This is a genomic window from Streptosporangium jomthongense (genome assembly GCF_042650425.1).
GTDB lineage: Bacteria > Actinomycetota > Actinomycetes > Streptosporangiales > Streptosporangiaceae > Streptosporangium.
The window spans coordinates 1-110448 of record NZ_JBHSBC010000005.1 but is presented as its reverse complement, the minus strand read 5'-3'; the positions used below and the strand labels follow the sequence as shown (position 1 = coordinate 110448).

114 protein-coding genes and 2 riboswitches are annotated in these 110448 nt (G+C 69.3%); of the genes, 72 read left to right on the top strand and 42 right to left on the bottom strand.

Annotation, left to right across the window (positions count from 1 at the left end):
- Positions 1-2605, bottom strand: a 2605-nt coding sequence (locus ACFOYY_RS07990; RefSeq protein WP_386188974.1) for an NB-ARC domain-containing protein, incomplete at its 3' end; no start/stop codon positions are given.
- Positions 2606-3129: 524 nt separating this feature from the next.
- Here ACFOYY_RS07990 and ACFOYY_RS07985 point away from each other — a divergent pair.
- Both ACFOYY_RS07985 and ACFOYY_RS07980 read left to right on the top strand, forming a co-directional pair.
- On the top strand, positions 3130-3735 hold the full coding sequence (locus tag ACFOYY_RS07985) for a hypothetical protein (RefSeq protein WP_386188972.1): 606 nt from the start codon (positions 3130-3132) through the stop codon (positions 3733-3735).
- A gap of 103 nt (positions 3736-3838) precedes the next feature.
- A complete protein-coding gene (locus ACFOYY_RS07980; protein ID WP_352014818.1) occupies positions 3839-4240 on the top strand; it encodes an ester cyclase in 402 nt (133 codons plus the stop codon).
- Positions 4241-4369: 129 nt separating this feature from the next.
- Here the strand turns inward: ACFOYY_RS07980 and ACFOYY_RS07975 are convergent, their stop codons facing one another.
- The 3 genes from ACFOYY_RS07975 to ACFOYY_RS07965 all read right to left on the bottom strand — a co-directional run bounded on the left by ACFOYY_RS07975 (position 4370) and on the right by ACFOYY_RS07965 (position 6873).
- Positions 4370-5335: a DMT family transporter gene (locus ACFOYY_RS07975; protein WP_386188969.1), complete on the bottom strand. Its 966-nt coding sequence runs from the start codon at positions 5333-5335 to the stop codon at positions 4370-4372.
- 414 nt (positions 5336-5749) lie between these two features.
- Positions 5750-6325 (bottom strand): hypothetical protein, encoded by a 576-nt coding sequence (locus ACFOYY_RS07970; protein WP_386188967.1) that lies wholly within the window; start codon positions 6323-6325, stop codon positions 5750-5752.
- Positions 6322-6873: an RNA polymerase sigma factor gene (locus tag ACFOYY_RS07965; RefSeq protein ID WP_352014815.1), complete on the bottom strand. Its 552-nt coding sequence runs from the start codon at positions 6871-6873 to the stop codon at positions 6322-6324. Before ACFOYY_RS07965 ends, ACFOYY_RS07970 begins: the two co-directional genes overlap by 4 nt.
- A 124-nt stretch (positions 6874-6997) precedes the next feature.
- Between ACFOYY_RS07965 and ACFOYY_RS07960 the strand changes: the two genes are divergently transcribed.
- The 4 genes from ACFOYY_RS07960 (at position 6998) to ACFOYY_RS07945 (ending at position 12596) form a co-directional block, all read left to right on the top strand.
- Positions 6998-9181, top strand: coding sequence for an NACHT domain-containing protein (locus tag ACFOYY_RS07960; RefSeq protein ID WP_386188965.1), 2184 nt, complete (start codon positions 6998-7000; stop codon positions 9179-9181).
- A gap of 27 nt (positions 9182-9208) precedes the next feature.
- Positions 9209-10651 (top strand): hypothetical protein, encoded by a 1443-nt coding sequence (locus ACFOYY_RS07955; RefSeq protein WP_386188963.1) that lies wholly within the window; start codon positions 9209-9211, stop codon positions 10649-10651.
- A 307-nt stretch (positions 10652-10958) separates the two neighbouring features.
- A complete protein-coding gene (locus ACFOYY_RS07950) occupies positions 10959-11447 on the top strand; it encodes a hypothetical protein (protein ID WP_386188961.1) in 489 nt (162 codons plus the stop codon).
- A gap of 153 nt (positions 11448-11600) precedes the next feature.
- Positions 11601-12596 (top strand): AraC-like ligand-binding domain-containing protein, encoded by a 996-nt coding sequence (locus ACFOYY_RS07945; protein WP_352014810.1) that lies wholly within the window; start codon positions 11601-11603, stop codon positions 12594-12596.
- Positions 12597-13034: 438 nt separating this feature from the next.
- On the opposite strand, the gene ACFOYY_RS07940 is transcribed toward ACFOYY_RS07945, so the two are convergent.
- Positions 13035-14411 carry an MFS transporter gene (locus ACFOYY_RS07940; protein WP_386188959.1) on the bottom strand — a complete coding sequence of 459 codons (1377 nt, stop codon included), beginning with the start codon at positions 14409-14411 and terminating at the stop codon, positions 13035-13037.
- Positions 14412-14502: 91 nt separating this feature from the next.
- On the opposite strand from ACFOYY_RS07940, the gene ACFOYY_RS07935 reads away from it, so the two are divergent.
- The 3 genes from ACFOYY_RS07935 to ACFOYY_RS07925 are packed head-to-tail and all read left to right on the top strand — an operon-like array spanning position 14503 to position 17411.
- Positions 14503-15459, top strand: coding sequence for an Lrp/AsnC family transcriptional regulator (locus ACFOYY_RS07935; protein ID WP_386188957.1), 957 nt, complete (start codon positions 14503-14505; stop codon positions 15457-15459).
- Positions 15459-16421, top strand: coding sequence for an RDD family protein (locus ACFOYY_RS07930; RefSeq protein WP_386188955.1), 963 nt, complete (start codon positions 15459-15461; stop codon positions 16419-16421). The genes ACFOYY_RS07935 and ACFOYY_RS07930 overlap by 1 nt, the downstream gene beginning before the upstream one ends.
- A gap of 48 nt (positions 16422-16469) precedes the next feature.
- Entirely contained in the window at positions 16470-17411 is a 942-nt protein-coding gene (locus ACFOYY_RS07925; protein ID WP_386188953.1) for an NAD(P)/FAD-dependent oxidoreductase, read from the top strand.
- A 108-nt stretch (positions 17412-17519) separates the two neighbouring features.
- Here the strand turns inward: ACFOYY_RS07925 and ACFOYY_RS07920 are convergent, their stop codons facing one another.
- Positions 17520-17894, bottom strand: a complete 375-nt coding sequence (locus tag ACFOYY_RS07920; RefSeq protein ID WP_386188951.1) for a DUF1801 domain-containing protein — start codon at positions 17892-17894, stop codon at positions 17520-17522.
- A gap of 32 nt (positions 17895-17926) precedes the next feature.
- A complete protein-coding gene (locus ACFOYY_RS07915; RefSeq protein ID WP_352014804.1) occupies positions 17927-18310 on the bottom strand; it encodes a DUF1761 domain-containing protein in 384 nt (127 codons plus the stop codon).
- Positions 18311-18405: 95 nt separating this feature from the next.
- Here ACFOYY_RS07915 and ACFOYY_RS07910 point away from each other — a divergent pair, with 95 nt between their 5' ends.
- Positions 18406-19041, top strand: coding sequence for a TetR/AcrR family transcriptional regulator (locus ACFOYY_RS07910; protein WP_362911130.1), 636 nt, complete (start codon positions 18406-18408; stop codon positions 19039-19041).
- Positions 19042-19115: 74 nt separating this feature from the next.
- On the opposite strand, the gene ACFOYY_RS07905 is transcribed toward ACFOYY_RS07910, so the two are convergent.
- From ACFOYY_RS07905 to ACFOYY_RS07895, 3 genes are all read right to left on the bottom strand, one after another.
- On the bottom strand, positions 19116-19616 hold the full coding sequence (locus ACFOYY_RS07905; protein WP_386188948.1) for a GNAT family N-acetyltransferase: 501 nt from the start codon (positions 19614-19616) through the stop codon (positions 19116-19118).
- Between the two features lie 43 nt (positions 19617-19659).
- Complete coding sequence (locus ACFOYY_RS07900; RefSeq protein WP_386188946.1) at positions 19660-20790, bottom strand: serine hydrolase domain-containing protein; 1131 nt, start codon at positions 20788-20790, stop codon at positions 19660-19662.
- Between the two features lie 63 nt (positions 20791-20853).
- Positions 20854-21525, bottom strand: coding sequence for a DUF4097 family beta strand repeat-containing protein (locus ACFOYY_RS07895; protein ID WP_362780885.1), 672 nt, complete (start codon positions 21523-21525; stop codon positions 20854-20856).
- A gap of 221 nt (positions 21526-21746) precedes the next feature.
- On the opposite strand from ACFOYY_RS07895, the gene ACFOYY_RS07890 reads away from it, so the two are divergent.
- Complete coding sequence (locus ACFOYY_RS07890; RefSeq protein WP_352014923.1) at positions 21747-22478, top strand: GbsR/MarR family transcriptional regulator; 732 nt, start codon at positions 21747-21749, stop codon at positions 22476-22478.
- Positions 22479-22591: 113 nt separating this feature from the next.
- On the opposite strand, the gene ACFOYY_RS07885 is transcribed toward ACFOYY_RS07890, so the two are convergent.
- From ACFOYY_RS07885 to ACFOYY_RS07870, 4 genes are all read right to left on the bottom strand, one after another.
- Positions 22592-23248 carry a hypothetical protein gene (locus ACFOYY_RS07885; protein ID WP_386188944.1) on the bottom strand — a complete coding sequence of 219 codons (657 nt, stop codon included), beginning with the start codon at positions 23246-23248 and terminating at the stop codon, positions 22592-22594.
- A 344-nt stretch (positions 23249-23592) separates the two neighbouring features.
- Positions 23593-23817: a BldC family transcriptional regulator gene (locus ACFOYY_RS07880; protein ID WP_352014798.1), complete on the bottom strand. Its 225-nt coding sequence runs from the start codon at positions 23815-23817 to the stop codon at positions 23593-23595.
- Positions 23818-23836: 19 nt separating this feature from the next.
- On the bottom strand, positions 23837-24070 hold the full coding sequence (locus ACFOYY_RS07875) for a hypothetical protein (protein ID WP_352014797.1): 234 nt from the start codon (positions 24068-24070) through the stop codon (positions 23837-23839).
- 471 nt (positions 24071-24541) lie between these two features.
- Entirely contained in the window at positions 24542-25645 is a 1104-nt protein-coding gene (locus tag ACFOYY_RS07870; protein WP_362780893.1) for an MFS transporter, read from the bottom strand.
- 485 nt (positions 25646-26130) lie between these two features.
- Between ACFOYY_RS07870 and ACFOYY_RS07865 the strand changes: the two genes are divergently transcribed.
- Positions 26131-26820, top strand: a complete 690-nt coding sequence (locus ACFOYY_RS07865; RefSeq protein ID WP_386188941.1) for a hypothetical protein — start codon at positions 26131-26133, stop codon at positions 26818-26820.
- A gap of 105 nt (positions 26821-26925) precedes the next feature.
- Here the strand turns inward: ACFOYY_RS07865 and ACFOYY_RS07860 are convergent, their stop codons facing one another.
- The 3 genes from ACFOYY_RS07860 to ACFOYY_RS07850 form a co-directional block, all read right to left on the bottom strand.
- Complete coding sequence (locus ACFOYY_RS07860) at positions 26926-27558, bottom strand: rhomboid family intramembrane serine protease (protein ID WP_386188939.1); 633 nt, start codon at positions 27556-27558, stop codon at positions 26926-26928.
- Positions 27559-27677: 119 nt separating this feature from the next.
- Entirely contained in the window at positions 27678-28211 is a 534-nt protein-coding gene (locus ACFOYY_RS07855) for an NUDIX domain-containing protein (RefSeq protein WP_386188937.1), read from the bottom strand.
- A gap of 10 nt (positions 28212-28221) precedes the next feature.
- Complete coding sequence (locus tag ACFOYY_RS07850) at positions 28222-28791, bottom strand: CGNR zinc finger domain-containing protein (protein ID WP_352014792.1); 570 nt, start codon at positions 28789-28791, stop codon at positions 28222-28224.
- An 83-nt stretch (positions 28792-28874) separates the two neighbouring features.
- Here ACFOYY_RS07850 and ACFOYY_RS07845 point away from each other — a divergent pair, with 83 nt between their 5' ends.
- From ACFOYY_RS07845 to ACFOYY_RS07825, 5 genes are all read left to right on the top strand, one after another.
- The gene (locus ACFOYY_RS07845; RefSeq protein ID WP_386188935.1) at positions 28875-29726 is read left to right on the top strand and encodes an alpha/beta fold hydrolase; all 852 of its coding nucleotides are present in this window, start codon (positions 28875-28877) and stop codon (positions 29724-29726) included.
- Positions 29723-30325, top strand: a complete 603-nt coding sequence (locus ACFOYY_RS07840; RefSeq protein ID WP_352014790.1) for an NAD(P)-dependent oxidoreductase — start codon at positions 29723-29725, stop codon at positions 30323-30325. Before ACFOYY_RS07845 ends, ACFOYY_RS07840 begins: the two co-directional genes overlap by 4 nt.
- 166 nt (positions 30326-30491) lie before the next feature.
- Entirely contained in the window at positions 30492-32102 is a 1611-nt protein-coding gene (locus tag ACFOYY_RS07835; protein ID WP_386188933.1) for an ABC-F family ATP-binding cassette domain-containing protein, read from the top strand.
- Positions 32103-32219: 117 nt separating this feature from the next.
- On the top strand, positions 32220-33023 hold the full coding sequence (locus ACFOYY_RS07830) for a hypothetical protein (RefSeq protein ID WP_352014788.1): 804 nt from the start codon (positions 32220-32222) through the stop codon (positions 33021-33023).
- 398 nt (positions 33024-33421) lie between these two features.
- Positions 33422-34453 (top strand): C40 family peptidase, encoded by a 1032-nt coding sequence (locus ACFOYY_RS07825; protein WP_386188930.1) that lies wholly within the window; start codon positions 33422-33424, stop codon positions 34451-34453.
- 34 nt (positions 34454-34487) lie between these two features.
- On the opposite strand, the gene ACFOYY_RS07820 is transcribed toward ACFOYY_RS07825, so the two are convergent.
- Positions 34488-34982, bottom strand: coding sequence for an inorganic diphosphatase (locus ACFOYY_RS07820; protein ID WP_352014786.1), 495 nt, complete (start codon positions 34980-34982; stop codon positions 34488-34490).
- 107 nt (positions 34983-35089) lie between these two features.
- Between ACFOYY_RS07820 and dacB the strand changes: the two genes are divergently transcribed.
- The 7 genes from dacB (at position 35090) to ACFOYY_RS07785 (ending at position 43313) form a co-directional block, all read left to right on the top strand.
- Positions 35090-36454 (top strand): D-alanyl-D-alanine carboxypeptidase/D-alanyl-D-alanine endopeptidase, encoded by a 1365-nt coding sequence (dacB, locus tag ACFOYY_RS07815; protein ID WP_386188928.1) that lies wholly within the window; start codon positions 35090-35092, stop codon positions 36452-36454.
- A 51-nt stretch (positions 36455-36505) separates the two neighbouring features.
- A complete protein-coding gene (locus tag ACFOYY_RS07810) occupies positions 36506-37624 on the top strand; it encodes a zinc-dependent metalloprotease (RefSeq protein WP_352014784.1) in 1119 nt (372 codons plus the stop codon).
- A 107-nt stretch (positions 37625-37731) separates the two neighbouring features.
- Positions 37732-38775 carry a tRNA lysidine(34) synthetase TilS gene (gene tilS / locus ACFOYY_RS07805; protein WP_449343611.1) on the top strand — a complete coding sequence of 348 codons (1044 nt, stop codon included), beginning with the start codon at positions 37732-37734 and terminating at the stop codon, positions 38773-38775.
- Between the two features lie 13 nt (positions 38776-38788).
- Entirely contained in the window at positions 38789-39346 is a 558-nt protein-coding gene (gene hpt / locus ACFOYY_RS07800) for a hypoxanthine phosphoribosyltransferase (RefSeq protein WP_352014782.1), read from the top strand.
- Between the two features lie 285 nt (positions 39347-39631).
- The gene (gene ftsH / locus ACFOYY_RS07795) at positions 39632-41605 is read left to right on the top strand and encodes an ATP-dependent zinc metalloprotease FtsH (protein WP_386188924.1); all 1974 of its coding nucleotides are present in this window, start codon (positions 39632-39634) and stop codon (positions 41603-41605) included.
- Between the two features lie 2 nt (positions 41606-41607).
- The gene (gene folE / locus ACFOYY_RS07790; RefSeq protein WP_352014780.1) at positions 41608-42189 is read left to right on the top strand and encodes a GTP cyclohydrolase I FolE; all 582 of its coding nucleotides are present in this window, start codon (positions 41608-41610) and stop codon (positions 42187-42189) included.
- Positions 42190-42536: 347 nt separating this feature from the next.
- Positions 42537-43313 carry an SDR family oxidoreductase gene (locus ACFOYY_RS07785; protein ID WP_352014779.1) on the top strand — a complete coding sequence of 259 codons (777 nt, stop codon included), beginning with the start codon at positions 42537-42539 and terminating at the stop codon, positions 43311-43313.
- 144 nt (positions 43314-43457) lie between these two features.
- On the opposite strand, the gene ACFOYY_RS07780 is transcribed toward ACFOYY_RS07785, so the two are convergent.
- The gene (locus ACFOYY_RS07780; protein ID WP_386188922.1) at positions 43458-44090 is read right to left on the bottom strand and encodes a class I SAM-dependent methyltransferase; all 633 of its coding nucleotides are present in this window, start codon (positions 44088-44090) and stop codon (positions 43458-43460) included.
- 6 nt (positions 44091-44096) lie between these two features.
- Positions 44097-45074: a helix-turn-helix transcriptional regulator gene (locus ACFOYY_RS07775; protein WP_386188920.1), complete on the bottom strand. Its 978-nt coding sequence runs from the start codon at positions 45072-45074 to the stop codon at positions 44097-44099.
- A 95-nt stretch (positions 45075-45169) separates the two neighbouring features.
- Here ACFOYY_RS07775 and ACFOYY_RS07770 point away from each other — a divergent pair, with 95 nt between their 5' ends.
- Complete coding sequence (locus ACFOYY_RS07770) at positions 45170-45778, top strand: TIGR03086 family metal-binding protein (RefSeq protein WP_362780920.1); 609 nt, start codon at positions 45170-45172, stop codon at positions 45776-45778.
- Between the two features lie 45 nt (positions 45779-45823).
- Entirely contained in the window at positions 45824-46936 is a 1113-nt protein-coding gene (locus tag ACFOYY_RS07765) for a winged helix DNA-binding domain-containing protein (protein ID WP_386188918.1), read from the top strand.
- Positions 46937-46943: 7 nt separating this feature from the next.
- Here the strand turns inward: ACFOYY_RS07765 and ACFOYY_RS07760 are convergent, their stop codons facing one another.
- Entirely contained in the window at positions 46944-47327 is a 384-nt protein-coding gene (locus tag ACFOYY_RS07760; protein WP_352014775.1) for a peptidase inhibitor family I36 protein, read from the bottom strand.
- 124 nt (positions 47328-47451) lie between these two features.
- Positions 47452-48222, bottom strand: a complete 771-nt coding sequence (locus tag ACFOYY_RS07755; RefSeq protein ID WP_362780925.1) for an aminoglycoside adenylyltransferase family protein — start codon at positions 48220-48222, stop codon at positions 47452-47454.
- Between the two features lie 76 nt (positions 48223-48298).
- Between ACFOYY_RS07755 and ACFOYY_RS07750 the strand changes: the two genes are divergently transcribed.
- Both ACFOYY_RS07750 and ACFOYY_RS07745 read left to right on the top strand, forming a co-directional pair.
- A complete protein-coding gene (locus tag ACFOYY_RS07750) occupies positions 48299-48826 on the top strand; it encodes an RNA polymerase sigma factor (protein ID WP_362911148.1) in 528 nt (175 codons plus the stop codon).
- Between the two features lie 38 nt (positions 48827-48864).
- A complete protein-coding gene (locus ACFOYY_RS07745) occupies positions 48865-49326 on the top strand; it encodes a peroxiredoxin family protein (RefSeq protein ID WP_386188915.1) in 462 nt (153 codons plus the stop codon).
- A gap of 94 nt (positions 49327-49420) precedes the next feature.
- Here the strand turns inward: ACFOYY_RS07745 and ACFOYY_RS07740 are convergent, their stop codons facing one another.
- Both ACFOYY_RS07740 and ACFOYY_RS07735 read right to left on the bottom strand, forming a co-directional pair.
- Positions 49421-50008 (bottom strand): DUF3995 domain-containing protein, encoded by a 588-nt coding sequence (locus ACFOYY_RS07740; protein ID WP_386188913.1) that lies wholly within the window; start codon positions 50006-50008, stop codon positions 49421-49423.
- Positions 50005-51006 carry a helix-turn-helix transcriptional regulator gene (locus ACFOYY_RS07735; RefSeq protein ID WP_386188911.1) on the bottom strand — a complete coding sequence of 334 codons (1002 nt, stop codon included), beginning with the start codon at positions 51004-51006 and terminating at the stop codon, positions 50005-50007. The genes ACFOYY_RS07740 and ACFOYY_RS07735 overlap by 4 nt, the downstream gene beginning before the upstream one ends.
- 52 nt (positions 51007-51058) lie before the next feature.
- Between ACFOYY_RS07735 and ACFOYY_RS07730 the strand changes: the two genes are divergently transcribed.
- From ACFOYY_RS07730 to ACFOYY_RS07720, 3 genes are all read left to right on the top strand, one after another.
- The gene (locus ACFOYY_RS07730) at positions 51059-52204 is read left to right on the top strand and encodes an epoxide hydrolase family protein (protein WP_386188909.1); all 1146 of its coding nucleotides are present in this window, start codon (positions 51059-51061) and stop codon (positions 52202-52204) included.
- 360 nt (positions 52205-52564) lie between these two features.
- Positions 52565-52741, top strand: coding sequence for a hypothetical protein (locus ACFOYY_RS07725; protein ID WP_386188907.1), 177 nt, complete (start codon positions 52565-52567; stop codon positions 52739-52741).
- 6 nt (positions 52742-52747) lie between these two features.
- On the top strand, positions 52748-53797 hold the full coding sequence (locus tag ACFOYY_RS07720; RefSeq protein WP_386188905.1) for a scabin-related ADP-ribosyltransferase: 1050 nt from the start codon (positions 52748-52750) through the stop codon (positions 53795-53797).
- Here ACFOYY_RS07720 and ACFOYY_RS07715 read toward each other — a convergent pair.
- The 3 genes from ACFOYY_RS07715 to ACFOYY_RS07705 all read right to left on the bottom strand — a co-directional run bounded on the left by ACFOYY_RS07715 (position 53709) and on the right by ACFOYY_RS07705 (position 55619).
- The gene (locus ACFOYY_RS07715) at positions 53709-54080 is read right to left on the bottom strand and encodes a hypothetical protein (protein WP_386188903.1); all 372 of its coding nucleotides are present in this window, start codon (positions 54078-54080) and stop codon (positions 53709-53711) included. The two genes, ACFOYY_RS07720 and ACFOYY_RS07715, sit on opposite strands and share 89 nt — an antisense overlap.
- Positions 54077-54481: a YbaB/EbfC family DNA-binding protein gene (locus ACFOYY_RS07710; protein ID WP_386188901.1), complete on the bottom strand. Its 405-nt coding sequence runs from the start codon at positions 54479-54481 to the stop codon at positions 54077-54079. The genes ACFOYY_RS07715 and ACFOYY_RS07710 overlap by 4 nt, the downstream gene beginning before the upstream one ends.
- Positions 54482-54641: 160 nt before the next feature.
- The gene (locus ACFOYY_RS07705) at positions 54642-55619 is read right to left on the bottom strand and encodes a GlxA family transcriptional regulator (protein ID WP_386188899.1); all 978 of its coding nucleotides are present in this window, start codon (positions 55617-55619) and stop codon (positions 54642-54644) included.
- A gap of 72 nt (positions 55620-55691) precedes the next feature.
- Between ACFOYY_RS07705 and ACFOYY_RS07700 the strand changes: the two genes are divergently transcribed.
- Positions 55692-56897, top strand: a complete 1206-nt coding sequence (locus ACFOYY_RS07700; protein WP_362780944.1) for an MFS transporter — start codon at positions 55692-55694, stop codon at positions 56895-56897.
- Positions 56898-57082: 185 nt separating this feature from the next.
- On the opposite strand, the gene ACFOYY_RS07695 is transcribed toward ACFOYY_RS07700, so the two are convergent.
- The gene (locus ACFOYY_RS07695) at positions 57083-57286 is read right to left on the bottom strand and encodes a DUF397 domain-containing protein (protein ID WP_352014762.1); all 204 of its coding nucleotides are present in this window, start codon (positions 57284-57286) and stop codon (positions 57083-57085) included.
- A gap of 223 nt (positions 57287-57509) precedes the next feature.
- Here ACFOYY_RS07695 and dnaE point away from each other — a divergent pair, with 223 nt between their 5' ends.
- The gene (gene dnaE, locus ACFOYY_RS07690) at positions 57510-61103 is read left to right on the top strand and encodes a DNA polymerase III subunit alpha (protein ID WP_386188896.1); all 3594 of its coding nucleotides are present in this window, start codon (positions 57510-57512) and stop codon (positions 61101-61103) included.
- A 97-nt stretch (positions 61104-61200) separates the two neighbouring features.
- Here dnaE and ACFOYY_RS07685 read toward each other — a convergent pair whose 3' ends face one another.
- Entirely contained in the window at positions 61201-61968 is a 768-nt protein-coding gene (locus ACFOYY_RS07685) for a TetR/AcrR family transcriptional regulator (RefSeq protein WP_352014760.1), read from the bottom strand.
- 109 nt (positions 61969-62077) lie between these two features.
- Here ACFOYY_RS07685 and ACFOYY_RS07680 point away from each other — a divergent pair, with 109 nt between their 5' ends.
- Both ACFOYY_RS07680 and ACFOYY_RS07675 read left to right on the top strand, forming a co-directional pair.
- A complete protein-coding gene (locus ACFOYY_RS07680) occupies positions 62078-62752 on the top strand; it encodes a hypothetical protein (RefSeq protein ID WP_386188894.1) in 675 nt (224 codons plus the stop codon).
- A gap of 11 nt (positions 62753-62763) precedes the next feature.
- Positions 62764-63141, top strand: coding sequence for a DUF6461 domain-containing protein (locus tag ACFOYY_RS07675; RefSeq protein ID WP_386188892.1), 378 nt, complete (start codon positions 62764-62766; stop codon positions 63139-63141).
- A 192-nt stretch (positions 63142-63333) separates the two neighbouring features.
- Here ACFOYY_RS07675 and ACFOYY_RS07670 read toward each other — a convergent pair whose 3' ends face one another.
- Positions 63334-64143, bottom strand: coding sequence for a UTRA domain-containing protein (locus ACFOYY_RS07670; RefSeq protein WP_362911161.1), 810 nt, complete (start codon positions 64141-64143; stop codon positions 63334-63336).
- A 1130-nt stretch (positions 64144-65273) separates the two neighbouring features.
- On the opposite strand from ACFOYY_RS07670, the gene ACFOYY_RS07665 reads away from it, so the two are divergent.
- The 19 genes from ACFOYY_RS07665 (at position 65274) to ACFOYY_RS07575 (ending at position 76585) form a co-directional block, all read left to right on the top strand.
- Positions 65274-65492, top strand: a complete 219-nt coding sequence (locus ACFOYY_RS07665) for a hypothetical protein (protein ID WP_386188890.1) — start codon at positions 65274-65276, stop codon at positions 65490-65492.
- Between the two features lie 526 nt (positions 65493-66018).
- Entirely contained in the window at positions 66019-66372 is a 354-nt protein-coding gene (locus tag ACFOYY_RS07660) for a hypothetical protein (RefSeq protein WP_386188888.1), read from the top strand.
- Between the two features lie 285 nt (positions 66373-66657).
- The gene (locus ACFOYY_RS07655; protein WP_386188886.1) at positions 66658-66921 is read left to right on the top strand and encodes a BldC family transcriptional regulator; all 264 of its coding nucleotides are present in this window, start codon (positions 66658-66660) and stop codon (positions 66919-66921) included.
- A gap of 275 nt (positions 66922-67196) precedes the next feature.
- The gene (locus ACFOYY_RS07650; protein ID WP_386188884.1) at positions 67197-67814 is read left to right on the top strand and encodes a hypothetical protein; all 618 of its coding nucleotides are present in this window, start codon (positions 67197-67199) and stop codon (positions 67812-67814) included.
- Entirely contained in the window at positions 67811-68959 is a 1149-nt protein-coding gene (locus tag ACFOYY_RS07645; RefSeq protein ID WP_386188882.1) for an SRPBCC family protein, read from the top strand. Before ACFOYY_RS07650 ends, ACFOYY_RS07645 begins: the two co-directional genes overlap by 4 nt.
- Positions 68960-69003: 44 nt before the next feature.
- A complete protein-coding gene (gene gvpJ / locus ACFOYY_RS07640; protein ID WP_362780971.1) occupies positions 69004-69417 on the top strand; it encodes a gas vesicle protein GvpJ in 414 nt (137 codons plus the stop codon).
- Position 69418: 1 nt separating this feature from the next.
- A complete protein-coding gene (locus ACFOYY_RS07635) occupies positions 69419-70234 on the top strand; it encodes a GvpL/GvpF family gas vesicle protein (protein ID WP_362911167.1) in 816 nt (271 codons plus the stop codon).
- A 3-nt stretch (positions 70235-70237) separates the two neighbouring features.
- Entirely contained in the window at positions 70238-70507 is a 270-nt protein-coding gene (locus tag ACFOYY_RS07630) for a gas vesicle protein GvpG (RefSeq protein ID WP_352014141.1), read from the top strand.
- A gap of 4 nt (positions 70508-70511) precedes the next feature.
- On the top strand, positions 70512-70889 hold the full coding sequence (gene gvpO / locus ACFOYY_RS07625) for a gas vesicle protein GvpO (RefSeq protein WP_386188879.1): 378 nt from the start codon (positions 70512-70514) through the stop codon (positions 70887-70889).
- Position 70890: 1 nt separating this feature from the next.
- On the top strand, positions 70891-71307 hold the full coding sequence (locus ACFOYY_RS07620) for a gas vesicle protein (protein WP_352014139.1): 417 nt from the start codon (positions 70891-70893) through the stop codon (positions 71305-71307).
- Positions 71300-72088: a GvpL/GvpF family gas vesicle protein gene (locus tag ACFOYY_RS07615; RefSeq protein WP_386188877.1), complete on the top strand. Its 789-nt coding sequence runs from the start codon at positions 71300-71302 to the stop codon at positions 72086-72088. Before ACFOYY_RS07620 ends, ACFOYY_RS07615 begins: the two co-directional genes overlap by 8 nt.
- Positions 72078-72320, top strand: coding sequence for a gas vesicle protein (locus ACFOYY_RS07610; RefSeq protein WP_352014137.1), 243 nt, complete (start codon positions 72078-72080; stop codon positions 72318-72320). Before ACFOYY_RS07615 ends, ACFOYY_RS07610 begins: the two co-directional genes overlap by 11 nt.
- A gap of 91 nt (positions 72321-72411) precedes the next feature.
- Positions 72412-72741, top strand: a complete 330-nt coding sequence (locus tag ACFOYY_RS07605) for a gas vesicle protein K (RefSeq protein WP_386188875.1) — start codon at positions 72412-72414, stop codon at positions 72739-72741.
- Positions 72742-73041: 300 nt separating this feature from the next.
- Positions 73042-73893: a dihydropteroate synthase gene (folP, locus tag ACFOYY_RS07600; RefSeq protein WP_352014135.1), complete on the top strand. Its 852-nt coding sequence runs from the start codon at positions 73042-73044 to the stop codon at positions 73891-73893.
- The gene (locus ACFOYY_RS07595) at positions 73890-74327 is read left to right on the top strand and encodes a nuclear transport factor 2 family protein (protein WP_352014134.1); all 438 of its coding nucleotides are present in this window, start codon (positions 73890-73892) and stop codon (positions 74325-74327) included. The genes folP and ACFOYY_RS07595 overlap by 4 nt, the downstream gene beginning before the upstream one ends.
- Positions 74324-74686, top strand: coding sequence for a dihydroneopterin aldolase (gene folB / locus ACFOYY_RS07590; protein WP_362780988.1), 363 nt, complete (start codon positions 74324-74326; stop codon positions 74684-74686). The genes ACFOYY_RS07595 and folB overlap by 4 nt, the downstream gene beginning before the upstream one ends.
- On the top strand, positions 74683-75180 hold the full coding sequence (gene folK, locus ACFOYY_RS07585) for a 2-amino-4-hydroxy-6-hydroxymethyldihydropteridine diphosphokinase (protein ID WP_352014132.1): 498 nt from the start codon (positions 74683-74685) through the stop codon (positions 75178-75180). Before folB ends, folK begins: the two co-directional genes overlap by 4 nt.
- The gene (locus ACFOYY_RS07580) at positions 75177-75626 is read left to right on the top strand and encodes a DUF3180 domain-containing protein (protein WP_352014131.1); all 450 of its coding nucleotides are present in this window, start codon (positions 75177-75179) and stop codon (positions 75624-75626) included. Before folK ends, ACFOYY_RS07580 begins: the two co-directional genes overlap by 4 nt.
- A 329-nt stretch (positions 75627-75955) precedes the next feature.
- Positions 75956-76585: a hypothetical protein gene (locus tag ACFOYY_RS07575; protein ID WP_386188872.1), complete on the top strand. Its 630-nt coding sequence runs from the start codon at positions 75956-75958 to the stop codon at positions 76583-76585.
- Between the two features lie 73 nt (positions 76586-76658).
- Here the strand turns inward: ACFOYY_RS07575 and ACFOYY_RS07570 are convergent, their stop codons facing one another.
- On the bottom strand, positions 76659-77576 hold the full coding sequence (locus tag ACFOYY_RS07570; RefSeq protein ID WP_386188870.1) for a hypothetical protein: 918 nt from the start codon (positions 77574-77576) through the stop codon (positions 76659-76661).
- Positions 77577-77969: 393 nt separating this feature from the next.
- Between ACFOYY_RS07570 and ACFOYY_RS07565 the strand changes: the two genes are divergently transcribed.
- Positions 77970-78404, top strand: coding sequence for an NUDIX hydrolase (locus ACFOYY_RS07565; protein WP_362781001.1), 435 nt, complete (start codon positions 77970-77972; stop codon positions 78402-78404).
- On the opposite strand, the gene ACFOYY_RS07560 is transcribed toward ACFOYY_RS07565, so the two are convergent.
- The 4 genes from ACFOYY_RS07560 to ACFOYY_RS07545 form a co-directional block, all read right to left on the bottom strand.
- Positions 78405-78878, bottom strand: a complete 474-nt coding sequence (locus tag ACFOYY_RS07560; protein WP_386188868.1) for a diadenosine tetraphosphate hydrolase — start codon at positions 78876-78878, stop codon at positions 78405-78407.
- Positions 78879-79030: 152 nt separating this feature from the next.
- Positions 79031-79321, bottom strand: coding sequence for an antibiotic biosynthesis monooxygenase (locus tag ACFOYY_RS07555; protein WP_352014126.1), 291 nt, complete (start codon positions 79319-79321; stop codon positions 79031-79033).
- A gap of 147 nt (positions 79322-79468) precedes the next feature.
- Positions 79469-80665, bottom strand: a complete 1197-nt coding sequence (locus ACFOYY_RS07550; protein ID WP_386188866.1) for an MFS transporter — start codon at positions 80663-80665, stop codon at positions 79469-79471.
- A gap of 650 nt (positions 80666-81315) precedes the next feature.
- Positions 81316-81900, bottom strand: coding sequence for a TetR/AcrR family transcriptional regulator (locus tag ACFOYY_RS07545; RefSeq protein ID WP_352014124.1), 585 nt, complete (start codon positions 81898-81900; stop codon positions 81316-81318).
- A gap of 135 nt (positions 81901-82035) precedes the next feature.
- Between ACFOYY_RS07545 and ACFOYY_RS07540 the strand changes: the two genes are divergently transcribed.
- Positions 82036-83577, top strand: a complete 1542-nt coding sequence (locus tag ACFOYY_RS07540; RefSeq protein ID WP_386188863.1) for an MDR family MFS transporter — start codon at positions 82036-82038, stop codon at positions 83575-83577.
- A gap of 330 nt (positions 83578-83907) precedes the next feature.
- A complete protein-coding gene (locus ACFOYY_RS07535; protein WP_362781014.1) occupies positions 83908-84318 on the top strand; it encodes a DUF3592 domain-containing protein in 411 nt (136 codons plus the stop codon).
- Between the two features lie 4 nt (positions 84319-84322).
- Here the strand turns inward: ACFOYY_RS07535 and ACFOYY_RS07530 are convergent, their stop codons facing one another.
- From ACFOYY_RS07530 to ACFOYY_RS07520, 3 genes are read right to left on the bottom strand one after another with little or no spacing between them, the layout of a single operon-like run.
- Positions 84323-85441, bottom strand: coding sequence for an acyltransferase family protein (locus ACFOYY_RS07530; protein ID WP_352014121.1), 1119 nt, complete (start codon positions 85439-85441; stop codon positions 84323-84325).
- A gap of 22 nt (positions 85442-85463) precedes the next feature.
- Positions 85464-86648 (bottom strand): NADH-quinone oxidoreductase subunit D, encoded by a 1185-nt coding sequence (locus ACFOYY_RS07525; RefSeq protein ID WP_352014120.1) that lies wholly within the window; start codon positions 86646-86648, stop codon positions 85464-85466.
- Positions 86649-86665: 17 nt separating this feature from the next.
- Entirely contained in the window at positions 86666-87967 is a 1302-nt protein-coding gene (locus tag ACFOYY_RS07520; protein ID WP_386188860.1) for an aminotransferase class V-fold PLP-dependent enzyme, read from the bottom strand.
- Positions 87968-88018: 51 nt separating this feature from the next.
- Positions 88019-88134: riboswitch (SAM riboswitch) on the bottom strand.
- Positions 88135-88262: 128 nt separating this feature from the next.
- Here ACFOYY_RS07520 and ACFOYY_RS07515 point away from each other — a divergent pair.
- Positions 88263-89063, top strand: coding sequence for a TerC family protein (locus ACFOYY_RS07515; protein WP_449343610.1), 801 nt, complete (start codon positions 88263-88265; stop codon positions 89061-89063).
- Positions 89064-89072: 9 nt separating this feature from the next.
- Positions 89073-90269, top strand: a complete 1197-nt coding sequence (locus tag ACFOYY_RS07510) for a cytochrome P450 (RefSeq protein ID WP_386188858.1) — start codon at positions 89073-89075, stop codon at positions 90267-90269.
- A gap of 4 nt (positions 90270-90273) precedes the next feature.
- Here the strand turns inward: ACFOYY_RS07510 and ACFOYY_RS07505 are convergent, their stop codons facing one another.
- From ACFOYY_RS07505 to ACFOYY_RS07495, 3 genes are all read right to left on the bottom strand, one after another.
- Positions 90274-91341 carry an acyltransferase family protein gene (locus ACFOYY_RS07505; RefSeq protein ID WP_386188981.1) on the bottom strand — a complete coding sequence of 356 codons (1068 nt, stop codon included), beginning with the start codon at positions 91339-91341 and terminating at the stop codon, positions 90274-90276.
- A gap of 289 nt (positions 91342-91630) precedes the next feature.
- Complete coding sequence (locus ACFOYY_RS07500; RefSeq protein WP_386188856.1) at positions 91631-92638, bottom strand: NAD-dependent epimerase/dehydratase family protein; 1008 nt, start codon at positions 92636-92638, stop codon at positions 91631-91633.
- Positions 92639-92703: 65 nt separating this feature from the next.
- Positions 92704-93684 (bottom strand): SAM-dependent methyltransferase, encoded by a 981-nt coding sequence (locus ACFOYY_RS07495; RefSeq protein WP_386188854.1) that lies wholly within the window; start codon positions 93682-93684, stop codon positions 92704-92706.
- 197 nt (positions 93685-93881) lie between these two features.
- Between ACFOYY_RS07495 and ACFOYY_RS07490 the strand changes: the two genes are divergently transcribed.
- The 12 genes from ACFOYY_RS07490 (at position 93882) to ACFOYY_RS07435 (ending at position 107728) form a co-directional block, all read left to right on the top strand.
- Complete coding sequence (locus ACFOYY_RS07490) at positions 93882-94772, top strand: Rossmann-like and DUF2520 domain-containing protein (RefSeq protein WP_352014116.1); 891 nt, start codon at positions 93882-93884, stop codon at positions 94770-94772.
- The gene (gene panC, locus ACFOYY_RS07485; RefSeq protein WP_386188852.1) at positions 94763-95608 is read left to right on the top strand and encodes a pantoate--beta-alanine ligase; all 846 of its coding nucleotides are present in this window, start codon (positions 94763-94765) and stop codon (positions 95606-95608) included. The genes ACFOYY_RS07490 and panC overlap by 10 nt, the downstream gene beginning before the upstream one ends.
- A 100-nt stretch (positions 95609-95708) precedes the next feature.
- Positions 95709-96134: an aspartate 1-decarboxylase gene (panD, locus tag ACFOYY_RS07480; protein WP_352014114.1), complete on the top strand. Its 426-nt coding sequence runs from the start codon at positions 95709-95711 to the stop codon at positions 96132-96134.
- Between the two features lie 101 nt (positions 96135-96235).
- Complete coding sequence (locus ACFOYY_RS07475; protein WP_352014113.1) at positions 96236-96973, top strand: ABC transporter ATP-binding protein; 738 nt, start codon at positions 96236-96238, stop codon at positions 96971-96973.
- The gene (locus ACFOYY_RS07470) at positions 96967-99426 is read left to right on the top strand and encodes an FtsX-like permease family protein (protein WP_386188849.1); all 2460 of its coding nucleotides are present in this window, start codon (positions 96967-96969) and stop codon (positions 99424-99426) included. The genes ACFOYY_RS07475 and ACFOYY_RS07470 overlap by 7 nt, the downstream gene beginning before the upstream one ends.
- A 167-nt stretch (positions 99427-99593) precedes the next feature.
- Positions 99594-100397 carry an ArsR/SmtB family transcription factor gene (locus tag ACFOYY_RS07465; RefSeq protein ID WP_362911186.1) on the top strand — a complete coding sequence of 268 codons (804 nt, stop codon included), beginning with the start codon at positions 99594-99596 and terminating at the stop codon, positions 100395-100397.
- A gap of 34 nt (positions 100398-100431) precedes the next feature.
- Positions 100432-100953 (top strand): hypothetical protein, encoded by a 522-nt coding sequence (locus tag ACFOYY_RS07460; RefSeq protein ID WP_362781035.1) that lies wholly within the window; start codon positions 100432-100434, stop codon positions 100951-100953.
- Positions 100954-101062: 109 nt separating this feature from the next.
- Complete coding sequence (locus tag ACFOYY_RS07455) at positions 101063-101854, top strand: SDR family NAD(P)-dependent oxidoreductase (protein WP_352014109.1); 792 nt, start codon at positions 101063-101065, stop codon at positions 101852-101854.
- 111 nt (positions 101855-101965) lie between these two features.
- Positions 101966-104506 (top strand): L-aspartate oxidase, encoded by a 2541-nt coding sequence (locus tag ACFOYY_RS07450; protein WP_386188846.1) that lies wholly within the window; start codon positions 101966-101968, stop codon positions 104504-104506.
- On the top strand, positions 104506-105288 hold the full coding sequence (locus ACFOYY_RS07445; RefSeq protein WP_352014107.1) for a type III pantothenate kinase: 783 nt from the start codon (positions 104506-104508) through the stop codon (positions 105286-105288). The genes ACFOYY_RS07450 and ACFOYY_RS07445 overlap by 1 nt, the downstream gene beginning before the upstream one ends.
- A 110-nt stretch (positions 105289-105398) precedes the next feature.
- A complete protein-coding gene (lysX, locus tag ACFOYY_RS07440; protein WP_386188979.1) occupies positions 105399-106856 on the top strand; it encodes a bifunctional lysylphosphatidylglycerol synthetase/lysine--tRNA ligase LysX in 1458 nt (485 codons plus the stop codon).
- A 623-nt stretch (positions 106857-107479) separates the two neighbouring features.
- The gene (locus tag ACFOYY_RS07435) at positions 107480-107728 is read left to right on the top strand and encodes a LuxR family transcriptional regulator (protein ID WP_386188844.1); all 249 of its coding nucleotides are present in this window, start codon (positions 107480-107482) and stop codon (positions 107726-107728) included.
- Between the two features lie 170 nt (positions 107729-107898).
- Here the strand turns inward: ACFOYY_RS07435 and ACFOYY_RS07430 are convergent, their stop codons facing one another.
- Complete coding sequence (locus ACFOYY_RS07430; protein WP_362781041.1) at positions 107899-108948, bottom strand: NlpC/P60 family protein; 1050 nt, start codon at positions 108946-108948, stop codon at positions 107899-107901.
- Between the two features lie 5 nt (positions 108949-108953).
- A riboswitch (cyclic di-AMP (ydaO/yuaA leader) is annotated at positions 108954-109105 on the bottom strand.
- Positions 109106-109439: 334 nt separating this feature from the next.
- Here ACFOYY_RS07430 and ACFOYY_RS07425 point away from each other — a divergent pair.
- Positions 109440-110075, top strand: coding sequence for an amino-acid N-acetyltransferase (locus tag ACFOYY_RS07425; protein ID WP_362911189.1), 636 nt, complete (start codon positions 109440-109442; stop codon positions 110073-110075).
- Positions 110076-110448 lie beyond the last annotated feature (373 nt).

The window sequence follows — 110448 nt, the reverse complement described above, 5'->3', positions numbered from 1 at the left end:
CGCCGATACGGCCGGTCAAGGTGGTAAGCAGACCTCCGTCGGCTCCCCAGATTCGTACGGTTCCGTCGCGGGATGTGCTGGCCAGCCAGGAGCCGTCCGCGACGATCGCCACCCCCTTCACTCCGCCGGTGTGGCCGGTGAGGGTGGCTCGTGGGGTGCCGTCGGTGTTCCAGATTCGTACGGTTCCGTCGCGGGAGGCGCTGGCCAGCCAGGAGTTGTCCGAGGAGATCGCCACCGCGTTCACCCAGTCGGTGTGGCCGGTGATTGTGGAACGCAGACCTCCGTCGGCTCCCCAGGTTCGTACGGTTCCGTCCTGGGAGGCGCTGGCCAGCCAGGAGTTGTCCGAGGAGATCGCCACGGCGTTCACCTCGCCGGTGTGGCCGGTGAGGGTGGCTCGTGGGGTGCCGTCGGTGTTCCAGGTTCGTACGGTTCCGTCCTGGGAGGCGCTGGCCAGCCAGGAGCCGTCTGGGGAGATCGCCACGGCGTTCACTCCGCCGGTGTGGCCGGTGAGGGTGGCTCGTGGGGTGCCGTCGGTGTTCCAGGTTCGTACGGTTCCATCGTGGGAGGCGCTGGCCAGCCAGGAGCCGTCTGAGGAGATCGCCACCGCGTTCACTCCGCCGATGTGGCCGGTCAGGGTGGCTCGCCAATGACCGTCGACTCCCCAGGTTCGTACGGTTCCGTCCTGGGAGGCGCTGGCCAGCCAGGAGCCGTCTGAGGAGATCGCCACCGCGTTCACTCCGCCGATGCGGCCGGTCGGATTCCGGCTCGGGACAGAGCCGCCATTTTCCAGCATGGGCGGCAGCGGAAAAAGCACAGGATCGGTAAGAGAATATCGATGCCTGATCTGGTCCCGTAGATGAGGAAGAACGCTGAGGTGGGCCAGCCGATTGCTCCTGCTCAGCTTCGGCGATTCGAATGTGCCCAGCAGATGCCCAACCCGAGCGATCAGACGATGTGTGTCCGCCGCCTCCGCCGATTCGCAGCGGGTCAGATCGGTTTCCAGAGCCAACGGGCCTGCCTGGTCGAGTCTGGCCAGAATCCACCGGACGTCACTCACCAGAAGACCCAACTCCGCCTTACACCGTCCCTCACCAAGGTGGTAGGCCAGGTGATCCCACAGGAAGTGTTCCGCCGGGAGCCGCCACCACGCCCAGCCCCCGTTGTTCTCTTCACCGTCGGCACCATTGCGGATCAGTGAGCGTGCCTCGCCGATCAACAACTGGTTCGTCGCCATCTGACGATGAGGGCCCAGGCCATGTTCGGAGTGGGCAAATGCCCTCACAACGTCGTGCAGTGCTATGACCCGTTTGTTTCCGCCAACCCAGCGTAATGACAGCAGGGATAATCCGACCAGATCCTCACAGAGCCGATGTGACTGTTCGACGTTCAACCCCGCCGTCGCCTGCCACAACAGCGTCACCATCTCCAGGGGGATGTCGATGTCCTCGGCGAAGATCCCCAGCTCCAGGAACCGTTCCCGCTGATCGTTGTCCAGGGCCTCCAGGCTGTAGTCGATCGTGGCCTTGACCGCGGTCTCCCGCTGGCCGCTGTCGGTGATGTCCAGTGCCGCCGGACCGGCTCGGCGCAATCTGTCAACGACCTGCTCAGCGGCCACGTTCACCGCAGCGCCTCGCTCCACGTCCTCCAGCAGACGGGCGTTGACCAAGGTCAGCAGCAGCGGCCATCCGCCCGCCACCTCCAGTAGTCGCCACCGCAGTTTCGGATGCATGGCCGGCAGGTCGCGGCCCAGCAACTGCGCCGCCACGGCGGGCGTCATCGCGTTCACTTCGATCTTGACTGAGCCAGGCGGCAGCGTCCGCGGCCGGTGGGTGGTGACCAGCAACCGTGACTGCCCCGCCACCGACAGGAACGGCTCAAGCTGGGCGCGGGTCCAGACATCGTCGACCACCAGCAACGTCCGCCCCTGCTCGGCCAACAGATCCGCCAGGTGATGGGACAGCTGCCTGACATCGGTGATCTGCGGGCGTTTTCCGGACACCGTTTCGCAGATACTGCCGACCAGTTCGGCGCCCTCGGCGCCGGTGCAGTCCTGTCCGAGGGTCACCCACACGATTCCACCGGTGAAGTGCCTGCGCACCCGACGGTCGTGGCAGGCCGCCACTGCCAACGACGTCTTGCCGAACCCGCCGGCTCCCCACAGAGCGGTCGTCCCTCCCGCCGCACCGGTCAGCTCCCGTACCACCACGTCCAGTTCGTCGCGAGACACCCACCCAGGCGGCTTGGGCTGAACCTGGAACGGCGTCCCGTTGACACGCCGGTCGGCCAGCCGAGGAACCAGCCAGGTCAACAACACCGCCACGAAACTCACCACGACCAGGCCGGTGATCCAGATCGTATGGTGGTCGGTCACCATCGAGGGCAGGTAGTCACTGACCACATTGACCGGCAGGCCTACCGCGATAGTGAGAACGACAAGTGTCCCCGTGGCCGCCTCCGCGGCATGCTTGTTACGACTCTCACGACTGTTGCGACGAGCCATACTCCACCTCGACGATGGCGGCCCCCGTCCGGCCAGGCATCTGATTTCGGCTCCCAACATATCCAGCCGGAAGCTTCTGGAGGGAGCGATTCGCGAGAGCCGCAAAACAATGTCGACTGTTATCCATGAATCTGGAGCATGGCCGGAAGCTTTTCCGGCGTGGGTTTTCCAGCGGTGACGTGGCGCGGCCGCCTAACTGTGGCAGGCGATCGACGGACCGGGATTCCAGAGGTATTCAGAGCCGTTCCACTCTGTCCGATATTAGGCCGTCTGTGCCTTTAATCCCCAGGATCGCGAGAAGGTCGATCCCCGGCCTGGTAGTACCATTCCAAGAGATTCTTCGACCAGGCGAGACCGTTCGGAGTTCGAATTCCGCGTTTCGCGGCGATCCCTTTCCCGTACCGGTGTGGAACCGCGCTCAGATCGACGTACGGCCTGCGGACCCGGAGCGCCCCGCGGGAACTCTCACGTCCGATCACCCGACGCACATTGACCCCCGCTGTTCCAGCAGCCGAGTAATAGCATCCGGGCATGGACACGTCGTCTGATCTCGACCGCGTGTTGGAGAATCTCTACGCGGCCTTCTCCCGTATCCGCTTCCAGCCAAGATCGACGTGTACTACCACTGTGTGTCCGAGGAGCAGGTTCGCGCCACGCGCGAGGCACCCCTGCGGAGGCTCACCGCGTCCGTGTTGGGACCGTACGCCAACAACGCCATGTCCACCTGGGGTGAGGAAGGCGAGTTCAAGCACTTTCTTCCTCGGCTCCTTGAGCTGCTCGTCATGGAAGAACTCAACGGCTTCCTGTACGCGGACATCACGATGATGAGAATCGGCAACGCGTGGAAAAGCTGGAGGCGGCCGGAGCGGGAGGCGATCGTCGCCGTCTGCGACGCATGGTGGCGTCACACCCTGAACCACTATCCGCGCGGCGTCGACGTCATGATGATGATCGAGGCCCTCGCCGATGATCTGGGATTGGACCTGGCTCCGTACCTGGCCGAGTGGGAGTCGAACAGCACCGAGGCCGCGGCCCGCCACATGGCGTGGCTCATGAACGACTTCACCAGCAGCGTCGCCCACGACATCGAGTGGTACGCGCTCCTGACCGACTGGATCACCGGGCCGGCACCTGCGGCGATCATGGAACGCGCGTTCTTCGCCACCGGCTCGCCGAAAGTGCTCCAGGAACTCTTCGACGGACTCGAAAACCACCGCCTCTGGCGCGAGCACTGAGGCAGGCGCCTCGGACACGGATGCGAGCCACGATCGGGCATCGTCCACCCCTTGTCACGGACTGACCACCAAGGCCTGTTGGCCAGGAAGAAAGAGAGCACCTTTGAACGGCGACGTCACCATGCGGGCCCGGCGGGCCGTGAGCCGATACTTCGAGATGTGGAACACGGGTGACTCCTCGACGGCCGCCGAGATCCTGAGCCCCGACTGGATCGACCACGCCCATCCGGAGGTGGTCGGCGTCCAGGGAGTGCGCGAGGCGATCGAGCGGATCCGCACGGCACAGCCCGACCTGAGGTTCCAGATCGACGCCGTTCTCGGCGAGGGCGACCTCGTCGCCGCCGTTGGAGGCGTCGACGGGGCCGCACCCGGGCTGATCTGGCTTGTCCGGACGCACGACGGCAAGCTCGTCGAGATGTGGACCTACCGCGACAGCGGTGACCGCGGAAGGGCCGGAAATCCTGAACCTCTCGAAGAAGATTCGGCGTCCCGGCCCTCGCCGTGAGCCGGTTTCCGCCGACGGTCAGTCGGAGGACGAACCGGTCGATGTCCTCGTAGCAGCACGAAAACTCCAGGCTCGGAGGGTTGAAGTCATCCCGTGTGAGCGATGGTCACCTGTCGGTTCAGGTCCCTGTCAGGGGGTCCGCCGGGGTCCTGCCTCGTCGGGACGATCGTGTCTCGTGACGGCCAGGACGACCACCGTCGAGAGCAGTACGGCCCCGCCGAGCAGGGCCAGGGCCGTGAGGCGCTCGCCGAGGAGGCACACCGCGATGACGGCCGCCGCCAGCGGCTCCACAAGCGTGACGATCGAGGCCGTGGTCGCGGGCACCGTCCGCAGCCCCGTGAAGAACAACCCGTACGCCAGGGCGCTGGGGAACAGTCCCAGGTAGGCCAGGAGGGCGCCGACCGTCACGGGGGCGCCCCGCTCGGGCAGGATCCCCAGGGCCAGCGCGAAGGGCAGCAGGCACACCGACCCGATGGCGAATCCGATCAGCGCGTTACCGACAGGGTCGTCGCCGCCCTCCTCGGATCCGATCACCTGGCTGAGCAGTGTGGTGCCCGCGTATCCGACGGCGGACAGCAGTGCCAGCCCCACGCCGAGGAGAGGGGCGCGGGCGGCCGAGCCGGTGGCCGGGTTCCCTCCGAACACCAGCGCCGTCAGGCCGGCCAGCGCCACGGCGATGACCAGGACCTTTCGGCCGCCGAGGCGCTCGGCCAGCCACAGCCGGGCGCCCAGGGCGACGAGAACCGGTCCGAATCCCAGGGTCACCACGGTGGCGACGGCGACACCGGCGAAGTTCACGGAGGCGAAGTAGGCCGTCTGGTAGACGGCCATTCCGGTGCCGGTCACGGTGAACCGCCACAGGCCTGACCTCAACCGGCCGACGAGGGAGGGGACACCCGGGGGGCGCGTCAGCGGCCAGGCCAGGGCGAGCGCGGCGGTGCCGCCGAAGAAGAGCCAGAACGACACCGTCAGCGGGTCGAGCCCGCTGGTCGAGTGGAGCACGGCGGCGACGACGCCGCCCGTTCCCCACGCGACGGCCGCCACGGCGATGTAGAACACGGCTCTGCCGATCGGCAGAGGACCTGAGTGAAGCACGATCATCTCCAGGGATCGCTGTCTCGACGGAATCCTCGGTCGCGGACAGCGAAGAGACACCCGGGTGTGATCAGCCGGGTGTGGAGACGCCGCCCGCTAGTGGGCGGGCGGCGGGGAGACGATCAAGTACATGACGGTGACTCTAACGCCTGCCGGTCAGCGGGCCGACGGGGTGGTCCGCATCCGATGACCACGGGCCGCCGACGCCGCACGGCTGACTGCTCGCGTCGTGGTGGGCCGGTGGTTCGTATTCGATGACCACGTGGCGCCGGGGTGGGTGGACGGTGGTCCGTACCCGAAGAACACGGATCGGATACGGACCACCGCGAAGCGTGAACCGGTCAGAGCATGGGACAGCCTCACAACCCGCCTCGCCGTACAGGGATCCGCGACGGCCTGACGATCGCGGGTGCGTCAGTTCGCGACGCGACCCTTCCAGGTGGGGTCGTCGACCGGGACGCACGGTCCGACCTGGCCGGTGATCAGGGACGCGGTCAGGCGCCACAGCATCTCGTACTTCTTCGTCTCGGCCGTCTCCTCCTGGTCGCCGGTGAACTCCAGCACCAGGGTCTGGTCCTGGCCGATGAGCAGGGGGTTGATGTCCAGGCCGCCCTTGACGATGCGGGCGGCCGCGTCGGCACCCGGCCCCATGGCCTTGCCGCCGACCTTGCCCCTGCCCTTCTCGCACTGCTTGCCCGGGGGCAGGTAGCTGACGTCGGCCCGGACACCGGCCTCGTTCAGGTCCCGCTCCAGCTGGTCGACGTCCTTGAACTCGTGGATCTGCACATTGACCGTGCCGTCGGCCTTCTTGTTCACGGCGTAGGCGGGTGTTCCCGTCCCGGTCAGCACGGGGATCGCGACCGCCGCCGCTCCGGCGACGAGAACCGCCGCGCCACCGGCGAACAACCGGCGGGTGAGGCGGCGGCGCCGTTCGGCGCGGTCCATGATCTCGGCCTTGAGGTCCATAAGCAGCTGCTCCTCGTATCTCATCCTGATGCTCCACTCATGACGAAGGGCAGGTTCCGCAGTGTCCGGCGGGCTCGGTGCAGGCGCACCTTGGCGGTGCTCTGCCGGATGCCGAGGGCGAGCGCGGCCTCCGTGACCGTGAGCTGGTCGACGACGACCAGTTCCAGTACCGCGCGCTCCCCCTTCGGCAACTCGGCCATGGCCGTGAACATCCGCCTGGCCTCCCGCTCGGCGTCTATGCGCTCCTCCAGCGCGGCGACGTCGTCGGTGTCCAGATGACGACGTCCGCCGACCCGGTCCGTCAGCTGGTGCTGCCTGTACGCCCGGCGTCGTTCGGCTGAGATCGTCTTGCGGGCCACCCCGTACAGCCAGGCGATCTCGGAACCCAGGTCGGCCCGGTAGGTGTGGGCCGAGTCGAGGACGGCCACGAACACCTCGGCCACGAGATCGGCCACGGTGTGCGGGTCGTCGACGCGACGGGCGAGGAAGCGGGTGACCGCATCGACATGTCGCCGATAGAAGGCGTCGAACGCCACAGGATCTGTGGCGATCTTCGCCTGTTTGCGAAGCACCGGTCATGCTCCCTTCGTCGATTCGTCCCTGCTTGGTGAGAATCGAGAAGAAGGGTTACATCCGCAGGTCACAGACTCGCCGAACTTCCTCTCGTCGATCCTGCCGGGGCATGACGATGAGGGCATGCGGAGACGCGTCCTCACCCAGGCGGGCCTCGCCCTGTTCGTCGGCGCCATGGCGGGCATGCTCCTCTACTTCTGGCGGACCGACCTGGAGACGGCCGACCAGCGGGCCAGCGTGCTCGGTCTGTTCGTCGCCGTGGCCGGTCTCGCCCTGACGGTCCACGGAACGCTCCGCGACCGCCGTACCCCGGCGTCCTCGCTGGTCACCGGGGAGACCGTCCGGGCGGCCAGGGAGGCGCTCGGGCTGCTGGTCGCCGAGCAGTGGCGCGAGGAGTCACGGGTCCGCTCGCTGAGCGACCCGCACCCGATCCCCGTCCGCTGGCGGCTGACCGAGGACGCCGGGTTGATGGACCATCCGCACCTGGTCGGGCCGGAGCCGCTGAGGTTCACCGTCTCCAGCGGTCAGGGGGCCGATCTGGCCCAGGCCTTCAGGAAACTGCACCGGCGGCGGCTGGTCATCACCGGCGGGCCGGGCAGTGGCAAGACCACCCTGGCCGTGCGGCTGCTGCTGGAGCTGCTCGACTCCGCCGCTCCCGGGGAGCCGGTGCCGGTGCTGGTGACCCTCACCGGCTGGGACCCCGCCGAGCGTCCCCGGCTGCATGACTGGCTCGCCGTACGGCTGGCACGGGACTACCCTGCGCTGACCTCGGCGTTCGGCGGCGGCGTCACCGGGGCACTGGCCGGACAGGGACACGTGCTGCCCGTCCTGGACGGTCTGGACGAGCTGACCGGGGAGCACCGGGGCGCGGTGATCAGGGCGTTGAACGCCTCACTGGCCGACCGGGACGGGTTCGTGCTGACCAGCCGGGCCGACGAGCTGGCCGAGGCCGTGGCGGAGGCCGGGGACGTGCTCACCGCCGCGGCCGTCATCGCTCCCCTGCCGCTCTCCCCCTCCGTCGTCGCCGGGTACCTACGCGCCTGTCTGCCGCCGCGTCCCCGGCACAGCTGGTCCCCGGTCTTCACCGCGCTGGCCGAGGGCACGGCGCCGGGCCTGGCGGAGATCGCCTCGACCGCGCTCGGCCTGTGGCTGGTCCGCGCGGGCTACGTCGCCCCCGCCGCCGACCCCGCTCCGCTCACCGGCGACCTCGCCCAGGACCCCGACCGCCTGCGGGCGCACCTGCTGGACCGGCTGATCCCCGCCGCCGTCGCCTCCCGGCTGACCAGCCGCGACCCGGCCGAGCACTTCCGTCCCCGCAGGACCTGGGAGGCCGAACGGATGCGCGCCCACCTGGCCTACCTGGCCCGGTTGATGACCGCCGCCGACACCCGTGACCTGGCCTGGTGGCAGCTCGCCCGGCACACCGGCGCCGGACGGCTCCGTACGGGCTTCCTGGCCGGGGTCGTGACCTCGACGGTCGCCTGGGTGGTGATCGGGTTCCTCGGCCGGTTGGTCTACGGCGTCGCGTCCGGGGAGCCGAACTGGCTGACCTACAACGGCCGGGGGTGGTTCCTGTCCGGCGTCTGGTTCGGGCTGCTGTTCGGGATCGTGTGCGCGTTCAAGATCAAAAAATGGTGTCGGGAGACACCGGGCTCCCTGTCCGGCGGGACCCGGCCTCGCGGCGGGCGCCGCAGGGGCGGAACGTTCAGAGGGGCCGCGGTCGGATTCGTGCTCGGGGTGGCCGTCGGGCTCGGATACGGCTCCGCCTCCGGTGCCCCGATCCTGGCCACGGCGCTGTTCGGGCTTGTCATCGGCCTTCTGTTCGGCCTCACGTCCGGACTGGTGTACGGGCTCTCGTCCGCGATCGCCGTACGGCTTGAGGCGCCGACGGCCGGTACGGCGGGCACTCCGTTGTCGAGTCTGCGGGACGACCGCGCTCTCAATCTCGTCCGCCTCGTCGTGCTCGACGTCGTGTTCACCGTGCTGTTCGGGCTCGCCTACGGGCTCCTGCCCGGGGCCGTCCCCGTGGCGGAGCACAGGGCCGTGGTCGGGGTCGTGAGCACGGTGGGGGTGGCGCTCATGTTCGGGCTGTTGTTCGCGGCCTCGGTGGGGGAGCACCACGGGTGGCCGGCCTATCTGGTCGCCACCCACCGGCTCGCCCGCCGTCGTCTGCTGCCCCGCGACCTGATGTCCTTCCTCGACGACGCGCACCGGCTCGGTCTGCTACGCACGGTGGGCCCGATCTACCAGTTCCGCCACGCGGCCCTCCAGGACCACCTCGCTTTATCGGATGATAATCGGAAATAATGTTTTTGTCGCCATTATCATTTTTTGGTGCTTGAGCTGATCCTGGTGATGCTGATGGCGTTGGCGCTCGGCTCTGTGAGATTCGCCGTACGGTCCACTTCGAACGGCCGTCACACCCGTGTGTCCCGGTTTTACCTGCTCCGGGGTCTGGCTCTGTCGGCTTGCGCCTTCGCGGTGCTGATGTACACCGTGTGGTCGACTCACGAGGACCAGCACTACGACGACTTCGGGTCGGCGATGATGGCGCTGCTGGCCGCGACGAGCGCCGCGGTGTTCTTCGCGGGTCTCGGCCCGCTCATCCCATGGCTGTTGGGATCCCTGGTACGGCACACGGTACGGCTGCCATCGCTGATGCGTCTGGCGGTCCGTGACCTGGCCGACAACCGGGTCAGGTCGGCCGCCGCCGTCGTGGTGACCATGGTGCTGACGGCCACCGCGGCCATCTTCATGACCGTCGCGGCTGCGGAGACGGCGCAGGAAAGGGTGAGGTATTTCCCGCAGGGGCGCCCCGGTGCCCTCCTGGTCGAGGTTTCCTCCGCGGAGGATGTGGCCGCCGTACGCGCGGCCGTCCAGCGGGAACTGCCCGGGGTGCCCATGGTGCGGAGCTTCCGCGCGGGCGCCTGGCACTTCATCCCGGACGTCGAGGATCTGGAACTGCCGGACTTCGAAGCCGTCACCCCGGTCGGCGTCTTCGGGGAGGGGGAACTGCTCCACTATCTGACCGGTGACCCGGCGACGCCGTACGACGAGAACACGGCCGTGGTGGTCACGTCCGACGACGTGAAGGCCGACACGGTGACGATCTCCTACGGTCCCCTTGAGGGGGCCGGTGCGCTCTCGTCCAGGAACGTGCCCGCGATCGTCGTCAGGCCGACCGACCCCGAGGTGAAGGAGCTGTTCGTTCCGGCGAAGGTCATCAGGGATCTCGGCCATCAGCCGCAGCCGGACAGACTGATCATCGACCCCTCCGTTCACCGTACTTCGCGGGCCGAGCAGGAGCGGATCGACCGTCGTCTGGGCGACACCGCAACCACCTACGTCGAGCGTGGGTTCGAGCCCTCCACCGGCTGGCGTCCCATCGTCGCGGTGGCGGTTGTCCTCGCTCTCGGCGCCGCGTTGTTCGTGGGCAGGGGCGGCCCTCGGACGACGCGGGTGTTGTCCCGGCTCGGCGGTGGTTCCCCACGGCTGTTCGCCGCCTGCAGGGTGGGGATCGGTACGGCGTGCGGCACGGCGGTCGGCACGGTCACCGGATGCGTGGTCGGTCTGCTCCTGGCCTGGCCGTTCACCGCCCCGATCGAATGGGAGCCGGTACCGCGGGTCTCCTTCGAGACGCCATGGTTGTTGATCGCCGCCCTGCCCCTGGTCCTGTCCCTCCTGGCCGCGCTCATCGCCGCTCTCGCGCCGGTTCCTTCGAAGGAAGGGCCGTCTGGACGTCGCCTTTTCGGAAACCGGAACGTCATGGCTGGTTAGAAAAATAGCGTTTTTATGGCGAGTGAGATGTATCATCCGCTATATGGATTTCAATCAGAGTAAATCCATCTATGTGCGTCACAATGGGAAAATTCGTATTGGCGATGCCCCGGTTGGCTACTTCGCCCAGCTCGTCAAGACGGATGCCGCCGCCAGGGCGCGAGCCCTCCGAGAGTCCATGGCGGCCATGGTCTCCGAGGTGCCGCAGATCGAAGGACCCCGCGACCCACGGGGGCGGACGCCGAGAACGGGTCCGCTTTCTCGGGCCGTTCGGTTTCTTCCTCCTGACGCTCGTGGGGCGGCCGAGGTGTCGGAGCTGTTGGAGCAGGACGACTGGGAGGCCGCTCTGCTCCTTCTTGAGGAGTCGGCCGAGGTGTCTCCCCAGCCGTCCGAGTTCTGGGACCTGCTGGCGGACGCGGCGCGCCTGCTGTGGCTTCACGACGATGCCCGGTGGTACGGCTGGCGGAGCGTCGAGGCCCGTGGCGGAGTCGTTCTCGCCGAGCTCCGTCTCGGGCCCAGGAGATCCCCCGTGCCTTCTTGCGGGCTGCTCCGTCCCATGTGGGATGTCGGTCGGACCACGCCCGACGGCGATCCCCTGCTCGGCGTCGCGGGCCTCTGGATCGACGGGGTGAGGTTCCTGGAGCCGGGTGGCCGCGGGGCGGCGAGGCTGATTCCCCTGACCTTCGGGTTCTGGAGACATCTCAGGCCGGGTGACGTCGTCACCATGCACGAGACCCGGGACCCCGTCGGAGCGGCGAGGGTGACCGAGATTCGCCTGCCCGTGAATCCCGGCTGAGGGTGGCCGTTTATTGAAGGCGCGGGCCGTCGGTGGCCGGGGGTTATACCGTGAAAAGGCCAGAATTGTTTCGCGCCGTGGGGGAGGTTTTTTCATGTGTGGCAATGGATTTTTAGCGGGCGAAAAAGAACCGCGAGTTCTGGGGAACGGGCGATGAGCGAGGTCGTTTTCCGCATCCATGATCTGCCCGCCGCCGACCGCTTCTCCCGGCGCCAGGAGACGACCGACGGTCCCCTGATGCCGATGGCCATCCGCAGTGACCACGAAGGGACGTTCCATGCCGTCCTGCGTCGGATCAGCCTCGGGGCGCTGTACCTGTCGCGGCTTTCGTCCCCGCCGTTGCGGGCCTGGCGCACCGACGTGCTGATCCGCCGTTCCGACGCCGAGACGTACTGTCTCTCGCTGCCCCTGCGCGGCGGCAAGGTGCTGGACCAGGGCGACCGTCAGGTGACCGCGGGCCCGAGGGACCTGCTCCTCTACGACGCGGCCCGGCCCTTCCACACCCGGCTGCTGGCCGACGCGACCGGCAGCAACGAGAGCATGATCCTGCACATCCCCAAGGCGCTGATGCCGCTGCCCGCCGACTCTCTGGTACGGCTCACCGGCCGGAGTCTTCCCTGCTCATCCGGGGTCGGTGCCCTGCTGCGCCACCACATCATCGAGCTGGCCCGGCACACCCCCGGCTACAGCGTCGCCGACGCCGCCCGACTGTCCACGATCACTCTGGACCTGGTCGCCGCGACCTGCGCCCATGTCCTCGAAGCGGGATCCTCCCCGCAGGCCGGGTCGTCCGGCCAGGCGTTGCGGGCGCGCATCCACGCCTTCATCCAACGGCACCTGAGCGATCCGGCCCTCAACGTCGAGACCATCGCGAACGCCCACCAGATCTCCACCCGCTACCTGCACCGGCTGTTCCAGGCCCAGGGAATCAGCGTGGCCGCCTGGATCCGGCGTTGCCGGCTGGACCGCTGTCGCCGCGACCTGTCCGACCCGGCCCTGCGCACCGTGCCGGTCCACGCCGTCGCCACCCGTTGGGGGTTCACCGACGGCGTGCAGTTCAGCCGGGTCTTCCGAGCCGCGCAGGGTGTTCCGCCGGGGGAGTTCCGGCGCCGGGCGCTCGAAGAGCCGGACACGTACGCCGTGGAGTAGTGCGCTCCTGGCAAACGATTGAGCGCTCACAGTCAATGACGCCCCTGCTCCTTCGCTGCGAGCATATGCACAGGTGCACCTGATCGTCTCAGGCGGAAACAGGGGCTGTACGGCCTCCACCACGGAACGAAACGCGAAACGAAACGCGAAACGAAACGCGGAGGAACGCGTGGGCAATGGGGGTGGAAACCCGATGGGCGGAGGCCGTACGAAAAACGCCTGACGTTTTGGGCGGTGTGGTCCGGCGTTTCTCGTGATTCGCCGGGCCGGTCGTTCACATGGCTCTCGGGAGGAGAGATGACAGTCACGCGGTCCGGCACGGCGCAGGCGGATCCGGGCCTGGCCGCCGGGGGTTCATGGAGGTCCTGCGACGGGATCGGCGGTCCGAAGCCGCCCGGTTCGTTGGAGCAGGAGGGGTAGGAGCGGGGAGGCTCCGCATCACCCGGGCGCACAGTCACATGGGGCGTGGCTGTGCGCCGTCCCGCCGGCTCGGGCCCCGAGCATGAGGGCGACGCTCAGGGTCAGGGCGGTGCCCAGGGCCAGGGAGACGACGAAGGGCGCCGTGAGGGACCGGGTGCCGAGATAGGCACCCCCGAGTACGGCCACGCCGAAAGTGCCGCCGAGTTGCTGGACCGCGTTCAGGAGACCGGCCGCCGAACCCGTCTCGTGGGGCCGTACCCGGGACAGCGCGACGGCGAAGAAGGGGACGGTGACCAGCCCGCCACCGAGACCGGAGACCCCCAGCGCGGCGGGCAGCCATGAGGGAACGGCGACACCCCAGACCAGTCCGGCCGCGAGCAGGACGATCCCGGCGAACATCAGCCCCGGACCCGTCCTGGGCAGCAACAGTTGCCCGGCCAGCAGCGACGAGACCGCCAGACCGGCAGAGAACGGCAGGACGGTGAGGCTGGAGGCGAGAACCGAGCGGTGCAGGCCGTCCTCGACGTGGAGGACCACGGTGAAGACGACGCCGGTCGACACGGCGAAGTACAGGACGCTTGAGGCCAGCGCGGCGGGGAACCCACGGTCGTGGAACAGGCTCGGCTCGAAGACCGGGTCCCGGCCGCTCGCACCGCGTCGCCGTACGTGGGCGGCCAGTACGGCGGCGCCGAGGAAACCTGCGGCGAGCAGGACCCAGGACGTCCCGCCGTTGATCGTCGGGATGACGAAGGCCGCGGCGACGGCGCCGCTGAGCAGGAACCCCGGCACGTCGAGCCCGGGGCGGCGCGCGGGACGGTCCTCGTCGAGGAACCGGGCGCAGACCAGCGTGAGCAGTCCCAGCGGGACGTTGACCAGGAACACCGCCCGCCAGGAGAGCCCGGCGAGGTCGGCGTGGGTGATGAGCCCGCCCAGGACGGGACCCGCGACCGCGGTCAGTCCCATGACCGGCCCGATGAGGCTCAGCGCCCTGCCGAGCGCGGGGCCGTCGAAGGCCGCCCTGATCAGCCCGATGGTCTGCGGGACGACCAGACCGGCGAAACAGCCCTGGACGACCCGCGCGGCGAGCAGCGCCGTCATGGTCGGCGCCGCCGTACAGGCCGTGGAGGCGAGCAGGAAGCCGCACACGCCGATGACGAACAGACGCCGTCTGCCGTGGATGTCGCCGAGGCGACCGCCGGGGACCAGTGCGACGGCGAACGGGAGCGTGTAGGCGGCGGCGATCCACTGGGTGTCGGAGGCGGTGCCGTACAGGCCGGCCCTGATCACGGGGGCGGCGACGGTGGTGATCGTCGAGTCGAGCAGGTTCATGGCCTCGGCGACCAGGAGCCCGGTCAGGGCGATCCAGCGCCGCGTCGGGGTGGGGGAGGGACTCACCCGCACAGCATGAGAGGCGCCGTACGGTTCCAGACATGAGACGGGCCGGAAGTGAGCGAAACCAGCACGAGACCGCGCTATAAGAGTGGTCGTGGACAGACTCGACCACCAGATCCTGCACGCCCTCGGAATCAACGGCCGGGTGTCGTTCCGCCGGCTCGCCGTGGCGCTCGGGGCGACCGAGCACACGGTCGCGCGGAGATACCGGGCGCTGGTCGAGCGCGGCGTCGTCCGTGTGGTTGCGGCGCCCACGCCGCGCGAGGAGGACATGGGGCAGATGCTCAGGCTCCACGTCCACCCGGGGTCGGCGGCCCGGCTGGCCGACGCGCTCGTCCGCCGCGACGACGTCTCCTGGGTCAGGACCGCGGGGGTCGGCTCGGAGATCATGTGCGGCGTCCGCGCGGCCTCCGCGGAACAACGCGACCACCTGATTCTCGACCAGTTGCCCAGGACGGGACGGGTCACCCGGGTCACCGCGTACGAACTGCTGCACCACTACCGGACTCCCGGTCACGCCGACTGGGAGGGCTTTCCCGACCCGCTCACCGAGCGGCAGCGTGAGCTGGTCGGGCCCGTCCCGGTGCCGGAGAACGTCCCCGGCCTGACCGCCCAGGACCGGGTCCTGCTGGACGCGCTGCGGCACGACGCCCGGCGCCCGGCCGCCGCCCTCGCCGCCGAGACCCACCAGCCCGAGTCGACCGTACGGCGCAGGCTCGACGTCCTGCTGCGTTCCGGGGCGATCCACATCGACCGGGACCTCGACCCGGCTCCCCTCGGCTGTCCGGTCAGCGCGACCCTCCACATCGACGTCGATCCCCGCCACCTGCGCACCGTGGGCGCCGCCCTCGCCCGGCACGCGCCGACGACCTTCGTGGCCGCGGTCACCGGGCCGGTCAACCTGTTCGCGGCCGTGGTGACCGCGACCGTTCGCGACCTCTACGAGTACGTCAGCACGACCCTGGCCGGCATCGACGGCGTGACCCACATCGAGACCGGCATCACCGGCCCCTACCTCAAACACACCCACCTGACCCGAAGGCCACGATGATGAACCACCGATTACCGAGAACGGCACCGCTGACCTGGGCGGCGGCCGTGGCCGTCGCGGCCTTCCCGACCTGGCAGGAGTGGCGTTTCCTGGCCCAGCCCGCCGAGTACGAACTCCAGGTTTGCCTGGGCGGCATGTCGTGGGGCACCTCCCCGTTGACCTCGCTGCGCGGCGATCTCGGCCAAGTCATGGCGAACGTGATGGCGTGGGCCGTTCCCGCGGCACTGGTCCTGGTGGGGCTTCTCGCCTGCCTCGGCGGCCGGGACGCGCGGAGGGTGGGACGATGGACGGCGGTCCTCCTCATCCTGGTCGCGGTGGCCAAGCCGCTTGTTCCCTCCTACATGTCCGATGACGGGTGCAGCCCGATCCCCCTGTTCAGCGCCGAGTGGTTCGGCACGGTGCTGGGTGTTCTGGGGGAGGACCAGATCTGCCTGCTGGGCGCCGCCGTACTCGTCCTGTGGGCGAGCGCCGCCATGGAACGCCCTGCGGCCCCGTCCCCGGCCGGGGTGGCCTGGCGGCGGGCGGTGGCGCTCCTGGCCGACTACGCGATCATCCTCGTGGTCCTGACCCTCGTCCCCCTGTTCGCGGGTGAGGACTTCCATCTGGACCACGGGTTGCTGAACCGGGCCTCCCTCTCACTGGACGACGTGGATCTCGAACAGCTGGTCATCCTGCCCACGGTCTTCCTGTACTTCTGGGGACAGCACGCCCTGTGGGGCAGGACGCCGGGCAAACGGCTGATGGGCATACACCTCGTCCACGCGGGTACGGCGAGGACGGCGCTGCGCGCGCTGCTCTTCCCGCTCCTGGTCTTCGTGCCGGTCCACGGGCCGCTCGTCCTCATCGTGGACGGGGCGTGGGCACTCCTCGACCCCGAAGGCCGGATGCTGCACGACCGGCTGACGGGCACCGAGGTTGCCTTGCTGTTTCAGCAAAGAGCTTTGCCAAAACTGGATGGATGATGCATCGTCGTAGGTGACGTTCTCTTCGTACACGTGAGGTGATCTCCCATGCAGAGCAAGCAGGACGGCTACGAGGTCGTGGTGGTCGGCGGCGGGATCGCGGGGCTGACCGCGGCGATGATCCTCGGGCGGTCGCGCCGCTCGGTCCTGGTGGTCGACGCGGGCGAGCAACGCAACACCCCGGCCGCGCACATGCAGGGCTACCCCTCACGCGACGGCACGCCACCGGGGGAGTTCCTGGCCGAGGTGCGCAGGGAGGTCGCCGCCTACGGCGTCGAGCTCGTCCGTGACCGGGTGACGGCGGCCGAACCCGACGGGGACGGCGAGTTCGAGGTGACGCTCGGAGACGGCGGCCGGGTGCACGCCCGCCGCCTGGTCGTCGCCACCGGCCTCGTCGACGAGCTTCCCGACCTCCCCGGCGTCGCCGAACGGTGGGGCAGGGACGTGATCCACTGCCCCTACTGCCACGGCTGGGAGGTGCGCGACGAACCGATCGGCGTGCTGTACGGCAGGGCCACGGGCATCCACCAGGCGCTGCTGTTCGGTCAGCTCTCGAATGACGTGGTCCTGTTCTCCGGCTCCCACGAGCTCGCCGACTCCGACCTGCGGCTCCTCAGGGCGGCCGGGGTGCGCGTGGCCGACGGTGAGGTCGAGGAGGTCGTGGTCGAGGACGACCGCCTCACCGGAGTACGGCTCGCGGGCGGACAGGTGTTCCCGCGCTCGGTCGTGGTCGTGCCGACGCGCATGGTGCCCCGTGACGAGCTCCTCACCAAGCTCGGCGCCCGGACGAAGGACACCCCGGCGGGGCCGTTCGTCGAGGTGGACCCCGTGGGACTGACCAGCGTGCCGGGCGTGTGGGCCGTGGGCAACGCCACCGGACCGGCCGAGCAGGTGGTGAACTCCGCCAGCGCCGGATACCGCGCCGGTGCCGCCGTCAACGCCGACCTGATCCACACCGACCTGGAACGCGCGGCCGCCCTGCTCGACTGACGGCCGTCCACTACGGGTTCCGGTCGCGGGCGAGGACGGGAAGCCGGACGGGCGACGTGCCTGTCCTGGGTCCCGGTGGAGTCGTCGCCCCCGCGGAGACCCCGCCGCCTACCTGGACTGATCCTTCAACCTGCGCCATCCGCCGGCGCGGTTGTCGGCGATGATCTGCCGGAACATGGCGGTGAGGGCAGGGGCGTTGATCGCCTCCCCTTCGCGGAAGGCCACCGTACGGGCGGTCTTGTTGTGGTGGCCGGCCGTGATGATGCCTTCGGGGTCGGGGACGATGCCGCCGTCGTACAGGAACACGTTGACATGGTCCTTGGCGGCGAGCAGCGCGCATACGTTGCCCTTGAGCACGAAATAGGGCCGGACCGTCCGCTTGACGGTCTCGGTGACCTCGGGGTCGGCGGCGTGGATCAGGTCTCGGACCTGCCGGCAGATGTCCTGCTGCCACCGGGGCAGGGCCTCGATGTAGTCGTCCACGCGCGGGTCTGTCTCATAGGGCCGTACGTCGTTCACAACCAGGCCCCCACGATCGCCGAGATGACGAGGATTTTGACCAGCCAGTCACCGGCGTGCAGCGCCGCGGTGACGGCGGGTGTCCTCTCCCACATCATGGAGCCGGTGAGCAGCACCGCCGGGAACCCGGCCCAGAGCACCAGGCCGAGTACCACCGTCGACCACACGTCGGTGAGTCCGGCGTACCGGGCCAGGCCCGCGATCACCGCGGCGACCACGAGGCCGCGCGCCAGCTCCAGAAGGATCTTCAGCGGCGGCGGCCGGTCGCCCCGATCCGGGGCTCGCTCACCCAGCAGACGTTTCTCGGTCGGGGTGAGTAAGGCGTAGTAGGTCGAACTGAGTACGAACGCCACGATCGACGCGGCGATGACGGAGATCACGCTACCCACGGTTCACCTCCAAGTAAACTAAACGGTACCGTTTATGCTGGCTGTAAACTAAACCGGGTAGTGTTCTCTGTCAAGGAGGTAGTTCGTTGACCGCTTCGACACGGGCCGAGGCCCGCTCGGCGCGCAAGCGCCAGGAGATCCTCACGGCCGCGCGGGCGGTGTTCACCGCCCACGGCTACGTCGGCACGAGCATGGACGCGGTGGCCGCCGCGGCGGGCGCCTCGAAGCGCACGGTGTACCAGTACTTCGCCGACAAGGAGGAACTGTTCACCGGCGTCGTGCTGGACACCGTCGATCGTGGTTACGAGTACTTCAAGCCCGCGATCCGCACGCTCGCGGAGACCGACGACCTTGAGACCGCCTTGCGGGACCACGCCCGGATGACGCTCACCGGGTTGACGGACCGGGAGATCCTGCAGATGCGACGCCTCGTCATCGCCGAGGCGGAGCGCTTTCCGGCCGTTGGACGTGAGTACTTCGAGCGGAGCTGGGGCCGCACCCTGAAGCTCCTGGCGGAGACCTTCGCGAAGCTCGCCGAGCGCGGCCTGCTGAACGTCCCCGACCCCGAGCGTGCCGCCTACATGTTCACCTGGCTGGTCGTCTCGATCCCCACCAACCGGGCCGCCTTCCTGGGCGACGAGGCCGTCGGCTCTCCTGAGGAGCTGACCGCCCTGGCCGACGAGGGCGTCCGCGTCTTCCTCGCCGCCTTCGCCCCCCGGTAGCGCGGGGGAGCGACTCCCCGCCGGTTGGCCGCGTTCACCGCTCAGAAACGGTCACCGACCGCGATCGTCACGTCTCAGAGCGGTTTGGCGAAGACGATGGCGTAGCGGTCGTAGCCCATTCCGTTCTCGTAGAACGGCACGGAGACGGGGCTGCCCGCGAACGCCTCCAGGGTGAGCAGCCGGGCCCCGCGCTCCCGTCCCCACCGTTCGACCGCCCGCATCAGCCCGGTGCCCGCCCCGCCCCGCCAGTGCGCACGCCGTACGGCCAGGGCGTTGACGAACACCCTGGGCAGGCCGACGTCCCGGGTCATCTGCCGCTCGGCCTCCGCGTGCGGCGGCAGGAAGGTGGCGTGGACGAACCCCACGGCCTGTCCGGCGTGGTCGGCGACGAGGGCGAGCGTGCTCTCGTCGTGGTCGACCAGTTTGTTCTCCAGCCATTCGGAGAGGCCGTCCTCGGACGGAACCTGGAACTCCTTCGGCGCCATTTCCCGGTAGTACTCGGCCGAGTCCCGCCAAGCCCCCGCGACCCCGTCGCCGTCCCCGCCCCGTGCGGGCCGAATCTCGAAAGCACTCATTCCCGCATCCTTCACCACGACGCCTCCCGGAGTACGGCGACGCTCAGTTCGCGGGCTGTGCCGGGTCGGCCGTCTCGTCAGGCGATCCGGACCGCCCGCCGCAGAAGACCTCCGAGACGAGCATCCGGATCACCTTCTGGAACGCCCCGGCCAGGGACATCGCGGAGTCGTCCACGTAGTTCAGCGAGGCGGTCAGGGTCGTGCCGCCGTCGGGCGTGCTGTACATCAGCGCCGCATGGCCCGTGATGCCGCCGTTGTGGGTGATGACGGTGCCGCCGCACTCCGTGTCCTGCACGAACACGCCCAGGCCGTAGCCGGCCTTGGGGTGCGGCGTGCACATCTCGGCCAACAGTGGAGCCGGCAGGAGCCTGCCGCCCACGAGCGCGGAGACGAACGTGTGCAGATCCCGGGCGGTCGAGATCATGTCACCGCCGCTGGAGATCCAGGAGGGGTCGTGGCGGGTGACGTCGATCGTCCTCTGCAGGTCGCCGTCCTGGTAGCGGTAGTAGGCGTGGGCGTGTGGCCCGGGGATCTCCGGGCCGTCGGGCACCACGGTGTCCGACAGCCCGAGCGGTTCCAGGATCAGCCGCCGCATCTCCTCGGCGAGTGAGCGGCCGGTGACCTTCTCGACCAGCAGCCTGGCCAGCACGTAGTTGGTGTTGGAGTAGCTCCAGTCCGTCCCCGGCTCGAACCGCGCGGGCTTGGACAGCGCCAGCCGTACCAACTCCTCCGGCCGGTAGGTCCTGAACCGGTCGTCCACCCACTCCTTGCCCTGGCAGGGGATTCCCGGCGCGAACGTCGCGTCGTCGTAGTACTCGCCGGTGAAGTTGAACACCCCGCTGGTGTGCTGCAACAGCATCCGTACGGTGATCCGCCGGTCAAGCCCGAACCCGGTCAGGTGGTCGTCCGCCGGGGTGTCCAGCTCGATCCTGCCCTCGGCCACGAGCAGCAGGACCAAAGCCGCGACGAAGGTCTTGGTGTTGCTGCCGATCCGGACGTGTCCGTTGGCCGGTGGCTCGTCGGGCCCGCCCAGCTCGCCCACCCCGGCGCTACCGGTCCACTCGCCCCGGTCGTCGTGCACGCGCAGGTGCACCCCGGTGAAACCCGAATCGACGATCTCCTGGACGGCCTTCCGCAGCTCCGGACGATCCTGGCTGGTGTGGGTGACGGACATGGTGGTGCGCTCCTTCTGCTGTGAACCGTGGTGAACGTCGAGCGGACGGACGAAGGTCGCGGGTCAGAGACCGCGGGCGACGATGTCGCCGTGGGCGGTGGTCGCGTGGATGACGAGCTGGGCGGCGGCGCCCTCGGTGTTGTTGAGCGAGTTGTGGACCCGGCCGTAGGAGGTGCCGGCGTCCAGGGAGGCCGAGACTCCGGGGGCGGCGCCGATCGACACCCCTCCGGCCTCGGTGCGCAGCACGACCGTGCCGCGTACGGCCTCGGTGACGCGGATGTCGCCCTTGCTGACGTTGATCTCCGCGGGACCGTTGAGCCGACCGACCGAGATGTCGCCTGCGGCGGTGGTGATGCGGGCACTCGCGGCCTCGTCGATCACGACCGGGCCGTGCGCGCCCTCGAAGGCGACGTCGCCGAACTGTCCGACGCCCCGGAACTCGGCGTCGGCCACCTTCGCCTCGACGTGGGAGCCTGCGGGCAGCCGTACGGTCACCTCGACGGATCCCGAGGGGCCGAGGAACTGGTTCCTCCCCGCCGGGGCCGTGACCCGCAGGACGCCGTCGCCGTATTCGACCCTGGTCTGCTCCGCCGCCGTCACGTCGCGGCCCTTCGAGGGGTCCGTGGGCAGGATCTCGACCGTGGTGTCGGCCCGGTCGGCGGCGATGAGCTGGACGCGTCCCGCGGGGACGTCCAGGACGACGGAGATGGGGGCGGGGGTGTTGAAGGTCTTCATGTGCTCTCCTGCGGGCTGTCGTTTCGAACAATGGAAACGCTACGTTGCCTTTTGGGATTGAGCAACATCACTGTTGCGTGTATGAGACAAACAAGCAGGTAAAAGCATGTAAATCGTTGCGATGGGTCCACTTTCAACGCAACGGGCACCGGCTGGTGCGTTGCAATGGATCGAGATTGAACGCTATGCTGGACAGGTCGCAGACCACGAAGGAGACCCTGATGCCAGGAGGCAGGCTCACCCAGCAGGACCGCCAGCAGATCGCGCTGGGACTGGCCGACGGCCTGGCCTACGCGGAGATCGCCAGGAGCCTTGACCGTCCCACCTCGACGATCACACGCGAGGTGATGCGCAACGGCGGTCCCACCGCCTACCGCGCCGACCTGGCCCACCGCGCCACCGAACGCCGTGTCCGCCGCAGGAGGGCCGCGCCCCGGAGCCTCGACACGGCCCCGCAGGCCCACGGACGCGATGCCGAGGCGGTGCGTGAGTACGAAGAGGAGTTCGCCACCGTCTTCATGCGGTCGGGCCTGCCCAAGATGACGGCCAAGGCGCTGGCCAGCCTCTACGCCACCGACGCGGGCAGCCTCACCGCCTCCGAACTCGCCGGGCGCCTCCAGGCCAGCCCCGCGTCCGTCTCCAAGGCGATCGCGTTCCTTGAGGACCAGGGTCTTGTCCGTCGTGAACGCGACGAACGCCGCCGTGAACGCTATGTGGTCGACGACGACGTCCTGTACCAGTCGATGATGGCCAGCGCCCGCGCCACCGCCCATCTCGGCGAGGTGGCGCGGCAGGGCGTCCGCGTTCTCGGCCCCGGCACCCCGGCCGCCGCCCGCCTGGAGAACATCGCTCGCTTCGTCACCTTTGTCTCCGAGAGCATCGTTCGCGCCGCGGACCAGGCCCGCGAGATCCTCCACACGAAGCCCGAGGCGACCTCGGACGGCGCTCCCTGAACCGAACGCGGGTCGTGGCGGACGGCCTTCGCGACCCGCGCGTTCGTGGTTCGGACGTCCACCGTCGAGTCCTCCGGTCGCGGGTTCCCGACGGGAGGACGGGACGCGTGCGGTCAGTCGACCTTGGCCACCTGGTTCGCGGGAGGAACGCTGACGGAGACCCGGCTTCCCCAGCCGCTGTAGGAGGTGTCGGCCTCGGTATTGCTGCTGATCGGGTTCTTGGCGGTCTTCGCAAGAACCCACTTCGCGAACAGCCGCACCACCTGGCCCTTTTCGTTGGTCCAGAGCTGCCAGGAGATATCGGCGTTGACCTTCTTGCCGTACTCCGACCTGCATGAGGGTGAGACCGCGCACAGCGCTTTCACGGTGATGGAACCGGAATAGCGTGTCGTGGTGGTTCCCCTGTCGGACCGGGCGGATTTCAGAAGTTCACGCAGGGTCGTGGGTTCGAAGATGTTGATGTCCTGCTCGGTGAACTCGTACGGCTGATAATCGAGAATCGAGCTGCGGGCCCACGTCTTTCCCTGGGGCAGCATGTCCGACCAGGCTCCCCCCGAGGCGTAGGTCCTCCCTCCGACGACGCGGAACCTGACCTTCCTGCCGCCGCTGCTGAGGCGGGTGGCGTCCGCTGCCACCGCCCGGCCCTTTCCGAAGGCCAGGACCCCCGTGGTGTGGAAGGTGATCGTCGATGTGGCCGGTCTGTCACTCAGCCAGAACTTCCATTTCGCCGAGGTGGTCACCCCGTTTCCCGGGGTCATGAGCTTTTCCATGACCGTCACCGGATCCGGTGACGCGAGGGCCGTCTGGTGTGGGGCGAGCAGGGTCAGCGACGTCGTCGCGACCAGAAAAGAACACGACAGTGCCATCTCGACGCCTTTCGAGGAGAGGGGGACAGGGAAAATCCTGCGGTTCTCCCGGCGGCTTAGGCAACTCATATTCTGGATTCGTGAGGATGTCTGCCGGACGATGATTGCGCGGGGCGCGACTCGTGGGCTCCCCCCTTGGTCACCCGAGCGGGCCCCGCTCAATTCTCCGGCGTCAGCGCATTCTTTCGACGCTCATGAATATCGATTTTTGTGTCAGCCGCGATCCGGTTCTGCGGCCGTTCCTGCGGTCATCCCTGACGGTCGGGGTGGAGCAGCGCGCGGATGTCGCCTTCGCGGTAGCGGCGTTGGCCGCTGGGGGTGCGGACGGAGGGGATCTTTCCTGTCAGGGCCCATCGGTTGACGGTCTTGGGGTCGACGCCGAAGACGCGGGCGACCTCGGCGGGGGTGAGAAGCCGTTCTGTGGCGCCGGTTTCGGTGGTGAAGGTTCCGTCGGGGCTGACGATGCTGGTCATGAAGGGTTCCTGTACGGGGTCAGTTGCGGATGAGGTGGATGATCTCGTCCTGGTGGCCGAGGGCCCGGGCGAGACGGTGGATGGTGGTGCGAGCGACGGAGTCACGCGCCCCCGCGGCGTGCTGGGTGGGGGTGACCGGCTGGTAGCGGTGCGCCCACCACCGGGGCAGGCCGGGCAGGTCGCGTGCCTCGTAGCGCCAGCCGCGATGAATGCTGCCGAGCAGGTCGATCAGCCGCCGCTCATGGTCGGTCATGGTCGTCTCCGTTCGCGGGGCATGGGGCAGGGGCCAGAAGACGGACGGTTGACACCCGGGTGAGGGTTGCCGGATATGGCGTGTGTAATGGGACACATATGGATTTATCCGATGGCCAAGTCATGCGAACACGGCAGACACCAGGCAAAAGTGTGAGAATCCGCTGAACCCTCCCGAACAGCCACTAAAGAAACGATGGGGCGGTTTCCTTCCCTGGACGCACCGAAAACCCCAGTTTCGGCGCACAGAAATCGCCGTGGCGGAGTGTGGTTCTCACGAGGTACGGCGTGCGTCCCCGGGGTGGGGTGCTCTCCGCCGTCGGCGGGTGAGCGCACGGGCGTCCGGGGCCGATGAGAGAGATCGACGGCGCGGCGGCAGGCCAGGCCGTGCCGTACCCGTCGAACGGTGGGAGGGTCTCCTCGGCCCCGCGCGGCAGGCTTGACGGGCTCGTCCGGCGCGGGGGTCTCCGGCTCAGCCGTTGGCTGCGCGATCGGTGAGGGCGGGCAGAAGGGCGGTCATGGTGAGGACGGCGGTCAGGGCGAAGGCGAGGGGATAGCCGGTCCGCTGGGCGACCATGCCGAAGGCGACGGCGCCGATCCCCATGCCCGCGTCGTAGGCGAAGTTCCACAGGGCGGTGACCGTGCCGTACCCGGAGGCCGTGACCCGGGCGTACATCAACGTCAGGGTGGCGTTCTGGGCGATCCCGAAGCCCGCGCTGAACAGCACGACCCCGGTGACGACGGCGACGGCGTCGTTGGTCAGCGCGGTCAGGAGCATCCCGGCGGCCGAGGCCAGCAGGGCGGGCACCACGAGCCCGGCGGAGCCGTACCGGTCGCCGTGACGGCCGGCGAGCCAGCGGGCGACGGTGGCGGCGGCAGGGTGCACGAACAGGGCCGTGGCCACCAGGCCGTCAAGCTCGTCCGGTACGGCAAGCGGCAGGAACGTGACGGCGATCCCCGAGCCGAGGGCGGTGGTGGCCAGGACGGTCGCGGGCCTGACCAGGGCGCCGGTGCGGAAGCCCGCGGCCACCCCGATCGTCGGCCCCGGCAGGTCCCGGCCCTCGGGAAGGCCGGGCACCGCCAGGAGCGCGACCAGCGCGACGAGGGCCGCCAGGACGAACACGGTCTCGTAGTTCACGCGGTTGGCCAGCCAGATCCCGAGCGGCAGTCCCACCAGGGACGGCACGCCGGACACGACGCCGACGAGCCCCAGCCCTTCGGCGCGGCGCTCCGGCGGGATCAGCGCGGCGGTCAGCGTGCCGCCCGCGACGATCGTGAGCGCGAACCCCAGGCCGCGCAGCAGGCAGATCACCACGGTCCACGTGAGGTCGTCGGAGACGGTCAGCAGCAGGGCGGGCACGCCGAGCAGGACGAGTCCCGCGGCCAGGGGGAGGCGGTGGCCGTACCGGGTGACGACGCGCGGGGCGGCCAGTTCGCCGACCACCGTGGCCAGCATCAGCGCTCCCGTGGTCAGCCCGGCGGCGTCCTGCCCGCCGGAGGCCGTCGCGCGCAGCGGCACGACCGACATCAGGAGGAACAGACTTCCCAGAGCGCCGACCACGGTTACAAAGCGCAACAAAAGCGCTCTGGACAGTAATGGCGGCCGCCCATCAAGGAGCAGGGCGGTTTCTTCGCGTGGAGGCATGGGGTGCAAGTTAGAACCTGACCAAGTACTGGCGCGTTCTTTTCCGTGTCTTTGGAGAGACCGCTTTGTTGACGGCCTTAGTGAGGCCGGGACAACTCGACCAGTTCGATGGGGTTGGCGGTGGTTTGCACCCCGGCTCGTCCCGCCGGGCCGGGGGTGTTCGGGCGTCGATCGCCGGTCTCGTCGGACCCGTTCGAGCGACCGTGGCCCGGGTCGCGAACCCCTGCCCCGGCTTGGCCCAGGGCGTCGGCCGGGCGCGACCGGTCCGCACCGCGGACGGGGTCGCATCCACGATGTCCCGGCGCCCGCGGCCGTCCGGCGCGCGCCGGGAGCGGTGACTCGATCAGCGCCCACCGCTCATCCGTGAGATCAGGGGATGGAAAAGGACGTCGTGTCGTTTCCGTTTTCTGCCCGCTGTGGGGCGGCTTCACGGCCGGCCCTCAGAAACGCTGTCGGTCATTGCCCGCTCTCTCAGAACAATGAGCGGCCGCCGTTCGTCTCAACAGGAAGGTCCCGACTCTTTTGAGGGGTGCGGCGTGAAGAAGGAACGGGTTTACATCGGCCTTTCGCTTTTCGGGGTGGCCGGAATATGTGCCCTGGCGGGCTGGCTCTGGTGGCTGGACCTGTTCGGAAAGCTCGTGTTGTGGTTCGGTGCCGCGTCCTTCACCTGGAAGGGCTTCCAGGCCCTTCTGGGAAAGACCGGCTCTCCGCAGGCGCAGGTCACCGCCCAGCCGGCCCCGCCCACTCTCCCTGACTCCGCGCTTCGGGCGCCGACGAACGCCCCGTCGCCGCCCGGGAACCCCTCACCGCTTTCCGCCTCCCCGGACGGTCTGTCCGAGCGAACGGATCACGGGGAGGTCTGGGCGGCGGTGAAATCCACGACCAGCGACACCGTGCGCGGTATGCGGCGGTTCTGGGTCGTGATCGCTCTCCTTCTCCTGGTGCCGATGACGCTGGGCCTGGCCATCGGTGGGATCGTCACGCTTTTCAGCGGCGACGTGCCGACGGCCGGTCTCATGTGCGCGGCGGCCGGTTTCCTGGTGTGGTACTGCTGCGGCCCGCTGCGGCGCTTCTGGAAGACGGGGGAAATCGAGGTGACCGAATGACCGGCGACGGTCCGGGCGGGTGACGCAGGCCAGGCGACCCCTGGTCTTCGTGACGATGGGGAACCCCTTGACCACCATGCGCACGACGACGCCCGGCGGGGTGTCTCAGAGGCCGAGGTCGTCCAGTTCCTTCAGCAGGGCGGCTCGGGAGTCCTCGGGGGAGGAGGGCTTGGCGGCGCCCGCCCTGGAGGCGGGGGCGGAGGCGGAGGCGGCGGCGTGGGCACGGTTCCGGAACAGCCAGCCGCCGAGCAGACCGCCCAGGAAGCCGAACACGTGGCCCTGCCAGGCGACGCCCTCCTGGGGCAGCAGTCCCCCGGTGATCTGGTAGGCGAAGCACAGCGCCATGACGACGCCGACCACGATGTCGATCAGGTGCCGGTCGAAGGCGCCGCGCACCAGCACGTAACCGAAGTAGCCGAAGACGACGCCGCTCGCGCCCACGGCGACGCTCGTCGAGCCGGCGGTGAGCCATTCGCCCAGGCCGCTGACCAGGATGATGAGGCCGGTCACGCCGAGGAACCTGACGACTCCCCGGTAGGCGGACAGGAAGCCGAAGACGAACAGCGGTCCCGAGTTGGCCTCGATGTGCTCCCAGCTCCAGTGCAGGAACGGCGACGTCGCGATGCCGGGCAGGGTGGAGGGGGTCCAGCCGCGCACGCCGTACTGGTAACTCAGGGCGTAACCGGAGATCCAGTTGACGACCTGGACCGCCCAGATGAGGGCCAGGAAGCCGACCATCGTCCAGAAGGCCTTGCGGGCCGGCGACCATGATTTCGGCTGACTGCCCCTTGGCTTGCATCTGACGTCTCCCCGAGGCGATCACCCGACAAGGATCAACACTGTAATAGCCAGGTACGTCAGTTTTCGCCTGGATGATCCGGGGCGAGGATCAGAGTGGCGGCTCCGGGTGGTGCCAGGGGAAGACGACGGGCTCGGCGGGCACGGCGCCGGAGAGCAGGTCCCCGAGCAGGGCCGCCAGACCGAGGGGGATGACCGATTCCCGGGTCGCGCGCAGGTCGGGCAGCGACCACCAGCGGGACCGGTCGATCATCGAGCTCCATGCCGGAGTCGTCGATCTCGCCCCCGCCGGTCCGCAGGAAGAAGAAGGAGTCCTGGGAGAGGAACAGCCTGCCGTCCTTGTGGACCCAGTGCCCTGAGCTGGTGGCCACGACGGGGCCGAGGTCCTCGGGCGAGGCCCGCCGCCCGGTCTCCTCGAACAGCTCGCGGGCCGCGGCCTGTGGCGCGGTCTCACCGTCCGCGAGGCCCCCGCCGGGGGTGAACCAGGCGTGGCTGGAGTCCTTCCCCATGCCGGGTCCGTGGAAGAGCAGGACGCGGTCGCGGTCGTCGACCAGCAGGATCCGTGCGGACGGCCGGACGATCACCTCGGGCATGCCGGTGATCCTACGCCTGGGGCTCCCGGCCCGCGTGGCGGCGATAGTAGCGCGCGACCCGCACCCGGTTGCCGCACAGCTCGGGCGAACACCAGCGGCGCCGGGGGTGCGCGGGCAGGAACAGCATGCAGCAGCCCGGCCCGTCGCAGTCACGCACGGTCCCGATCGGCCCGGCGAGCAGGTCGATCGTGGCGCCCGCCAGCAGCGAAAGCAGCGTCGAGCGGTAGTCGCCCTCCCGCTCGGCCCCCACGACCACCCGCCCCTCCCGCCAGTCCAACGTCCGGTACGGCGAGGCCAGCCGGTCGGCGTCGCTCAGCGCCCGCAGCGCCCGCTCCGGCGGTTCGAGGCCCCGGCGCGCCAGATCCACCACGGTCGCGACGGCCTCGCGCAGTTCGACGACGGCCGCGCGGTCGGCCTCGGTCAGGGCGGCGGTGGGCTGGGGCAGGCGGTGCTCCTGCGAGGCCAGCCACCGGCGCAGGCCGTCGAGGGTCGCGAGGTGGTCGACGGGCCCTTCGGGGGAGCCGCCCTTGGTGTTGATCAGGTCGAGGGCGAGGGGCTCGCCGGTCAGCGGGAGGTCCATGGCTCTAATGGTACTTCGTCGCGTTGACGCATTAGATGATCGAGCGCTATAACTAATGCGTCTTCGAGCGAAAGAAGCATGTGATGAACATCGCCCACCGGTTCGTCGACGTGGACGGGGTGCGGGTCTTCTACCGTGAGGCCGGTCCCGCCGACGCTCAGACGCTGCTCCTGCTGCACGGTTTCCCGTCGGCGTCACACCAGTTCAGAAGGCTGATCGACGCCCTGGGAGACCGGTTCCACCTCGTGGCTCCCGACTACCCCGGCTTCGGGCACACCCAGGCCCCCGACGGGTTCGTCTACTCCTTCGACCGGCTCGCCGACGTGGTCGAGGGCTTCGTCGACCGGCTCAGGCTCGGGCGGTTCGCGGTCTACATGTTCGACTTCGGCGCGCCGGTCGGCTTCCGGCTGGCCGTACGGCGGCCCGAACTGGTCGCGGGCCTGGTGGTGCAGAACGGCAACGCCTACGAGGAGGGGCTGAGCGAGCAGGCGCGCGGGTTCATCGCGCTCGGCCCGGGTCAGGAGGACCAGGTCCGGGGGCTGCTGACCCTGGAGGCGACCAGGGGGCAGTACGAGGGCGGGACGTCGGACCCGGAGACGATCTCTCCTGACGGCTGGACCCTCGACCAGCACTTCCTCGATCTGCCCGGTCGCAAGGAGGCGCAGGTCGCGCTGGCCTTCGACTACCGGAGCAACGTGGCGCGCTACCCCGAGTGGCAGGAGTGGCTGCGCGCCAACCGGCCGCCGACGCTGGTCGTCTGGGGGAGCAACGACCCCTTCTTCGTCGCGGAGGGGGCCAGGGCGTACCTGCGGGACGTGCCCGAGGCCGAGCTGCACCTTTTCGATACCGGCCATTTCGCTCTCGAAGAGAAACTTCCGGAAATAACCCCTCTTATCGCCGACTTCCTTGAGCGTGTCGGAAAGGACAACGGATGAAGATCGCAGTCGTCGGAGCGACCGGCCACATCGGCTCGGCCGTACTGAAGGAGGCCGGTGACCGTGGCCACGAGGCCGTGGGTCTGGCCAGGAACGTCTCCGGGCTGGAGAACGGCGTCGCGATCGACGTGCTCGACCCCGCCTCGGTCGCCGAGAAACTGTCCGGCTACGACGCGGTGATCCTCGCCGTGAAGGGGGACGTGCCGGGGGCCGTACGGAACCTGATCGACGTGCTGCCCGGAGCCGGTGTGACGCGGGTGCTGGTCGTGGGCGGCGGCGGCAGCCTTGAGGCCGCCCCGGGACAGCGCTTCGTCGACGGCCCCGACTTCCCCAAGGAGTATCTGGAGGAGGCCACGTCCCAGGCGAAGGCGCTCGACCTGCTGCGGGCCGAGGGCGACGCGCTCGACTGGTCCTACGGCAGCCCGCCCCCGGCCTACCTGGTCGACGGCGAGCGGACCGGCGTCTACCAGGTGAGGGGCGGCGACACCCCGATCGACGGCATCGCCACCCGCATCACCGTTCCCGACTACGCCGCGGCCCTGATCGACGTCCTGGAGAACGGCTCCTTCGTCAGGGAGCGCTTCAGCACCGGTTACTAGGGCCTGTTCTCCGGCCTGCGGGGGCGCCGGGAGACGGTCCCCGAGGTCATCAGGGACGAGGATCTCCGACCGCCGCCGGGTACGGGCGCCGTACCCGGCGGATTAATGATGTGCGAACCTCTCACATCGGCGGATACCCTGCGCGAGGACCTGAGGAGGGGTTTGCGTGGGGCACGTTGAGGTTGGCCATCTGACCTATGTTCTCCCGGACGGACGGCCGTTGCTCGACGACGTGTCGTTCCGCGTCGGCGAGGGGGTCAAGGCCGCGCTCGTCGGCCCCAACGGGGCGGGCAAGACGACGCTGATGCGCCTGATCTCCGGCGACCTCCAGCCCGTCGAGGGCAGCGTCGCCAGCTCGGGCGGCCTGGGGGTGATGCGCCAGTTCATCGGCAGCATCCGCGACGGGCGCACCGTGTACGACCTGCTCCTCGGCGTCTCCCCCCTGGGCGTACGGCAGGCCGCGGAGAAGCTTGAGGCCGCCGAACTGGTGATGATGGAACGCGAGGACGAGAAGGCCCAGATGCGCTACGCGCAGGCCATCTCCGACTACGGGGACGCCGGCGGCTACGACATCGAGGTGCTCTGGGACACCTGCACCATGGCCGCGCTCGGCGTGCCGTACGACCGGTGCAAGTACCGCGAGGTCAACACGCTCTCTGGCGGTGAGCAGAAGCGGCTGGTCCTTGAGGCGCTGCTGCGCGGGCCCGACCAGACGCTGCTGCTGGACGAGCCGGACAACTACCTCGACGTGCCGGGCAAGATCTGGCTGGAGCAGGCGCTGCGCGAGACGCCCAAGACGGTCCTGCTGGTCAGTCACGACCGGCAGCTCCTGGCCAACGCCGCCGACCGCATCGTCACCGTCGAGTCCGGAAACATCTGGATCCACGGTGGCGGTTTCGCCACCTACGCCCAGGCCAGGAAGGACCGCAACGAGCGCCTCGGCGAGCTGCGGCGCCGCTGGGACGAGGAGCACGCCAAGCTCAAGCGCCTGGTCGTCATGCTCGGCCAGAAGGCGAAGTACATGGACACCATGGCCGCCGCCTACCACTCCGCCCAGACGCGGCTGCGCAGGTTCGAGGAGGCCGGGCCGCCCGAGGTCGCGCCGAGGGACCAGAACATCAGCATGCGCCTGCGCGGCGGCCGTACCGCCAAACGCGCGGTGATCTGCGAGAGCCTCGAACTGACCGGCCTGATGAAGCCGTTCGACCTGGAGGTCTGGTACGGCGAGCGGGTCGCGGTGCTCGGTTCGAACGGCTCGGGCAAGTCGCACTTCCTGCGCCTGCTGGCCGGGGAGGAGATCCGGCACACCGGGCTGTCCAGGCTCGGTGCCCGGGTCGTGCCCGGTCACTTCGCGCAGACCCACGCCCGTCCCGAACTGCTCGGCAAGACGCCCTGCGAGATCGTCATGACCGAGCACGCGAAGCTGCGCAACGAGGCCATGAAGGCGCTCTCGCGCTACGAGCTGGCCGGTGACGTGGGCGACCAGCGGTTCGAGACGCTGTCCGGCGGACAGCAGGCCAGGCTGCAGATCCTGCTGCTCGAACTGTCCGGGACCACCCTGCTGCTGCTCGACGAGCCGACCGACAACCTCGACCTGGCCAGTGCCGAGGCCCTCCAGGAGGGGCTCAACGCCTTCGACGGGACGGTGCTCTCCGTCACCCACGACCGTTGGTTCGCCGAGGACTTCGACCGCTATCTGGTCTTCGGCTCCGACGGCAGGGTCTACGAGTCGTCGGAGCCCGTCTGGGACGAGACCCGGGTGGTCAGGAAGCGCTGAAACATGCCTTTGGGGATTCTGTACAAATAATCCGGCATAGGGAATCTCAGTTAAAGAATTCCCCCGAGGCGTGCGTGTCCGGTGTGAGCCCGAATAACCACGGGTTATCACGGCTATGTGACGCACAGTACCCGAATCGTCGGCGCCATCGCCCTGCTGCTCCTGGCCGGATGCTCCACCGGTCCCGAACAGCGGGAGGCGGCTCCGCTCAAGCCGCTCACGGTCAAGGAGCAGGTCTCGTCCGTCGTCAAGAAGGACGGGGGGTACGTGGTGAACTGGGCCGGCGTGCTCGCCAACAGCAATCCCTGGCATTTCGGGGAGAACGTGGTGGCCACGGTGATCGCCAAGGACGCCGCGGGCAAGGAGATCATCCGGTTGCAGCAGCCCCTGGACGCCGTGCCGCCCGCCGGGCTGTTGCCGTTCAGCGGTGAGGTGGTCGCCACCGAGCAGCCGACCCGGGTCGACATCGACTACCGGCCCGCCGAGTGGCGGCTCGCCGGGCGGATCGTCTCGGCCTTCCAGCCGTTCCCGGTCACCGACGTGATGACCGTGCGCAGGGAGAACGGCTACGTGGTCGTCGGCTACGTCGGCACGCCGTACCGGCTGCCCGCGGGCAGCCTGGAGGTCACCGCGCTGCTGCGGGACAAGGACGGCAAGCTGCTCGGCGGCGGGAGCGCGTTCGTCGACGACGTCCGCTCGGACAGTACGCGGCGTTTCGTCATGCACATCGAGAGCGTCCCGAACACCAAGCAGATCGCGAAGGCCGAGGTCGAGGCGCACACCTGGGGGTCGAGCAGCCGTCCCTACGAGCAGCTCGCGCTGGGCGGCAGCGTGCCGGTACACACGGTCAAGCCGACGACGGCCGCCTTCGCCAGGGATCGGGGCAGGCAGGGAATGGCCGCGGGGGACGCCAGACCGTGACATTGGGCCTTTCGGGCATTTAGTGTGTTTCACCTTTTTGGTGGGGCTCCGGGTCTTCCGAGACCCGGAGCCCTTTTTTGTGCACGCTTTTTGATGTGATTTTTCCTGCTTTTCCGGCATTTTTAAAAGGCGGGGGAAATTTCGGGGAATGTGGGAGTAATGAAGGCTGGGGGAGAACCAGGGGGTCTGTGCGGGAAAGGTCCTTCTTCGGGCGTTGTTCCCGGCATTTTCCATGCCTGATGCGCCTGAGAGGAAATCCCACTGAACGACGCCGATCGCGTTATGTGTGTTACATGTGTGCGAAGAGTGACTATGGGGAATCTGGAGTCAAGCGAGCTGTCATGCAGTGACACATAGCGATATGCGCTGATTCGTTGGCGTTATGGGAGAGGTGAAATATGCACTCCGTACGCGGAAGGCGTTGTCACGTCGTCGCGGTGGTCTCCGGACTGGCATGCTGCCTGGTCGCGGGCGTGGAAGCCGGTTCAGGAGCCACGGCCTGGTCCCAGACCCGAACCGGCCCCACGGCCGAGGAGGTCGCCGAGGCGCGCTCCGCGGCCGTCGAGCGAAGTAAACAGTTGGACGACGCCACGGCCAGGCTGGACGAGGCCAGACGGCGTCTGGAGGAACTGGTCGCCCTGGAACGCGCGGGAGGGCCGACCCCTGCGCTCTCGGCCCTCCCCGACGCCCCTGGCGCCTCCGCCGCAACGGCCGTGAGGCCGGACCCCGAGGTGGACGAGGACGAGATCCTGGCCCAGGCGCGGAACGTCGGCCCGGACGGCGAGAGCGGGACGACCGTCTCCGGATTCGGCCCTGACGTGGTCGGGCAGGCGGCCGAGGTGCGCAGGTTCAGCCTGGAACGCGCCCGGCTCAGGACGGAGGCCGAGACGGCGCTGACCACCGCGCAGCGACTGGTCGCCGAGCGGGAGGCGGCCAGGAAGAGGCGAAGGGCGGCCAAGGGGCGCTCCAGGGCGCGCGCGGCGGCCCAGCAGGCGCAGAAGGCCCAGACGGCCCAGGTCGTTCAGCCGGTCCAGACGACCCAGGCCGTCGCGCTCACGGAGCAGACACGCGGGAACGTCGTCGCGGACTGGGCGCTGACCCAGATCGACAAGCCCTACGTGTGGGCGAGCGCTGGACCGTCCGGCTACGACTGCTCAGGGCTCACCATGCAGGCCTGGGCCAGGGTCGGGGTCAAGATGGACCACTGGACGGGCACCCAGTGGACCGCGGGCAGGCACGTGCCGTACGACCGGCTGCAGCGTGGGGACCTGCTCTTCTTCGGCCGTGGTACCCGTAGACCCGCCGACATCCGGCACGTGGGCATCTACATCGGAAACGGCATGATGGTGCACGCCCCGCAGACCGGGGACGTGGTCCGGGTCGCGCCGATGTGGCGCAAGGACCTCATCGGCGCGACCCGCCCCGCCTGAGGGCGCGGATCCGCAGTGTCAGACAGGCGGCGGATCAGTGCTGGTGGCCGGCCTCCTCGGCGCGCTTGATCGACCGCGCGATCTCCTCCTCGGCCTCGACGCGGCCGACCCAGTTGGCGCCCTCGACCGACTTGCCGGGCTCCAGGTCCTTGTAGACCTCGAAGAAGTGCTGGATCTCCAGGCGGTCGAACTCGGGGACGTGGTGGATGTCGCGGATGTGCTCCATCCTCGGGTCGGTCGCCGGGACGCACAGCACCTTGTCGTCACCGCCCTTCTCGTCCGTCATGCGGAACATCCCGACCGCGCGGCACTTGATCAGGCACCCCGGGAAGGTCGGCTCCTGAAGCAGCACCAGAGCGTCGAGGGGGTCTCCGTCCTCGCCGAGGGTGTCCTCGATGAAGCCGTAGTCGGCGGGGTACTGCGTGGAGGTGAACAGCATCCGGTCGAGCCTGATGCGGCCGGACTCGTGGTCCACCTCGTACTTGTTCCGTTGCCCCTTGGGAATCTCAACGAGAACGTCGAACTCCACCGCGTGTTCCTCCGCTCAAGCCCCCGGGCACCCCCGGATGGGCGTTAATGTCTCGTAGAAGTATCGAATGATGAGAGGTCGGCGACATAATGCGGCGCGAGCGGGGGGTGGCCTTGGTCACTCTCGTCTTGCTGCAACTGTTCGTCGTCGCGGCCGGCGCTCACCTGCTCACCAGCGACGAGCTGACTGAGAAGGCGCCCGAACCGGTCGCTTCGGCAGAGCCGCCTCCACCCGTCCCGGTCATCACCGCGGGTCCGGTGCTGGCCGCGCGGGGGAACGGACCTCTCCCTGCCAAGGGTACTTTGGCGGCGAAGCTCACTGAGGCGTTGGGGGACCCCGCACTGGGCGACAGCGTCGGCGCCGCGGTCGTCGACGTCGAGACCGGCGCCCTGCTCTTCGGCAGCGGAGCCGAGACGGGCGTGACCCCGGCCTCGACGACCAAGATCGCGACCTCCGTCGCGGCGCTGGCCTCACTGGGCCCCGACGCCACGATCAGCACCCGCGTCGTGCGCGGCCCGACGTCGAAGTCGATCACCCTGGTCGGCGGGGGCGATCCCACGCTGAGCGCCAGGAAGGCTCCCGGCGTCTACCCCCAGCCCGCCTCGCTGGCCGTCCTGGCCATGCGTACGGCCAGGGCGCTCAAGGCGACCGGGATCACCATGGTGAACGTCACCTACGACGACAGCCTCTACACCGGCCCGAGAACCGCCCCGACCTGGAAGCCCGGCTACGTGCCCGAGGGCAGCGTCGCCCCCGTGACGGCGCTCGCGATCGACGAGGGCAAGGTCGCGCCGGGCAGCCACCAGCGGGTCTCCGACCCCTCCCGTACGGCATACGCCACGTTCGTCTCGCTGCTGACGAAGTACGGCGTGAAGGCCGCCAAGGTCACCAAGGCCAGGGTCAGGGCGCCCAAGGAGGCCCAGGAGATCGCCAGGGTCGACTCGGCTCCCGTCTACGCCCTGGTCGAACGGGCCCTGACGCTCAGCGACAACGACCTCACCGAGGCCCTCGCCAGGCAGGTGGCCCTCAAGGAGGGCAGGCCCGCCTCCTTCGAGGGGGCGGCGCAGGCCGTGCTCGGGGTGCTCGGCAGGCTGAAGCTGGCCCAGGGGGTGCGGGTCTTCGACGGCTGCGGCCTGTCCCCGAGGAACCGCATCGCCCCGGCCGCCCTGGCCAGGCTCGTCGCCGCGGCCACCTCCCCGGCCAACCCCCACCTGCACTCGGTGATCAGCGGCATGCCCGTCGCCGGGTTCACCGGCACGCTGGGGCACCGCTTCGTCAAGGACGACGCGGTCCACGGCCTCATCCGCGCCAAGACCGGCACCCTGGACGGGGTCAACGCGCTGGCCGGGACGACCGTGACACGCGGCGGACGCCTGGTGACCTTCGCCTTCATGGCCGACAAGGTCCCGCCCGGCTGGGGCAAGGCGGAGGCGGCCCTCGACAGGCTCGCCGCCATCGTCGCCGCAGGCTGATTGACGACACTGACCGCGCGGGCGGTACGGATACCACGTACGGTGGACGGTATGCAGGTGATCGACTGGGACCTTGCCGTCGCGACCGGAACGCGCCTGGTGCGCCCCGGGCCGCAAGTGAGCCGAGAGGAGGCCCGCAGGGCGGTCGCCGAGCTGCGGCAACTCTCCAGAATCGCCGAGGGACACGTCCGCGAGTTCACCCGGATCGACACCGAGACCGCGCCCGTGGCCGCGACCGTCGTCGACCGGCCGGGCTGGATCAAGGCCAACGTCGAGGGCTTCCGGGTGGTGCTCGAACCGCTGACCCAGCGGATGGCCGCCCGCAAGGAGCAGACGCCCGCGATCGTGACCGCGGTCGGCTCCCGCATCACCGGGGTCGAGGTCGGCGCGGTGCTGGCCTTCCTGGCCTCCCGCGTCCTGGGGCAGTACGAGCTGTTCCTGCCCCCCGACCCCTCGGGCAGGCAGCCCGCGGGCCGTCTGACGCTGGTGGCGCCCAACATCGTCCACGCCGAGCAGGAGCTCGACGTCAACCCGCGTGACTTCCGGCTGTGGGTCTGCCTGCACGAGGAGACCCACCGGGTGCAGTTCACCGGTGTGCCCTGGCTCAGGGAGTACGTCCGCTCCCAGATGACGGACTTCCTGCTCGCCTCCGACATGGACCTGAGCACGCTCCTCGACCGGCTCCGCTCGGCGGCCGACGCGGTCGCCGACGCCGTCAGGGGCGGCGAGGGCAACCTGATCGACGCGATCCAGACCCCCGAGCAGAAGGAGATCCTCGACCGGCTCACCGCGGTGATGACCCTGGTCGAGGGGCACGGCGACTACGTGATGGACGCGGTCGGCCCCGCCGTCGTGCCGACCGTCGCCGACATCCGCGCCAAGTTCCAGCACCGCCGCGAGGGTGGCTCCCGGCTCGACCGCACGGTCCGCAAGCTGCTCGGCGTCGACCTCAAGATGAAGCAGTACGCCGAGGGCTCGACCTTCGTCCGCACGGTCGTCGAGCGGGTCGGGATGGACGACTTCAACAAGATCTGGACCTCCCCGCAGACGCTTCCGACCCAGGACGAGATCGGCGACCCCGGCCGCTGGATCGCCAGGGTCGTCGGCACCCGGGCCCTGCCCGGCGCCAACGGCACCGCCGTCGCCCCGGAGGAGGGCCCGGCGGCCTGACGGGCCCTTCCTGAGCCCTTCCCGGGCCCCGCCCGGAGTGCTCCCGAGCTTCGCCTGGAGTGTTCCCGGGCCCGGCCTGGCGTGGGAGAGGCGTCACAGGGCGGACAATGGCGGGCATGGGTCCGCCTCCCGCCGTCGCCGACGTCCGCCGGGCCGTACGGCTCGCGCTGGACGGCACGGCGCCGGGCTCTCTCGTGCTGGTCGCGTGCAGCGGCGGCGCCGACTCCCTGGCGCTGGCCGCGGCGACCGGTTTCGTCGCCCCCCGCGCGGGGCTGCGCGCCGGACTGCTCACCGTCGACCACGACCTGCAGCCCGGCTCCGACGACCGCGCCCGCGACCTCGTACGGCTCGCCCCCTCGCTGTGTCTCGACCCGGCTGAGGCGGTGCGTGTCCGCGTCGGGACGGAAGGGGGGCCGGAGGCGGCGGCCAGGCAGGCGAGATACGCCGCGCTGTCCGAGGCCGCAGAGCGCCTCGGGGCGGCGGCCGTGCTCCTCGGACACACCAGGGACGACCAGGCGGAGACCGTCCTGCTCGGCCTGGCCAGGGGGAGCGGCACCCGCTCACTGGCCGGGATGCCGGCGCGGGCGGGGCTGTACCTGAGGCCGCTGCTCGGGCTGGGCAGGCGGACGACCGCGGCCGCCTGCGCGGGGATGGGGCTGAGCCCCTGGGAGGACCCGCACAACCGCGATCCCCGCTACACCCGGGTCAGGGTCAGGACCCGGTTGCTGCCCGCCCTTGAGGACGAACTGGGGCCCGGCGTCGCCGAGGCGCTCGCCAGGACCGCCGACCTGTGCCGGGACGACGCCGACGCCCTTGACGGCTGGGCCGGACGGGCGTACGCGGAGGCGGTCGCCCGGGGCGCGGGCGATTCAGCTCTTAGCGATATCGCGGACGAACCCGGGGCGGTGGTGCTTGCCGTACGGGAGGTGGTGGATCTGCCCTCCGCGGTGCGGCGCCGGGTGCTGCGCAGGGCGGCGATCGAGGCCGGATCGCCGCCGGGGACGCTCGCCGCCGCCCACGTCCTCCAGGTGGACCGCCTGGTCACCGCGTGGCGGGGGCAGCGCCGCGTAGAGGTCCCCGGAGGGATTGGGGTGGTGCGCCGGTATGGCACCCTGGTGTTCGCCAGACACCCAGCAAGCCCCATCTCGTAAGGAAAAATCCCAGGTGGACGCAGCCGACATGGGCAAGGACCTCGAAAGGGTCCTCATCACCGAAGAAGAGCTCCAGGCAAAGATCAAGGAGCTGGCGGGCCGCATCGACGAGGACTACGCGGGAGGGGACCTGCTGATCGTGGGCGTGCTCAAGGGCGCGGTCATGGTCATGGCCGACCTGGCGAGAGCACTCCACCTGCCGGTCCAGATGGACTGGATGGCGGTCTCCTCCTACGGCGCGGGCACCAAGACCTCGGGCGTGGTCCGGGTTCTCAAGGACCTGGACACCGACATCGCCGGGCGGCACGTGCTGGTCGTCGAGGACATCATCGACTCCGGCCTGACCCTTTCGTGGCTGGTGCACAACCTGAAGTCCCGAAACCCCGCCTCGGTGGAGATCTGCGCGGCTCTGCGCAAGCCGGACGCGGTCAAGGTGCCGCTCGACGTGAAATACATCGGATTCGACATTCCGAACGAGTTCGTGATCGGTTACGGCCTCGACTACGCAGAGCGATACCGCAATCTTCCCTTCATTGGGACCCTCGCGCCCCATGTGTATGGGGCCAGCTGAAAAAGTACGCCCTGGGCGAAGTCTGCCCCTCCTGCGTACGACATTCGCCATAGGGGAGGGGAACACACGCCCACCTGACGTACGTTGGTAGGGCAAAGCCGGTGCTGTCCGGGCGGTTACTCCGTGCGGCACACCGGTGTACCTTCGGACGATCAAGAGGGCGGCTTCGCCCGCCAACTCTTGGTCGTCAGTTGGAGCGGTTAGGGAGACCGCGAGCCCCGGGCTCCGTCCGGGGTTGCCAGGCCATGGTCAGGAAGGGACGGGCCCGCCGGGGTTCCGCATCGGATGGATCTCAAGCGATTTACACGTGGGCCACTGCTGTGGATCCTGGGCATCGTCGTGCTGCTCCTGCTCGTCACCACGATGTGGAACAGCGACGGCAGCATCGACAAGGCCGACACCTCACAGATCGTCAGCTGGATCAACGAGGGCAAGATCTCCAATGCGAAGGTCATCGACAAGGACCAGCGCATCGAGGTCACTCTGACCGACGGTAAGCGCTACTACTCCTCGTGGGTGACCGGCCAGGGTGTCCAGCTCACCGGCCAGCTCCAGGCCGCCAAGGACGCCGGGAAGCTCGCAAAGGGCTACACCGTCGACGTGCCGAGGGACAACTTCCTTCTCGGCCTGCTGATGAGCTTCCTGCCGATCGTCTTCGTCGTGCTGTTCTTCCTGTTCATCATGAACCAGATGCAGGGCGGCGGCTCCCGGGTGATGAACTTCGGCAAGTCGAAGGCCAAGCTCATCACCAAGGACACCCCCAAGACCACCTTCGCCGACGTCGCGGGCGCGGACGAGGCCATCGAGGAGCTCCAGGAGATCAAGGAGTTCCTCCAGGCCCCCGCCAAGTTCCAGGCCATCGGCGCCAAGATCCCCAAGGGCGTCCTGCTTTACGGCCCGCCCGGAACCGGTAAGACCCTGCTCGCCAGGGCGGTCGCCGGTGAGGCCGGGGTCCCGTTCTACTCGATCTCCGGTTCCGACTTCGTCGAGATGTTCGTCGGTGTCGGCGCCTCCCGGGTGCGCGACCTGTTCGAGCAGGCCAAGGCGAACGCCCCGGCCATCATCTTCATCGACGAGATCGACGCGGTCGGTCGTCACCGTGGCGCCGGTCTCGGCGGCGGTCACGACGAGCGCGAGCAGACGCTGAACCAGCTCCTCGTCGAGATGGACGGCTTCGACGTCAAGGGCGGCGTCATCCTGATCGCCGCGACCAACCGGCCCGACATCCTCGACCCGGCGCTGCTGCGCCCGGGGCGTTTCGACCGCCAGGTCACCGTCGACCGCCCCGACCTTGAGGGCCGCAAGGGCATCCTCAAGGTGCACGGCAGGGGCAAGCCGTTCGCCGAGGGCGTCGACCTCGACGTCATCGCCCGCCGGACGCCCGGCTTCACCGGTGCCGACCTGGCCAACGTGATCAACGAGGCCGCGCTGCTCACCGCCCGCGCCGACCAGAAGCTCATCACGATGGAGACCCTTGAGGAGTCCATCGACCGCGTGATGGCCGGTCCCGAGCGCAAGTCGCGCGTCATGTCGGACCAGGAGAAGAAGATCATCGCGTACCACGAGGGTGGACACGCCCTGGTCGCGCACGCGCTGCCCAACTCCGACCCGGTCCACAAGATCACGATCTTGTCCCGTGGACGCGCCCTCGGTTACACGATGACGCTGCCCATGGAGGACAAGTTCCTGGCGACCCGCTCCGAGATGATGGACCAGCTCGCGATGCTGCTCGGTGGCCGCACGGCTGAGGAGCTCGTCTTCCACGAGCCCACCACCGGCGCCTCCAACGACATCGAGAAGGCCACCTCCATCGCCCGCCGCATGGTCACCGAGTACGGCATGAGCGAGCAGCTCGGCGCCCGTAAGTTCGGCGCGGGCAACGCCGAGGTCTTCCTCGGACGTGAGATGGGTCACGAGCGCGACTACTCCGAGAAGATCGCCTCCGCGATCGACGAGGAGGTCCGCCGCCTCATCGAATCCGCGCACGACCAGGCGTGGGAGATCCTCGTCGAGTACCGTGACGTGCTCGACAACCTGGTGCTCGAACTCATGGAGAAGGAGACCCTCTCCCGCGAGCAGGTGCTGCAGATCTTCGCGCCCGTCGTGGTCAAGGAGAAGCGCCCCTCCTATTCGGGGTACGGCAAGCGGCTGCCCTCCAACCGGCCGCCTATCCTGACCCCGAAGGAGCAGTCGGGTAACGGAGCGCTCCCCGCGGGCACCGGGCACACCGACTCTGTGGTCCCCAGGGACGGGAACTGAGTGTGAGCGTCAATCCCCTCAAGGTCGACTCCGAAAGGCTGGAGAAGGCCGTCCGCGAGATCCTCTACGCCATCGGAGAGGACCCCGACCGTGACGGCCTCCGGGACACCCCGGCACGGGTCGCGCGAGCCTACGCGGAGCAGTTCGCCGGGCTCGGGCAGACCCCCGAGGACGTCCTGACCACGGTCTTCGACGTCGACCACGACGAGATGGTGCTCGTCAGGGACATCGAGGTCTACTCGACCTGCGAGCACCACCTGGTCCCGTTCCACGGTGTCGCCCACATCGGCTACATCCCCAACGAGAAGGGGCAGGTCACCGGCCTGTCCAAGCTCGCCCGCCTCGTCGACGTCTACGCCCGGCGCCCCCAGGTGCAGGAGCGGATGACCTCCCAGATCGCCGACGCGCTCATGAACGTGCTGGAGCCCAGGGGCGTCATCGTCGTCATCGAGTGCGAACACCTGTGCATGACCATGCGCGGTGTCCGCAAGCCCGGGGCGAAGACGATCACCTCGGCGGTCCGCGGCGACTTCCGCAGCAGCGACAAGACCCGCGCGGAAGCGATGGCCCTCATCCTCCGCTGATCTTTCCGCACCGAAGCCCCTGTCTTCCTGGCGGGGGCTTCGGCGTTTCTCGGAGGCTTCGGCGTTTCTCGGGGGCGGAGGACGCCGATGTCAGGAGTCGTTGTCGGGGCGCGGGTCGGCCGGTGTCTCGAAAGGCCTGGCCCGGGGTCCCGGCTTTCCCGGGTGATCGCCCATGTCGTTCCTTTGGCCGAGGCGCCTGACCCCCGGGTGTGGTTTTTGAATAAGCGGCGTGAGTCCTTTTCGCGATGGCCGTGACCGGGCGGGGTTTCCGGTTTCACGAAGGCGGCAACGGAGCCTCGGCCGTTCTAGTTGCTCCGACAACGTGAATATGTGTTTACCGTGATCACGTGAAGAACGAACCGCGTACCTACGTAGTCACAGGCGCCGCCTCCGGCATCGGCGCCGTCACAGCCGACCTCCTCGCCGCCGGAGGCGATCGGGTGATCCGCTGTGACCTGAACGACGCCGACGTGCTCGCCGACCTGAGCACGCGGGAAGGCCGGGAGCGGCTGGCCGAAGGCGTCGCCGCCGCCTCCGGTGGCACCGTGCACGGCCTGGTGGCCGTGGCCGGGGTCGGCGACCTGAGCCCGGCCCCCGTACGGGTGAACTTCTTCGGCACCCTCGCCACACTCGACGCGGTCCGGCCGTTCCTGGCCCGCTCGGAACGGCCCCGCGCCGTCGTCGTCTCCTCGCTGGGCGCCATCGTCGCGGCGGACGAGGGCCTGGTCGAGGCCTGCCTGTCGCTGGACGAGGAGGCCGCGGCCGAGGAGGCGGCCAAGATCGTCGAGGCCGGGAACGGCCAGACCGTCTACACGTCGAGCAAGCTGGCGCTCAACCGGTGGTTGCGCCGCGCCGCGGTCGGTCCCGACTGGGCGGGCGCCGGTATCCCGCTCAACGCCGTCGCCCCGGGCGTCGTGGACACCGAGACCGCCAGGAGGTTCGTCATCGACGACCCGGCCGCCAGGGAGCTGATAGAGGCCCTGATGCCGCAGCCACTGGGCTTCCCCGGCCCCGTCGAGGCCGTCGCCTCGCTGCTCGCCTGGACGGTGAGCCCCGGCAACGCGTTCATGACCGGGCAGATCCTCTACGCCGACGGCGGCGCCGAGGCCGTGCTGCGCCCCTAGAGTTCGCGGATACGGTTCTGACCCGGTAGGAACCGTGTCCGCGCAGGGCGTATCTCGGCCGTGGCGGTGTGAACGACCTGGGCTGAGCCGGCAGCCCCATGCCTCGAATCCCGAAATATGGCCTTAAGTCTTTTTCTAAGGTGACTAGTGCATCAACAGATGGCCCCGGCGGAATCGTTCGCCTTCGAGGGGTTCGCGGAGCATTCGGCCTATTTCGAGGAATCCGGCGTCGGTGGCCAGTTTCGCGAGGTCGTCGATCGGCCATCGGTAGGCCGTCGTCACCTTGTGGTCGAACGGTGTGACCGGATCGCCCTCCGACTCGAAGAAGCCGAGCAGCAGGTGCCCACCGGGCGCGAGCACCCGCCGGAACTCGGCGAAGTACGCGGGCACCTCCCTGGGCGGGACGTGGATGATCGAGTACCACGACAGGACGCCCCGCAGCTCGTCGTCGGCCAGGGCCAGGGCGTCCATGGAACCGACCTCGAACCGCATGTCCGGATACGCCTCACGGGCGATGTCGATCATCACCGGTGACAGGTCGACGCCGAAGACGTCCACCCCCAGGTCTCGCAGGTGCGCGGACGTCCGCCCCGGACCGCATCCCAGCTCGGCGACGGGGCCGGCGTCCCGTACGAGCTCGGCGAACACGGCGAGCACCGCGCGGTCGAGCGGAAGGGGGTCGAGGTAGTTCCTGGTGAGTTCGGTGTAGAGGACGGCGACGGCGTCGTAGGCGTTCGCCGTCGTGTCGAGGTATGAGGAGGATTCGGCCACGGGCACCAGAGCCTATGAGGCTTCGCCGTCGCCTGGTAGGGCTTCGGCGTAGCGGCGGGCGAGGGTGCGGATGTGGGTGACGAGTTCGGGTGGCCCGTCGACGCGGAAGTCCATCATCAGCATGCTGAGGTAGACGGCGATGGTCTCCAGGGCGTCGGCACCGGTGACGAGGACGCTGGTGTGGGCGTCGACGGCCTCGACGATGCCGACGGCCGGGTTGATGCGGGCGATCACGGTCTCGGCGGGGGCCAGGACGGTGACACGGGCGTGGACCTTCCAGCCGGTCCGCGCGACCTCGCGCAGGACGAAGGCGACGAGGTCGTCGTCGGGCAGGGAACGGGCGGCGAAGTGGCGGGACGCGGACCGGACACGGGCCAGGCCGGCGACGGGCAACGCCCGCCAGGCGTGCGCGCCGAGGTCGTAGGCGACCAGGAACCAGCGGCGGCGCCAGCTGATCAGGCGGTAGGGCTCCACCTCGGTCTCGGTGCCGTCGCGGGTCGCCAGCAGGGTCACGCCGTCACGGATCGCGGCCGCGACGACGGTGAGGATGGCGGCGGGCACCGGGGCGTCCGGCTCGCGGGAGCCGACCGTGGCGGGCCCGACCGCGGTGGCGGAACGCAGGGCGGTCACCTTGCGCTGCAGGTGTCTCGGCAGGATCTGCTGGAGCTTGGCGAGCGCCCGGGTGAGGCTGGCGTCGATGTCCTCGATCCCGGTCGATCCGTCCTCGGCCAGGCCGACGGCCAGCGCGACGGCCACCGCCTCGTCGTCGTCGAGCAGCAACGGAGGCATCTTCGCACCCTGTCCGAGCCGGTATCCGCCGACCGCCCCGCGTGTGGCGTGCACCGGGTAGCCGAGTTCGCGAAGGCGCTGGACGTCCTGCCGCAGCGTGCGTTCGGCGACACCGAGGCGCTCGGCGAGTTCACGGCCCGTGTGGGACCGGTCCTGCAGCAGGGACAGCAGGCGCAGCACCCGGGCCGTCGTCGAAGCCATTGATCCCTCACCCCCGGCAGTAATTAGGCATAAAACTAGCCTAATGGGCCCATAGGCTGATGTCACAGGCAAGGAAGAGACCGAAGGGCAAGATCATGAACGTCACCGTCACCTCCCTGCGGCCCGTCTGGCGTGAGGTGCTGGCCGCCTCGTACCGGGCGCTGGAGAACAGCGTCGCGGGTGTGCGGGACGGCGAATGGGACAACGCGACTCCGTGCGCGGAGTGGACGGTCACCCAGGTGATCCAGCACGCCGCGGGCGACCAGCTCGCCTACGCGAAGATGCTCGGCGTCGGAGACGGTCCGGCCTACGACCCCTTCACGCCCTCAGGAGCCGTCGACGGCACCGCGGCGGAGCTGGTGGGGGACGCCGTCGAGAGGACCGGCGCGGCGTGGGCGGCGGTGCCCGACGACAGCGAGAGCGTCCCGACGCCGCTGCCGCACGGTGAGCTGCCCACCCCGGTCGCCGCGGTGATGTGCGCGCTCGACGCCGCCGTGCACGCGTGGGACATCGCGATCGCCACGGGCAGGCCGTCCCCGCTCGACGACGAGCTCGCGGGCCACCTTCTCGCCGCCGCGCGGGAGATCGTCGAACCGCTGCGCCAGTGGGGGGCCTACGGCCCCGTGGTCGAGGCCGTAGGCGGACCCTCCGCCACCCCGGTCGTCGACGACCTGCTCCGCTACCTCGGCCGTGTCCCGCGCTGACGGTGTGGTGGCGGGATTGTCGGTGGCGAAGGCTACGGTGATCGGGTGGAACTCACCCCTCGGCAGGCGCTCGGCCTGCGGCTGTCCAGCCTGTTGCTCCGCGCGTCGTCCGGCGGCGCGGCGCGGGCGACGACCGTGGCCGAGGTGGTGACCTGGCTCGGAGCGATGCAGGCTCAAGACCTGGCCAGCGGGCTGTGGTCGTTCGGCGCGCGGCTGCCCGAGCACACCGTCACCGACGTCACCGCCGCGCTGGAGCGGCGTGAGGCGCTGCGCACGTGGCCGATGCGCGGCACCATCCACTTCGTCCCGCCCCGCGACGCCCGCTGGATGGTCGAGCTGATGGGCGTCCGGGTGCTGAACGGCGCGGCGAGGCGGCGCGAGCAACTCGGCCTCTCGGAGGAGACCGCCGTCCAGGCCATGGAGGTGCTGGGTTCGGCCCTGGCCGGGGGCGGACGGCTGAGCCGGTCGGAGTGCCTGGCCGTGCTGGAGGACAAGGGCATCGACACCGGTGGCCAGCGTGGCTACCACCTGCTGTGGTACGCCAGCCAGCGGGGCGTGCTGTGCATCGCCCCCAACATCGGCAACGAGCAGAGCTTCGTGCTGCTCGACGAGTGGGTTCCCGACCCGCACCGGCCCGAGCGCGACGAGGCGCTGGGCACCGTCGCCCTGCGTTACTTCCGTGGCCGGGGGCCGACCACCAGGCAGGACTTCGCGGGCTGGACCGGCCTGACCGCGGCCGACGCCAAACGCGGCATCGCCGTGGCCGGTGACGCGCTGGCCAGGGTGACCGTCGACGGGGTGGAGACATATGCCGACGCCGCGCTCCTCGACACGGCCCCCACCCCGGCCGGTGACGACGAGGTGCTCGTGCTGCCGGGCTTCGACGAATACCTCCTGGGCTACAAGGACCGTTCGCTCATGGTCGCCGACGAGCACAAGGCGGCCATCATCCCCGGTAACAACGGGGTCTTCCAGGCCACCGTGGTCCGCGCAGGCCGGGTCGTGGCCACCTGGAAACGCACCCTCGTGAAGAACCAGGTGCGGGTCGCCGTCCTGCCGCTCACCCCACTCCACCGAAGCGACCGGGCGGAGGTCGAGCGGGCGTTCGAGCGGTACGCGCGGTTCGTGGAACGCACCCCCGAAGTGCGTTGGCCGTGAGTCGTCGTCACCAGCTGCACCACACATTTCCGCGATATGAGGAGATCTTGTCGTTGGCGGCGGCCCCGACGTTGTCCACCCATTCTCCGGGCCCGACGCCTATCAGGGTCCTACCGCCCCAGTTCGTGTGCTCGTAGAAACACACAGCGTCATTGGTGCGGTTCCAGATGGAACTCGTCAGGTCGTTGATGAATGCGCCGACATTGGCTTTGTCGGTTCCCGGCGTGTTGCTGTAACGGCCTCTGCCGTAGGTGTCGCCGTAAAGGCATACATAACCCTCCGGGCAGTTGTCCCAGTCCATCGCCTTGGCCTGCGCCGGTGTCGCGGTGACCACGGTGGTCATCGTGGACACCGCCATCACCGTGGCGGCCAGAACCCTTCGCTTTCTCACCCGTGTCACTCCCTTTTTTCACCCATGTCGCATGCCGTACGGAGAATCATTTTGCCGATATGCGACCGGGATGTCGTTGACGCCTCCGGTAGTCGTTGTTGACGATTTCTGCACGGCCCGGTCCTCACGGTGAGTTCGGGCGGGGAGAAAGCCGGTCGATCTCGGCGAGCACTTCTTCCGCGTACGGCCCCGCCTGGGTTCTCAGGCCCTCCGGCCAGGTCTCCTCGGAGTAGCGGTGGCCGAGATAGAGGTTCCTGGCGTGCTCCAGGACGCGACGGTGAGACGGCGGGAGGCGGGGCAGAGCCCAGTCCGCGGCGGTGTCCTTCGGCCTGATCTCACCGGTGGTGAGCGTGCTCCAGACCCGGGCGAGGGTCAGCACGACGTTGCGGGTGTCGGTTTCCAGCTCCGCCAGCAGACCGGGCAGGCCCGCCAGGCTCGCCCTGACCAGGTCCGCGTGGGGGACGGGGTCGAGGACCCGCGCCGGTGGCGGGCCGGTCAGCGGGCGGTCACCGGCCAGGACCATGGTGACCAACAGGGCCAGGTCCGGCATCGGCTCCGGCCGGGGAACCGTACCGGCCGTGAACTCCGCACGCAGCCACTCGCCGTACAGGAAGTCGCCGGTCGGCGGGAAACGCCACGGGCGGACCTCTGACTGGACGACGACGGTGAGTTCGACCGGCCGGAGCCCGGCGGTGAAACCCGAGAGGCCGAGCAGCCCCCGCAGGAGCGCGCCACGCTCCCGGTCGTCCATGCTCCGCCGGGAGACGACGAGAACGTCGAGGTCACTGGCCGGTCTGAGGCCGCCGAGCACCGCGGAGCCGTGGAGGTAACCGCCGACGACCCCGGAGCCCAACACGTCGCCGACCAGACCCACGATCTCCCGAAGTTGGTTCATCCCATCAGTTTCGCGAATCCTTTTCGGACGTCGGAGCCTCTTATGGGGGACGGCCTTTTCCGGAAGGGGGTTCCAGGTGGACGGTGGTTGGGCGAGCGAGCAGCTCATCGAGGCCGCCCAGGGCGGTGACGTGGAGTCGATCGCCGCGGTGGTCTACGGCGCCCACCCGCATGTACGGCGGTTCGCCGAGCACCTGTGCGCGTCCCCGCAGGACGCCGAGGACGCGGCGCAGGAGGCGTTGATCGTCCTGTTCCGCAAGATCGGCTCGTTGCGGGCCTCGGCGGCGCTGGCGTCCTGGATGTTCAGGATCGTCAGGAACGAGTGCGTGCGCCGCGCCCGGCGGCTGCTCGACCACCACGGCGAGGAGGCCGGGGCGGGTCTGGCCGCGTCCGCCGAGGAGGAGGTCCTCCGGCGGCTGGAGGCCGGCCTGCTCGCGCAGGCGATCCAGGAGCTGCCCGACGTCCAGCGCCGTGTCCTGATCATGCGGGACGTGCTGGGCTACCCGGGGCGTACGGTCGCCACCTCGCTCGGCCTGAGCACCCCGGCGATGAAGTCCCACCTGCACCGAGCCCGTACCGCCCTCCGGACCAGCCTGAGGCCGTGACTCCTGAAGACCCCGAACGTTCGAAGGGAAGTTCCACCATGCTCGAAACCGGATCGCCCGCCCCGGAGATGGTGCTCGAAGACACCGTGGGCGACACCGTCCGCCTGTCCGACTACCGGGGCGAGCACGCCGTGCTGCTCTACTTCGTGCGCTCCACCTCGTGCCCCGTCTGCAACAGGAACGTCCAGGACCTCGTCAGGAGCGGCGACGACCTGGAGGCCGAGAACGTCCGCGTCCTCATCGCGGTCCCCGAGAGCAGGCAGCGGGCGGCCACCTGGAAGGCCAGGCAGCGTGTTCCGTTCCCCGTGCTCACCGCCCGCGGCGGCACCCCCCACGAGATGGTCGGCCTCGACAGGAGGGTCTTCGGCGCGATGCAGCGGTCGGGCAGCCTGCTCGTCGACGTCCACGGCGTCATCCGGCACGTCCACAGCGCCACCCTCCCCACCGGCGGCTACGACAGAAAGGGTGTCATGCGGGCCGTACGGTCCCTCGGGGTGTGAGGGTCGGTCGCCCGCGAGGGCGCGGTCGTTGAATCGTTGCCCGGTGACGGTCATCGCCATTGCCGGGCCGGGCATGTTCGTCAAGGGAACGGGACTATCCCAGGCCCCATATCAGGAGCATGACGGAGATCGCCAGCGCGCCGAGACCGCCGATGATCCCCGCGATCACGGCGTTCCGGCGTTCGGCGACTCCGCGCAGGTGGGCTCGTGCGGCGAGGAGGAAGGCGACCCCTCCGGCCACGAACCACGGTCCCCACAGGTAGGTGTACCAGCGGCTGACCGACCGCAGCTCGGGATCGATGCCGACGACGTTCGTCTCGACGAGAATTCCGTTCACGACGAATCCCGCGCCATGGCAGATGAGCAGGACCCCCGCGCCCCACGCCATCAGTTGCAGGAGAAGGTTCATGCCGTGCCCCCAGGGACGACGGCGGATGAGCGCCAGGCCCAGCACCGCGCCGACGACCTTGAGCACACCCGTCACCCACAACGCCGTGATGAAGCCGGAGTCCTGCCTCGCGGCCAATTCGACCAGCTGGGGTGAGAGCGTGGTCGAGGCCCCCGCCAGGCCGATACCGAGCGCCCAGCAGAAACTCGGGACGGCGAAGGCGAATCCCCAGAAGGCGGTGGCATATCCCGGCCATCGTGCCGGATGGCCTGTTGCGTCAAGGCTCAGACTCATGACGGCGATTCTGCTTGATCCTTTGACACCGCCTGCGGCCGGGGGCCGTACCGGGTCGCCTCACTGAGGCGGGCGGCGAGGGCGTGGATGTGCCGGACGAGTTCGGGAGGGTCGTGCACCTCGAAGGGGACACCGAGCCCCGCGACCCACATGGCCAGCTCGTCCAGGGAGTTCGACCCGGTGCTGAGGACACACGTGTCGTCACCGGTCGGCTCGACCACCGCGATCGTCGGCGGCATCCGGGCGGCGATGACGTCGGCCGGGGCGTGCACCGTGAACCGGCCGCGGTAGCGGTACGGATTGACGGAGATCCGTTCCGCGACGTACTGGACGAGGTCGGTGCCGGGCGGCTCGCGGGGCGTGAAACGCGGCCCGTTCGGGGTGCGCAGCCGCAGCCGGTCGATGCGGAACGTGCGCCAGTCGCCCCGGCCGGTGTCCCACGCCACCAGATACCACCGGCGCCCCGAGTTGACCAGCCGGTACGGCTCGGCCGCACGACGGTCCTCGGTGCCGTCGTGGGAGCGGTAGTCGAATCGCAGGCTCTCCCGGGCACGGACGGCGGCGGCGATCGCGGTGAGCGTGGCCGGGTCCACGGCGGAGGCCCGGTCCGTCAGCGGGACCGTGACCGACCGCAGGTCGCCGACGCGGTTCCTCAGCCGGGCGGGAAGAACCTGTTCCAGCTTGGCCAGGGCGCGGACGGAGGTCTCCTCGATGCCCGTCACCCCGGAGACGGCGGCGGTGCCGAGCCCGATGGCGACCGCGACCGCCTCCTCGTCGTCGAGCAGCAGCGGCGGAAGCCCGGCCCCCGCCCCGAGCCGGTAGCCGGGGGCGCCCGCGGTGGCGTGCACGACGTATCCGAGGTCGCGGAGGCGTTCGACATCGCGGCGGACCGTGCGGGATGAGACGCCGAGCCGTACGGCCAGTTCGGTGCCCGACCAGTCCCTGGGGGTCTGCAACAACGAAAGCAACCGCAACAGCCGTGCCGATGTCTCCAACATGACGTCCAGCCTAGGACCGAAGCTGTCCTAGCCGCTGCCTACGGTGAGGGACATGAACAACGACCTGCGGATCCACCCGTTCCGGATCGACATCCCGCAGACCCGGCTGGACGACCTGCGCGGTCGGCTCGCGGCGACCCGCTGGCCGGACGAACTGCCCGGTGTGGGCTGGTCGTACGGGGTTCCCGTCGCCTACGCGCGCAAGCTGGCCGACTACTGGCGCACCGGTTTCGACTGGCGTGCCGCCGAGGCGCGGCTGAACGCGTTCCCGCAGTTCACGACGGAGATCGACGGGCAGAACATCCACTTCCTGCACGCCCGCTCACCCGAACCCGACGCTCTTCCGCTGATCATCACGCACGGCTGGCCGGGCTCGGTCGCCGAGTTCATGAAGATCATCGGCCCGCTGACCGACCCGGTGTCGTACGGCGGCGCCCGGTCCGACGCCTTCCACGTCGTGGCCCCGTCCATCCCCGGCTTCGGCTTCTCCGGCCCGACCACCGAGACCGGCTGGGACCTGCGGCGCGTCGCGCGGGCCTGGGCGGAGCTGATGGGCCGGCTCGGCTACCGGCGCTACGGCGCGCAGGGCGGCGACAGCGGCGCGGTCATCTCGCCGATGCTGGGCCGTACCGCGCCGGAGAACGTCGTCGGCGTGCACGTCAACGGCGCGCTCGGCTTCCCGACCGGCGACCCGGCCGAGTTCGTGGGCCTCACCCCTGAGGAACTCGCCCGTCTCGGCCAGTACCAGAACCAGGACCAGGCCGGTTACGCGATCATCCAGGCGACCCGGCCGCAGACCCTCGCCTTCGGGCTGCACGACTCACCCGCGGCGCAGCTGACGTGGATCGTGGAGAAGTTCAAGGAGTGGACCGACCCGGCCCACGAACTCCCCGAGGACGCGGTGGACGTCGACCAGTTGCTCACCGACGTGAGCGTCTACTGGTTCACCGGGACCGCGGCCTCGGCCGCCCGCCTCTACAAGGAGGAGCAGAAGAGCTGGGGCGCGGCGGCCGAGCACTCGGCGCTGCCCCACGGGGTGGCGGTCTTCCCAGGCGACGCGGGGGTCAGACGGATCGCGGAGCGCGAGCACAACGTCGTGCACTGGTCGGAGTTCTCCAGAGGCGGCCACTTCGCCGCCATGGAGGCCCCCGACCTTCTGACGGAGGACATCAGGACCTTCTTCCGCCCCCTGCGCTGACCCGGCCCTTCCCTTCGGAACCACGGCCCAGGCGGGGAAGGAGCCTTCCAAACGCCCGAGGAGCCGCCGTCACCGTGACCGGTGTCCGGCTGCGGGGCAACGCCGGAGTGAACGTCTCCCATCGAGACGGCCAGTCTCGGGTGGCCTTCCCTCCCCGGATTCGGCTCGTCCACCGCATCGCTCACCGGCCGGCCCGGCCGCGTCCCGTCAGGGTGAAAGGCCCGTTCGGGAAGGGTCGAACGGGCCGGTTCGGGGGTGGTGGCGGTCCGTACGAGAGGGGCGGCGGGCGTCGTCGCACCGGTGTTCCGGTGGTCTCCGGTGGCGTGGATCATGGACGGCCGATCCAGTAGGCTCCACGCGATGTCCGAGAGGCCCGAATCATCCCTGATCGCTGACCGTGTGCGTGCCGAGGCGCGTTCGGAGGCCAGAAGGTCGGTCGTCGCGATCGACGCGTCCTTCGACCCGGACGGGGCGGTCGGCTCCCGGCGGAACGGCGCGGAGGGCCCGTCGGGCGTCCGCAACCCGAACGACCGCTGAGCGTCGATGTCCCTCCAGTTACCGCAGGCGCTGGCGGCCCCGCTCGCCTGGACCGGTGTGGCGGCGTGGCCGGAGGGGTTCGACGAGGACCTCCTGCACGCGGAGGGCACGCGGTACACGGCGATGGCCGCCCGGTTGCGGGGCTCGGTCCGCGACACCGACGCGTACGCGAGCCAGGTGTGGCGGGACAACACCGGCGACGGTGTGGACGCCTACCGCTCGTGGATGGCGGAGAACGCGCCCGCCGACCGGGCGAACCGGCTGGCCGACGCCGCCGAGCTGGTGGGCCTGGCCCTCCTGACGGCGGCCGTGGCCACGCTGCTGTGGAAGCTGGGGGTGATCGCCCAGCTCGTCGCGCTGGTGGTCGTCGCGGCCCGAGCCGTGGCCTCGCCGACGACGCTGCCCGCGGCCGTCGCCAGGACCCGTCGAGCCCTGCGCACGCTGCTGGACGACATCGTCCGCTTCCTCTCGCGCGGCGTGGTCGAACCGATGAGGCGCGCCATGGCGCTGCTGCGCACCGGCGTGGGCCGGCTGCGTGGCCGGCCCGCGGACTGGGACCCGCTCAGGGCGGCGGCCAACCGCGAGGTGAACATCTCGGCGATCCGGCCGCGTCCCGGCTTCCGAGGCTCGCCCTTCCGTAACAGCACCCGGCCGGTGTGGCGGCGGGACAGCGAACCCGTCTACCGGTCGGACACCCGGCATCCCGACGAGATCTTCTCCGAGGGCTTCCGGCCGAAGAACCCGCACAACACCGACCTGAACGGATACGTCGAGCACCTGGACCCGAGTTCACGCCAGACCGCCTACGTCAGCACCAGCTACTCCGACAGGATCCATCTCCAGTGGCACGAATACGGTCGCCAGGGCTGGGTGTACGACATCCGAACCCCCGGCGGCACCGGTCTCCGCCTGCCGAACTCCAGCTACGACGAGGTCGTCTTCCCCGGTGGGGTCTCCCCGGAGTACGTCATGCGGGCCAGGCCGTACCAGGTGTCCCGTAAGGGCGATGTGACGGTGGGGGACTGGCTGGAGAACCCCCACGCGAGGCCTGGCTGACGGCCTCCTCGCTGAGGCTCTCCGCCCGCCGGTAGCCGGCGTCCATCCGGCCGAGCGCCTGCCCGGCGTCGCCCAGGTCGGCCACGACCGACTCCAGCGACTCGGTGATCGCGCCGAGCGTCCGGCCTAGGAGGTCGCCCAGCAGCCCGCCGACGGGCCCGGAACCGAACGCGGCCGTCGAGGACCCGAGGCCGCGCCCCTGGGCGGCCAGATCTCCGCCCACGCCGCCGAGTCCGCCGGACGCCGTACGGAGGCTGGGTGAGCGGACCTCAAGGGGCTTCATCCGCGTCCCTCGATCCGGCGGGCCAGCTCGCCGATCTCCTCCACGAAGAGGTTCATCTTCCGCATCGACTCCTCCTGGACGGTGCCCAGCGTCTCCGTCAGCCCCGTCACGTCCACCGCCCTGTGACGGGCGTCGAGGTTCGAGCGCAGGTCGTTGAGCGCGGCGTTGACGGCGTGCACGACCTGGTCGCACAGCTCCTGCAGGCCCATCCGCATGACCCGGGGGTCGGCCCTCAGCGAGCTGAGCAGGCCGTCCGGCGAGACCTCGGCGACGATCCGCCCGTCCGCGGCCGTTCCCCTCCCACCCGGGGGCTCGTCCTCGGACGGCGGCCGGTCAGCCGCGTCGAGCGCCCGGCGGGCCTCCTCCAGGAACCGGTCGAAGTCCTCGAAACCCGCTGTCATGAACCATCACCATAAGGACGGCGCCCTACGACAGGCCGTCGCCCGGATGAACGACCTCCAACGTGCCGCTTACCGGCCCGCTGCCGCCCGAGGGCTTCTTGGACGACGCTCTCCCGTTGGCGCACCGGCCACCGCGCGTCCTGGTCCGCGCCGTACGGCGTCAGCGGAAGGAACGGCGGTAGGCGGCAGGGGTGGTTCGCAGGGCGCTGTGGAAACGGCGGCGGAGGTTGACCGCCGAGGAGAGGCCGACGCGGGTGGCGATGGTCTCGACGGGCAGGTCGGTCTCCTCAAGCAGGGCGCGGGTTGCGGCCAGGCGGCGTTCCAGCAGCCAGCGGGCCGGGGGGACGCCGAGCTGGTCGGCGAACTGCCGGGTGAGGGTCCGGGGGGAGACGCCCGAGTAGGCGGCCATGTCCTCGACGGTGATCGGGTCGTGCAGGCGCGAGAGCAGCCATTCGAGCAGGGGCGCCAGGGGAGCCGGCATGGGGCCGGTGGTCGGCAGGGGAGGGTACTGCCGCTGGCAGCCCTCGCGGTGCGGACCGGCGGCGAGCTGACGGCCGATGCGCATGGCGTGGGCGGCGCCGTACTCCTGGAGGACCTGGTGGAGACAGAGGTCGAGGGTGGCGGCCGAGGCTCCGGCGGTGGCGACGTCGCCGTGGTCGACGTAGATGATGGTGTCGTCGAGGATGATGCGGGGGTGGCGGGCGGCGAGTTCGCGGGAGAGTTCCCAGTGGACGGAGGCCCGGCGGCCGTCCAGGAGCCCCAGGGTGGCGGGGACGAAGATCCCGGAGCCGACGGCGACGATGCGGGCGCCTCGTGCGTGGGCCTGGGACACCGCGCCGAGTACGGCGGGCGAGGGGGTGAGAGCCCAGCTCCAGCCCGCGATGATCACGGTCTTGGCGTCGTCGACGGCCTCCAGCCCGCTGTCGACCTGGATGGGGACGCCGAGGGTGGTGGGCAGGGAGCCGGGGTGCTCGGCGCACAGGCTGAAGCTGTAGTGCTGGGGGATCGCCGAGCCGTGGTAGCCGAAGACGGCCGAGGCGGAGGTGACCGGGTAGAGCTCCTGCTTCGGAGCGACCAGGGCGACCACACGGTGCGGGCTGAGAGAGGCCGGGGGTGGTTCCGGGCAGTCCAGGGACATGGCTCAAATGTACCCAATGATGTCATTCGGGACACCGGCGCCCTGGGTTGGAGAAACTCAGAATGAGGATTTATGTGGACGAGGAACTTCAGCCTCTATTTCGGAGCCCGTACGATCTCACTGCTCGGCGACGCGATGATGCCCGTCGCCTCGGCGCTGGCGGTCGGAGAAGTCTACGGGATCGCGGGTGTCGGCTACACGCTCGCGATCTGGACCACGTCAGCCGTGCTGGTCATGCTGTTCGGCGGGGTCTTCGCCGACCGGATCGGCGCCCGGCGCCTGATGATCGGCGCGGACGCGCTCAGGGTCGTCACCCAGGGATGCGTGGCCGTCGCCTTCCTGGACGGCGCCCCGCCGCTCGCCCTGCTGCTGACGATGGCGTTCTTCTCGGGCATCGGCGCCGGGACGTTCGAACCGTGCATCAACGGCATGGTCCCCCTGGTCGCGAAGGACCCGCAACGGGCCAACGCGACACTGAAGATCGCCGAGGCGATCACCCAGCTGGCGGGTCCCGCGCTGGCCGGAGTCCTCATCGTCGCCACCGGCCCGGTCTTCGTCTACACGGTCGACGCCGCGACCTTCCTCGTCAGCGGGGTGGCCCTGCTGATGATCCGGGTCACCGTCCCCAAGCCGGGCCCCTCCAACGTGCTGGGCGACCTGCGCAGGGGCTGGGAGGAGTTCAGGGCCATGAACTGGATGTGGTCGACCATCCTGGTCTGGGTCTTCTGGGGCGTTCTGGTGATCGGGCCGTACGTGCCGCTGTCGTCGCAGGTCATCGGGGCCGACTACGGCTGGGTGATGGCGGCGCTCGGCCTCGGCACCGTACTGGGCGGGCTGGTGGCGATCAGGCTCAGGCCGGCCAAGCCGCTGGCCGCCGGGGCGACGGCACTGAGCGGCTACATGGCCGCGCCCCTGTCGGTCGCGCTCGGACTGCCGCTGCCGATGCTGATGGCCGGGCACCTGATCGGCGGGGTCGCGATGGCGTTCTGGTCGGTGATGTGGTCGACCAGCGTCCAGACGAAGGTCGCACCGGACGTGATGAACCGGGTCAACGCCTACCAGGTGGCCGGGTCGGTCTCGGGCATGGCGGTCGGGCAGGCGATCGCCGGTCCGGTCACCACGCTGATCGAACCGCGCACCTTCATCATGGGGTCCGCCCTGGTGACGCTGGGCGTGGCGGCGGCGCTCCTGCTGATCAGGCCGATCAGGCAGCTCGGCCGGGCCCCCGAGGAGACCGGCGGCCCGTCGATCGTGGCCCCGGCCGAGTCGCTGACGTAGCCGGTGCCCGGGAGGGCCGGGCCATCGTGGTACGCGGGGGCGCCCACGGTGGCCCGCAGTGGTCCACGGTGGCCCACTGTGGTTCACAGCGGTCCGCGGTGGCCCACTGTGGTTCACAGCGGTCCACGGTGGCCCGGGGTACGGCCCGCTGTTCGGCCGGAACCCGGCGAAGACGTTGTCGCCGATCAGAAATCGAACGTTCCAATTTTCACGTGGCCTATGAAGGCGTCCCATCCGGAGACACCGAAGGCCAGGGCCGGGCCGGAGGGATCTTTGCTGTCGCGGACGGCCACCAGGCCGGGGAGGTTCACGGCGACCTCGACACAGTCGTCGTGGGTGCCGCTGAGACTGCTCTTGTGGAACTCGGCGCCGGTCAGATCGGGAATCATGGGGGCTCCTTGCCTTAGGGCGGGCGGTCTGGTCCTCACTCTGCGAGGTGGTCCCAACACGCGCAAGACCTCCATGTCGTATGGGCATACCGGGGCTCATGGAAGGGCGGGGCCGGACATACAAGTCGATCATGCGCTTCCGGGAGTAACAAGGGTCACCCACTGAGCCGCGTCGATAAGGTTGGGGCACCGACCGCTCGACCCCGAAAGGCCAAGATCAACCGTGGCTGATTCGTTCGTGCACCTGCATGTTCACACTGAGTACTCCATGCTGGACGGCGCGGCGAAGATCGGGAAGATGGCCGATCGGGTCGGTCAGCTCGGCATGCCCGCCATCGCGATGAGCGACCACGGCAACCTGTTCGGCAGCTACGAGTTCAACAAGAAGGTCACCGGCGCCGGGATCAAGCCGATCATCGGGATCGAGGGCTACGTGAGCCCCGAGTCCCGCTTCCACAAGAAGCCCGTCTTCTGGGGAGAGCCGCACCAGCGCAAGTTCGACGAACAGCGTGGGGTCGGCGGTGACGTGTCGGCGTCAGGCACCTACCTGCACAAGACGATGTGGGCCTACAACGCCCAGGGCCTGAAGAATCTCTTCAAGATCTCTTCGCTGGCCTCGCTCGAAGGCCACATGAAGAAGTACCCCCGCATGGACGACGAGCTGTTCGACCAGTACCACGAGGGGATCATCGCGACGACCGGCTGTCCGTCCGGCGCGGTCCAGACACGGCTGCGGCTGGGCCAGTTCGACAAGGCGCTGGAGCACGCGGCGAAGTACCAGGAGATCTTCGGCAAGGAGAACTACTTCCTGGAGCTGATGGACCACGGGAAGATCCTCATCGAGACCTGCGTCCGCGACCAGCTTCTGGAGATCGGCAGGATACTCAACATCCCGCCGCTGGTCACCAACGACTCCCACTACGTCACCGAGGACCAGGCGACCGCCCACGACGCGCTGCTGTGCGTCGGCACCAACTCCCAGATCGACGCGCCCGACCGTTTCCGCTTCTCCGGAGCCGGTTACTACATCCGCTCCGCCGAGGAGATGCGCGGCCTCGACCACGACGAGCTGTGGAGGCAGGGCTGCGACAACACCCTGCTGATCGCCGAACGGGTCGAGTCCTACGAAGAGGTGTTCGCCCACCGGGACCTCGCCGCCAAGTTCCCCGTCCCCGAAGGGGAGACGGAGATGAGCTGGCTGCGCAAGGAGTGCGCCCGCGGCGCCGTGCGCCGGTTCGGGGACCCGGTCCCCGCCGAGGTCCTCGAACGCATCGAGTACGAGCTCGGCGTGATCGAGACGATGGGCTTCCCCGGCTACTTCCTCGTCGTCGCCGACATCTGCCAGTACGCCCGCGACAACGGCATCTGGGTCGGCCCCGGACGAGGTTCGGCCACCGGGTCGATGGTCGCCTACGTCACCGGCATCACCGAACTCGACCCCATCGAGCACCAGCTGCTGTTCGAGCGGTTCCTCAACCCCGAACGAATCTCGATGCCCGACGTCGACCTGGACTTCGACGAGCGTCGGCGCGGTGACATGATCCGCTATGTCACGGAGCGGTACGGCGAGGACAACGTCTCGCTGATCATCACCTACATGACGATCAAGTCGAAGGCGGCCGTGAAGGACGCGGGGCGCGTCCTGGGCTACCCCTTCGCCGTCGGCGAGAAGATCACCAAGGCGTTCCCGCCCGCCGTCATGGGCAAGGAGATCCCGCTCAGCGGCATCTTCGACAAGGACCACCCTCGATACGCCGAGGCCAGCGAACTCCGCAAGCTGTACGAGGAGGACGCCGACGTCAAGAAGGTCATCGAGACCGCGCTCGGCCTTGAGGGGCTGACCCGGGGCACCGGTGTCCACGCCGCCGGCGTCATCCTGTCGTCCCAGCCGCTGGTCGACGTCATGCCGATCTTCATGCGGCAGGACGACGGCGCCCGCATCACCGGCTTCGACGGGCCGTCCAGCGAGAGCATGGGCGCGCTCAAGATGGACTTCCTGGGCCTGCGCAACCTCACCGTGCTCGGGGACGCGGTCGAGAACATCAAGGCCAACCGCGGCATCGAACTCGACATGCTCAAGGTGCCGCTGGACGACAAGAAGGCCTACGAGCTGCTGGCCGCCGGGTGGACGCTGGGCGTGTTCCAGCTCGACTCGTCCATGATGCGCGACCTCACCAAGCTGATCGCCCCCACGGAGTTCGAGGACGTCTCGTCGATCCTCGCGCTGGGACGTCCCGGACCCATGGGCGCGAACGCGCACGTCAACTACGCGCTGCGCAAGGCGGGGACGCAGAAGGTCGAGCCGATCCACCCCGACCTCAAGGACGCCCTGGAGCCGATCCTCGGCAACACCTACCACCTGGTGGTCTACCAGGAGCAGGTCATGGCCATCGCCCAGCAGCTCGCCGGCTACACCCTCGGCGGCGCCGACATCCTCCGGCGCGCGATGGGCAAGAAGAAGAAGGAGGAGATGGACAAACAGTGGGCCACGTTCTCCTCCGGCATGATCAGTAAGGGTTTCACCGAGGAACACGCCAAGGCCGTCTGGGACGTCCTCGAACCCTTCAGCTCCTACGGCTTCAACAAGTCCCACACCGCCGGGTACGGACTCGTCTCCTACTGGACCGCCTATCTGAAGGCCAACTACCCCGCCGAGTACATGGCGGCGCTCCTGACCTCGGTCGGCACGAACAAGGACCGCATGGCCATCTACCTGGCCGAATGCCGCCGGATGAAGGTCCGGGTCCTGCCGCCGTCGGTCAACGAGTCCAACCTCCGGTTCTCCGCCGTCGGCGAGGACGTCCGGTTCGGCCTCGGCGCCATTCAGAACGTCGGCGACGGTCCCATCCAGGGGATCATCTCGGCCCGCAAGGAACACGGGAAGTACACCGACTTCAATGACTTCCTGACCAAGGTCCCCGTCCAGGTCTGCAACAAGCGCACGATCGAATCACTGATCAAGGCCGGAGCCTTCGACGACCTCGACCACCCGCGATTCGGGCTCGTCATGGTGCACGAACAGGCCATCGACTCCGTCATCGACGTCAAGAAGAAGGAGGCGATGGGACAGGACTCCCTGTTCGGCGCCTTCGAGGACTCCGGTGACGGTGACGCGGCCTTCGCCGTCGTCGTCCCGCCGAACGAGTGGGACAAGAAGACCAAGCTCGCCTTCGAGCGCGAAATGCTCGGCCTCTACGTCTCCGACCACCCTCTCAACGGCGCGGAACGCGTTCTGGAGAAGAACCGCACCCACTCGATCGCGCAGGTCCTCAACGGCGACGCCGACCGGGAACGCGGTGAGATCAAGATCTCCGGCATCATCTCCGGCGTCGAGAAGAAGGTCACCAAGCAGGGCAACGTCTGGGCCATCCTCAAGATCGAGGATCACGACGGCAGCCTTGAGGTCCCCTGTTTCCCGACCACCTACCAGCTCTACGGCGACAACCTCGCCCCCGACCTCGTCGTCGCGTGCACCGGCAAGATCCGCATCCGGGAGAACGGCGAGGACGCCAGCGTCAGCTTCAACGCCGTCGCCTTCGAGTTCCTCGACATCTCCAAGGTCCCCCAGCCCGGCGACAAGGACCCGATCGTCATCTCCCTCCAGGAGAGCAAGATCGACCGGAAGCTCGTCGACGAGCTGAAGCAGATGTTCCGGACCCACAAGGGCGACACCCCGGTCCAGTTCATGGTCGAACGGCTCAACCGGCGCAAGGTCCTCGTCGGCCTCGCCCCGGAGTACAAGGTCAACCTCGCCAACGGCGCCTTCGCCGGAGACCTCAAGGTCCTCCTGGGCCCCAACGCCCTGGCCGACTACTGACCCTTGACCGGCCTGGCCTCCTCGGTTCGCTGAGGAGGCCGTACGGCCTGCGCACTTCGACGGCGTCCCATCCGGCAGGCCGGCCGTGACGGCATTCTCACCGCCGCACATATGCCTCGATGCCGTCGAGAATCCTCGCGAGACCGAACTCGAAGCCGTCGAGCGGGGGTTCGTCGGAGAGGAACATCGGGTCCTCCATCGCGTCCGCGACGGCGTTCAGGTCGCGGGAGCGGAGCTGGCCGTCCAGGAAGACGCGGACCGCGCGCACCGCCCGTTGCTGGTCGGGATTCGCCCGGCGCAACGCGGCCGGTGTCGGGGTGTTGCGCCGCAGGTTGGCACCGTACCGGGCGTGGCTGTCGAGGAGATACGCGCAGTTCAGCGTCTGCTGCGCCGCCATGCCGGTCGATCCGAGCACGGTGATCAGCGCGTTCAGCCAGGCCGCGTTGTGCGGGGTCAGGGAGACGGTCGTCGGCACGTCCAGCAGCCATGGGCGGGAGATGAAGCGTTCGAACAGCCGGCGTGACCACAGCGCCGCCGCCTCCCGCCAGTCGCCGTCCGGCAGCGCGGGCGGGTCGCCCCAGGCGCGGTCGGCCAGGAGCACGATGAGCTCCTCCTTGGAGCTGACGTAGCGGTACAGGGCGTTGGTGGTCACGCCGATCCGGGCGGCCACCTTCGGCAGCGAGGCGGCGGCGATGCCCTCCTCGTCGGCCAGCTCCGTCGCCACCGCGATGATCTTCTCGACGCTGTGCGCCGGTTTGGGGCCGCGCCGTCCCCCGGTGTCGACCACGCCCCAGGCCGCGGCCAGGCCCGGCGGCAGCGCCTCAAGGTCGGCGGGTACGGGGTCGTGACTCTTGCGTGGGGTCATGGCCTGCGTCCTCTCGAAGATCCAAGAGAAATAGTAGACGGCTTACACAGTTGTTGTTACTGTGCATGCCATGAACACTTCATGGCATGCACAGATTCAGTTCCCGTCTGTGGCGCGCCGCTGGATCGGCCTGGCCGCGGTCCTCGGCGCCGTTTTCGCGATGGCCGAACTCCCCCTGTACTTCGTGGTCCCCACCTGTGACCCCCCGGCCTGCGGTGTCGAGACCGGCAGCCTCATGCCGGACTGGCTGATCCTCACCCGTACGCTCTTCAACTTCCTCGCCCTCACGCTGTTCCTGGTGTTCATGGCCGGCGTCCGGCCCCTGATCGCGCAGGCCGACGCCCGGTTCGAATGGTTCGGCGCGGTCGCCGGTACGGCGGGCGTGACGTGGACGATCGTCGACATGGTCGCCAAGGGGATCGAGGGCAGCAGCGCCATCAAGGCCGTCGAGGAGATCGACCCGACCCGCACCGTGCCCACCTACCTGCTCTACGGCTCCATCACCCATCTGATGCTGGTCGTCTTCGGCGTCGCCTTCGGATACGCGGTGCTGCGTTCCCGCGCCCTTCCCGGCTGGGTCGGCTGGTCGTCGTTCGCCATCGCCGCCCTGCACCTGGCCGGGGTGCCGTCGATGTTCTTCGGCTTCAACTCCGACGAGTTCTACGCCTCCAACGGCTGGGGCGCGGTCGCGATGTTCAACGGCATCGCCGCCACCTGGCTGGCGGCCGTGGGCGTCGCGACGCTGAGGAGGAGGACTCCGCGGAGACTGGCCGCCCACGCCTAGGCACCACACGAGTGGCGAGCCCACGGAGGCCTCGCCACTCGTTCTGCCATCTCAGGAACGATCGACCACGTTGTGTCGGCGGGTGCTGCGAGTCTGACGGGGTGATCGCAACTCCTGACGACCACTCCTGGTTCTCCCAGCGCTTCCCCGACCTGGCGGACGCCTACTGCTTCACCTACGTGCACGGCCTGACGCCCGAGGAACTGATGGCCCGGTTCGGTGCCCGGGTTGAGAACTGCTCTCACACAACGCTCGATGAACTGATCCGGTGGCGAAGCTTCGGAGCCGCCTCCGTTGGAGACTGGGTGCTCCTCGTCGAAGCCAACAGTGGGCTTGGCGTCCGAAGCGGGCGTGTTTGCCGGACAGCGACAGGAAAGCGCCGAGGGTGAGGGCTGTCACCGCATTTTCACCTCGTATCGGAACTCGTGACTGTCTGCGGCTGGACTTCCAGAGACCCATAGGTGTGACCGTTTGGCGGTGTTGAGAGGCCCCTCCGCATTGCGGCGAACACGGAGGAGCGGTTTTGGTGCCTGTTTATGGTGTTGTTCGGCCGCCGTAATGGTCTGGCGATGGATGGATGCTCAGAAGTGGTCGAATCCGGCTACTTGTCCGATGACGAACACGTGTCTGCTGGCCGCGCAGACAGTTTCCAATGCGTGGATGGGGATGTCGTCGGTGCTGATGCTGATCCGGAGTACCTGTACCACCCATTCGCCGGGTACTTCCAGCAGGTCGGCTTCGTACGGTGTAGGTGGCCGGGAGGTCAGTGTCTCGGTGGCGTGGCTGAAGCGGTGACCGAGGTCTTCGATCGCGGCCTGGAGGGTGGGCAGCACGAATTCCTGCTTGTCCAGCCTGGTGTCCTGGGCGACGTCGAGGCGGAAGTAGCTGGTGGAGATCCGTACGGGCACGTCGTTGGCCCAGAACATCTTGCGGCGGGCGATCACGGTGTCGCCGGGTTCGACGCGTAGGGCGACGGCCACGTGTTCGCTGGCCGGCTCGGGGCCGATGAAGAGCATCTTGCGCTCTGGTTTGAGCCCCTGGCTGGCGGCTTCGGTGAGATAGAGGGATTTCGAGCCGCGTACCGCCGGTGGCGTGGGGATCGCCCGCTCCACGATGACGCGCGGGCGTGGCTCGATGGGTCCTGTCGGAGCCTGGTGGGATGGGGCTCCGGCTTTCTTCATCTGGCTCACCCTTCCCGGGGTCACTCCCAGGTGGCGGGCGATGTCGTCCTGTTTCATGCCGGACTCCTGGGCCTCGATGATCGCGGCGCGGCGGATTCGGGAAAGTTCTACGGATTGGCCTTGCAGCGTTGCCATAGCGGCGGATGCGGCGCGCGCACGGTCAAGTGGGTCGGAAATGGCTGCGATGTCATGCAGCGTCCTGGCATCCAAGGTATCGGTCCTTCACATCGCGTCCACTCGAAATTTAGCCCCCCTATTGCATCGTTGTCGACGGCGGGCTATCGTCCGAGCACATGGACTTTAGCCCCCATAAACAAGAGGGCATTAAGACCATAACGGACAAATGCGAGTGGATTGGTGGCGGTCACGTCGTCCAGTCTGTCGCACTCGCGAGTGATACGCCGCGCGGCCGAGGACTTGGCGGTCACCGGCCGCGCGGTCACAGCTTCGACATGAGATCGGCCCCGGAATCGCGGTGAGGCAACACCGGCCGGGGCCTTGATCAGGAAGGCACTCCTGACGTGAGCAAGACTAGTGCTCCGGGTTTCGGCCCGGACACGTCGATCCGGGACGGCTGTGGCTGCTTCGCCGGTGCCGTACCCCTGCCCATGGGATGCGCCCGCTGCGGCCATTCCCCCTACACCCACGGCTGTCCGCACCAGGACGAGCACGAGTATGTGCAGCCGTCCGGGCTGCTGATGAACGCCCGTCTTCAGGCCCGTCGTGCGTACGGCCCGCAGGTTCTTCCCTCGCCTCGGCCTCCGGTGGAGGTGGCGCCCGCCGAGGTGATTCCGCTGGTACCTGCTCAGCGTCGTCCCGATCCTGAGCCGGTGGCGCCTGCGATGGCTCCGGCCGCGAACGCCGTGCCGAATGGTCCTGTGGGGGCGGTCGTGCCTGGTCAGGGTCGGTCTGCTCCTGGAGTGGAAGCGCCCGCGCCGGTCCCGGCCGCTGTACCGGATGGTGTCGTGGAGCCGGTTCCTGCGGATGATCCGGTTCCGGCTCTGGAGCCCACGCCTGTCGCGTCGGTCCGGCCGGTCCGGCCGCCGTTGCCCAGGTGGGTTCGGCGTCCCTTCCCCCGGGTTCCTCGATCCGGGATCACCTGGACGAGGGCGCGCCAGCCCAACCGCCACGGCGTACGGCCTGCGAGCGGCGGGCCATACCGGCGTGGAGACCGATGTCGCGTTCCCCATGCTCATACGGTCTGTCGGCCTGGTGCTCGCGGTCCTCGGTCTTCGGCTGTGCCGTACGGCGCGCGGCTTCTCTCTTGTCCCGCAGGGCAGGCCCGTCTGGCGATCACCCTGGCCAGGCACGCCTCTGGTCGGATCACGGAGGTCCAGATCATGCACGACACCCCCGGTCGTCCGGTGATCCCGGGCTGGCGGTTGATCATCAGTGACGCGGGCCGGTTCTGGGCCTTCCGCAACCACCTCTTTCCCCGCGTCGCCGTACGGGCCGGGGCGCAGTCGGCTGTGGACGCCGACACCTTCGACGAGGTTCAGGAGGCCGTCGCCGAGCAGGAGAGGACCGCCCGCGACGCCGTTGCGGGGGTGACCCCGTGACCGGACGGCACAGGGACGGCCAGCCGTACGCGCCGGTGTATCGGCGGGTGTGGGACGGCCCAGCTCGCGCGGAGGCCGAGCGGATCGACCAGGCGTGGGCGGACTGGACCGTGCTCTACAGCCTGGGACGACGGTCCTTCTACGCGGTGGCCGCCTGGGACGGTCCCCGGCCGGTGATCGTGGAGGACCCCACCTCCGAGGGGTTGGAGGAGCGGATGCGGGAGGCCGAGATGATCCGGGCGTTCCGGCTCTCGCCGCGGTCCTCCCCGGCGCCGGTTCGGCGTAGGAGGGGCGGTACCGGCCGTCCGCCTTCCGGGGCGCGGAATGGGGAGGTCGGCGGGGAGCGGGGTTCGCCGGGTGGGGAGCCGGCGCCCGCTGGTGAACGGCCTTCGCCGGGGGAAGGAATGGTGTCTGCCGGGGGACGGCGTTCGCCGGGTGAGGGAACGGTGTCTGCCGGGGGACGGCGTTCGCCGGGTGAGGCAATGGTGTCCGTCGGGGCACGGCGTTCGCCGGGTGGGAGGGCGGCATGACGTCGGGTGTCGCACGGCGGAGTTGCGACGCCGTACAGCATGTCCACTCCGACTGGCTCGTCTTCCACAACTCGGCGACCGGCCTGTGGAGCGCCTACCGTCGCGTTCTTCCCGGCAGGCCGGATCTCGGGGACACGCCGCTGGTGCGGGCCGGGTCGGCTGAGGAACTGGACCGCAAGCTGGCCGCCCAGGTGTCCCCGGCGGTGCCGCCGAGCATCCGGGCCGTCGCCGTCGCTCGCGCTCTCCAGACTCGGACCGCTCGGACCCCCCGGGTTGTCCAGGCCGTATGTCCTGGTCAGGCCGTCGTGCCGGGCCGGTCCACGACGTTGCGCGAGTTGCTGCGCTCCTAGAAGCCGGTACGGCGGGCGGCGGAACGTCGTCTCGCCGTACCCCATGAACGTGCGGCTCAGGTGGGAGGGACCTGGGCCGCACACCTCCGCAAGGCGGCTCCCACACACGCCGGGACAAAGGGGTGTGTCAGGGAAGAGGGAGTCGTCTGGCGCACCTGCCCCGTATTCGTGGGCCGGTCCTCCTCCAGGGTGCCCGGCCACCTGCTCCCCGGCTCGGGGCCGGGCGCCCGCCCCCGAAAAGGCGCCGCTCCACCGAAGCCGCCACTGACCCCCTACGGAGCCCCCATGTCCCCACTCAAGGCCGTCGCCCCTGACGGCACCTTCTCCACCGGACCGGACACCACCGAACGCCTCCTCACCCCCGGCGAGGTCGCCCGGATCTTCGGCGTGGACCCCAAGACCGTCAACCGGTGGGCCCTCACCGGCCGTATCTCTTCGGTGCGCACCCCCAGCGGCCACCGCCGCTACCGCGAAACCGACATCACCGCCCTCCTCGACGGAGACCGTCCCCAGGGCGGTCCCACCGACCGTCGAACCTCCCGGGGATGAGGGTTCGGCCAGCTCTTCGCGATCACTGGTGCCTCCGGCCGCCACGAAAAACCAGGAGAAATACGTCCTTTCAGGTTACAAACGAGGTATGTCTACTTTTTACCTATATGTGTTTTTCTGTCGGCTTTTCGGGTAGGGGGACAGCCTGTTCGGAAACCAGATGCTTCCGACACGTTTAAAGCGGCAGACGTTTGTCCTGGACAACGTCTCCTTCCCGCCGGTGGCCCGTCGAGGCTCCGGGCGGACGGATTCCACGACGGAGTGATCGTTTAGGGGTGGCGATCGTGAAATGCGGAGTGCAGATGGCCCTGGCGGTCGGCGCGGGCTACTTCCTTGGCCGGCGTCACAAACTACGGACGGCGCTGGCGCTGGCGGCGGCGGGCGCGACCGGTCGGCTGGGCATGGGCGGAGGCGGCCTGCTGCAACAGGGTCTGAAGCAGCTCGGGGCCTCTCCCGAGCTGGAAAAGCTCACACAGAACGTGCGAGGCGAACTGCTCGACGTGGGTAAGGCCGCGGCCAGGGCGGCGGCGAGCAGGCAGATCGACTCACTGACCTCCAAGCTTCACGAACGCGCCGAGTCGCTGCGCGTCCCCGGTGGTCTCGCGAGTGAGGAAGAGGAGGAAGAGGAGGAGACGCGTCCGAGGAGGCGTCGTCCTACCGAGAGCCGGGGCCGTACGGCACGCAGGTCCCGTGAGGAACCGGAGGACGAGGAGGAGGAGTTCGAGGACGAGGAGGAACCGGAGGACGAGTTCGAGGACGAGGAGGAAGAGGAAGAGGAAGAAGAGGAGCCTCCGCGGGGCCGGGGCCGGGCCGTACGGGTCCGGAGTCCGCAGCGGGAGAGGGCCTCCCGACGTGACCGTCCCGTCCGCCGCGTCCGGGATGAGGCGCGATGACCGAGCAGACGAGGACGAAGGGGAACACACAGACTCTTCCCGTCGATCAGCTCACCGAGGAACTCCGCAATCTCGCCGAGGCGCTCGGAGAACGGCTCCTGTCGTCCGCGACCGAGAAACTCGGCGGACTGACCGGCCGGCTGACCGACTACGTCGACAAGGGCGACGGCGGGGTGGTCGGCCTCGTCGGATCGGTGATCGGCTCGAAGCACCCCGTGGCCAGCGGGCTCAAGGAGGTGGCGAAGACAGCGGCCGGAGGCCTGCTCCAGAAGGTCACCGGTGGCGGCAAGGGCGGCAGGGGGAAGAAGCTCAAGGTCACCAACATCGTCGAGACACTCGACGTGGGAGCCCCGCTACGGCTCGTCTACGACCAGTGGACCCAGTTCGAGGACTTTCCCAGCTTCACGAAGAAGGTCGAGGGGGTTCAGCAGGAGGCCGAGGAGAAACTCTCCTGGAAGGCACAGGTCTTCTGGTCCCACCGGACCTGGGAGTCGACCATCGTCGAGCAGATCCCCGACCGGCACATCATCTGGCGTTCCAAGGGAGCCAAGGGCCATGTCGACGGCGCCGTGAGCTTCCACTCGCTCGGCCCCGACCTGACCCGTGTCCTGCTCGTCCTGGAGTACCACCCACAGGGACTGTTCGAGCGCACCGGCAACCTGTGGCGGGCGCAGGGCAGGCGGGCACGCCTGGAGTTCAAGCACTTCCGGCGGCACGTCATGACGCAGGCGCTGCTCCATCCGGACGACGTCGAGGGCTGGCGTGGCGAGATCCGCGACAGCAAGGTCGTCAAGGACCACGAGACCGCCCTGCGGGAGGAGGAGTCAAGGGAATCCGAGACCGAGGAAACAGAAGAGGACCAGAGAGAACCGACGCCCGTGAACGGCGAACACGCCGCCGGGGCCGAGGAGGAGCCAGAGGCGTCCGCGCAGGCGAGGCGTCCGGTACGGCGCCGCCGCGCCGAAGCCGAGAAGCCCGAAGAGCCCGAAGAGTCGGAGGAACCGGAGGAGTCGGACGAAGCCGATGAGGCCGATGAGGCCGAGGCTGCCACTCCGAGGCGTCCGGTCCGGCGTCGCGCCGCGGACACGAAGACAAGGGAGGCTCCGCGCCCGGCCCGCCGCCGGGCAGCCGCCCGGAGCACGTGACGTGGGATCCGGGAGGACATCGCGGAGCCGGGGAGAGGCGGCTGATGACCATCGTGCAACCTTCGGGGGCGGGAGGGGGTGGCGGATCCTCCTCGGGACTGGCCGACGTCATCGACACGATCCTTGACAAGGGCCTCGTGATCGACGCCTTCGTCAGGGTCTCGCTCGTCGGCATAGAGATTCTGACGGTCGACGCCCGCATCGTCGTGGCCAGCGTCGACACCTATCTGCGTTTCGCGGAGGCCGCGAACCGGCTCGACCTCACGCAGACAGGAGGAAAGGGCCTGCCGGAAGTGGTGCAGGACATGACACAGGGCGTGGGCAGGGCGAAGACCAAGGGCATCACGCAGGGGGCGCTGGACGCGGCGGGAGACAAGCTGCGTGACTTCCTGGGTGCCGAGGAGTCCGAGGAGGAACCCGAACCGGCGCCTCGCAGACGGCGAAGGCGGGAGGACTGAGATGCCCCGCTCCACGAAAGAGACCGAGACCGCAGGGACCGGCGAAGCCGTACGGCAGGTGGGAGGCGGCGCCTCCTACGTCTACGGCATCGTGCCGGGCGACACCGAGGTGGACCCTGACGCCAGGGGGGTCGGTGACCCGCCCGGACGGATCCGGCTGGTACGGCACGGCGAGATCGCCGCCCTGACGAGCGAGATCGCGCTGGACCGCCCGCTCGGCAGGCCGGAGGACCTCTTCGCCCATCAACGGCTGTTGGACGAGGCCGCCGCCGAGGTACCGGTGCTGCCGCTCCGCTTCGGAGCGGTGCTGACCGATGACGGGGCGGTCGTCGACGAACTGCTCGCTCCCAACCACGACGCGTTCCGCGACGCGCTGGACGACCTGGAAGGGCGGACGGAGTACATCGTCAGGGGCCGCTACGTCGAACCGGTGGTGATCGGTGAGGTCCTGGCGGAGAACGCCGAGGCCTCCCGGCTGCTCGACGGGATTCGCGGCAAGCCAGAGGACGCGACATGGGACGCGCGAATCCGGCTCGGCGAACTGCTCGGCGAGGGTGTGGCGGCCAGACGTGACGCCGACACCGAGGAGATCGTCGGTGCCCTCGCCCCGCTGAGCGTCGCCGTCGCCGTACGGGAGCCGACCCACGAACAGGACGCCGTGCACGCGGCGTTCCTCATCGAGACCGACCGGTCGGAGGAGTTCGAGCGGGCCGTCGAGGAGTTCGGCGACCGGTGGGCGGACCGGGTGACCGTACGGCTGCTCGGACCGCTGGCACCGTACGACTTCGTCACGACCTCACAGGCGGGGGAGGGATGACGGATGGACCTGTTCGGCCTGACCCTGGGCCTGCCGTTCGCTCCGATCCGTGGGCTGATCCGGCTCGCGGAGCTGATCGAGGAGCAGGTCGAGCTGGAGACACGGAGCCCGGCCGGGGTCCGGCGGAGGCTGGAGGAGATAGCGGAGGCGAGGCGTGCCGGTCTGATGACCGAGGAGGAGGAGACCGAGGCGGTGACGCGGGTCCTCGGACGGTTGACGGGCCGCCCCGGCACAGACGGCACCGCCCTGCCGGGCGACGGGGAGAGGGGGTGATCCCGTGCCGGCCAGGCGCAGAACCCGCGATGAGCGGATCGCCGAAGTGGACGTCTCCGACGACCTCTACGACGAGGAACCCCTTGAGGAGGAGGAGCCTCCGCGGACCAGAGGGCGGCGTCTCACCGCGGGGACCGTGGGCCGGGTCGCCGTACGGGAGATCACCGAGCTGACCGCGAAGGTGGTCGAGGGCGTCACGTTCGTGCAGCCGAAGGAGGACGGCTGGCTCGTCGGGGTCGAGGTCGTCGAGGACCGTCGCGTTCCTTCCTCCGGGGACGTCCTGGCGCTCTACGAGGTCGAACTGGACCGGGAGGGAGACCTGCTGTCCTACCGCAGGACACGGCGCTACAGGCGCGGCAGGGGAGACAGTGAGGGGCCGTGAGATGACCAATCCGGTACGACCCGGTTCCACGGTGCCCCAGGGATACGGCAGCAGGTCGCTCGCCGGACGGGAGACGACCAGCCTGGGCGACATCCTGGAACGCGTGCTCGACAGAGGCGTGGTGATCGTGGGAGACATCCGCGTGAACCTGCTGGACATCGAGCTGCTCACGATCAAGTTGCGCCTGCTGATCGCCTCGGTGGACACGGCTCGCGAGCTGGGCATCGACTGGTGGGAGCACGATCCGTGGCTGACCTCGAAGGACCGCGACCTGGTTGAGGAGAACCGCAGGCTCCGCAGGCGGCTCACCGCGCTTGAGGAGGACGGGCTCGTCGAGGCGCGGGAGGACCTCAGGGGCGTGACGCGCGGCGGGGCCACCGGAGAGCGGTCACGCGTGCCGAGGGAGGGCCGTGACTGAGACCGGCACATACGTGTACGCGATCGCACACGGCGCGGGCGGCCCCGACCCGTCCGGTCTGGAGGGGGTGGGCGGCGCGCCGGTGAGGACGATCGAGCACGCCGGTCTGGTCGCGTACGTCAGCGCCGTACCGCTCGACCGGTTCGGGGAGGAGCCGCTCCGGCGCTCGCTGGAGGACCTGGACTGGGTGGAGGCCACCGCCCGCGCTCACCACCGTGTCGTCGAGGCCGTCTCGGAGGCGGTCGCGACGGCCCCGGTGCGGCTTGTCACGGTCTACACCGGCGAGGAGCAGGTGAGCGCCCTGCTGGAACGGCGGCACGACGACTTCGCCGAGGTGCTCTCCCACGTCGCCGGGCGCAGGGAGTGGGGGGTGAAGGCGTACGCGGGGCAGCCCGCGGGGACCCCGCCGTCCGGCGGGCGGGAGCAGGAGGGCGAGAGCCCGGGAACGGCCTACCTGAAACGGCGCCAGGCGAGCCTGCACGACCGGGGCACCGCGTGGCGCCACGCGGCGACCGAGGCCGAGCGGGTCGACGCCGCGTTGTCCGCCGTCGCCGTGGCGAGCAGACGTCACCGCCCCCAGGACCCCGAACTCTCGGGACGTGAGGAGTGGATGGTGCTCAACGGTGCCTATCTGGTCGACGACGACCTCGCCGACGAGTTCGTCGCGACTCTCGACACCCTCCGTGGGCGGGGTCTCGACCTGGAGCTCACCGGCCCGTGGGCCCCCTACTCCTTCACCGACATCGACCTTGGTACGGCGGAGGCGCCGGATGACGTCTGAGGTCTCCCGGGGAGCCGAGCTGACCCGGCGGGGACGGTTGCCACCGGAGCGGGTGGCGCTCGTCGATCTCCTGGACCGGCTGCTGGCGGGTGGCGTCGTGGTGACCGGCGACCTCGTCCTGTCCATCGCCGACGTCGATCTCGTACGGATCTCCCTCCGCGTGCTGATCACGTCCATCACGGAGGCGACCATGATCGATCCGGAGGGCCTCGGTGAACCGGTCAGGAGATGAGCCGCCCGTGTCCGGCGGCCCGAGGCAGGGGACGGCACGGTCCAGGACGACATGGTCGGCCGGGGTGCTTTCGGGGGCGGCCCGATCAAGGGTGACCTGGCCGCGCGGGACGCGGCCGGAGAAGAGGCGCTCCGCCGTACGGCGGGACGGCTGGCGCCTCGACACCGACCCCGAGCGGGTCGAGCGCGACCTGACGTGCCTCGTCCTCACCCTCGTCGAACTGGTGCGTCAGCTGATGGAGCGGCAGTGCGTGCGACGGATGGAACAGGGGGACCTGTCCGACGAGCAGATCGAGACACTGGGCCTGACGCTGATGCGCCTCGAAGGCGCGATGAAGGAACTGTGTGAGCACTTCGACCTGTCCCCCGCCGATCTCAACCTCGACCTCGGCCCTCTCGGGACGCTGCTCCCCACGGACTGACGGTGGGCCTTAGGAGGATTTGTGGAGGTTTTCAGTGATTTATGGGGATGAACGGCATCTGTTTCGGAGCCCAAGGAAGGGGTGCGGGAAAGGGGGACGAGGCGGGGGAGGGAAGGCTAGTCTCTGATCGTGCTCGGGCTGATATCGCCAGACTTGCCAAGGTCCAGCCTGCTCCAGCCCCTCCAGTCCGGACACTTCGCACCTTGTGCCACCCGTCGCACACCGGGCGGGATCCCTTGGTATGACACAAGCCGGACCCGCGATATGGGCGAAGGGCGGACAACGCCTAGGCTTGTCCGCATGACTACGTGGAGTGTGCCGGGGCTGCCCAGCGAGGGCCGCTGCCTGGTGATGGGCGTGGTCAACGTCACCCCTGATTCCTTCTCCGACGGAGGACAGTGGTTCGACGTGGCGACGGCCGTACGGCATGGGCTTGAGCTGGTCGAACAGGGTGCGGACATCGTCGATGTCGGCGGCGAGTCCACCAGGCCCGGTGCGGCCAGGGTCTCGCTCGCCGAGGAGCTGGCCAGGGTCGAACCGGTCATCAGGGCGTTGAGCCGAGAAGGCGTCACCGTCAGTGTCGACACCATGCGGGCCGAGGTCGCGCAGGCGGCGGTCAACGCGGGTGCGAAGCTCGTCAACGACGTCAGCGGCGGCCTGGCCGACCCGGAGATGCCGAGAGTGGTGGCCGCCGCCGGCGTGCCGTACGTGGTGATGCACTGGCGCGGCCACAGCCACTCGATGGACAGCCGGGCGATCTACGGTGATGTTGTGACCGAGGTTCGCGAGGAGTTGTCGAAGCGGGTCGCCTCCGTGCTCGCCGAAGGGGTCGCGGAGAGTCAGATCGTGCTCGACCCCGGGATCGGCTTCTCGAAGAACTCCGACCACAACTGGGCCGTGCTCGCGGGCATCGACCACCTCGCCGAGCTGGGATACCCCCTGCTCATCGGAGCATCACGCAAGCGTTTTCTCGGCCGTCTGCTGGCCGACCAGGACGGTACCCCCCGACCCTTCGGCCAGAGCGACGACGCCACGATCGCCGTGACCGCCCTCGCCGCGCAGGCGGGGGCCTGGTGCGTTCGAGTGCACGACGTACGCCCGAACGCGGACGCCGTCCGCGTGGCCGCAGCAGTTCAGAGAGCGAGATCATGAGCGTCGACACCACCGCCGTCGAGACGGTCAACCAGGCGTTCTACACCGCGATCGAGAACGCCGACCTCGACCGCATGACCGAGATCTGGGCCGAGGACCTCGAAGGTGACCAGGTGAGCTGCGTGCACCCGGGGTGGCCGATCATCAACGGCCGCCAGGAGGTGCTGCGCTCCTGGGCGCTCATCATGGCCAACACGCCCTACATCCAGTTCGTGCTGACCGACGTCCGCGTCATGGTGCTCGGGGACGTGGCGATCCTCACCTGTGAGGAGAACATCCTCACCGCGGGCGACGAGGGTGATTCCAGCTTTGCGGCGGGAAAGGTCGTGGCGAGCAACACCTTCGTCAGGACCTCCGGTGGATGGCGGCTCTGGCTGCACCACGGATCTCCCGTTCTGCAAACCGACGACGACGAGGAGGAGGAAGCCGCGTGACGGACCGGATCAGCGTCAGGGGCCTGAGGGCGCGGGGGCGCCACGGCGTGCTGGCCGCCGAGCGGGAGCTCGGCCAGGAGTTCGTGGTGGACGTCACGCTCCTCCTCGACACCGCCCCGGCCGCCGAGGGCGACGACCTCGACAAGACCGTCGACTACGGAGAGCTCGCCCAGGACCTGGTCAAGGTCGTCGAGGGTGAGCCGGTGAACCTGATCGAGACGCTGGCCCAGCGCCTGGCGGACGTCTGCCTGGCCCGTGAGGCGGTTCGGTCGGCCGAGGTGAGCGTGCACAAACCCGCCGCACCCATCCCGCTGCCGTTCGACGACGTGGTCGTGACGATCATCAGGAGCAGATCATGAAGATCGTGCTGGCCCTCGGCAGTAACCTGGGCGACCGGTTCGACACGCTGCAGGGCGCGCTCGACTCGCTGTTCGACTCCTCGGAGCTGGAGTTCGTCGCGGTCTCCCCGGTCTACGAGACGGACCCGGTCGGGGGGCCCGAGCAGGGGCCGTACCTCAACGTGGTGGTCATCGCCTCCAGCACCCTGGAACCCAGGGCACTCCTCGAACGTGCTCTGAACGTGGAGAACGTCTTCGGCAGGGTCCGCGCCGAACGCTGGGGCCCGCGCACCCTGGACGTCGATCTGATCGCGGTCGGCGACCTGACCTCCGACACCCCCGAGCTGACGCTGCCGCACCCCAGGGCGCACGAGCGCGCCTTCGTGCTGGTCCCCTGGGCCCAGATCGACCCGGACGCCGTACTCGGCGGGCGTGGGATCACGGAGTTGCTCGCCGACCTGGATCAGACCTCTGTACGGCTTCGCCCAGACCTGACCCTCCAGAGGCCGGAGTGAGGCCGAGCCGTCCCGGGGTGCTCGTCGGTGTTCTCGTCGTGTGCGCCATCGTGTCGTGGGCGTTGCTGAGGCCGTTCTACTCGATCCTGCCGAGGGTGCCGTGGACGGCGATCCCCACGGTTTTGCTGCTGGCGATCGGTGAGGCCTACAGCGGGTGGATGACCCGGGCGAGGATCGAACGGAAGCCGGACACCAAGCCCGTCGAACCGCTCGCGGTCGCCCGCCTCGCGGCGCTGGCCAAGGCGTCGGCGTACGCGGGGGCGGTCTTCGGGGGCATGTTCGCCGGATTCACCCTCTACACCGCCGAACTCCTTGAGCAGGAGATCCCCCGCCAGGACTTCATGATCGCGGGCGGCTCGTTCGTCTCGTGCGTCCTCCTGATCGGCGCCGCCCTCTACCTCGAACACTGCTGCAAGGTACCCAAGGACTCCGAAGAGGAACGGTGACTCTTTGCGCCGCCTGCGGCGTCGCGGGTTGTGTTTCTTTGCGACGCCTGGCGGCGTCGCGGGCTTGGGCGCTTCGGGTCGGCGCTTTCCCTCGTCACTCCGTCGCTTCGCTCCTGCGTTCCTCAGTCCAAGCACCGACGCGCCCAAGCCGACACTCCTCACACTTGGGGCCGGGAAAGCACAAGGCATGTCTCTTTGCTCTGCCTGGTAGCGCGCAAAGGGGCAAGCGCAGGGGGGTAGTCCCTACCCGTGATCTTCATGCTGGCCGCAGGGACACGGCGGTGCCCGGATGATCCACTGTTGCCCTCCGGCGAGAAGGGAAACGGGAGATGGGGCAGTGTGATCGGCGGGCTGCGATCGGAGCGGCGGCCGCGCTGTTGGTGGGTGGCACGACCGTGATGGCGGGCAGCGGAACCGCCCAGGCGGAGACCTCCGGGGAGCAGGCCAGGAAGTCGTTCCGGGTGGTGGACCGCCGGGGCCGGCAGCGTTTCCTGGTGAGTTCGAGCAAACCCCCGATCAGCAGCGGAGGTAGGACGTATCCCGCCGACCAGCGCCAGGGACCAGAAGGCACCTACCTGATCTTCAATGACGGCGACGGCAACGAGAAAGGAGGAATCGTCTCCTCCTCCGTCGGGGCCGGCATCTCGCTCGACTACACCAACGCGCAGGCGATCACGTTGGCCACCCGCTGGGAGGGCGTTCACGGCGCGGCGATGCTGGAGATGAAGCACATGCCCGATCCGGCGCTCCCGATCGACCGGGTGCCCGCCATGCCGCCTCGCGTCCAGCTCGGCTACAGCACCCCGGAAGGGGCTTTCCTGGTGCTCAGTGACTCGCGAGGACGCCCAAGGATCGTGCTGGAGATCGACGGCGACGACAACCCGATGATCAAGGTGCTGGACTCCGAGGGCAAGATGGTCGGCCGGCTTCCCGAAACGCCGGACGGGCAGGGCACGTAGCCGTCGTCCAAGATCGCTGATCCAAGCCGGACGTTCGGCTGGGCGTCTCGCCATGTGGCGGCCGTGTGTTGTCTCACCAGGGGCTCTTGCCGGTGGGAGGCGGGTTGACGGTGTCGCTGCCCCAGGACAGGCGTTGGTCGACGGGGATTTCCATGATCTCCAGTTCCTCGTCGGCCAGCAGGGCCGCGACGCACTCCGGACTGCCGCCGATGTAGGTGGTCATCAGGTCCACGTCGGTGGCGACGCACCAGGCCCGGTCCTGCGGCCACCACAGACTGGCGTACCGACCCGACCATGGGATGTCGGAAAGCGAGGTGGTCGCCGCCCCCAGTGGCCCTTCCAGAAGGAGCATCGACCGCGCGGGCATCTCGACCCTGGGGATCTCCTCGTCCTCCACGGGGAGGTTGAGGTCGCCGAAGCCCTCCCAGACGGCGAACCAGCACCGCTCGGGGGTGGTGGTGCGCGGGGAGAGCAGGTGGACCAGCCGGGCGACCTGCCGTGACGGCAGTGTTCCCTCCTCGGGCGGATAGCTCCAGATGCCCGGCTGCTCGTCGTTGAAGAAGCTCCATGCACCGGTGATGTACGGCCACTGCATCCCGGGATGCGGGACGCGCCCGTTGGCGAGGGCCACCTCCCTCCAGGAGATCTCCTGCTCGACGTCACCCACGGTTATGCGCGGCGGATGGAACAGCCGGGCATAGGCCCCGAAGACCGGCGGCAACATGCACGCCACGATGTTCCAGTCGAAGGGGAGCGTGGCGGAGACGGCCCAGTCGGCGGGCCGTACATCGGTGCACAGGGTCAGCTCACCGAGGGTGAAGGGCTCGTCCTGCCTGTTGGCGACGGCAGGAGGCCTCACGGGCTTGGGCGCGAGCCCAGGCCGGGACTTGATGTGCATCTCCGTCTCTTCGTGATGCCCGCTGGCGTCGATGGGTTTGAGCACCCTGGGCAGACGCCTTTGGTGCTCCGGGTCGGAGCTTTCCTTCGTCATTCCGTCGCCTCTCTCCAAGCTGTGTTTCTTTGCTCCGCCTTCGGCGTCGCGGGCTTGGCCGCTTCGGGTCGGTGCTTTCCTTCGTCTCTGCGTCGCTTCGCTCCTGCGTTCCTCAGTCCAAGCACCGACGCGCCCAAGTTGTGTTTCTTTGCGACGCCTGGCGGCGTCGCGGGCTTGGGCGCTTCGGGTCGGTGTCTTCCCTCGTCGTTCGTCCGCTGCGCTCCCTCACTCCTCAGTCCAGACACCGACGCGCCCAAGCCGACACTTCTCACACATGGGGCCGGGGCGTTCGGTTGGAACTCTTCATGTTTGGCGTCGGGGTGTTCAAGTTCTTTTTGCCGGTGTCCTTAATCTGGACGTCCCCAATGGTCCTCATTAATGGAGGGGAAACCGGTGACGGACAAGGTCGTGAAGGACAAGGTCCTGTGCTACGTCGTTCGTGACGGGCGGTTGCTGGTCTTCCGGCACATCGGCTGCAGCTATGAGGAGGTCGGAATTCAGGTTCCCGCAGGAAGCGTCAGGCCGGGGGAGGCTCCGGAGGAGGCCGCGCTTCGCGAGGCGCGGGAGGAGACGGGCTTCACCGGGTTCGGGATCGTCAGGAAGCTGGGCGAGGTCGTCTACGACATCAGCCCCTACCGGTTCGAGATCCAACACCGCCACGTCTTCCAGCTGGAGCTCGCCGAGCCCACACCGGAGCGGTGGGCCGGCCAGGAGCTTCACGACGGCGAGCGGGAGCCCACCGATTTCGAGTGCTTCTGGATTCCACTGGAAGACGCCCACGTCCTCCAGTCCGGCCAGGGCGCCCTGATCGGGGCGCTCTTCGACTGACTAGAGGCGTAGTCGGTCGAGTTCTTCACTGATCGTTTCTCGCAGGGCATCGTGTTGCGGGCCGAGGGCGAAGCGGTTGTCGTGCCAGTTGTCGCGGGGGTAGAGCCAGACGGGTTTGCTCACAAGGTCCGCCGGCTCCCAGTCGAACCTTGGCCATACATGAGCGTGCAGGAAGGCGTCGGTATTGCCAAGGATCTCCAGGTTGACCCGGCGAAAGGCTGGGTCGAGACGTCGGCAGGCCCGCTCGACGGCCTCCCCCAGGTCATCCATGTCGGACAGGAAAGCCTGCCGTCTGCCTTTCGGCAGGTCCGACAACCTCTCCACGGTTGGGTCGTCCGCCAGGAGCACCGAGTATCCCGGCAGGAACTGAACATCCCCGATCACTGCGAATCCGGAGTCCAGCCGCCGCAGCACGGTGGGGTTCTCGTCCCGCAACGCGCTTCCGATCCTGTCCGTCTGCCAGTTCTCAGCCATGCCCCGGACCCTATGCGGTCACGATCATGCGTTTCCCGAACGCCTCGAATCGCGTTGGTCCGGGATATCTGGGGGCTTTCCCGAAGCCAACGAGTGCGTCGGCCATGGCATGGTGCGGCCTGCCATCCTGTACGGGCACCGGCGCCGAGAAGTCATGTCTCCTGGCGGCCCTCCTCCATGCTGACCAGTTCGTCGATCGCCGCGAAGAAGGCGGCGATTCCCGGTAGGTTCGCGCCCTTGGCACGTGAGGCCGCGAAATCCTCGGGGGAGCGCCAGTCCACGATGTCCAGCCACTCGTCGTCGGACAGGCGGATCAGCCTGGCGCCGAGGAATCCGGCGCGGTCGGCGGCGAAGTCGGTCAGCATCGCGGGTCGCGCGTCGAGCAGCGCCTGGGCGCGGTCGGCGGCGACACGGAAGCGGGTGAGTTCCACGGTGATCGTCATTGTCGTCTTCTCCCCTGGTGAAGCACGTCCGGTGATGACGATCACGCTATAGTAAGGATCATTGATAGTCAAAGTTATTGACTAAATTTCGGCGGCGAGGTGACCATACGCCGGGTCAAGGTGCTCCCTCCGGCGGGTGACCGGGCTTCAGCGAGTCGGCTGAAGAGAGGCCGAAGGGGTTCGCGGGATCAGGAAGGCGCAACAGGCCGTCACCAGAGCCACCGCGGGAGGGACGAGGAAACCGGCGTGGAAGTTGTCGATCACCACGGCCGTGAGCGCGCCGCCGAGGGCGTAGCCGCCCAGGAGGAACGAGGTGGTCCAGGCGATCCCCTCGGAGAGCCGTGAGGCGGGAACGAGCCGTTCGACCAGGGTGAAACTCGCGATCGTGGTGGGCGCGGCGGCGAACGCCAGCAGCGTCACGGCCACGCCGACCAGGACGACCGCCCCCGAGGGGACGGCCGCCGCGAGGGGCAGGGCGGCGCTGAGGGCGGCCGTCGCCAGGGCGGCGAGCCGTACGAGGCGGCGGGGCGGGAGACCTACGGCGCCGACGAACAGCGCGGCCAGGACCGAGGCGCCCGCGACGGCCCCGAGCACCAGGCCGCTCAGCCCGCGCACGCCCTGTTCCGAGCAGAACGCGACGACCGTGAAGTTGACGCTCCCGGAGAGGAGACCGAGCCCGGCCGTGGTGAGGCAGACCGGGCCGAGCCGCGCCACGCCCAGCGGCTCGCGAGTCCGCTGGCCCGGGGGTCTACGCGGTGGTTCCGTACGACGTTGCGCCGCGAACAGCACCGTCCCGGCGAAGCCGCAGCCGATCGCCAGGACGAGCCCGGCCAGCGGGGAGAAGGCGTCGGCCAGGAGGGCGGCCAGTGGTGGGCCGACGACCGCGCAGAGATCCTCGACCAGCGACTCCAGGGCGTAGGCGGCACGAAGCTCGGGCCGGTCCCTGAGCAACGCGCTCCACCTGGCCCGCGCGTAGGCGCCGACCAGCGGGGAGGTGGCGCCGCCCGCCGCCGCGCACAGTTGCGGGAACGGCGAGGGCAGATCCGAGGCGATCGAGAGCACCATCGCGCCCTTGGCGACCAGGTTGACCAGGGTGAGCGGAAGCAGTACGGCCCGCTGCCCGAGCCGGTCGACCAGCCGCGCCTGGAAGGGGCTGACGACGGCGGCGAGGAAGACGTAGGCGGCGGTGACCTGCCCGGCCAGCGTGTACGACCCCCGCTCGGCGGACAGCAGCAGGAGCAGGCTCAGCCCCATCATCGAGGCCGGCATCCTGGCCAGCAGCCCCGCCCCGCAGAAGGCGAGCGCTCCGGGCAGGGCCAGGATCGAACGGTACGGCGCCGGCAAAGGCCCTCCCGTTTCATATGGATCTTCGATCCTACGTAGGAACGGGCCTTCCGGTCCGAAGCCGGATCACGGATTCGGGGCGGGGTGACGGTCTAGGGAGTGGGGGTCAGGTCCTGTTTCGACGTCCGGTGTCGTGGTCGCTGAGCGGGTGAGGTCTCCAGCAGCCGTTGACCAACCAAGGGCGATCAGCACCGAAGCCCGCGCCATCCGAGGAAAGCCGGCCCGAACCGGTTGAGGTTATCGGCCCCAGGCGTGAAGAGCGTCGGCTTGGACGCCTGAGGACCGAAGACCGCGTCATCCGAAGAAGTCGGCCCGACCTCATCGTCGGTGAAGGGGTTGGGGTTACCGGCCCCAAGTGTGAGGAGTGTCGGCTTGGGCGCGTCGGTGCTTGGACTGAGGAACGCAGGAGCGAAGCGACGGAGTGACGAGGGAAAGCACCGACTCGGGGCGCCCAAGCCCGCGACGCCGCCAGGCGGAGCAAAGAGGTACGCCTTGTGCTTTCCCGGCGCCAAGTGGGAGGAGTGTCGGCTTGGGCGCGTCGGTGTCTGGACTGAGGAACGCAGGAGCGCAGCGACGGAGTGACGAGGGAAGACACCGACTCGAAGGCGCCCAAGCCCGCGACGCCGAAGGCGTCGCAAAAGAGACACTGCTTAGAAAGGCGCCGACATCTGGTCCAGAACCTGTTCCATGACCTCCTGGAGGGGGCGGGGTTCCTGTTCGTCGGTCCACAGGTGGGTGGCGATGCGCAGGGCGACGAGGAACCCGGCCGCCAGGACGCGGGGCCGTACGGTGTCGGTCGAGCCGTCGCGGTCGGTGATGGCCTGGACCAGGTCGCGTTCCAGGGCGGCGTGGTTGGCCAGCTGCCTGGCCAGCAGGGACGGGTGCTGTTTGGCGAGCCGGGCGCGCACCGCCCAGGCGACGTCGGGGTCGCCGAGTTCGCCGTAGAGGTCCCGTACGGCTCCGCGCAGCGCCTGCCAGGCGGGCTCCTCGGGGGGCCGGGAGCGGATCCGTTCGACGAGCAGCCTGATGCGCCGCTCGTCGCCGTACAGGAGGGCGTCCTCCTTGCCGGCGAAGTAGTTGGAGAAGGTCCGCCGGGAGATGTTGGCGGCGTCGGCGATGGCCTCGACGGTGACGTTGTCCAGGCCGTGTTCTGCGCACAGCCGTAGCGCGGCCTCGTGGACGGCCTGCCTGGTCTCGGCCTTCTTGCGTTCGCGCAGTCCCGCTGTGCTCTCCATGGCGTCAGTATCTCACCCTCCGGGAAAAGATGCCCAGTGCGCAAACTTTCCCAGTGGGCATGTAAGGTGTCATGGTCATCCTGTTTCCACCGCTTTGGAGGTGTGTGCGTGGGCGCCCACACAGAGACCGCTCGCATGAGCCATCGTCAGATCCTGGAGGCGTTGAGCGGTCTGCTGCTCGTCCTGTTCGTGGCGATGATCAGCAGCACGATCGTGTCCGTGGCGCTTCCGCAGATCATCGGCGCGCTCAACGGCACCCAGTCGCAGTACACGTGGGTGGTCACCGCCTCGCTGCTCGCCTCGACGGCCTCGACACCGATCTGGGGCAAGCTCGCCGACCTGTTCAGCAAGAAGCTGCTGTTGCAGGTCTCCATCGTCATCTTCATGGTCAGCTCGCTGGCCTGCGGTTTCGCGCAGAACACCGCCCAGCTCATCGCCTTCCGCGCCGTCCAGGGCCTGGGCATGGGTGCCCTGCAGGTCCTGGTGCAGGTCATCATCGCCGCGATGATCAGCCCCAAGGAGCGTGGACGCTACAACGGCTACCTCGGCGGTGTCATGGCCGTCGCGACCGTCGCCGGACCGCTGCTCGGCGGCCTGATCGCCGACACCTCCTGGCTCGGCTGGCGCTGGTGCTTCTTCGTGGCGGTGCCGTTCACCGTGGTCGCCTTCGCGTTGCTGCACAAGACGCTGCGGGTGGTCACCGTGCGCCGTACGGACGTCAGGATCGACTACGTGGGCGCCACACTGATCGCCGCCGGGGTCAGTGTCCTGCTCATCTGGGTCACCTTCGTCGGAAACTCCTTCGAGTGGCTGTCCTGGCAGACCGCGGCCATGGCCGGGGGCGGTGCGCTGCTCCTGGTGCTGGCCACCTGGGTCGAGTCGCGGGTCGCCGAACCGGTCGTCCCGCTGCGGATCATCCGCCGCCGTACCCCGGCCCTGGCCATCCTGGCCAGCCTCGCGGTCGGCATGGCCATGTTCGGCGGCTCGGTCTTCCTCGGCCAGTACTTCCAGATCGGCCGTGGCTACAGCCCCACCGAGGCGGGTCTGCTCACGATCCCCATGATGCTCGGCGTGCTGGTCTCCTCGACCGTCTCCGGGCGCATGATCTCCAGGAGCGGCCGGGTGAAGCCGTACATCGTGACCGGCGCGATCGTGCTCACGGCCGGGTTCCTCGTGCTGTCCACGATGGACCACCAGACCTCGCTGCCGCTCATCGCCGGGGCCATGGTGCTGGTCGGCGCCGGGGTCGGCATGTCGATGCAGAACCTCGTGCTGGCCATCCAGAACACCGTCCCGCTGAGCGAACTCGGCGCGGCCAGCGGTGCGGTCACCTTCTTCCGTTCCCTCGGCGGCACCATCGGTGTCTCGGTCCTCGGCGCCGTCCTGGCCAACCAGGTCGCGACCGGCATCGCCGAGGGCCTGGCCAAGGCCGGGATCGGGGCCTCGGGTGCCGGGGGTGGGCGCAGCACCCTCAACATCCAGGCCCTGCCCGAGCCGATCAAGGAGGTCGTGCGGGCCGCGTACGGCGACGCCACCGGGCACATCTTCCTCATCTCGGCGGCCGTGGCCATGGTCGGCGTGGTCGCCGCGCTGTTCCTCAAGCCCATCAGGCTGCGGGACAGTGTGGACCTGCCCACGGACGTGAAGACGGGGGAGAAGGCCGCCACGGTCGGCTGAACGCGTGGGAGCCCGGCGGACGAACGAGTTCGCCGGGCTTTCGCGTGGACACGGTTTCGGACACGGTCCGAATTAACGCGTGGAATACGCGACGCCGACGGGCGATGAACATTTCTCCTCGGCACTCGGAATCATTGCGTGTCGTTTTATCGTGGTCACATACTGATGTTCGTTCTGGCGGAAAATCGCCCCTTGCGAGCGCGTCGTACGTGAACCGTCTCCACCCGCCGTCGTTCGATGTGGGAGGCAAGGTCGATGGCCGGACGATTACGTTGGGACCTCGGGCCGGGTGAGGACGAGGAGCCGGTGGACGACGGGTCCGTCAACGGGGTGTACGTGATCGCCTGCGTCCTGCTGTGCGTCGGATGGGCTTTCACGACCATCCTGGGGGTGCGGGTGGGCGCGTCGAACCTCGACATGTATCTTCACGGCGGCCGGACCACCGCGACGGCGATGTCCACCAGAACCGTGAAGGCAGGGGAGAGCTACCAACTCACCAAGGTCAACTTCTTCGTGAAGGACGTCCGGCGTTTCGCCGAGATCCGGGGGAGTTACGCCGAGGGTGAGAAGGTCTCGATCGTCTATGACGCCGACGATCCGAGTGTGGTCAACAGGGAGTTCAGGCTCGTTTTCGACCTGCTGCTGCTCGGCGCGTTTTTCGTCATGACCCTCTACGCGGTTTTCGCGGGCCTTCGCCGGCTGTGGAAGAAGCGACGTCGGCCCGGGCTCGCGAAAAGCTGACCCGTCACCGGGTGGCGGTCGCCGAGTTCCTGCGGCCGAAGATCAACAGGAACGGGATCGTGCACAGCAGCGGCCCGGCGATCGCCAGGGGCCGCTCCAGCCACCAGATCAGCGTCGGCGGGATCTGACTGCCGGGCGGTGAGCCGGTCAGCCCCCAGAACACCCCGTTCAGGATCGCCATGCCGGTGGTGTGGAACAGGAACAGCTGCAGCGCGAACCGGTTGATCGTGGTGTTGACCCACCCCCAGCGAGGCCGTTCGAGCAGCCGTTCCATCGCGGGCCGCAGCACCTCGACCAGGCCGATCTGGAAGATCAGCAGGGCCACGATGACGAAGGTCGGCGGAGCCATGTTCGACAGCTTGTCGCCGGGAACCCCGACCATCGACCCCGGGTAGATGCCCGAGTAGACCAGGCCGACCAGGGCGAACAGCCCGGTCCACAGGGTCGCGACGTCCAGTCTGCGGGGCATCGCGACCATCCGGTCGTAGAAGAAGCCCGCCTGGTGGGCCAGACCCCACACGATCACCATGTTGAGCCAGCCGATGGCCTCAAGGCCGTACCGCAGCCGCAGCACGTCGACCACCAGCGCCGCGCCGCCGAGCCAGATGAGCACCAGTACGTCGAAGCGCCGGTGCAGCCACAGCATCACGGGCAGCAGGGCGACCAGCATCAGGTAGACGCCGATGAACCACAGCGGGCTCAGCACCAGGAGCACGGCCCGGCCGATCCACGGCACGTCGAAGATCAACCAGATGACCCCGCCGAAGGCGAGCCACGCGAAGGACAGCGCCAGCGCCGGGATCGCCAGGGCCCGGATGCGCCGCCACACGAAGGCGCCGATGCCGACCCCGCGTTCACAGGCGCGGTTCCACGACATCAGGTGGACGTATCCGCCCACGTAGAAGAAGAGCGGCAGCACCTGGAAGAGCCAGGTGAGGATCCACAACCCCGAGGTGAAACCGAGCGGGCTGGTCGGGGAGGGGCCGGCCGGCCCCCACTGCAGGATCGTGAACGCCCAGTGCCAGACCACGACGACGATCAGGCTGACCGCGCGGAGCCAGTCGATGTACTTGTCCCGCTTCGGGCCTCCGATGCGGGAAGCGGCGTCCACGCGCTCGCTCATGTCCCCCCTTCCGCGCTCCGGGTCACTTGTCGATGTCACCGACCACGAAGAACATCGACCCCAGGATGGCCACCATGTCGGAAACCAGATGTCCAGGCAACATCTCTCTCAGCACCTGGACGTTGTTGTAGGAGGCGGACCGGAGCTTCAGCCGCCAGGGGGTCTTCTCGCCACGAGAGACCAGATAGTAGCCGTTGATGCCGAGTGGATTCTCCGTCCAGGCGTAGACGTGGCCCTCGGGGACCTTCAGCACCTTGGGCAGACGCTGGTTGATCGGCCCCCTCGGCAGGGACCGCAGCCGCTCCACACAGACGTCGGCCAGGTCGAGGGAGACGCGGACCTGTTCGAGCAGCACCTCGAAGCGGGCGTTGCAGTCTCCCGCGGAACGGGTCACGACCTTGACCGGCAGTTCGCCGTAGGCGAGGTAGGGGTCGTCCCTGCGCAGGTCGAGGCCGACGCCGGAGGCACGGGCGATGGGGCCGCTGACGCCGTACTGCATGATCGTCTCGCGGTCGAGCACCCCGACGCCGACCGTGCGGGCCAGGAAGATCTCGTTCCCACTGATCAGGGCCTCGATGTCGGGCAGGCGGCGCCGTACGTCGGCGACGGCCAGGGTCACCCGGTCGAGCCAGCCGTACGGCAGGTCCTCCTTGAGGCCGCCGACCCGGTTGAACATGTAGTGCATCCGGCCGCCGGAGATCTCCTCCATCACGGCCTGGAGGGTCTCGCGCTCGCGGAAGGCGTAGAAGACGGGGGTGATCGCGCCCAGTTCGAGGGGGTAGGAGCCGAGGAACATCAGGTGGCTGAGCACCCGGTTCAGCTCGGCCATCAGGGTGCGCGCCCACACGGCCCTGACGGGGACCTCCATGCCGAGCATCCGCTCGACCGCGAGCACGACGCCCAGCTCGTTGGCGAACGCCGACAGCCAGTCGTGCCGGTTGGCCAGCACGATGATCTGCCGGTAGTCCCTGACCTCGAACAGTTTCTCCGCGCCCCGGTGCATGTAGCCGACGATCGGCTCGGCGGCGCTGATCCGTTCGCCGTCCAGCGTCAGGCGCAGGCGTAGCACGCCGTGGGTCGAGGGGTGCTGCGGGCCGATGTTCAGGACCATGTCCTCGGTGGCCAGCTCCTTGCCGGCCGCCGCCGCTCCCGCGACGGCGTCGGCTCCGGCCCCGATCCCCACGTTCACTTCCCGGGGCTCAGTCATAGCCCCATGCTGTCACGTCAGCGGCGCGTGACGAGATCCCGCAGGGCCTCGACGAGACGGTCGACGTGCTCGGTGGTGCTGCCGACGCCGATGGAGGCGCGCACCGCGGAGGCGGTGACGTCGTCGCAGCCGCCGTCCTTGGCGCCGAGCAGGTGCCTGACGAAGGGGTGGGCGCAGAACTTGCCGTCCCGCACGCCGATGCCGTACTCGCCGGACAGCGTCTCGGCCACCTCACGGGCGGTGAAGCCGTCCACGACGAAGGAGACGATGCCGACGCGGGCGTGGTCGGGGCCCCACAGGGACAGCTCGTGCACACCCTCGATCCCGGCCAGACCGGTGCGCAGGCGGGCCAGCAGACGCTCCTCCTCGCGCACCAGCACGTCCCAGCCGGTCGCGCTCAGCGCGTCGCAGGCGGCGGCCAGCGCGATGGCGCCCAGCACGTTCGGCGTGCCCGCCTCGTGACGGGCCTCGGGGTCGTCGTGCCAGTCGGTCGTCTCGTCCTCGACGGCCCTGACGGCCCCGCCGCCCCGGAGGTACGGCTCGGCGACCGAGAGCCAGTCGGAGCGGCCGATCAGCGCGCCGGTGCCGAACGGGGCGTAGAGCTTGTGACCGGAGAAGACCACGTAGTCCAAGTCGAGCGCGGTCAGGTTGAGGCGGCGGTGCGGGACGAGCTGGGCGGCGTCGACCAGGACGCGGGCGCCGTGGCGGTGGGCGATGTGGGCCAGCGCGGCGATCGGCCACAGCTCGCCGGTCACGTTGGAGGCGGCGGTGACGACCAGCAGCTTGGGGCCGTCGATCGCGGCCAGCGCGTCGTCGGCGGCGCGGACGGCCTCACCGGGGAAGGCCGGGGCGGGCAGCCGTACGACGTCGGCCCAGGGCAGGAGCGAGGCGTGGTGCTCGGTCTCGAAGACCACCACGGTGGTCCCGGCGGGCAGGCTGCGGGCCAGCAGGTTGGTGGCGTCGGTGGTGTTCCTCGTGAAGATCACCGCGTCATCGGGGCGGGCCCCGACGAAGGCCCGCACGGTGTGCCTGGCCTGCTCGTAGCGGGCGGTGGTCAGCTGGGAGGCGTATCCGGCGCCGCGGTGGACGCTGGAGTAGGCCGGGAGCGCGGCGGCGACGGCGGCGCTCACCGGCTCAAGACAGGGGGCGCTGGCGGCGTAGTCGAGGTTGGCGTACGGCACCAGCCTGCCGCCCCTGACGGGCACCTCAAGGTCGGCGCCGAGGACCGCGGGGATCGGCCGGTCGTCGGGGACACGGGTCGCCGGGACGGTCACGGTCTCGGCGGCGGCGGCGGAGGTGAAGATCGTCAGTGCGGACACGCCAAAGCTCCTTGGAGGTCATCGGACCCCAAGCCATGGCCTTGGTGCTGGAGCCCGCGCTTGCCCGGCACACCTCGTGCCGGACCAGGTCCTCACCCGGGGCACCCCGCCGCGGACGCGAGGGTTGCCGGCCAGCTAGCCGGGGCTTGTCGCTGGCACTCATGACCTACGAACCGGACTATACCCACACAGAGGCGGTGCTTGGCAAGTCTGCGGGAAGGGGTCCGGAGGGCTGGAGTTTCGGCGGTGATCCTGAGGAACTTCCGGTTCTGTCCGATCGTCTGGAGCTGTGACCGTGAACGCCCGTCAGGTCACGCGCCGCGCGCGGGCGGCGCTCTCCCCACCGAAACTGGAGGACCCGATGGACTGGGTGGCCGACCCGGCGAGCTGGATAGGTCTGCTCACGCTGATCGCTCTGGAGATCGTGCTGGGCATCGACAACATCATCTTCATCTCGATCCTGGCGGGGAAACTCCCGCCGGAACAGCGTGACAACGCCCGCAGACTGGGCCTGCTCGCCGCCCTGGTCAGCCGCCTGGCGCTGCTGCTCGCCCTGTCCTGGGTGGTACGGCTCACCGCCCCGCTCTTTGAGATCTTCGGGCACGAGATATCGGGACGCGACCTGATCCTGATCCTCGGCGGGCTGTTCCTGCTGGTCAAGAGCGTTCACGAGATCCACGGCCACACCGAGAACGGCGAGGACCACTCCGGCGGCCGGAAGGCGGCGGCCTCCTTCGGCATGGTGATCCTGCAGATCATGGTGCTGGACATCGTCTTCTCCCTCGACTCGGTGATCACCGCGGTCGGCATGGTCGACGAGCTGGCCATCATGGTCATCGCGGTCATCGTCGCGGTCGTGGTGATGCTCTTCGCCTCGGGGCCGATCAGCCGTTTCGTGGACAAGCACCCGACGATCAAGATGCTGGCGCTGTCGTTCCTGGTGCTGATCGGCGTCGTGCTGCTCGCGGAGGGTTTCGGACAGCACATCTCCAAGGGCTACATCTACTTCGCGATGGCGTTCTCGCTGGTGGTCGAGCTGCTCAACATCCGGGCCCGCCGTCGTTCCCGGGCCGTCGAGAAGACTCCGGAGCCCTAGCATGGGTTTGTGCGTTTTGACCCATGGAGTCCGGAATTCGTCGCCTACCCCTATGACGCCTACGCCGAGCTGAGACAGCGGCCGGTCACCTTCTTCGAGCCGACGGGCCAGTGGCTGGTCGCCCGGCACGCCGACGTCAACGCGTTGCTGCGCGACCGGAGACTCGGCCGGTCCTACCTGCACGTGGCCACGCACGCCGAGTTCGGCAGGCCGGAGGAGCCGCCCTTCCTCGACCCGTTCTGGCGGGTGGTCAGGGCCGGGATGCTCGACGTCGAGCCGCCTGTCCACACCCGCCTGCGCCGCCTGGTCTCCCGGGCGTTCACCCCGCGGATGGTCGAGGCGCTGCGGCCCAAGGTCGCCTCGATCGCCACGGGGCTGGTCGAGGACTTCGTGGCACGTGGCGGCGGCGACCTCATCGCGGAGGTCGCCGAACCGCTCCCGGTGACCGTGATCGCCGAGATGCTCGGCGTCCCCGAGGCGGACCGGCACCTGCTGCGGCCCTGGTCGGCCGACATCTGCGGGATGTATGAGCTCAACCCGTCGCCCGAGACGCAGCGCACCGCCGTACGGGCGGCGGAGGAGTTCTCCGGCTACCTGTCGGAGCTGGCCCGCGCCCGCCGGGCGAACCCCGGCGACGACCTGATCAGCGCCCTGGCCCTGGTCGCCGACGGCGGTGACACCCTGACCGAGGAGGAACTGGTCGGCACCTGTGTGCTGCTGCTCAACGCGGGTCACGAGGCGACCGTCAACGTCACCGGAATCGGCTGGTGGTCGCTGTTCCGCAACCCGGCCGAGCTGGAACGGCTGCGCGCCGACCACGGCCTGCTGCCCACGGCGATCGAGGAGCTGATGCGTTGGGACACCCCGCTGCAGATGTTCGAGCGCTGGGTCCTTGAGGACATCTCGGTCGGCGGGGTGAACATCCCGCGTGGCGCGGAGGTGGCGTTGCTGTTCGGATCGGCCAACCGGGACCCCGAGGTGTTCGCCGACCCCGACCGCCTCGACCTCGGCCGTACGGAGAACCCACACATCTCCTTCGGCGCGGGCATCCACTTCTGTCTGGGCGCCCCGCTGGCCAGGATCGAGCTGGCCGAGTCGTTCGGCGCCCTGCTGCGCCTGGCTCCCCGGATGGAACTCGCCACCGAGCCCACCTGGAACCCCGGCTACGTCATCCGGGGCCTGACGGCTCTGGAGACACGGGTCTGAGGCCTCACGCGGCCCCCGGGCGCCCGCCTGACAACAGGCGCTCGGCGGGCCGCTCGACGAGGCGGTGCAGCGCCCAGGCCAGCAGTACGGCCAGCGGCAGCGCCGTCAGCGTCACCAGGAGCGCGTGCGCCGGGGTGCGCCCGAGCACCCGGTTGACCAGGCTGATCGTCGGCTGGTGCACCAGGTAGAAGGCAAAGGAGATCTCCCCGAGCCAGACCAGGACGGGCAGGCGCAGCGGCGAACGCTTCTCGCGCACGTCGGCCGTCGCGGCGGCGGCGATCAGCACGGCGAACGGTCCCGCCATCCACGCCACCCAGCCCGCGCGCTGCCAGACCAGCGGGACGGTCGCGTAGGCGACCAGGACCAGGACGACGGCCACGGGCAGGCCGGGTCCCCGCCAGCGGCCTTCCTTGACCATCAGCGCCACGGTCATGCCGAGTGCGAACTCCAGTGCCCTGGTCACCGGGAAGATCCAGACGAACCAGTAACCGATGCTTTCCGGCATCGAGAAGCTGACAAACGGGACCACCCATGTTCCGGCCCACAACCCCGCCGAGGTCAGCAGGAGCCGGTTTCCTGGAATACGTCGAAGAAGCGGCAGCAGAAGCGGGAAAACCGCATAAAACGCCATTTCGCAGGAGAGTGACCAGGAAGGGGTGTTGCCGCCGAAGTAATAGGTTTCGTCCGGTGCCCAGGCCTGAAGGAGGAAAAATCCGCTCACGGCCGGTCCCGGCGCCACGGCGCGTCCCGCCACGGTCAACAGGGCCAGGACGGCGATCCAGGTGACCATGTGACTCGGGACGATCCTGGCGGCCCGTCGCCGCCAGAACGCCCACGCCCGGTCTCCCGGCCTGGACGACCAGGTCAGCACCATGCCGGACAGCACGAAGAAGAACGGCACCCCGGAGGAGCCCGCGGAGAAGACCGCCCCGAGAAAGCGCTGTGTTCCGGGGTCATCCGTTATGCCGCCGGTGAACAGATGAAAACCGAAAACAGCAAATGCCGCGAACCACCTCAAACCCGTCAGAGAGGGGAGGCGGGGGGCTTTTTCCCTGGCCGCGGGAGGAGCCATGGTCTCTTTCACGCGAACCTCGTCACGGTCGCTGTCGGCCGACGCCGTGGACCGGCATGGCGGGATCACACCAAGTAGAACGATCCAGACAATAGCGAACAGCCGCGACCTCCACGATCCCCGTTTTCCGGGAACAGGGGTGACCGCTTGTTTCCGAAGCTCATGGAGTTGTGTTTCAGGCCTGATCATTTGTTTCGGGCCTGCGACGACCGGCCTCCGGCCACCGAGGAAACATCGCCAGGGCCGGGAGCCGCCCGCCGTACGACCCCGGCCGCCGGGAAACCGCGTGTCAGGTCAGGCCGTCGAGGACCTTGGCCTCCTTGGCCGGGTCGAGGCCGACCGAGGGGCGGTCGGCCCTGAGCGCCGGGTCACCCTCCACCTTGAGCCACTCCCAGGTGTCGGCGACCGTCTCCCGCAGCGGACGGCAGACGAGCCCCGCCTCGTGGGCGGCCGAGACGTCCCCGTCGTGCAGGCCGTCCTCCTCGCCGCCCTCCGGCAGCCAGACCGGCAGCTCGGTCCACGCGGCGATGCCCGCCTCCTCGATCACCTCGGCGGGGGTCCAGACCAGCTCGGCGTCGGAGCCGGTCACCCTGATGATCTCGTCGAGCAGCTCGCCCATGGTGGCGTGCCCGGGGTGGCTGACCGTGTTGAAGGCGCCGCCGACACCCCGTTGCGCCGCCCCGAGCATCCAGATCGCGATGTCCCTGGCGTCGATGTACTGCAGCGGACGGCCCGGCCTGCCCGGCGCCAGCACCCGGCCGCCCCGCTCGACGCGGCGCAGCCACCAGGGCAGCCGCCCGATGTTCTCGTAGGGGCCGATCACCAGCCCGGCGCGGGCGAGCAGGGCGCGCTCGCCGAAGACCCGCAGAACGGCCAGCTCGCCGCCGCGCTTGGCCTCCGCATAGTCGTCGGCAGCCTCGGAGTCGGGGTCGCTCTCGACCACCTGGGCGCTCTCGTCGGCCCCCGGTGGGATCGGCCAGCTGTGGACCGACCTGCTGGACACGTATCCGTAGTGGCCGACCCGCCCGTCCAGCAGCCCGCACGCCTCGGCGACGACCTTCGGCGCCCCGCTCCAGGTGTCGACGACCGCGTCCCACTCACGACCGTCAAGGGCCGCGCGCAGCGCCTCGCGGTCGGCCCTGTCAGCGACGAGCGTCTCGACGCCCGCCCCCGCCGTCCCCGGTGGGAGGGGACTTCTGCCCCGGTTGACGATGGTGACCTCGTCGCCCCGTCGCACCGCCTCCTCAACGACGGCCCGGCCGACGAAGTGCGTGCCACCCAATACAAGAAGCCTCATGCCGACCATCCTCATCGCGCCGGCCCCGCCACCCCAGCGAATTCACCACGGGCGTATCCGTACGGTCAGGGCCGTGATTGGCGCAGCCAGCCGAAGGCGCCGAGGCCGTGGGGGTCGATCAGCTCCGCCTCAAGGGAGGCCCGTGACAGGGCGCGCAGATACCCCACCGGGTCCCAGCCCGCCAGGTCGAGGGGCGGGCGGGCGCCGGTGACGCCCAGGGCGCGCAGGGCCTCCCGCTGGGTGGTCAACGTCGTCGTGACCGCCCCGACCCGCTCGCCCGCCGCCGCGCAGGCGTCCAGCGCGACGTGCGCGGTGATGTCGCACGACCCGTCGGGGACCGGGGCCACGGCCGCGCCGCCACGGTAACCGGCGAGCGAGCCGTACGGCGGGCGGGCGCCCAGCCGGTGCGCGTAGTCGACGGCGACGGCCCGGCCGCGCGCCAGCCGTACGATCACCGAGGCCCAGGCCTCGTCGCGGGGCCTGCCGATCTCGGCGCGCTCGCCGACGGGGCCGAGCGGCCACCAGCGGTCGAGCCAGGCCAGGTCGGCCTCCTCCGGGGCGTCGCCGAGCCGCTCCGCGCCGTCCGAGGGATCGACCATGACCAGCCGGGGGCCGTCGGGCGTCTGTTCGACCACGTCGAGGGGAACGTTGTCGAGCCACTCGTTGGCGATCACCAGCCCCTCGACCCCCTCGGGCACCACCAGTTCCCAGCCGATCTCCTCGGGCAGGTCCGGAGGCCGGGGGGCGACGTCCACGCAGGTCACCCGTAGCCGGGAACGGAGTTCCTGCGGCGCCAGAGCCAGCACCCCGGCCGCCAAGGCGCCCTCACCCGCGCCGACGTCCACCAGGTCGATCATCCCGGCGGGCCCGGCCAGTTCGGCCAGTTCGCGCAGTACGGCCCCCGCCAGAACGGCCGAGGTGCCGACTGTGGCACTGGCTGCGGCGCTGACCGAGGTCCGGAAGTGGGCGGAAGGTCGTTCGCGCAGATAGAAGCCGTTTTCGCCGTAGAGCGCCCGCTGTGTCGCGGCGCGCCAGGTGAGCCACACGATCCCCGACGCTACAGGGACGCCCCCCTCGGTGAGAAAGCATGCGACGAGAGGGGAAAAGCGGCCCGGCCCGGGGCAGACCTGGGACAGGACCGCCGCCGCTTTCGGACACGTGCCTTCGCGCAGCCGGGTGGGGCAGGCCCGTTACGCTGGTCAACTGGGCATGGAGCCCCAATCTTGTCGAAGGACGGGACGTCATGGACGCAGTCGATCGCCCGGCGCGGCTGGCCGTCGGAGTGATTGGAGCAGGCCGGGTCGGCTCGGCGCTCGGCGCCGCGCTGGCACGCGCCGGACACCGGGTCGTCGCCGCCAGCGGCGTCTCCGACTCCTCCAGGGAACGGGCCGCGGAGCGGCTGGGCGTCACACCGTCCCGGCCTGAGGACGTGGTGGCCACGTCGGACCTCATTCTCATGACGGTCCCCGACGACGTCCTGCCCGACCTGGTCTCCGGGCTGGCGGGCACCGGCGCCGCCTTCCAGGGCAAGCTCGTGGCCCACACCAGCGGCGCGTACGGCCTGGCCGTGCTGAACCCCGCGATCAGGGCGGGGGCCCTCCCGCTGGCCCTGCACCCGGTGATGACCTTCACCGGCAGGGAGGACGACCTACGCCGCCTGACCGGCATCTCGTACGGCGTGACCGCCCCCGACATGCTCAGGCCCGTGGCGGAGGCGCTGGTCATCGAGATGGAGGGCGAGCCGGTCTGGATCGCCGACGACGACAGGCCGCTCTACCACGCGGCCCTGGCGGGCGCCGCCAACCACATGGTCACGCTCGTCGCCGAGTCCTCCGAGCTGCTCGAACGCGTCGGTGTCGAACAGCCGGGCCGGATGCTCGGGCCACTGCTCGGGGCGGCGCTGGAGAACGTGCTGCGGCTGGGCATCTCCGGGCTGACCGGTCCCGTGGTGCGCGGCGACGCCGGGACGGTCCGCAAGCACGTCGACGCCCTGATCCTCGCGGCACCCGAGGCGGCGGACGCCTACGTCGCCCTCGCTAGGCTCACCGCGGACCGCGCGCTGGCGGCCGGGCTGCTCAAGCCCGAGGCCGCCGAGCGCCTCCTCGACGCCCTGGGAGGGAACATATGGACGTGATCGTGGCCGGTGACCGCGCCGGGCTGGTCAAGGCGAAGCACAGCCTGGGGATCGGCGCGTCCGGGGCGACGCTGGCGCTGGTGCCGACCATGGGCGCGCTGCACGAGGGCCATCGTTCACTGATCCGGCTGGCCCGTGAGCAGGCCGACCACGTCGCGGTGAGCGTCTTCGTCAACCCCCTCCAGTTCGGGCCGAACGAGGATTTCTCCCGCTATCCCCGGACGTTCGACGTTGACCTGGAGACCTGCGCCGACGAGGGCGTGAGCATCGTCTTCGCCCCCTCGGCCGACGACATGTACGCCGCGGACCGGCAGGTCTCGGTGTCCTCAGGGCGGATGGGCACGATCGTCGAGGGGGCGTTCAGACCCGGTCACTTCGACGGTGTGCTGACCGTGGTGCTCAAGCTGTTCAACCTGGTCCAGCCGGACATCGCGGTCTTCGGGCGCAAGGACGCCCAGCAGCTGGCCATGATCCGCCGGATGGTCGCCGACCTCGACGTTCCCGTCTCCGTCGTGGGCGCGCCGACCGTCCGTGAGGCGGACGGCCTGGCGCTGTCCAGCAGGAACCGCTATCTGTCCACGCACGAACGGCACACCGCGCTCTCCCTGTCCCGCGCCCTGTTCACCGGGGCCCGCGGCCGTACGCCCGCCGAGGTCCTGGCCGAGTCGCGGGCGGTGCTCGACGCCGAGCCCGGGGTCGAGCTCGACTATCTGGTGCTGGCCGACCCGGCGACCTTCACCGAGGTCGGCGACGACCACCGGGGTGAGGCCGTCCTCGCCGTGGCCGCCAGGGTCGGCGCGACCAGGCTCATCGACAACGTCACCGTCACCCTCTGACACCCGCTGACTCTCTTGGGGGTGTGTCCGGCGTCGGATATATTCCGCGCAGGCGCGCACGCCGACCGGTGGCGCGACCGAGCGAGAGGTGATCCGACGCATGCTCCGCACCATGCTCACATCCAAGATCCACCGGGCCACCGTCACCCAGGCCGATCTGCACTATGTGGGGTCGGTGACCATCGACGAGGACCTCCTCGACGCGGCCGGGCTGCTCTCCGGGGAGCAGGTCCACATCGTGGACATCGACAACGGCGCCAGGCTGGTGACCTACACGATCGCGGGCCCCAGGGGTTCGGGGGTCATCGGCATCAACGGCGCCGCCGCCCATCTCGTCCATCCGGGCGACCTGGTGATCATCATCGGGTACGGCCAGCTCGACGACGCCGAGGCCAGGGTCTTCCAGCCCAGGATCGTGCACGTCGACCGGGAGAACAGGGTCGTCGACCTCGGTCACGACCCCGCCGGGGCCCCTGACGGCCTGCTGCGCGGGGACGAGATCCACGGGGCGGCCGTAGGGGGGTAATCCCTACCATCGGTTGGGTAGCTCGCTGGCTCGTTTCCGTATTGTCCGAATTCGTAGCGTTGCTCCTGCAAGGCAGTGAATTCGAAGACGGGGGACGACAGGTGTCGACGCACGCGGTGCGCCTCAACGCGGTGACCAAGACATACGGCAGGAAGGTGCACGCGCTACGCGGCGTCACGGTCGACCTGCCCCGGGGCGGCTTCACCGCCGTCATGGGGCCGTCGGGCTCGGGCAAGAGCACCTTCCTGCACTGCGCGGCCGGACTGGACACGCCCACCTCGGGCACGGTCCACATCGGCGACGTCGAACTGTCGCGGATGAACGAGACCCAGCTCACCGAACTGCGCCGGGACAGGGCGGGCTTCGTCTTCCAGGCGTTCAACCTGATCCCCTCGCTCACCGTGACCGACAACGTCCTGCTGCCGTTCCGGCTCGCGGGCACCAGGCCGGACCACGCCTGGGTGGCCGAGGTGCTCGGCAGGGTCGGGCTCGGCGACCGCGCCGGGCACCGCCCCTCCCAGCTCTCCGGCGGCCAGCAGCAGCGGGTGGCCATCGCCCGCGCCCTGGTCACCAGGCCCGAGGTGGTCTTCGCCGACGAGCCGACGGGCGCGCTGGACACCCAGACCGCCGCCGAGGTGCTCACGCTGCTCCGCCAGGTGGTGAACACCACCGGCCAGACCATGGTGATGGTCACCCACGACCCGGTCGCCGCCTCCTACGCCGACCGGGTGCTGTTCCTCGCCGACGGCACGCTCGTCGACGAGATGTACGCCGCGGGACCCGACGCCATCGCGGGCCGCATGGCCTCGCTCGGCCGCCTGAGGGCCGTGCCGTGCTGAAACTCGCCTTCGCCACCTCGCGTGGCCGCGCGATCTCCCTCGTCGGGTCGTTCCTCGCACTGTTCTTCGCGGTCGTCCTGGTCGTCTCGTGCGGGCTGCTCCTGGAGAGCGGTGTACGCGCCAGGATCCCCACCGAACGCTACGGCGCCGCCCCGGTCGTGGTCGCCGGCCAGCAGAAGATCACCTTCGTGAAGGGCGAGGCCGACATGGGCCTGCCGCTCTCCGAGCCGGTCGCGATCCCCGCGAACCTCGCCGAGAAGATCGGCAAGGTGCCCGGTGTCACCGGGGTCGTGCCCGAGACCGCCTTCCCCGTCGGCCTCACGGGCACCGAGGGCCGGGTGGTCGGCCGTTCCTGGGGGTCGGCGGGGCTCACGCCGTACCGGCTGGTCAAGGGACGCGCGCCCGCCACGGCCGGAGAGGTCGTCACCGACGTCACGCTCGGCAGGAAGGTGGGCGAGAAGGTCGGCGTCGCCGGCAGGGACGGCCTGCGCGAGTACGTCGTGACCGGTGTCGCCGGACCCGGCCTCACCCGGCAGCCGTCGGTCTTCTTCACCGGGGAACGTGCCGGGGAACTGTTCGCCAGGCCGGGGAAGGTGTCGGCCTTCGGGGTGTTCGGCACCGGTGACGGGCTGGCCGACCGGGTCGAACAGGCGCTCGGCGACTCCGTGGCCGTCTACTCCGGCGACCAGCGGGGCCTGGCCGAGACCCCCTCGGCGCACGAGGGTAGGGAGATGCTCATCGCGCTCGGCGGCAGCCTCATCGGCATCGTCGTCATGGTGGCGGTGCTGGTGGTCTCCGGCGCCTTCGGCCTGGCCGTACGGCAGCGCGACCGGGAGATCGCCCTGCTGCGGGCGGTCGGCGCCACCCCCAAGCAGGTCCGCGCCATGATCGGCAGGCAGGCGCTGGTCGTCGCCGCGGCGGCCATTCTGCCCGCGCTGCCGCTCGGGGTCGTGCTGGGGAGGTGGATGTTCGGCCAGTTCCTGGCCCGGGGCATGGTGCCTGAGGGGTTCGCCCCGGTCGTCGGCCCCATCCCGCTGCTCGCGGCCACGGCCCTCGGGCTGCTCACCGCCTGGCTGGCCGCCCGCGGAGCCGTACGGCGGGCCGCGAGCATCAAGCCGACCGAGGCCCTGGGCGAGGCCATGGCCGAGCGCAGGGAGCTCGGCAGGGGCCGCATGATCACCGGGCTGGTCTTCCTCGGCATGGGCGTGGCCGCCTCCGGCCTGTCCATGGTCGCCGCGGGGGAGACGGCCGCGATGAGCGCGAGCGCGATCGTGCTCCTGCTGATCACCGCGGCCTCCCTCCTCGGCCCCTGGCTGGTACGGCTCGCCGCGACCCTGGCGGGTGGCCTGGTCAGGCGGACCTCACCGGTCGGCGGCTACCTGGCCGTCGCCAACACCAGGACCGCGGCCAAGCGGCTGGCCTCGGTCGCCAGCCCGCTCATCCTGATGTTCGCCTTCACCTCGACCACCCTGTTCGCCCAGTCGACCGTGGGACACGCGACCACCACGCAGGCGATCGAGGGCAACCGCGCCGACTACGTCCTTGAGGCGAGCCCCGGGCTGTCCCCCGAGGTCGCCAGGGCCGCCCGCGCCCTGCCCGGTGTCACGGGCGTCACCGAGACGATCAGGACCCAGGTGCTCGCCGACACGGTCGAGCTGGGCGAGCGCACGTTCAAGCCGATGGGGGCCGTCGGCCTGACCGTCCCCGCGCACGGCATCGACCTCGGCGTCACCTCCGGCTCCCTCGACCGGCTGCGCGGCGACGGCGTCGCGCTGAGCAGGCTGGCCGCCGACGGCTTCGGCGCCACGGTCGGGCAGGAGGTCCGGCTGCTGCTCGGCGACGGCACCCGCCTGACCCGCACCGTCGTGGCCGTCTACGAACGCGGCCTGGGGTACGGCGAGGTCGCCCTGCCGTACCAGGTGGTCCGTGACCACTCGGAGACCGGGATGGCCGAGCGCCTCTACGTCACCGGTGGCTCGAAGGAGCGGCTCGCCGCGCTGGCCCCCGGCCTGACCGTCCTCGACCGGGACGGCGCGGGCGCCGCGGTCAACGCCGTCCAGGAGTTCAGCGACTGGGCCAACCTCCTGGTGGTCGGGATGATCATCGTGTTCATCGCGATCTCGGTGGTCAACACGCTGGTGACGGCCACCGGCGCCCGGGTGCGGGAGTTCGCGCTGCTGCGCCTGGTCGGGGGGACCCGGCGGCAGGTGCGCGGGATGGTCCGCTGGGAGGCGCTGCTGGTCGGCGGCCTCGCGGTGGTCGCGGGAACCCTGATCACGGCGCCGACCCTGATGGCGCTCAGCTACGGGATCACGGGGTCGCCGCTGCCGCACGTGCCGTACCTGACGTACGGGGCCATAGCGGCCGTCACCCTGGGGCTCGCCTACGCCGCCACCCTCGCCCCGACCCGGACCGCCCTGCAGGGCCACCCCGCCACCCAGATCCGCGCCTGATCCTCCTCCGGGCTCCGACATATGTAGCGACGAGGTGCCCGGCCGTCCCTCTCACAGGGCGGCCGGGCGCCCGGCTTCACCGGCGGTTCAAGCCCATGAGACCCGGCTGAACGGGTGTTCGAGACCGTGCTTGACGTTATGCAGGCAAATGCCTGCATAATTGGGCCGTGAAGCCCGAAGCGACAGAGATGGACCTGGCGTTCAAGGCGCTGGCCGACTCCACCCGGCGGCTCCTGCTCGACAGGCTGCGTGAGCACAACGGCCAGACGCTGCGTGAGCTGTGTGAGTGTCTGGACATGGCACGCCAGTCGGCGACCCAGCACCTCGACATCCTCCAGCGGGCCAACCTCGTCACGGTCGTACGGCGCGGCAGGGAGCGGCTTCACTACCTCAACCCGGTGCCGATCCACGAGATCGAGCAGCGGTGGATCTCGGGATTCGACCAACCGCGCCTACGGGCGTTGACCGCCATCAAGGACAGGGCAGAGGAGTACGCCATGACCGACGAATCCACATCCATGCCGAGCTATGTCTACGTCACCTACATCCGCGCGACGGCGGAGCAGGTGTGGCGGGCGCTGACGGACGCGGATCTGACGGCGCGTTACTGGTACCACGCCAACGTCTCGGACTGGCTGCCCGGCTCGACCTGGGAGCACCGGCGCCTCGACGGATCGGACACCGTCGCGGTCGTCGGCGAGGTGCTTGAGGCCGAACCCCCGAGACGCCTGGTCATCACCTTCGAGGACGAACCCGGTGCCGACCGGGAGGCGTCGGTCGTCACCTTCGTCATCGAACCGCACCAGGACATCGTCCGTCTGGCCGTGACCCACGAGAAGCTCCCCGACCGGGAGATGTACCGCGGCATCGCGCACGGCTGGCCCGCCGTGCTGGCCGGCCTCAAGACCCTGCTCGAAACCGGCGAGGCCCTCCCGCAGGCTCCGTGGGACATGCCCCGGCTGGAGGTCTGACCCCTGTACGTTCCGGACCCATCAGGAGGAAGAGATGCTCGACACGACCCCGCTCAGAGACGCCTGCCGTGACCTGCTCGAAGCCGCGGCCACGGTCGCGGACTCCGGCATGAGACCCGTTCCGCCACCTGACGAATGGGGCGCCGAACAGATCCTGGCGCACGTCGTCATCGTCAACGCCGTCACCCTCGCCACCGTCTCCGACGTCGCGGCGGGGGTGGACGCGACCTACGACAACCGCGCGGCGCTCTACGCCTGGAACCTCGACCGCGTCATCGCGCTTTCCGGCGGCGACGCCGGGCTCCGGGAGCGGATCCGGCTCCAGGGGGAGGCCCTGTGCGCGCTCGCCGGGTCCACGCTGAGCGACGCCGAACTCGACACGGAGGTGCCCACCCTGCTGCTGTCCAACGGCACGGTCCTCGTCGACCAGCCCATGCCGCTGAGGGTCCTCCTCAAGGGCCTCGCGGAGGTGGAGATCCCCGGCCACACCCGGCAACTCCTGGCCCTGCTGCCCGACCACGCCCTCCGTACGGCGGAGACGGCCCTGAGCGCCTGATTCCCCGACGACAGGCGACCCGTCGGGGGCGGGTCGCCCACACGCGGTCGATAAAGCCGACAAATGCCCCTTTAGTCTCATAAATAGGACTAGTTGATCGGGGGAGCGAATGGACCGCCTCAAGGAGAAGGTCGCGCTGGTCACCGGGGCGGGTAGCGGCATCGGCCGCGCCGCCGCGCTGCTGATGGGCGCGCAGGGCGCCCGGGTCGCCGTGGCGGACCGTGACGGACAGGCCGCCAGGGAGACGGCCGACATGATCGACGGCGGCCTCGCGGTGTCGGTCGACGTCATGGACGAGGGCTCCGTGGCCGCCATGGTCGGCGCCACGGTCGCCGAGTTCGGCCGCCTGGACGTGCTCTGCAACCACGTCGGCGGCACGGACCCGCGCACCGACCTGGACCTGCTGCGGCTGGACATGGCCGAGTTCGACCGGGCCGTCGCCCTCAACGTGCGCAGCACCCTGCTGGGCTGCCGGTACGCCCTTCCCCACATGATCGAGGCCGGTGGCGGCTCGATCGTCAACACCGCCTCGGTGGCCGGACTGGTCGGGGACGTCCTGCAGATCTCCTACGGCGCGGTGAAGGCCGCCGTCATCAACCTCACCAAGTCGATCGCCGTGCAGTACGGCCCGCACCGCGTGCGCTGCAACGCCGTGGCGCCGGGGGCGGTGGTCACCCCGGCGCTGCTGGACAACCTCCCGCGGAACGTCGTGGACGACCTCCTGCGCCTCAACGCCCTGCCCTACCTCGGCACCCCCGAGGACATCGGCCACGTCATGGTCTTCCTGGCCTCCGACGAGTCGCGCTACCTGACGGGGCAGGTCCTCGTCGTCGACGGAGGCATGACCACCCAGTCCCCGGCCGCCCCCGGCCGCCGCTCCATGCTTCCCCCGGCCCCCTGAGAACGGGACGACCGAAAAGGGGGGACCCGGGGAACAAGGGTTTTCGGGAGGGCGTTATCGTCACATTGACGAAATAGAGGTGCCTCTAGCGATCCCCACAAGGAGGCGGCAGTGACGATCCCGGCCATTCCCCTGAAGTTGACCGCGCCCCCACCGGGCTGGACAGTCGAGGCCGACGTCGTCGTGGTCGGTTCAGGCGTAGCGGGGCTGACCCTCGCGTTGCGCGCCGCCGCCCTCGACCCCGGCGCGAAGGTCCTGGTCGTCACCAAGGACGTGCTCTCGGCGGGCTCGACGCGCTGGGCCCAGGGCGGCATCGCCGCCGTGCTCGACCCGGCCGACACCCCCGAGGAGCACCTGTCGGACACCCTCGTCGCCGGCGTCGGCCTGTGCGACGAGGAGGCCGTACGCGTCCTGGTCACCGAGGGGCCGGACGCGCTGCGCGAGCTGATCGCGACCGGCGCCAGGTTCGACACCGACGAAACGGGTGAGCTGCAGCTCACCAGGGAGGGCGGCCACCGCCGCGACCGCATCGTGCACGCGGGCGGCGACGCGACCGGGGCCGAGGTGCAGCGGGCGCTGGTCAAGGCCGTCGGCGAGTCGTCCATCCAGGTCATCGAGCACGCCCTGGTGCTCGACCTGCTCAAGGACGCCGAAGGCCGGGCCGCAGGGGTGACCCTGCACGTCATGGGAGAGGGCGAACGCGACGGCGTCGGCGCCGTCAGGGCCCGCGCCGTCGTGCTGGCCACCGGTGGCATGGGCCAGGTCTACGCCGCGACCACCAACCCCGTCGTCTCGACCGGGGACGGCGTCGCGCTCGCACTGCGGGCCGGGGCCGTGGTCAGGGACCTGGAGTTCGTCCAGTTCCACCCGACCGTCCTCTGGCTCGGCCAGGACTCGACCGGCCAGCAGCCGCTGATCTCCGAGGCGGTCAGGGGCGAGGGCGCCGTCCTGATCGACGCCGAGGGCGACCGCTTCATGCGGGGTGTCCACGAACTGGCCGACCTGGCTCCCCGCGACGTCGTGGCCAAGGCGATCACGCAGCGGATGCGTGAGACCGGCGCCGACCACATGTATCTCGACGCCAGGCACTTCGGCGCGGAGAAGTGGCGTACCCGCTTCCCGACGATCCTCGCGGTCTGCCTCGAACACGGGATCGACCCGGTCACCCAGCCCATCCCCGTCGCCCCGGCCGCCCACTACGCCAGCGGAGGCGTCAGGACCGACCTGCGGGGCCGTACCAGCGTGCCCGGCCTGTACGCCTGCGGCGAGGTCTCCTGCACCGGGGTGCACGGCGCCAACCGGCTGGCCTCGAACTCCCTGCTCGAAGGCCTGGTGTTCGCCCGCCGCATCGCCGACGACATCCACGCCGAGCGCGCCGTACGGCCCGCGCCCGGTGAGCCCGTCGACGACGGACGCCAGGCCGGGCTGATCGACCCCAGGGCCAGGCCCAGGATCCAGGGGCACATGAGCATGGGCGCGGGGGTGCTGCGCAGCGGCGCCTCCCTGGGCGAGACCGCCAAGGCGCTGCTGAACGTCCGGTGGACCCCGGTCGCGGTCGAGCCGTGCACGGAGTCGTGGGAGACCACGAACCTGCTGACGGTCGCCTCCGCGCTGGTCGCCGCGGCCCGCGACCGGGAGGAGACCCGCGGGTCGCACTGGCGTGATGACTTCGCCGGACGGAACGATGAATGGTGGCTCGGGCACCTCGACGTGACCCTGACAGCGGAGGGAACGACCATGACATATGTGCCGCACGGACGAGGCTCCGACGCCCTGCCGCCGCGGGTCGAGGCGGCCCTGGCCGAGGCGGGCGTCGAACCGGCCGAGGTCGCGGCGCTGATCGAGGTCGCCGTGGCCGAGGACCTTCAGGAGGCCGGTGACGTCACCAGCCTCGCCACGATCCCCGAGGGGCTGACCGCCACCGCCGACGTGGTCGCCAGGGCCGACGGCGTCGTGGCCGGACTGGCCGTGGCCGAAGGGGTGTTCGCCCGTGTGGGCGGGAGCCGCCTGACGGTCGAACGCGTGGCCAAGGACGGCGAACGGGTGGCGCAGGGTGACGTGCTGATGACCGTCTCCGGCCCGGCCCGCGACCTGCTCACGGCCGAGCGCACGGCGCTCAACCTGCTCACCCACCTGTCCGGCGTGGCCACCCTGACCGACCGGTGGGTGCGGGCCGTCGAGGGCACGGGCGCACGGATCAGGGACAGCCGCAAGACGCTTCCCGGGCTACGGGCGCTGGAGAAGTACGCGGTGCGCTGCGGCGGCGGCGTCAACCACCGCATGTCCCTTTCGGACGCCGCGTTGATCAAGGACAACCACGTGGTGGCCGCGGGCGGGGTGGCCGAGGCCTTCCGCGCGGTCAGGGACGCCTACCCGGGGTTGCCGATCGAGGTCGAGGTGGACAGGATCGACCAGATCGAGCCGGTCCTCACCGAGGGGGCGGAGGAGGTCCTGCTGGACAACTTCACCGTCGAGGAGATGTCGCGGGCCGTACGGCTGGTCGCGGGCAGGGCCCGGCTTGAGGCCAGCGGCGGGTTGACCTTGGAATCGGCTCGTGACGTAGCCGAAACAGGGGTTGACTATCTTGCCGTTGGCGCGCTCACCCACTCGGCGCCGGCCCTTGACATCGCCTTGGACCTTCGGGGGAACTGATGCTGCTCGCCATCGATGTCGGTAACACCCATACCGTCCTCGGCCTGTTCGAGGGCGAGGAGGTCATCGAGCACTGGCGGATCGCCACCGACGCCCGGCGCACCGCCGACGAGATCGCGGTCGTGCTGCAGGGGCTGCTCGGGCAGTCGCCGCTGCTCAAGGGCACCGACGTCGACGGCATCGTGCTCTGCTCGACCGTGCCGTCCGTGCTCAACGAGATGCGGGAGATGTGCCGCCGCTACTACGGCGACGTCACCGCCGTGATCGTCGAGCCGGGCATCCGCACCGGGGTCCCGGTCAGGATGGACAACCCGAAGGAGGTCGGCAGCGACCGGATCGTCAACGCCCTGGCCGCCATCCAGCTGTACGGCGGGCCGTGCGTCATCGTCGACTTCGGCACCGCCACCTCCTTCGACGCGGTCTCGGCCAAGGGCGAGTACGTCGGGGCGGTCACGGCCCCCGGCATCGAGATCTCGGTGGACGCGCTGGCCGCGGCCGGGGCGCAGTTGCACAAGGTCGAGCTGATCCGGCCGCGCTCGGTGATCGCCAAGAACACGGTCGAGGCGCTGCAGGCGGGCATCATCTACGGCTTCGCCGGGCAGGTGGACGGCATCGTCGAGCGGATGGCGGCCGAACTGGCCGACGACCCCGACGAGGTCACCGTCGTCGCCACCGGCAGCGCGGCGCCCCTGGTGGTCAGCGAGGCGCGCTCGGTCGACGTGCACGAACCGTGGCTCACGCTGATCGGCCTGCGGCTCATCTACCACCGCAACACCACCTGAGGCCTGGTCTCTTCGCGGAGAAAAAGCGGGAAACACCCTCTGGCGGACATCGGTAACCTTGTCCTGTGACCGATGAAGTGACCACCCCAGCCGACGATCTGCCGGAGCAGATGCGCGTGCGCCGGGAGAAGCTCGACCGTCTCCGTTCGGAGGGCGTCGAGCCGTACCCGGTGAACTTCCCGCGCACCGCGACCAACGGCGACGTCCGCGAGAAATACGCCGGCCTCGACGCCGACACCGCGACCGGCGACAGGGTGGGCGTCACCGGTCGGGTCATGCTGTCGCGCACGGGCGGCAAGCTCTGCTTCGCCACGATCCGCGACGGCTCGGCCGACCTCCAGGTCATGATCTCCCTGGACCGGGTCGGCGAGGAGTCCCTGGCGGCGTGGAAGCGCGACGTCGACCTCGGCGACCAGATCGGCGTCGTGGGCGAGGTCATCACCTCCCGCAGGGGCGAGCTGTCGATCCTGGCCGACAGCTGGACGATCACCTCCAAGTGCCTGCGTCCGCTGCCGGACAAGCACGCCGGGCTCACCGACCCCGAGGCGCGGGTCCGCCAGCGCTACGTGGACCTCATCGTCAACGACGAGGCGCGCAAGATGGCCTACACCCGCAGCGCGGTCGTGCGGTCCATCCGTGACTTCTGGCACGAGGAGGGGTTCCTGGAGGTCGAGACGCCGATGCTCCAGCCGATCCACGGCGGGGCGGCGGCCAGGCCGTTCAGGACCCACATCAACGCCTACGACATGGAGCTCTACCTTCGCATCGCGATCGAGCTCTACCTCAAGCGGCTCGTGGTGGGCGGCATCGAGAAGGTCTTCGAGATCAACCGCAACTTCCGCAACGAGGGCGCGGACGCCACCCACAACCCCGAGTTCACGATGATGGAGGCCTACGGCACCTATCTCGACTACAACGGGATCGCCGACCTGACCCAGCGGATGATCCAGCGGGCGGTCGTGGCCGCCCTCGGGCACTCCGTGGTGGTCCACGACGGCCAGGAGATCGACCTGGGGCTGCCGGTGTGGCCGAGGGTCACCGTTTACGGCTCGGTCTCCGAGGCGCTCGGCGAGGAGGTCACGACCGAGACCCCGCTCGACCAGGTCCGCAAGCTCGCCGACGCGCGCGACATCCACTGGGACGCCAAGTGGGGCCAGGGCAAGCTCGTGCAGGAGCTGTTCGAGGAGCTCGTCGAGCACACCCTCGTCCAGCCGACGTTCGTCATGGACTACCCGCTGGAGACCTCCCCGCTGGCCAGGACGCACCGGGACAACCCGCTGCTGACCGAGAAGTGGGACCTGATCGGGTTCGGCACCGAGCTCGGCACCGGTTACTCGGAGCTGAGCGACCCGATCGAGCAGCGCCGCCGCCTCACCGAGCAGTCCCTGCTCGCCGCGGGCGGCGACCCTGAGGCCATGCAGCTCGACGAGGACTTCCTCACCGCCCTTGAGTACGCCATGCCGCCGACGGGTGGCGTGGGGGTCGGCGTGGACCGTCTGATCATGGCCTTCACCGGTAAGAACATCCGCGAGACCATCCTGTTCCCGCTGGTCAAGCCCACGGGCTGACCCTTCCTTCCCTGCACCGGGCCCGTTGCCCGGCTCCCCTCACGGCGGGCCGGGCGGCGGGCCCGGTCTCATGTGGGGGCCCGGAGCCCGGTGATTTGATTGGGGCCAAACGGAGGACGGAAACTCTATTTCCAGTGTGTTCGATACCGTACGGTAAACGGCATGTTACGCCAGATTTGCGCCGAATGCCGTAAATCTGGGGCATGGCATCCTCCCATTGCGGAGGGTTTCCAACCGCCACGTCAAGGGGTAGTGAGGCGCTCGGCGAAGCGCGCGGAAGGGCTCCACTTTTTCCGGCGAAATTCACATATAGGTCATAACCATACGGCCGGCCGGCGCCGGGGCCGTGGTCGGCGGGGCTCCGGCGAAACCTTGGTCTGCGAGGACGTGGCGCGCGGCGGGCGCCCCCGGCCACGGACCCTGACTTGTCCGTGACTTAACCATAAAGGCGCCGACATATCATGAGTACTTCACGTAGCGACCACTATGTCAACAGCGCGTGCTACCTCTATGAAGTGTGGAACTTGACGACCTTTGAACAAGCCGTTTACCGTTCCTGACGGGCGACACTGATTCCAGACAACTCACGCCTCGATTAGCAGGTGCGGGGGGAGCGACTCCAGATGGCATATCCCGAAGTGGATTCCCGTCGCGGCGACAGCCTCCTGGGCATGGGCGAGGTCGGCCTCACAGATGAGGATCTCGTGCTGCTGGCGGAGCTGGCCAAGGGCGTCACGGTCGACCGGGTCGGACGCCGCCTCGACATCAGCGGAAGAACGGTCCGCCGTAGACTCCGCGGAATCTGCGACCGCATCGGCGTGGCGACGGCCATCGAGGCCGTCGCCTGGGCGGCCCGCAGACGCCTCATCTGAGGCGAGCCCTTACCCGATGCCGTCCCGGGCCCCCGCGTACGGCAGGGGCCCCCTGAGGGGCCGCTGTGGCCGTACGCGACCCGGGTGCGTCCTTCCCCGAACCGCCGTCGGCGGTTCGGGGCGGTCCGGCCGGCCCAGCCGGCCCAGCCGGTTCAGGCGGTCCGGGCGGTTCAGTCGGCGATGCGCACCCCGCCCGCGAAGGGACGGTTGTCGATCGGGGCGATGTGAATGACGTCGCCGGTCTGCGGCGCGTGGACCATGAGGCCCGCGCCGATGTAGATCCCGACGTGGTGCAGGTCGCTGTAGAAGAAGACGAGGTCTCCCGGGCGCAGGTCGCTCCTTGAGGAGATGTGGGTGCCCGCGGTCCACTGGTCGCCCGTGTAGTGCGGCAGGCTGATGCCGACCTTCTGGTAGGCCCACATCACCAGGCCGGAGCAGTCGAAGGAGTTGGGGCCCTCGGCCCCCCACACGTACGGCTTGAGCTGCTGGGTGAGGGCCCAGCGGGCGGCCTCGGCGGCCTTGCCCGAGCCGATGATCGGCACGTTGACCTTGACCCGGCTGCCCCGGTTGCGCCCGGCCTGCGAACGCACCTCGCTGAACAGGTCGCTCTCGACCCGCTTCACCAGCCGTTCGATCTTGGTCCGCCGGTCACCGAGGTCGGACAGGAGGTCCTTGACCTCGTCGGTGCGGGCCTTGGCGCTGGCCTGCGCGCGCTGGGCGGTCTCGATCGCCTTGCTGACCTGCGCGACCTCCTCGCTCTGCTGCTGCTGGAGCGCGTAGTTCGTGGTGGCCTGGTCGAGGAAGGTGTCCGGGTTGGACGACTGGGTGAAGGCCAGCGCCGAGGCGAGCCCACCCGCCATGTAGGTGCTCTGGGCGAGCAGGGTGGCCTTCGTGCGCCGCTCGGCCAACTGTGACTCGCTGGCGGCGAGGGTCTTCTTCGCGCTCTCCGCGGCGCGCTGCGCCTGCTTGAGCTTGACCCGCCCGCCGTTGTACTGCTCGGTGAGCGTCTCGATCTCGGTGTGCAGCTTCTCGGCCTGCTTGGCGAGCTCCTGCAGACTCGGTTTCGGCTCCGCGGTCGCGGCGAAGGGGGCGCCGAGGAGCAGGGAGGCGAAGGCGAGCCCGGCGATCACCACCTTGTGCCGCGGCCTGCGCACCCGGTGTTCTCGATGGCGGGCGTTCCCGCCCGCGCTCTCTCTCCCACGGTTGCGCGTGCGCTTCACCAACAGGCTCCTCTCTCGGCCGCCTACCGGGTTAGCTGACGGGTTCGGGCCGGAGGCAGCCCTACCGAGGCGCCGGTGGCACATCGGATTCACCCCGGGGGACGGCTGGAGGGTGGGTCCCCGGTTCCCCGAGTCGGGGATTCGGCGGCGCAGCACTTTACGGGTGCTGACATCGAGGACGGACATTAGTGCAATTGGCGGTTCATGCTCAACCAGAACTGTGAAGCCGGTGGAGCTTTCGCAACTGAAATGTCACGGTCGGGTCACGCAATTTCATGATCGACATATGTGCCACGCCGGGCATCCGCCTCCCCTGGCGCGGGGGCGGAGATTCTCGCAGGTCCAGGCCTTCGGACGGGGCCGGTCGAGGCACGCCCGCCGGGCGGCCTCCCGGGGCGCGAAGAAGACGGCGAGATTCATCCGGCGGACCCTGCGGCCGAGATAAGGGCAGGCCGTAAACAAGCGGTGACGAGGACGTACTCTGATCAGTCATGGAGCAGGTTGCGCAACAGTCCCCGGTGCGGGCCGTACCCGGCCGGGACGAGGTTTCCCCGGAGGCCCCGGAAGGGGAGTCGGCGGCGGTCTCCGGCGACGTCCCGGAAGGATCGTCGGCGGAGATCACGGTGCGCAGGGCCAGGACGCCGGACGTCCGCGCCATCCGCCGCCTGGTCGACACCTACGCCGGAGCGGGGCCGCGCCTGCTGGAGAAGGCGACCGTCACCCTTTATGAGGACATCCAGGAGTTCTGGGTGGCCGACGTGGCGGGAAAGGTCGTCGGCTGTGGAGCATTGCACGTCCTGTGGGAGGACCTGGCCGAGATTCGCACGGTCGCCGTCGATCCCGACTGCCGGGGTATGGGAATCGGCCACCGGATCGTCTCCCGTCTCATCGGCGTCGCCGGAGACCTCGGACTGCGCAGGGTCTTCTGTCTCACCTTCGAGATCGATTTCTTCGCGAGACACGGATTCAGGCAGATCCAGGGCACACCCGTCGCGCCGGAGGTCTACGCGGAACTTCTCGCCTCCTATGACGAAGGTGTGGCAGAGTTCCTTGATCTGGAGCACGTCAAGCCGAACACCTTGGGAAACACCCGGATGCTGCTCCATCTGACACCACGGGGCCACTAGCTTGACCGTGGTGCTGACTGATCGGAAAGGTGACTGTTGTTACCTATGTCGATACGTTGTGCACCAGCAAGCATGTGAGTCTGACATGTGCCACATGCGCAGTCGAAGTGAGGTGACGCGGTGAGCACCGGACAGCCACCGTATCCGCAGGATGATCCCGAGCGCGACCGCACACCGTCGGGGCATCCGCAATACGGACAGAACGCGGGTCGAGCCCCCGGAGAACTCGATCCCGATGTGACAGTCGTGGGATATCGATCGGAGGCCTCACAGCCGAACACCGGACCTGGGCAGACCCAGCCCGGGTACGGCCAGCAGCAGGGCTACGGTCAGCAGGCCGCCCAGCCCGGTTACGGTCAGCAGGCCGCCCAGC

Bases quoted from the DNA above. Each gene is read 5' to 3' on its own strand.
- ACFOYY_RS07755 (WP_362780925.1), bottom strand. From the start codon at position 48,222: ATGAACCAACTTCGGGAGATCGTGGGTCTGGTCGGCGACGTGTTGGGC.
- ACFOYY_RS07875 (WP_352014797.1), bottom strand. From the start codon at position 24,070: ATGACCGACCATGAGCGGCGGCTGATCGACCTGCTCGGCAGCATTCAT.
- ACFOYY_RS07895 (WP_362780885.1), bottom strand. From the start codon at position 21,525: ATGAAGACCTTCAACACCCCCGCCCCCATCTCCGTCGTCCTGGACGTC.
- ACFOYY_RS07775 (WP_386188920.1), bottom strand. From the start codon at position 45,074: ATGGCTTCGACGACGGCCCGGGTGCTGCGCCTGCTGTCCCTGCTGCAG.
- ACFOYY_RS07645 (WP_386188882.1), top strand. From the start codon at position 67,811: ATGACCGAGCAGACGAGGACGAAGGGGAACACACAGACTCTTCCCGTC.
- ACFOYY_RS07570 (WP_386188870.1), bottom strand. From the start codon at position 77,576: ATGACGAAGGAAAGCTCCGACCCGGAGCACCAAAGGCGTCTGCCCAGG.
- panC (WP_386188852.1), top strand. From the start codon at position 94,763: ATGGACGTGATCGTGGCCGGTGACCGCGCCGGGCTGGTCAAGGCGAAG.
- ACFOYY_RS07620 (WP_352014139.1), top strand. From the start codon at position 70,891: ATGACCAATCCGGTACGACCCGGTTCCACGGTGCCCCAGGGATACGGC.
- ACFOYY_RS07435 (WP_386188844.1), top strand. From the start codon at position 107,480: ATGGCATATCCCGAAGTGGATTCCCGTCGCGGCGACAGCCTCCTGGGC.
- ACFOYY_RS07630 (WP_352014141.1), top strand. From the start codon at position 70,238: ATGGACCTGTTCGGCCTGACCCTGGGCCTGCCGTTCGCTCCGATCCGT.
- ACFOYY_RS07595 (WP_352014134.1), top strand. From the start codon at position 73,890: ATGAGCGTCGACACCACCGCCGTCGAGACGGTCAACCAGGCGTTCTAC.
- ACFOYY_RS07530 (WP_352014121.1), bottom strand. From the start codon at position 85,441: ATGAGCGAGCGCGTGGACGCCGCTTCCCGCATCGGAGGCCCGAAGCGG.
- ACFOYY_RS07655 (WP_386188886.1), top strand. From the start codon at position 66,658: ATGTCCCCACTCAAGGCCGTCGCCCCTGACGGCACCTTCTCCACCGGA.
- ACFOYY_RS07770 (WP_362780920.1), top strand. From the start codon at position 45,170: ATGAACGTCACCGTCACCTCCCTGCGGCCCGTCTGGCGTGAGGTGCTG.
- ACFOYY_RS07455 (WP_352014109.1), top strand. From the start codon at position 101,063: ATGGACCGCCTCAAGGAGAAGGTCGCGCTGGTCACCGGGGCGGGTAGC.
- ACFOYY_RS07610 (WP_352014137.1), top strand. From the start codon at position 72,078: ATGACGTCTGAGGTCTCCCGGGGAGCCGAGCTGACCCGGCGGGGACGG.
- ACFOYY_RS07850 (WP_352014792.1), bottom strand. From the start codon at position 28,791: ATGGACCTCCCGCTGACCGGCGAGCCCCTCGCCCTCGACCTGATCAAC.
- ACFOYY_RS07425 (WP_362911189.1), top strand. From the start codon at position 109,440: ATGGAGCAGGTTGCGCAACAGTCCCCGGTGCGGGCCGTACCCGGCCGG.
- ACFOYY_RS07490 (WP_352014116.1), top strand. From the start codon at position 93,882: ATGGACGCAGTCGATCGCCCGGCGCGGCTGGCCGTCGGAGTGATTGGA.
- ACFOYY_RS07890 (WP_352014923.1), top strand. From the start codon at position 21,747: ATGCCAGGAGGCAGGCTCACCCAGCAGGACCGCCAGCAGATCGCGCTG.
- lysX (WP_386188979.1), top strand. From the start codon at position 105,399: ATGCGCGTGCGCCGGGAGAAGCTCGACCGTCTCCGTTCGGAGGGCGTC.
- ACFOYY_RS07855 (WP_386188937.1), bottom strand. From the start codon at position 28,211: ATGCCCGAGGTGATCGTCCGGCCGTCCGCACGGATCCTGCTGGTCGAC.
- ACFOYY_RS07840 (WP_352014790.1), top strand. From the start codon at position 29,723: ATGAAGATCGCAGTCGTCGGAGCGACCGGCCACATCGGCTCGGCCGTA.
- ACFOYY_RS07540 (WP_386188863.1), top strand. From the start codon at position 82,036: ATGAGCCATCGTCAGATCCTGGAGGCGTTGAGCGGTCTGCTGCTCGTC.
- tilS (WP_449343611.1), top strand. From the start codon at position 37,732: ATGGCGGGCATGGGTCCGCCTCCCGCCGTCGCCGACGTCCGCCGGGCC.
- gvpJ (WP_362780971.1), top strand. From the start codon at position 69,004: ATGACCATCGTGCAACCTTCGGGGGCGGGAGGGGGTGGCGGATCCTCC.
- ACFOYY_RS07445 (WP_352014107.1), top strand. From the start codon at position 104,506: ATGCTGCTCGCCATCGATGTCGGTAACACCCATACCGTCCTCGGCCTG.
- ACFOYY_RS07525 (WP_352014120.1), bottom strand. From the start codon at position 86,648: ATGACTGAGCCCCGGGAAGTGAACGTGGGGATCGGGGCCGGAGCCGAC.
- ACFOYY_RS07505 (WP_386188981.1), bottom strand. From the start codon at position 91,341: ATGGCTCCTCCCGCGGCCAGGGAAAAAGCCCCCCGCCTCCCCTCTCTG.
- ACFOYY_RS07905 (WP_386188948.1), bottom strand. From the start codon at position 19,616: ATGAGTGCTTTCGAGATTCGGCCCGCACGGGGCGGGGACGGCGACGGG.
- ACFOYY_RS07700 (WP_362780944.1), top strand. From the start codon at position 55,692: ATGTGGACGAGGAACTTCAGCCTCTATTTCGGAGCCCGTACGATCTCA.
- ACFOYY_RS07810 (WP_352014784.1), top strand. From the start codon at position 36,506: ATGCAGGTGATCGACTGGGACCTTGCCGTCGCGACCGGAACGCGCCTG.
- ACFOYY_RS07970 (WP_386188967.1), bottom strand. From the start codon at position 6,325: ATGAGATACGAGGAGCAGCTGCTTATGGACCTCAAGGCCGAGATCATG.
- folP (WP_352014135.1), top strand. From the start codon at position 73,042: ATGACTACGTGGAGTGTGCCGGGGCTGCCCAGCGAGGGCCGCTGCCTG.
- ACFOYY_RS07695 (WP_352014762.1), bottom strand. From the start codon at position 57,286: ATGATTCCCGATCTGACCGGCGCCGAGTTCCACAAGAGCAGTCTCAGC.
- ACFOYY_RS07715 (WP_386188903.1), bottom strand. From the start codon at position 54,080: ATGAAGCCCCTTGAGGTCCGCTCACCCAGCCTCCGTACGGCGTCCGGC.
- ACFOYY_RS07710 (WP_386188901.1), bottom strand. From the start codon at position 54,481: ATGACAGCGGGTTTCGAGGACTTCGACCGGTTCCTGGAGGAGGCCCGC.
- ACFOYY_RS07740 (WP_386188913.1), bottom strand. From the start codon at position 50,008: ATGAGTCTGAGCCTTGACGCAACAGGCCATCCGGCACGATGGCCGGGA.
- ACFOYY_RS07745 (WP_386188915.1), top strand. From the start codon at position 48,865: ATGCTCGAAACCGGATCGCCCGCCCCGGAGATGGTGCTCGAAGACACC.
- ACFOYY_RS07665 (WP_386188890.1), top strand. From the start codon at position 65,274: ATGCACGACACCCCCGGTCGTCCGGTGATCCCGGGCTGGCGGTTGATC.
- ACFOYY_RS07500 (WP_386188856.1), bottom strand. From the start codon at position 92,638: ATGAGGCTTCTTGTATTGGGTGGCACGCACTTCGTCGGCCGGGCCGTC.
- ACFOYY_RS07685 (WP_352014760.1), bottom strand. From the start codon at position 61,968: ATGACCCCACGCAAGAGTCACGACCCCGTACCCGCCGACCTTGAGGCG.
- ACFOYY_RS07720 (WP_386188905.1), top strand. From the start codon at position 52,748: ATGTCCCTCCAGTTACCGCAGGCGCTGGCGGCCCCGCTCGCCTGGACC.
- ACFOYY_RS07555 (WP_352014126.1), bottom strand. From the start codon at position 79,321: ATGACGATCACCGTGGAACTCACCCGCTTCCGTGTCGCCGCCGACCGC.
- ACFOYY_RS07460 (WP_362781035.1), top strand. From the start codon at position 100,432: ATGCTCGACACGACCCCGCTCAGAGACGCCTGCCGTGACCTGCTCGAA.
- ACFOYY_RS07635 (WP_362911167.1), top strand. From the start codon at position 69,419: ATGCCCCGCTCCACGAAAGAGACCGAGACCGCAGGGACCGGCGAAGCC.
- ACFOYY_RS07735 (WP_386188911.1), bottom strand. From the start codon at position 51,006: ATGTTGGAGACATCGGCACGGCTGTTGCGGTTGCTTTCGTTGTTGCAG.
- ACFOYY_RS07880 (WP_352014798.1), bottom strand. From the start codon at position 23,817: ATGACCAGCATCGTCAGCCCCGACGGAACCTTCACCACCGAAACCGGC.
- ACFOYY_RS07705 (WP_386188899.1), bottom strand. From the start codon at position 55,619: ATGTCCCTGGACTGCCCGGAACCACCCCCGGCCTCTCTCAGCCCGCAC.
- ACFOYY_RS07860 (WP_386188939.1), bottom strand. From the start codon at position 27,558: ATGGTCGGCTTCCTGGCCCTCATCTGGGCGGTCCAGGTCGTCAACTGG.
- ACFOYY_RS07545 (WP_352014124.1), bottom strand. From the start codon at position 81,900: ATGGAGAGCACAGCGGGACTGCGCGAACGCAAGAAGGCCGAGACCAGG.
- panD (WP_352014114.1), top strand. From the start codon at position 95,709: ATGCTCCGCACCATGCTCACATCCAAGATCCACCGGGCCACCGTCACC.
- ACFOYY_RS07660 (WP_386188888.1), top strand. From the start codon at position 66,019: ATGACGTCGGGTGTCGCACGGCGGAGTTGCGACGCCGTACAGCATGTC.
- folK (WP_352014132.1), top strand. From the start codon at position 74,683: ATGAAGATCGTGCTGGCCCTCGGCAGTAACCTGGGCGACCGGTTCGAC.
- ACFOYY_RS07845 (WP_386188935.1), top strand. From the start codon at position 28,875: ATGAACATCGCCCACCGGTTCGTCGACGTGGACGGGGTGCGGGTCTTC.
- ACFOYY_RS07925 (WP_386188953.1), top strand. From the start codon at position 16,470: ATGCAGAGCAAGCAGGACGGCTACGAGGTCGTGGTGGTCGGCGGCGGG.
- ACFOYY_RS07945 (WP_352014810.1), top strand. From the start codon at position 11,601: ATGAGCGAGGTCGTTTTCCGCATCCATGATCTGCCCGCCGCCGACCGC.
- ACFOYY_RS07885 (WP_386188944.1), bottom strand. From the start codon at position 23,248: ATGGAAAAGCTCATGACCCCGGGAAACGGGGTGACCACCTCGGCGAAA.
- ACFOYY_RS07900 (WP_386188946.1), bottom strand. From the start codon at position 20,790: ATGTCCGTCACCCACACCAGCCAGGATCGTCCGGAGCTGCGGAAGGCC.
- ACFOYY_RS07960 (WP_386188965.1), top strand. From the start codon at position 6,998: ATGCGGAGACGCGTCCTCACCCAGGCGGGCCTCGCCCTGTTCGTCGGC.
- ftsH (WP_386188924.1), top strand. From the start codon at position 39,632: ATGGATCTCAAGCGATTTACACGTGGGCCACTGCTGTGGATCCTGGGC.
- ACFOYY_RS07825 (WP_386188930.1), top strand. From the start codon at position 33,422: ATGCACTCCGTACGCGGAAGGCGTTGTCACGTCGTCGCGGTGGTCTCC.
- ACFOYY_RS07575 (WP_386188872.1), top strand. From the start codon at position 75,956: ATGGGGCAGTGTGATCGGCGGGCTGCGATCGGAGCGGCGGCCGCGCTG.
- ACFOYY_RS07730 (WP_386188909.1), top strand. From the start codon at position 51,059: ATGAACAACGACCTGCGGATCCACCCGTTCCGGATCGACATCCCGCAG.
- ACFOYY_RS07930 (WP_386188955.1), top strand. From the start codon at position 15,459: ATGAACCACCGATTACCGAGAACGGCACCGCTGACCTGGGCGGCGGCC.
- ACFOYY_RS07725 (WP_386188907.1), top strand. From the start codon at position 52,565: ATGTCCGAGAGGCCCGAATCATCCCTGATCGCTGACCGTGTGCGTGCC.
- ACFOYY_RS07560 (WP_386188868.1), bottom strand. From the start codon at position 78,878: ATGGCTGAGAACTGGCAGACGGACAGGATCGGAAGCGCGTTGCGGGAC.